This window comes from Bacillus sp. AL-1R (assembly GCF_052180195.1).
In the GTDB taxonomy this organism is placed as follows: Bacteria; Bacillota; Bacilli; order Bacillales; family Bacillaceae_G; genus Gottfriedia.
The window spans coordinates 1153426-1268768 of the sequence record NZ_CP197469.1; the positions used below are offsets into that span (position 1 = coordinate 1153426).

Below are 115343 nucleotides of genomic sequence, written 5' to 3' on the forward strand. Positions count from 1 at the left end.
TAAGCTCTACCGAGTTTGGTCTTTTAAGCAGCAGCTTTTTTTGGTTATTTTCAATATTTGGTATAGTAGGTGGCTCTTTATCGGATCGAATTGGTACTGGGAAATTACTTGCTATTATGGCAATTGTTTGGACAATCGCACAATCTTTGGCTTTGTTTGCATCAAGTCTACCAATTCTAATTATTAGTAGAATACTATTAGGTGCAGGAGAAGGAGCATTTCAGGCAGCTGCAATTAGTCATATAAGTAAATGGTTTAAGCCGGAATCACGTGGGTTCGCCATCTCCATCTTTAATTTTGGAAATGTTGTTGGGATCTCTGTTACAGCTCCTATTATCGTTTCTTTAATTGTAAATTACGGTTGGCGACAGGCATTTTTTATTTCTGGTATTTTAAGCTTTTTTTGGTTCATTTGTTGGCTTTGGTTAGGAAGAATGAAACCAACTGTTACGTTTGAAGAAGAAGTTAGTACGATGGAAAACATAAACGCTAATAATAGAAAAGATGCTTGGAAAGCTTTACGATCTCCTATTTTTATCTTTACAACTTTAATCGCATTTATTGCTTATTCATTCATTGTCTTTGGACTTACGTTTAATCCTGTATATTTAATGAAAGTAAAAGGGTTATCTGAACAACAGTCAGCATCAGTTATTGCTATTTCTGGATTAATCGGGGCAATTTTAGCAATGTTCCTATCTATCATTTCAGATCGATTATACAAAAAAACAAAAAGTTTATGGAAATCGCGTATATTTTTTTCTGCAATTATTATTTTGCTAGCAGGAATTTTGTACTTATTGTATCCACTTATGAATGGATCTGCTTCAATTATCATCGTATTTTCTTTCGTAAATACACTTGTGATTACGATAAACACACTTAGTCCAGCTATTGTAGTTAGTATACTCCCACAGCGAAGAGGAGTTATGACAGGAACGTATTTTGGATTAATGACCTCATCGGGAATTATTACTCCGATTATTTTTGGGAAACTTATTCAAAATTATGGTGCAAATGCAACAGGTGGATATAACATCGCAATTTATGGAATGTCAATTGCAATGGTAATTGCAGCGCTATTAATATTCCTTTTCGGAAACAGAGATCAACAAATTTCAACAAGAAAGGATAATAAGCTAGTAAACCTATAAGAAGGGTTGATTCAAAAGAGATATAGAAACAGAGGTATGAATATGAATAATGCGTTAGAAAAGCAGAAAGAAACAATTGATTCTAAATATATACAACAGCATTTAGCAAATGAAAGAACTTATCTTGCTTGGGTTAGAACAAGTATAACCATAATGGGAATTGGCTTTTTAATCACTAATCTTCATTTTTCAACTCTGGCTTCTAGTGCAAAAATAGGAGGCGTATTATCAAAGATTATTGGATTATCATCGATTATAGTTGGAATTTTTGCTTTAATCATTTCAACACTCAGTTATTTTATCAAGGGAAATGATATTAATAATCAGACGTTTAAGTTTTCAAGGATATTGGTTGTTTATTTATCAGTAGCTTCAATTCTTATTTTTCTTATTTTCGGTGCCTATTATTTAGATGTATGGGGATTGTTTTAAATTTTAAAAGTATTATTATCATGAACTAGCAAAAAATGATCTTCGAGAAGAGGATCATTTTTTTATTTAAGGGTATCTCAGGTAAAATGCCTTACAAAATATTTTAAGCTAATAATTGTAACGTCTAGTTTTTACTAAAAGCTTGAATAATTTAGCACCAATCATACCCGCGTTACTTCGGGATATACTCTCCAGTTCTATTGCCTTGAAAAATAAAAAGCCACCTTGATTAAGGTGACTTGACTTTGATTTTTATTATTTAAATAAAAACATTCTCTACAAAATCAGATAGAGCGATTTTGTTTATTTCGTTCATAACATTCACTTGATATGATTTTTCTAAGTGCCACGGATTTACACCATAAGGATGCTGGCCATCCCCAATATAATCAACATTAAGGTTGTTAATTATTCTTAAATCATAATTTTCTTCAAGGAATTTCTCTATAACTTCGAAATTGTTGTTCTCCTTGTCTAGATAGGGATACTTATTAAGGTCAAATTCGTATAACTTATTCCCTTTGGCATAATCTTTTGTAAATCTAAATTTATTTAAAACTATTTTAGTATTTGGTAAGTTTTCATTTTTCCATGTAATAAATTCTGCAAACTTTTCTTTAAATATTGGAAAGAACTCATTGAATTTATTGTTTGAATGAATGTGATAATCGTGTTTTTTTTCTTTATAGAATGTTGTTTTGCGTAATGTTGAAGGATTATTTGTAATAAATGTATCTCCTGTTTTTACTATACCATAACGCACGTCAGCATAAAGATCCAAAATTAAATAATCTGGTTGATATTGAACTATTTCGTTTCTAATGTTTTTGTATATATCGCTAGTTAAAACACCTTTTTTATATTCAGATAGTTCTTTAGGAAATTCAATTATTCCTTTTTCTACCTGCTTGCTAATAAAACTTATAATAGATGTCTGAAACGAAACAGGGCCTATTTCATACATTTTTTTGTAATCAGGATTATTATTGGTAGTAAATGCTTCTCTAGAAACACAAGAGCCAATAATTGATACTTTGATTTTGCCCATTTTTATTTTTATCCCCCTTTTATATATGCATGGATATTTTTGACATTATTTATAGTGATAAATTAATTGAGCTCTCCTAACAAATCTTAAATCTTATTTGTGGTTGTACCAATGTAAATTGGTTCCTGTTTTATGGAAGCAGATTTAGCTAGTTGAAAAAAACAGTATAACATGAACCAGCTGACTTTTCCAATGGACATTGAGGTTTTATTCCTACTAATCATCTTGCGTGTTTATTGACACTGCATTCGATCAAATGGATCCTACTATCTTTTCAAACTTTTCATCCGGGTGGTGCTTGTCCGCCATATCATTCAAAAATGATATTAAAAGTTATCCTTACGCTTATTCAAATCGTAGGTATTCTTCTAGTCAAATTGCGGAACAACTGAGAGAGAATATTGTTTTCATATGGATTTCGGGTGAACAACAACCCGAATTCCGTAGTAAAGTATAGAAGAAATAAATTATGAAACATTCTTTTCAATTGTTGATCTTCTTCGAACAGAAGGTCTTGTAAAACTTGAAGACTATTCTCTTGATGGTACCAAAATTGAGGCAAATGCCCAAAAAAATATTTTCGTTCGGCATTTTCGTTCCAAAAAACTGAAAAAATAACAGAATAATAGTTGGATATTCCTCTCCTAAAACCTCCAAGTTTATAAAAACTCCTTAAAAATTGAAAAAATGAAAAAACTACCTCAAAAGGTCGTTATTCAACGACCTTTTGAGACAGCCTCACTTTTATTTTTTTGAAATCATTTAAATTACTAACTACAATTGTAAGAATTGTCTTGGTTGGATCTTAAGCTGTGACATTCACAAAGATTTATTTATCTAGTGGGAAAGGTAAGAAGTTATTGATTAGTAGTGATAAAGAATAAGGTGTAACAGTTAGTGATTTATTTTTTATGGATTATAAAATTATGTTACAATCATAACTGTTATATTAGAAAAGAATGTTGCTTAAGTAAGTTTTCAATCTTGAAAAACTATGGGCAAAAGAAGACTATATGTAGCTCAAAGACATTTACATAAAGCTTTTATGGTCAAGGAATAGTATTACTAAAAAGAATGATATTAAGAAATTGTAACATTTAAAGGAGAAAGAAATGAAAAAGTATGTAAAACTTGACTACTTTTTTCAATCACTTAATTATAGACTATGAATCGTTTGCTATATAATGTGGAAGTTGTCTTCCATATGTACATTTGGTGATGACTCAAATAATCTTTTAAATTATAACAATGTTCTCAGTAGTTATTACTTATTTATAGAGTTCTCATAGAGATTACTCATTATTATTCGTCTAATTTTATATGAAAAGGAAAGTGAAAATGAAAAAAATTGACTTAGATGCATTTTTTATTAAGGAAGATTCTATAAGAATAAAACTAGTTGAAAGTAATTTTGATGAGTTTCATTTCTTTGTTTTGAGAAATAGGAAAAATAAACAAGAGTATAGAATTCCTATTAAATTTGAAAGTAAAGGTAGTGAATTGGTTTTACCATATAATAAAATTGAATTAATAGAGACTGGACTGAACAGATATGATTTATTTATTTCAAATCAAGAGGGTAGGTTGTTTCGTCCAAATTTTAAAGATAGTAAAGTTGATTTTAAAAGTGTAAAAGCAACGCCTTTTTATTTTACTCACAGTAGTAATGGATTTAAATTCTATATAACAAAGGATAATGATATATCTTTAATAAAAGGCGATTACATAACGATAGTAAAGGAATTTTATAAGAAGAACAATATACGATTGCCAATAAAGGATATCTTACTGACGAAAAATAAACTTCAATTCACTCTACCAAAAGAACATGTAAATACAGAATTATTTTTTTCATTGAAAAATAAGGATGCTCGTATCCCTGTTGAGGAATTAGAAATCCTAGATGAACATAATTCATATAAGATTTCCTTTGATGTGGATCTAATGGATTTGGGAAGTTGTGTATTAGAAGTTTCCTTCTTAAAAGATGAAATATTATATGAAGCAAAATTAGTTACTAATGAAGAAATATTGAGTAGTTTAGCTGATAATACAAACATCTTTTGTTATACTAACGCAAAACAAGAAGTATCTCTTACATCAAATCCATTGTTATACATAAAGCAATTAGGAGAAGTAGGAGATAAGGAAATACTGTTTATTGAACAATATAATCTAAATAATGATGAGATTATGTTGAAGCTTCAAACACCCCTTAAAAATAAAAGAGTATACCTATTCTTAGAAGATATTACCAATGGATATTTTACAAGAATAGATGACGTTAAATTGTTTGAAGACCAAATAATTGTACCAAATATTATTATAAATAAAGATATAGATACAATTGTTGGAAATCGCTATAGATTTATCATGGTCTTACAAGAGAACACTGCCATGGAAGATGAATTAGGGGAAATTATTAATCCATATTCTTATATAGGTTTTTATACGAAGAACTATATTTCTTTAAAAAGTGACAAATATAAAGAACCATTAAGTTTAGCGGGAGACAACGTATTGATTCCCTATTGGTCAGTTCATAATGAATTGATATTTCAAGTGTCAAGTTTAGAACAATATTACAAGACTCGTTATGACTTTGTTAATATTAATTATTCTTGTAATAAACTTAGTGTAATCGGAAGTAAAATGAACTTTAACCTCGAAAACTTTAGTAATTCAGATGAATGCAAAATAAAATTTTATTTAAAAGAACGAAGAACTAAAGAGAGAGTTGATTTAGATTTTGACATACAAGAAGAAAATAAAGTGGAAATAGAATTTAATAAATTTATCGATAGTTTAGAAAGTAAATCTTCTAGATGGGATTTATTTATTGAACTGTATAAAAGTGAAGTAATTATTTATGGGAAAGTTGGCTGCTTCTCTAGTAGTGTAAAGAATAAGTATTCTCGATATTTCTCATCTTTAAATAAGGTAACAGAAGAAAAAAGTTTTGAAGCAGTACCATATTTAACATTAAAAAATGAAATATCACTTATTTGGAATGAAGAAAATAAAATCCGTAATGAGCAGTTGGATTGTAATGTTAAAGTTATTGGAAGTCAAGTCAAAGATAATTTAATTGATATAAAGGTTAAATTAACAGATGTTGGCGTGGAGAATTACACTGTAGAATCTGGAACAATAATGCTTAGAAATAAGGCTATTGATATGAAATATGAGATTCCAGTGGAAACTATAGAAAAACAGGAAAATAATTGTCAGTTACTACTATTAATTGATCCTTCTAAGTATTATTTGATTCCTTTCTATTGGGATATATTTATAAACATTAAAGTAGCCGATAAAATATATCCAATTAGAGTGAAAAATCCAATTAAATCTGTAAAAAATCATATAGATAATAATATAAATGAGAACGAAATTGACTTGGCCGATAATTTTATGGTTTATCCTTACATTACTGCCGATAACTCTTATGCGCTTTGTTTTAGAGAAAGAGAAGTATATGAAAATAAAATAAATCGCTTCAAAGAAAAATTGGCATACCATGTTTACAAGACATTTAAGGGTTATTTTGATAAAAAAGATATTTGGTTAGGTTTTGAAAAAAATGCGTCAACTGCCCAAGATAATGGATATCAGTTTTTTAATTACTGTTATAAAAACAAAAAGAAAGAAAACTTTTATTATATTATCAAAAAAGATGCGATAGATTATAAAGATATTAAACATCAGAGAAAAAATATCCTAAATTTTATGAGCTTTAAATATATGCTTTATATGTACGCAGCTAAATTATTGATTTCATCAGAATCAAAAGGTCATGGTTATGATATTCGTATTCAAAAAGGTAAATTAAAGGATAATTTAGATAAAAAGAAACTTATATTTTTACAACACGGAGTTATCGCTTTAAAGAAGGTAGATTATGTCTTTAAAAAGAAAAAGAACAATCCTATTATGCTTTTTGAAGTAGTTTCTGACTATGAAAAAAATATAATAAAAGAACATTTTGATTACAAAGATTCAGAAATAATGGTTACAGGTTTAGCTAGATGGGATGTATTGAAAGATAAATCTACAAAAGAGAATAGAAAAATATTTATGATGCCAACTTGGAGATCTTGGATGGATGGAGTAATTGAGGCAGAATTTTTAAATAGTACTTATTATAAGAAATATAAGGAAGTATTAGAATCTAAGGAATTGAATAACTTGCTAGAAAAAAATAATATTACTCTTCATTTTATGCTTCATCCTAAATTTCTTGAATATAGCAATAAATTTCATTTTGGTGGCAAGAATATTGTAACTCATCAATTTGGAGAAGTTAAAATTAATGAAATGATGATGGAAAGTTCTTTGTTAATAACAGATTACTCAAGTGTTTCTTGGGATTTCTACTATATGAAAAAACCAACTATCTTTTATCAATTTGACAGAGATGAGTATTCTAAATATCAAGGAAGCTATCTAGATTTAGAGACTGAATTGTTTGGTGACGCTCCTCAAGATATTAATGAATTATTATCAAATATTAATTATTATATTAATAATGATTTTAAAGAGAAAGATGAATACGCAAAGATGAGGAAGAAATATTTCAAATACGTGGATAGAAAGAATTCAGAAAGAACATTTAAAGAAATAATGAAAATTAAAAATAAAATTTAAAATAGTTAACCAATTTATTGATAAATAAGAAAGAAAAATAGACATATTCTTTTACAAGTATTGTAAATAGAATAATGTCTATTTTTCTTCAACATCAAATAAATATAAATTTATAAAGGAGATTCACATTATTTGGCTATAATATGCTACTAGCGAAAAGACCTTGTACGTTCAACCTTCTCTTTTGATTCTCAATCGAAAGAGAAGGTTGGATGTTATTTTTTTGAAATTTTTTATTTATCTTGTTATCGTAGAATTCCTTGTGAGAATTCCTTTTTTTTGTGTATTAATAATTATGTTATCAGTAATCATACTATTTTTTACACGGAAAGCATATATACCATATCCACCTGCATATTCAATTCTGTTGTTTTTCATCACTAGATTATCAAATGCAGTAAAATTTAACATGTTGTCAATAGAGTATATAAACTTGGAATTTTGTATTCTAACATTTTTTGAATAGATAACTGCTCCTGTTCCATATGTCCCATCACTATGGGTACCGATAGCACGAATAACATTTTCAAATATACAATTATCAATAACTATGTTTCTTGATATAGTCCTGTCATAGCCCCCAAATGTTGGAAAGCTTTTTTTAGTCGCAACTTCAATTTGTATCACTTCATAATTCATATCATTAGTTGAAGAATTATGGTAAACATCTTTGAATGTACAGTTTTTAAAACGAACATTAGCACTAGATGAGATTTGGAAGTAATGACCATTTTGACCGTTTTTAACTGTTAAATTTGTGAAAGAGATATTCTTTCCGTGCCCTAAATCAAATGCACTAATATTTTTATCTACCCCTACTGGAGCATCTTGAGAATTTAGATCGATTGTTCCTCCAGAAAAATGAATATTTCCCTCGCCGTTATAACCATTTGCGTATGATTTGTTTCCCAACTGTCCATTGATAAATACTTTATAACCTGTTCCAAGACGCTTAATGACAGCTTCTGGGTGCATCCTAATGGTCGTGTTTTTGTATAAACGTAAATAACCACTCATAGAATATACACCTTTTGGGAAATACAAGTGAACCGAACCTCTAGTTTTGGCAAGATTTAATAATGCTTGTATGGATTTAGTCTCGTCTGTTCCGTCTCCTTTTAGATTATACGGTGGTAGACTTACGTTAATTTCACGATTTTTTAAATTGGATTTATTAGCAACGTATAGGTCATTGCCATCAAATCTAACAGAATGTATTTGTTTTTGATTATTCAAGTATAAGATAACATTGTTCAACTTTGAAGTTCCTACTCTATACCCTTTTCTATCAGAGTGATCTAATAAGTCATCGTGCTCAACACTTTTAATATCTTCTAAACCTACTTTATTAAGAATACTTAATATAGCTGCAGCTTGTTCTTTTGAAGTTTTTGTTGCAGACATTATTAATGTTACTTCATTTGAATTATTAAATTCAAAGCTGTTTTCATTTTTAGCTGAAGTGTCAACAGAAGAAACGTTACTTCCATTTTTACTTGTGATAAAAGTAATTGATACAACTACACAAACAAAGAAAACTCCCATTCCTACTATCAGCTTTTTTGAGCGTGTTTTCAACCATAGAAGTATTAAAAATGCTGGTGGAATCATAAAAAACATTAGTATAAGAAACCATGTTTTTAGATAAAATGGTTGTTCTTCTTTATACAACTTAAAAAACATCTCCTTATTCAGTATTCGTTAATATTTGTCATGTCTATTTATTGTGGTAACTAAATTAACAATATTTATGTCAATAAAAAAAAGTGAAAAAGTTCCTTTTTGAACATGAAAAAACTCCTTATAAATAGGTTGGGTAGTTCGGTCAAAATGCCTATTTATAAAAGAGTGTGTATAGATAAGAATATCACATATTTTTTATTAAATGAACGGTTATTAATCAATTTGATAATTCGTGTAATTGTTTTTAAAATGTTAATGACTTAGCAAAAGTTTAACTGACAAAGAAATAGTTTATACTTATGTTTTAATAATAATATTTTAATCAATACTTATGTGGTTAAAGTATTCGTCCACTAAATACTAAAGCACTGTCAAAAACTAGATATAAGGGGTAAATGGATGAAAACAATCAAGAAAGTATCAACAATGCTGCCACGATTTTTCATGAAGATGAAGATTTATTAATATGGGGACCTACGAATAAAAAAAGAGAAACCTTAAGTTTCTCTTTAATGCAAATGATATTTAGTAATAAAAAATACTTGTTATATTTGATTAAAATCGAAGAAAAAAAATATATAGAAAAATCGACTATATGAGGCTATTCTTTAATTTTTTCTTCTTTAATATCAGGAGTCAATTCTTCTGATGCCTCTGTTTGATAACGTAAATTCCCAGTTGATACATTCTCTCGATGCTCTGTATTTTTAATAACATGATTATAAACATATTTATGAAAAAAGATTTCAAACAAACCTATTCCAATTGCAGAAATTAAAGCTGGTGTAAACATGCTACCACCATATGTTTTAGATCCCATATACCAAATGATTAAGAATGCTATTCCTACATCGGCTATTGTTGCTACTGTATTATTTGTTTTAGATAAGATCAACATATCACCAACGATATATGCGATTACCCCTAAAACTAACGTTATTAGAAATACATTTCTAAATGCCATATCGTATCCGATACCTAAAATTATATATAGTAATGCAAGACAGGCAATAAATTTAATGACAAATGCTTTTATATGTTTCATAGAAATCCCTCCTGAACTTATTATGAGAAATTTGTTTCACATATATTCTGTTCATATATAAAAAATCCACCTATTTAATAGGTGGACAAATTTCTTAATGTTGTTGTTGTTTTGTTTCAAAATGAAGAGGTGGTGGAACTAACCAACCTTTAGTTTTCATGATTTGTAGTAGTGCCGCTCCATCTTTTGCTTTTTTTGCCCCAAAACTAGCAAACATAGTGCCAATATCTTCACGAATTGATTGGCTCATTAATGCAGCATCGGCCGATACTCCAGCTGCTATTCCAGCAGCAACCATGTAAGCGATTTGAGCATCTTGAAACCTAGCTCCTGCTGGAATTTGTTCTAAATCGGCTTCTGGTCGTTCTGATGGAGTAGGAGGAACTGCAATATCATTATGTAAAAGAACTTCCTCAATTTCTTTTATTGCAGGTTTCATTGAATTTTCAATTACTTGTTTTAAAAATGCTCTTAACTCTTCATCACCAGTATGGTTAATATAAACTTGGTACGTATCTACACCAGCTTTAGTAGCTGATAGATGACTCCATAGACCGTATACTTCTCCGTAATGTAAAGGCTCATTTTGTGGATTGCCACTTAATACTCCCATTATAAATTTACTTCCCTTCTCAAATAAATTCATACTAATCTCCTTATAAAGAGGTAGGTACGAAAATTATTATGGAACCTTTGGATTGTTTTATACTATTTATTTATATGAGCAATGTCTCATATTAAAAAGGATTGCATTACCTTTTATATTTTAACTAGCTAAATGCACAGAACTTAGATTAGCTTTTTTTTAGATATAGATAACATGAATTATAAATCAATTGAAATCGACTAGTGTTTAAAAGATTATCTATTTTTTGATTGAATTTAAAACGAGATATTGGGAAAAGTATGGTTTGTTTGGTGAGAAATTAGTTACTGATTTTCCTATTAAGAGTTCATATTTTCCAAATCATGATTATGGGGAAGAAATTTATCCAATTAAAAAGAATTAGAACGATGTATTAAATATTCAGTAATCAAAAAATTTTAAAATTTTATTTTTTCTAATAAATCCAACAATGAAAGCGTTATCTTAATAAAAACGTTTGAATTCGCATATTGACAATCTGTTTACTAGGATTTATGATTCTTTTAAAGAAATTACATAACTCAAACTTATCGAGAGTGACTGAGGGATCAGGCCCTATGACGTCCGGCAACCTCCTTTTTAAGGAACGGTGCCACTTCCTGCAGAATGAATTCATTCTGAAAGATAAGTCGAAAACAATTGTTTCCGATGCCTCTTTCTGAATGAAAGAGGCTTTTTTTTACCTAAAACTAATAGGAGGTTATTCATGATTCGTGTAGATCATCTAGTAAAAGAGTATAAAACGAAAAAAAATACAATTATAGGCGTACATGATGTCTCTCTTACGATTGAAAAAGGCGAAATATTCGGTATAGTCGGATATAGCGGAGCAGGGAAAAGTTCACTTCTAAGATGTTTAAATTTTTTAGAAAAGCCTACTTCGGGAAATGTATATATTGACGGTGTGAATTTAATTCACTTTCAACTAAAGAGTTAAGGAAAGAGCGTCAGAAAATTGGCATGATTTTTCAACACTTTTATTTAGTTTCTTCTAAAACTGTGTTTGAGAATATAGCATTTGCTTTAAAAGCTGCTAACAAATCCAAGGTGGAAATTGAAAAAAGGGTACTGGAATTACTTGAATTAGTTGGCCTTTCTGATAAAAGGGATGTTTATCCTTCCCAGCTTAGTGGTGGTCAAAAGCAGCGTGTCGGGATTGCTCGAGCACTAGCAAATGAACCGCATGTACTTCTTTGTGATGAAGCAACATCAGCGCTTGACCCAAGCACAACAAAATCGATCCTACAATTACTTAGAAAAATAAACAAAGAACTAGGATTAACGATTGTTCTTATTACACATGAAATGGATGTTGTAAAAGATGTCTGTGACCGAATTGCTGTAATGCAAGATGGCAGAATAATTGAAATTGGCCCAGTATACGATATATTCGCAAAACCAAAAGAGGCTTTAACAAAGGACTTTATTAACACGATTTTACAATTTGAACTACCTGAACATTTGCTAAAAAACAGCAAGGGAACAGTAATCAAAATAACGTTCAAAGGAAATGTAGCGGAAGAATCCGTTGTGTCTGATATGCTTCAACAATTTAAGGTAAAAGGGAATATTCTTCATGGGAAAATTGAGTATATTCAAGAAACTCCACTCGGAATTTTTATAATGGAGATTTCAGGAGAACAAGCAGAAGTATTAAAAGCAATTGCGTATATTCAAGATCGAACAAACAACTTGGAGGTGATTTTAGGTGATCGAATCGCTATTAACGTTACTGCCTGATTTAGATAAAGCATTTTTTGAAACGATATATATGGTGCTGATTGCTCTTGCAGTTGCCATCATTATTGGACTCCCACTTGGCATTCTTTTATTTGTTACAGATAAAGATTTATTTTTAGAAAATAGAGGACTTAAATCTATTTTAGGATTTATTGTGAATATGGTTCGTTCCATCCCATTTATTATTTTGCTAGTCGCACTTTTACCAATTACGAATTTTCTAACAGGAAGTACAATTGGTCCAACGGCTGCTAGTGTATCTTTATCTGTTGCTGGGATTCCGTTTTTTGCTAGAATCGTAGAAACATCTCTAAGAGAAACAAATAAAGGGATCATCGAAGCCGCAGTAGCGGTAGGAGCAACACCTTGGATGATTATAAAAGATGTATTACTATCTGAAGCTCGTCCAAGTATTATTCAAGGGATTACACTTACGACGATTAGTTTAATTGGATATTCTGCTATGGCTGGTATTATCGGCGGTGGGGGGATAGGAGACCTTGCCATTCGCTTTGGTTACTATCGATACGATAATACTGTCATGTTAACAACAATTGTTGTGTTAATTTGTTTAGTTCAGCTAATTCAACTTGCAGGTGATCTAATTGCCCGAAAAGTAGATAAGCGTTAAGTACATACTATTTCTGATTTGGAGGATCATTCAAATGAAAAAATTACTACTTGCTTTAGTCTTTCTATTGTCTATAAACCTTTTTGCAGCATGTGGCAAGACAGATAAAACTTCATCAAAAAATAATACGGATAAGAAGAACATCACAATTGGTGCGACTTCTGGACCATATAGTGACATGGTTTCAAATGCAATTAAGCCTATTCTTGAAAAGAAAGGTTATAAAGTAAAGGTTGTTGAGTTTAGTGATTATATTCAACCAAATATCGCATTAGGAAATGGTAATTTAGATGCTAACCTATTCCAACATAAAATTTATATGGAGAATTTTGCAAAAGAGCATAATTTGAAGTTGTCTGAGTTGATCGTAGTACCAACAGCACCGATGGGTGTTTTTTCGAATAAGTTTAAGTCTGTTGATAAAATTGCTGATGGCGCAACAATAGCAATCCCTAATGATCCTGTAAACCTTGCAAGAGCATTAGGTGTTTTAGAGGATTCGAAATTAATTAAAATTGATCCAAAAGTTGATCCTTTAACAGCATCTGAAAAGGACATAAAGGATAATCCGAAAAAACTTCAATTCAAACCAATTGAAGCAGCACAACTACCAAGAGCAGTACAAAGTGTAGATGTATCACTTGTACCAGGTAACTTTGCACTTGCAGCAAAAATGAAATTATCTGATGCATTGGCACTTGAAAATATGCCAGATCTTTATCGAAATAGAGTTGTTGTTAACACAAAAGACGCGGACTCAACTTTTGCAAAAGACATTAAAGCAGCTGTAGAATCTAGCGATTTTGAAAAAACAATTGATGAGCAATTTAATGGATTCGGAAAACCTAAGTGGATGCTTGAACGAAAATAATTAATAGTCTTTAGTTTAGAGAAAGAGTTTTTAATTATAAATCCAACTTAATCTATTGGAAAACTGTAGTATAATAGAGGAGAGATTAATAGTGAAATATGGATTTTGGTTACCGATTTTTGGGGGCTGGTTACGTAATGTAGAAGATGAAAATATGCCACCTACTTTTGATTATGCAAAGGAAGTCATTCAGTCGGCTGAAAAATGGGGTTTCTCAACTACTTTAATTGCTGAGTTATATTTAAACGATATTAAAGGACCAGAGAGCGATTCCCTTGAAGCGTGGTCAACAGCAGCGGCATTAGCTGCTGTGACGGAAAAAATCGAAATTATGACTGCAATTCGTCCAGGTTTCCATAATCCAGCAGTAGCAGCAAAAATGGCTGCAAACATTGATCATATCAGTAACGGTCGTTTTACACTTAATGTTGTATCAGCCTGGTGGGCAGAGGAAGCTCGACAATATGGCGGTATTTTTACAGAACATGATGAGCGTTATGCTCGTACAGATGAGTTTATTGACGTACTTAAAGGGCTATGGACAGAAGAAACATTCAATTATTCTGGTAAATATTACGATTTAAAAGACACGAAGCTTGCTCCAAAACCTGTTCAAAGACCAAACCCGATTCTGTATGCAGGTGGGGAAAGTGAAAAAGGGAAGCAAACAATTGTTGAAAAATGTGACGCATATGTTATGCACGGGGGAACAGTTGAAGAAATTAAACAGAAAATAGCAGATATGAAGGTACGTCGTGAACAAACTGGCAATGCACCATTAAGTTCTTTCGGTATGGCCGCGTATGTTATTTGTAGAGATACAGGAGAAGAAGCTTTGGCTGAACTAGAGAAAATTACGACTGTGAAAGATTCAAGTGGTTATGCTGGATTTAAAGACTTCACGACAAAATCACAATTAGAACAACAAATCCAATTGCAAGATTACTCTGTTTCTAATCGTGGTCTTAGACCAAATCTAGTAGGAACACCTGAGCAAATTGCAGATCGAATTTTACAATATGAAGAAGCTGGCTTAGACTTATTATTATTACAATTTTCACCTCAACTAGAAGAGATGGAACGCTTTTCTAAGCAGGTTATGCCATTAGTAGAACAAAAACGTAGTTTAATAAAAAGCTAGAAGGGGATATAAAATGAGTAAGGTTTACGTAATACATGAAAACAGTGAGTGGACAATTCATTTAACAAAAAGATTAGAGGAGCTTGGCGTTCCTTATGAGGAATGGCATTTAGACGAAGGTACGGTAGATTTATCAACAGAACCACCAGAAGGGATCTTTTATAGCCGAATGAGTGCTTCCTCACATACACGTGATCATCGTTTTGCAGCTGAATTTACTAATCAAGTATTAGCTTGGCTTGAAGCACATGGTCGTACGGTGTTAAATGGAACGAATGCGCTAAAGTTAGAAGTTAGTAAAGTACTACAATACTTAGAGCTAAATAAGTATGGTGTTAAAACTCCAAAAACGATTGCAGCTGTTGGGAAAGAAAACATTCTTAAAGCAGCTAATAGCTTTGTGGGACAATCGTTTATCACAAAGCATAATCGTGCTGGTAAAGGCTTGGGTGTCCAATTATTCCATAGTGTTGAAGCTTTAAAAGCTTATGTCGAAGGACCGACTTTTGAAGAACCAGTCGATGGTATTACACTTATTCAAGAATACATCAAATCACCTGAAAGCTACATCACTCGTTGCGAGTTTGTTGGTGGAAACTTTGTTTATGCTGTTAAAGTAGATACTTCAGAAGGTTTTGAACTATGTCCAGCGGATGCATGCCAAATTGGTGATTTATTCTGTCCGGTAGGAGAAGAAGTAGAAGAGAAGCCTAAATTCCAAATTGTTGAAGGTTTCGACGACAAAATTATAGAGAAATATAAAGAAGTTTTAGAAAAAAATAGGATACAAGTTGCCGGAATTGAATTTATACGAGATGCTGAAGGTGAAATTTATACTTACGATATCAATACAAACACAAACTATAATTCTGATGCCGAAGCAAAAGCTGGAAAATTTGGCATGCTAGAATTAGCTTTATTCCTAAAGAAGACTCTGGAAGAAAAATACAGTACCACAACAGCGTCTTAGTTTGCAATTGCATTACAAATAGAAGGCTCAAACTTAAGTGAAAACAGGGTTTGGGCCTTTTTATGTTTAGATTTTTTAGTAACTTTTACCGTTTCCAACTTTTTTCTTGGAAATGCTTTTGTAATAGCGATATTCTTAAAGCTATTAAAATAGGAAATCCTTACTAGTTTTTAGTATAATAGCGATATATGTTGCAATATGCCTAAAAATACTTCATATTTGTTAAAAAGGAGGTTCGATATGCGAAGTGATATACAACCGAATGAACGAGCTTTTTCGTCCAAGGAAGTAGCAGAAGAACTGGGGATTGCAACACCTACTGTTCGAAAGTATGGACAAATTTTAGAACGAAATGGATATGAGTTTTTGAAAGATGGGGATCGGCGTATATTTGTTCAATCTGATATAAGAGTGCTTATAGCGTTACGCGATTCAGATAAGCCACTGGAAGAGACTGCAAAAGACCTCGTATTTCAACAAAAAGAAAGATTAGAGGGTTTGGATGAAACACAAATTGCGATATCCGATACCGATACATATGAAAATTTACCACATGACCCAAATCAACTAAAAGAGTTTTTTAAGTTTTTAGTTAGTGAACTCGCAGCTGCACGTGAAATGAATCTTCAATTGAAAAATGATATGACTGAACTTAAAACGGCCGTTTCCAGGCTTCAACAAGATCATCATGATATAAGTGCAAATATTGGTAATTCATCTCAAAAAACTTATATCAAAATTGAAAAATTAGCCGAACAACAAAAAATCCAATACGAGACATTACTCGAACAAGAAAAACAAAAAATTGATTTTTTACAAGAAGAAATACAAAATATGCGAGAAGAACAGAGAAAAGAATGGCGTTCACAAGATGATTTTAATAGACGTTTAGAAGTTGTGATTCAAAAGCCGAAAGAAAAATGGGCATGGCTATTCTCTTTATTTAAAAAATAAAGGATCTATTAAACTCTTTTTATGCAAAGCTTGTAAAAATTACTATAAAGTCGATACTTGCATAAGGCTGTATCGGCTTTTTGTTTTATATCGTTTGCTGATACGAATTGATATTAGTTCAACAGTGGTTTTAATAGTAAAAATTCGTAAACTTAACAAAATAAAGTTCCAAAACGATACAGCAGAAATTCCTTGGAAAGTGACATATAACTGGATAATGGACGGGTAATAGTTCTCTAATAGTCATAACGTATATAGCATCAAAACCAGAATATATATTTAAGAAATTTGTAGATATTTCCCGGGAATTTGTAAAAATTTGATATAAAATAAAATCTAAAAACCTGAGTGTTCGTGCTTTTTCAATATTGATTACAATCTTTTGCATTACAAAAAAGCCCCCAATTAGCATAGGGGGCTTTTGTAAATATAAGAAAGATAGATTATTGTACGCCTAAAGCAATTTTAATGCTTTCTAAAGTAGCAGTTTTATATTGTTTTTGAGGTTCAGGTGCATTTTCTACATATTGATTTTGTTTCAGATAATTCTTTTCTACAAAACTCAGATCAGTAGCATCAACTTTTCCATCAAAGTTAATATCTGCCTCTCGTTTACTAGTGCCCCAATATGTTTGGATGTATAATGCATCTAAAACATCAATTACATTATCTTGATTCACATCACCAGCAACTGCTTGTTTAATAAAGTAGTTACTGATGAGTATCTTTTGTTGACCATAGAGAGTGCCTTTATATTCCAAACCGGACATCACCGGGATTTTGACCATAAAGTGACCAGGTAAAGTGAATTCCCATGTCCATGAATCGCCAGTTAGAGGTAATTTTGAAATTTTAAATCGATTAATATCCTTTACTAAATTCTTCGTAATATCAAATACATTTCCATTTGATTGTGTCAGTTTAATGGATGCACCTGAGTTTGGCCAATCCACATTTTTATATATATTTGTTGTACCTGGATTTAAAAATCCTTCAACATTTATCGGACCTTCTAGTTCAGAGAAGGAAGATAATAATCCCCATGTATAGCCTGCTTTAATTAAATTTGTACTGCCTTCTGATGTGTTAATCGTAACTGTTGGGTCTAGTTTAATAGATGTACTAAAAGTAGTATCCTTCACTTTTAAAGTAAGATCGACAGCAGCCACTTTATCGTCTATTTGAGTCGCTGATGGTAGATCCAATTTTACAGTTGGACTACTTGAATTCGTAAGAGTCACTTTTGCATCTCCGTATTGACTTAACTCCGCATTTGGTTTAGCATCGACAATCTCAAAGTTTTTATCTAGATTAGCGAAAGTCCAACTTGCCGATGATAGTGAAGAAATATTATCTAATTTTAAAGTTGCTTTTACCGTATCCCCCATCGTTACTTCATTGAGTGGGCTGGTGATATAAGCGTTTGGTGTACCTTCTTTGATAAAATAAAATTGTTTTTTTACAGGACTGTTTCCAGCCACATCTTTACCTTTTACTGTAAAACTTTGAACTGGGTATTCTGGATGCATAACAATATCTTCAGTAAACTTTCCATCTTTATCCATGGATATAGGATTGGATTCAGCTGAGCTAATAAATGAATATTGGAAGGCAATATCGGTTAAATCTACATCCATACCCGCATCTTGCATTTCCTTCACCTGTGGATCGGTTACTTGCATTGAAAATGGATAACTTGCTTGGCCAGGTTTGTATTCGTGAAATGGTGATTCTTGATCTAAAGAAGTAGTAACTTCTGGTTGTTCAATATCTACATAATGATCAAGATAGCTTGTAAAAGTTTTACCCGTCAATGAAGTTGAAATCAACTTTATCTTGTAGTAACCTGGTTTTGCGTTTTGAGCAATACTAGAAATCGGATGATCAGGATCACCAGTAAATGGATAATAACTACCAAGTATACTAAGCATTGAAATAATCCATGTATCTGGATTAAGTTTAGAAAGATCAATTGATGTTGCATAACCTAGATCTTGACCTGTTTTTCCATCTTGCCACACGATATCCATTTTTTTCATAGGTGTTTTCATTATAAAAGATAGTGTAGGTGAAACATTACCAGAAGCCATTCCCATCGGTTCTGTTTGCGAAATTCTATACTCTAGAGTAGTAGAGGCTTTATTTAACGCATATCCATAAAAGCCTTCTTCTATTGCTCGTATACTAAATGGGACACGATATTGCTCGTTTTTATCTTTTTGGTTTGTTAGGATAATATAACCAGTATAGATGCCTTCTTTTGCTGTTTTCGGAAAAGTAAGCGATACGTTAACTTTTTTCGTTTCATTTTTCTTTACTTGAATCACTGGATTAATCGCTAATTTTACGCCATTTGTTGTTGGATCAGAGCCACCTTTAATTAATTGGAAATGAACATTTGCACTAAAGGTTTTATTCTCATTCTTAAAGTTTTGCAAAGTGATTGGTTTCTTAATTGAATGATCAGTACCTGTATAAAGCTCACCAAAGCTTAGGCCACCTGTTTGTTCTTCTATACTGATCATTTCTTCCCCATAAGGAATAAGCGTTTCATCTTGAACTTGAACTTTCATACTAGGATGAATTGCTTCGTAAGGGTCAACTCTTCCTGCCCCTTGCTCAAAAGTAAGATAGTCTCCATTTAGTGGTTCAGCTGTATTCATTAATAGAGTTTTGATATCACTTGGTTGTAGGTTTGGATTTGCTTGCAACATTAATGCCGATATACCCGCTACATGTGGTGTTGCCATTGATGTTCCATTCATTCGAGCATAAGCACCTGAGTAATCAGTTGATGTACTTGAGTTAGTAATATAAGCAGGTACAGTGGACAGAATACTCACACCAGGTGCAACTATTTCTGGCTTTACATCAAACGTTTTTAATGCCGGACCACGTGAGCTAAAATCAGCTAGCTTATCTCCCTCAGTTTTAGAAACTGTTACATCCGTAAAGGTAAACTTGTTATTACCTGCAGCTACTTTCGTCTTTAAGACCTGCCCATCTTGTTGCGTTACAGAGAAAGTAGGAATAAAACCACTTGCCTCGCCAAGATATGCTCCAACATGACCTTCTACATTGTTATAAAGTAAAACTGCTTTTGCCCCATATTTTTTTGCAAATTTAATTTTATCAACTAGTGCATAGGAACCGCGTTCAACTAATGCGATTTTGCCTGTTACATCTTTATTTGCGTAGTCAGCATCTCCACCTAATCCAACATCAACCATTTCAAGACTTTTCCCTTTGAATGTTGTTAGATCATCGGAAAAACTTCTTGCCATCGTTTGTAGTTCAATTGAAGATTCAGTTCCGATATTGCCCTTTAAAGTTGTAATTGGCATGGAAACATCACTAGCACCAACAGTAAGTGCTAAAGCCGCTGAACCTGGAGATCCTATTGAATAGAACCCAGGTCCAGAGTTTCCAGCTGCGACCACTGCTGTTACACCACTTAAAACAGCATAGTTAATCGCTGTACTAGTTGGAAAATATGGATCATTAAGAGCAGCACCTAATGAAAGATTCATAACATCCATATCTGCTATTACTGCTTGATCGATTGCAGCAATAATATTTGAGGAAATGCCAGAACCGTATGGACCTAATACACGGTATACATAAAGGTCCGCGTCTGGAGCTATACCTTTTACGGAAATATCACTATTATTTTTTGCCTGTGAAGCGATTGTACCAGATACATGTGTACCATGTTCCGTGTAATAGGCAGAACCGTTTGCATCAAATTCAGCTGATCCTGATTTTTTCCAATCTTCATAGGTTGTTTCCATCGGATCATTGTCATTATTTACGAAGTCATATCCGCCTTTGTAGGCATCTTTTAGGTCAGGATGATTGTAGTCAATACCTGTATCAATAACAGCTACTTTTACTCCATCACCAGTTATGCCTTCTTTATGTAACTTATCCACACCTAAAAATGAAACAGGATCACCAGTCACAGTAGACTCCGTTTTTTCCGGTTTACCGGATTTCCCTTTAGACTTCAAAATAGAAGGGGGCTCGATCGTAAATGTTGTATCCTTGTAAATTGCTTGTACAACATCTGACTGCATGAGTGATTCAACCTGATTTGCCGGTACTGTCATGGAAACTCCATTATAGGAATTTTTGAATGAATGCTTGATTTGATAAGGCGTATCTACTATATTTAAACCTTTTCCAGTAGATGGAGCTGATCGTTGCATACTTTTATTTGCAGGGAGTATTTGTTTGAGATCATTTATAAATGTTGTGTGTTCTTCATCTACTTTGCTTTGTGCTACCTCTCTTGTTAATGATTTTCCCTCCAAAGCAGCATTCAGAACAGCTATTTGTTCTGGTTTTGATTTAAACTGAACGATAACAGAAATCGCTTTGTCTTCTTTCAGCTCTTTTTCATCAAATCCTTGGAGTCCATATTGTTCCTTTGCTTCAGATTTGTGTAAGGCCGCTCGTTGTTCATCCGTTAAGGATGCTAGAATTTTTTCGGCATTGCTTTGTGTAATACTTTTAGTTTTTGCTGATGCATGAATTAAACCAGTGTGCGTCGATGGGAGAATTAGTCCTAATGTTAATACTACAGGGGTTGATTTTTGGATTGTTTGACTAAGCCATCGATGTTTTTCCTTTTTCATAGTTTTCCTCTTTTCATTGTGTAATTAAAAACTTCCAAAAAGTTTGTTTTAAATTTTCGGAAAATTTCTACACTATTTACTTTAATAATCAGATTAATAGTTTGCAAAGGGGGTTATTGTAAGGACTATTAACCTAGTATTCTCCTGTAAAATGCTTTAAAGTTAAGTTTAAATGCTTTGCAGTATTTAAAAAGGTTAGAAAAGTAACAATCTGTTTTGGGGTTTTTGTCTTTATCTCTAGCTATTTTTTATGTTAGAAGGCAAAATGAAACTTGATAAGAATGAAGATATTATTGAAAAAGACAAAATTAGTGATTTAATATAAAAGACAACGATTTAGTATAGGATAAATTAAAGAAAGAAGTTCTTTATCACGTTAAACAATGGGAGGACAGCATGATCCAAGGGAAAATTATAAAATTTTACCGTGAACTTCAAGGTTTAAGACAAGCTGACTTGGGGAATCAAATTTGTTCAAGTACGCACATAAGTAAGATTGAACGTGGTATTACAGAGGTATCTGATGAAACAATTGATTTATTAGCAAATCGACTTCAAATAAATATGCAAGTAGAAATTGAAACCTATTTAAGTTTGAATTCATTATTAAATGAATGGCATGATTCAATTATCTTAAAACTAAATTCTAAAGCAACAAGTATAAAGACAAAGTTAGAAGGAATCTTGCTTTTGAAAATCCAAGATTTTTATCGCTTATTCACTTTAGTTTTAACTAGATATTACTTATTAATTGGGGAACAAACTCTTGCTAAAGCTTTGATAGATGAGATGGATTGTTGGCGTGAACTTTCGCCTTATGATCAGAATATGCTTTACCACATAAAGGGGAAATTTTATCTCGATTATCAAGGTGAATATAAACTTGCGATTTCTTATTTAAAGAAAATAAATGTAACTTACTATAATAATCCTGAATATTATTATGATTTAGCTGTTGCCTACATGTGTATGAATTCCCAAGTACTTGCTTACCATTACGCTAGTAAAGCATTACAATTTTTTAGAAAGGAGAACTGCTTTAATCGAATACTTGAAACTGAAATGTTAATGTTGATTCAAGTTGAACAAGAAGAAACATTTGACATAAAAGATTCTGGTTATCCAAGACTAATTGAAATGGCTGATAACTTAGGTTTAAATGATCAAAAGGCGAAATTACTTCATAATTATGCTTATCTACAATTTCGGAATGGAAACTATGAAAAGGCATTTGATTATTACAGTCAGTCCTTAGATTTACGTGATCGTTCACATCCACATTATCTAGTAACATTAGAAGGTTATTTAAATGCAGCTACGAAGCTAGGCATAAAATCTGAACAAAGCTTAATAAAATTAGCAAAGAAAGGCCAAGCATTAGCGAAAAAAACAAATGATACTATGTATTTTCACTATTTCCAACTACATCTATTTAAGATTCAACATTTAATAGACGAATACTATCATTATCTAGAGACAGTAGCATATCCGTTCTTTAAGGAAATGGGCTATGGTCTTGCAACGGAAAATTATGAAATTAAATTGTTTGATTATTATATAGAAAGAGGAGAGGTTGAACTTGCTAATCGCTTAACACTCTCAATTGTTGAGCGATATCGAAAAAATAGCAAGCTCGTTTAAGTCAAATTGATTCTTTAGGGCCTTGTATGTAATATAGGGCTTTTTATTTTAAGTAAGAAAATTAATTTTAAGAACTGTTTGAACTAAAAAAGGCTGTCTAATTAGACAACCATTAGGAAGACTTATTGAACAAACGCATGATGAACAAAAAGTAATTTATGACTATTTGAATATATTTTCTAACCATGAAAATAATTGTCTTATAAATTTGCGAAACACTGTAAATCTTTATTTTTCCCAATCACTAAAATAGCGGTCTCTTAATCAGTAGGATATGGTTTCGATCTCATTCCGACATTATTAATTTGAACGTCGACAGTCACTGTAACTTTTGCTTTTTTAAATGTTTCATTCCAATTACGTTCATATTTTTTATAAACTTTTGGATTAACCATGTATAATTTTTCACCAAATCCAAATGCATCTCCACCGAGTTTTTTAACTTCAGATATTCCTTTTTCGATTGATTGTTTTATAACATTTTCAGCAGACTTTTCGTATTTATGAAGAGTGATTGCTTTATCAAAATTGTCATTACAAAGTACCTCGTCAATATGACCAATTGATTTAACTTTTATATTTATGATTGGAATATCGTTCTTCATTTTTATTTTGGTTTTTGATTTTACCCGAGAAAGCTCCATCGAATCATAATCTTTTTTATTACATGGTATTTGTATATTCATTTCGTTGATCAGATTATCAATAATTTGGATTGATTTTGCTGGTGGTCCATCTAACCAACCGGCTAATTTTCCGTCTTTAAATATCCCTATGCCATTTATAAGATCGTAACTTGACTTGATTCGTTCCATATTTTCAAGTGTCTGTGATGTTTTCGTTTCATTTTTAAAAATTACACCATTTATGACGGGTTCTCTTCCACTACTAGAAATTGCAGAAATAGCCTCATGCATTAATGTTTCATGGTTCTCACCTAAAAGTGCTGATGTATTTTTAATTTTACCTACAATTGATTTAGCAGATATTTTATCAAGTGGTGCAATATTATTCATTATTTTATCTACGCTGTCATTTCTTGCAATAATGACAGGAATATTTACACGAATTTTAGAATCCCTTTCAAACACATCGAAAATATTTTTCAGTGATTTTTCTTTTGCTAATGTTTCACCTATAATAACAAGGGCAACATGTGAATAAATATTTGATCGAGATCCTTTCTTTGAGATATTTCGTGCAGCTTCCGAAATTGTTCTACCTTTCTCCATTAATGCAATGACTGGAATACCTTGAGAACCTTGCTGTGTTGCAAGTGCACTAGGATTAATAATTTGAATGATTGTTTGATATTTTTTTTCTTTTGGTAAGTAATCAATCCCCATTGCATTCACAATCGAAATTTGGTTTAATTCTTTATAGTTAGAGCAACCACATAAAAGTATACTTACAATAAGAAATGAAATAAAAAATTTCTTTTTCACATTTTATTCTCCAATATCTTGGCTTTTTTGTATTCCTCAAAAGGTTCATGCTTATAATTTTTCCATTTTTTATAATAAAATGTATCATGTTTTAAAGTCCGGAGTAGAAACAAATTCATATATAACATACAAATGAGTGATTCAAAGAGTGAACAAGGATCAAAACCCTCTCTGTAAAACCCCACTTTACTGTCAAAATTTCACTTTGAAATATCCTCTTTTAATCTAAAGTTGCAAGTTTCTAGCATTAATAACCCCCCATTGAAGAGTAATTTCCTAGAGATTCTGATTAGTTCAGAAAGATTTTTCAGAATATTAAGAAAGGGAAGTCTCTCTATATATTTAAGTCTTCTAGGAGGAAAAAGATGGGGAAAAATAGACAAAAACATAAAACTGTAAAAAGTTTAGCAGTTTTCGCTTTAACATCTTTTGTCAATTTAAATAGAAAGACTTTTTAATAATTGGTGCAGCAAAAGACTCATGGAATAATTCATGAGTTTTTTTTATTAATCATAGCAAATAAAGGGTTAATGACTTAATTTACAAAACTCATAAACAAAATCAAGGTTAAAATATCCTAATAAACTCTTGGGAGGTATGACATAGTTTTTGTAGAATTTTATCTATTTATGGCATTGTATAAAAATGGAGACCAAAAGGTAGAGAACTACTATTTTAGAATCAATATTAAGTAAAAGACAGAAATAGATCATTGAGGAAAACCATTACTTGAAAAAAATAATTAGTCTAAAATAAATAAATTGAGTAGATTTTAAAATAAAGTAAGTAGGTAATAGATGAATGGCACGGTTTTTTAATTGATTTTATCATGTTTTTTTGTTGGCATGATTTTTGCTTAATGATTAGTAGGGAGAGATAAGGTTATACTCTCATTTGTTCCTGTAAGAGATGAATCAGAAGAAGGAGGTGTTTTAGAAGAAAAAAATTCATAGGTTCTTACTCACTCGTTTTAAAGGCAACTAGAAATTTGTTTAATAACGTAATTAAGTAGAAGAGAAATATCAAAAAATGGGACAACCCTCTATTCTTCTTTTTATGCGAAATCTATAGCCTTTTTAACTCGGCTTTTCTTTGTTTAGTTTCTGTAGTGTTTTTAGAGTGTATTAGAAAATGTAAAGGCTTACAAAAGTTTGTGCTATTTTAGTAATATGTTTTCTATTATTTCGTTTTATTTTTTCTGAATATTCTAAAATAAAGGTGGGTCAATATGGAATCTAATAATGGAAAAGAGCAGTTACAACGTTCCATGAAAAGTAGGCATTTGTTTATGATTTCACTCGGAGGAGTAATCGGTACGGGTTTATTTTTAGGTTCAGGTCTTACGATCAATCAGGCTGGTCCAGGGGGAGCGATTGCTGCGTATTTATTTGGTGGATTGGTCATGTATCTTGTAATGGTTTGTTTAGGGGAGCTGTCAATTACAATGCCAGTGACGGGTTCATTTAAGACTTATGCTACTAAATATATTGGTCCCGGTACAGGGTTCACAATTGGCTGGATGTATTGGCTTAGTTGGGCAACAACGGTTGGATTAGAATTTACTGCGGCTGGTATATTGATGCAAAGATGGTTTCCTCATGTACCTGTTTGGATCTGGTGTCTTGTGTTTATCGTTCTTTTGTTGGGTTTAAATATTCTTAGTGTAAAAGGTTACGCAGAGGCAGAGTTTTGGTTTGCGGGAATAAAAGTATTTGCAGTAATAGCTTTTATACTGATTGGAGCAGCTACTATTTTTGGGTTTGGTCATAAAGGGAGTTCGGCACCTTTGTTTACTAACTTTACTAAAGATGGTGGACTTTTCCCACATGGGTTTTCAGCTATATTTTCAACTATGATGGCAGTAGTATTTGCATTTCAAGGGGCAGAAGTTGTTGGAATTGCAGCTGGTGAAAGTCAATCGCCAGAAAAGACTCTTCCTAAAGCGATTCGTAGCATTATTTTTCGAGTCCTGATTTTTTACGTGTTAGCAATTTTCGTTTTAGCTGCTTTAATTCCATGGAGGCAAGCAGGAGTAGTAGAAAGTCCATTTGTTGCGGTATTTGATCATGTAGGTATTCCATATGCAGCTGATATTATGAATTTCGTTATTTTAACGGCGTTACTATCTGTAGGTAATTCTGGATTATATGTATGTTCTCGCATGCTATGGTCCCTGTCAAAAAGTGGGATGGCACCTAAAGCTTTAGGTAAAGTAAATTCTCGAGGAGTTCCGTTTAATGCAGTATTGTTTAGTCTTCTTTTTGCACTAGTTTCATTACTTACAAGTGTAATATCTGCACAAACGGTGTTTGTCGTTTTGCTTTCTGTAACTGGACTAGCAGGTACATTTAGTTGGATGGCAATTGCCTTGTCACAATATAACTTTAGAAGACAATTTATTAAAAATGGAGGAAATGTTAAGGAGTTAAAGTACAAAGTTCCACTATTTCCATTAATACCGATTTTATGTTTAGTTTTATGTGGAATTTCCATCATATTTATGGCTTTTGATCCTACACAACGATCTTCTTTAATAGGTGGTTTAAGCTTTATGGGTGTAAGTTATCTTTATTACTTTCTACGGCATGGAAAAAATAAAGGTAAGATTGCAATGAAGAATGAACACGGAGAAGTACCGCCACAGCCAAGTATTTGAACCGTAAATATATTACCTTAGATTCTGACATAAGCAAACTATTACAAATGATAATCTTTAAGGAGGCTAAATAATATGAAAAAACCTTACCTAGTTGTTGAGTGGAATGATAGTGTAACAGATGCAAAGGGATGGTTAGTAGTACATAACTTTGTCAAAGGGTATGCAGGTGGAGGAACACGAATGCACTCTACCGTTACAAGAGAAGAAGTAGAACGATTGGCAGAAGCAATGGCCTACAAGTATATGGCTTCAGAAAGTGTCACAACAGGTGGGTGTAAAGCCGGTATTGCATATGATTATAAAGCTCCGGATGCGTACGAAGTATTAAGAAGATTTTTGATTGCAATGATGCCATATGTAGAAGCGGGAGTATCTTTAGGGAGTGATTTAGGTACGAAGTATGAGGATGTACTAAGAGTATTTGATGAATTTAGTGTAGGAATACCATTAACGAAATCGATGAAAGAAAATGTAAGTGTTCAAAATGGAATAAAAGATTTTAATAATTTACTAGCTACTAAAATAGATTGTTTCCTTTTAAATGATGCAGTAACAGGCTACGGTGTAGCATATTGCGCAGATGAAGCGTGGAAGTTTAAAAATAAAAATAAAGAAGCGAGAGTGGTTATTCAAGGATTTGGTTGTGTAGGAGCAAGTTGTGCGTTGAAATTATCACAGTTAGGCTATAAAATTGTCGGCATTTCGGATGCAAACCTACTGGTTACTTGTGAAGAGGGATTAGATGTTCAAAAATTAATTGATCACAAAAATTTACATGGAGAAATGGACCAGGAGTTTTTTGAACCTAATTATGTGGTAAGAAGTAACTCAAAATGGCTAGATGTAGATTGTGACATCTTGGTTCCTGCGGCTTTGGAGGATGTAATTAATATATCGAATGCTAATAAAGTAAAGGCGAGTTTAATCGTAGAAGCTGCAAACATTCCAATTTCTGCTGAAGGTGACAAAATCATCAAACAAAGAGGGATTGATGTGGTAAATGATTTTGTGGCTAATTTAGGAGCAATTAGATTTTATGATGCCGTTATTTTTGGATTAGTGAAGCCTGATCCTCAGGCAGTAATAGATGATATTGAAAAATTATGTAGAAAGAATACCTTTAGCTTATTTACAGAAGCTAAAAAGCAAAATCGATATCAAAGAGATATTGCTTGTGAATTGTTTGAGCCAACGGTAAGAGATTTGATAGAGTGCTAAAGTATTACTTTGTAAACTAAATGGCTACAAATTAAAAGGGGATCCCATTAAGTTAAATTTTTAACTTTGGGATCATTTTTTTTTGAGTGTTGAAATAGTACAGTTCAGTTTTTATATGTATATGAGTTAAATTTGACCGTTTTGAGTGGATTTTAATTTTATTTTTCTCTATTTAGGACTGTAAATACTATCTATATAGTGTTTTGAAGTTGGCATGGTTTTTGCTTTATGAAAGGTATATAGAAAATGAAGGACAAACTATCCCATAAATTTTCTAGAAACCAAAATACAAAAGTCCCTATTTTAGTTTAGTGGAAACTAGAAATTTAGCGGAGGACAAGCAGATAAAGAGGTGATCAAATTGTCGGGGGCATTACATGGTGTCAAAATAATTGATTTAACTAGAGTACTAGCTGGTCCCTTTTGTACGATGATCCTTGGTGATCTCGGGGCTGAGGTAATCAAAGTTGAAAGTATTAACAGTGGGGATGAAACAAGAGGTTGGGGACCGCCTTTTGTTGAAGGTGAAAGTGCATATTATTTATGTGCGAATCGAAATAAGCAAGGTATAACTTTAAACTTGAAGGATGATAAGGGGAAAGAAGTTTTAAAAAAGCTTATTTCAGGAGCAGATGTTGTTGTCCAAAACTTTAAACCAGGAACATTAGCGAAACTAGGTTTTTCTTATGAAGAAATGAAGGAGATTAAAAAAGACATTATTCTTGCATCAATTAGTGGATTTGGTAGCAAAGGACCTAATTCTTCACTTCCTGGATACGATTATATCATTCAGGCGATGTCCGGTTTAATGAGTATTACTGGAGAGAAGGATGAAAAGCCAACAAAAGTGGGAGTTGCGATTTCCGATGTATTAACGGGGTTATTTACATGTATTGGCATTCTTGCCTCATTACAGCACCGAAATCGTACAGGTGAAGGACAAGAAATTGATATATCACTATTTGACTCTCAATTAGCTGCTTTAGTTAATGTGGCTAGCAATTATTTATGTAGTGGAGTTATTCCTGAACGATTGGGAAATTATCATCCTAATATTGTTCCTTATCAAGTTTTTTCAGCTAGCGATGGCGAGATGGTGATCGCAGTTGGAAATGACAATCAGTTTAATCGATTTGCTTTACTTATTGAAGAACCGACTTTATTAGATGAATCATATAGGACCAATGCTAGTCGATTGCAGTATAGAAATCAAATTGAAGAATTGGTTTCAAATAAATTAAAAACAAAAAGTAAAGATGAATGGAAAGTCCTTTTAGATAAAAATGGCATTCCAAACGGGCCCATTTATAACGTAAGTGAGGCTCTGCAGTCTGAACAAGCTAGATCAAGGGATATGGTGGTCAAAGTAAATCACCCTACTGTAAAAGATCTTAAGTTAGTTGGTTCACCTCTAAAATTATCAAAAACACCAGTTGAAGTTTTAAGACATCCTCCGTTGCATGGTGAGCACACTAATGAAGTTTTGAGTAAACTTGGTTATTCTCAATTAGAAATTGAGGAAATGAAACGAAATAAAACAATTTGAGGAGGAAGTAACATGAATTTTTCATTAACAGAAGAACAAAAAAGTGTCAGAAAGGTAGTTAGATCATTTGTAGACCGAGAAATTATACCGTTCATTAAGGAATGGGACGAAAAAGGTCATTTTGAAGCAAATATTTTAAAAAGACTTGCTGATTTAGAACTAATGGGCGTATGTATTCCTGAGCAATATGGTGGAGTTGGAATGGACTATAATACTTTAGCAATCATTTGCGAGGAATTAGAGCGAGGAGATACAGCTTTCCGTACTGCTGTTTCCGTACATACCGGATTAAATAGCATGACATTATTACAATGGGGAACAGAAGAACAAAAGAAAAAGTATCTAGTTCCTCAAGCACAAGGGAAGAAAATTGGTGCATTTGGATTAACTGAACCTAATGCAGGATCTGATGTAGTGGCGATGGCAACAACTGCTGTAAAAGATGGAGATAGCTATATTTTAAATGGATCAAAAACATGGATTTCTTTATGTGATGTAGCTGACCACTTCTTAATTTTTGCGAAGACAAATCATGATCTAAAACATCATGGTATTTCCTGCTTTATTGTAGAACGCTCATTTGAAGGCGTTTCTACTAAGGCGATCAAAGGAAAAATGGGAATTAGAGCAGGGAATACTGGTGAAGTATTTTTAGATGATGTAAGAGTCCCAGCTGAAAACTTACTAGGTTTCGAAGGCGAAGGATTTAAAATTGCAATGTCTGCGCTTGATAACGGACGATTTACAGTTGCGGCTGGTGCTTGTGGATTAATCCAAGCATCACTTGAAGCAAGCGTAAAATATTGTCATGAACGAAAAACATTTGGTAAAGAAATCGGTAAACATCAACTAGTACAACAAATGATCGCTAAAATGTCATCAAACCTAGAAATCTCACGTCTATTAGTCTATAAAGCTGGCTGGTTAAAAAATAATGGAAAACGTAACACTAGAGAAACGTCACTGGCAAAATGGATTTCTTGTAATGCAGCAAATGAAGCAGCAAATGATGCTGTACAAATTCATGGTGCATATGGATTTTCAAATGAGTTCCCGGTAGAACGTTATTTAAGAAACTCAAAAGCACCAGTAATCTATGAAGGAACAAGAGAGGTTCATACAATTATGCAAGCAGAATATGAACTTGGTTATAGAGAAGATAAGGTTTTAAGAAAAATGCTACCAGCTTGGCCATTTGAAGAAGTTAATGTAGAGACTATTAAATCATAATGGAATAATTCTAGTCAGCTAATGGATAGCTAGTTAGATAGGATGATCGTTCAATTTAATTGCATAGTAGAAGGGAGTGCTTAGCAATGAAAATTAGTGGAGGAAAAGCAGTCGTCAAAGTTTTAGCAAAGGAAAGGGTAAAAAATGTTTTTTGTGTACCCGGTGAGAGTTATCTAGGAGTAATGGATGCGTTATATGAGCATCCAGAAATTAAGTTGATTTCAGCTAGGCACGAAGGTGGAGCTTCGTTTATGGCGGAAGGCTATGCGAAAGCATCTGGTGAAGTAGGCGTCTGTATGGCAACTCGTGGAGTAGGAGCTTCGAACCTGGCGATTGGCATTCATACTGCTAGTCAGGATTCTACGCCGCTAGTTGCGCTAATTGGACAAGTGGAGCGCCCATTTAAAGAAAAAGAAGCATTTCAAGAAGTCAATTTAGTAGGGATGTTTAGCCATTTATGCAAATGGACAGTAGAGATTGATCGAGTAGAACGAATACCAGAACTTTTACATCGTGCATTTCATATTGCTCGTTCAGGTCGCCCAGGTCCTGTGTTAGTTGCATTACCTCATGACATGCTTGAAGACACTGCCGAAATGGTGGAGAGCACGGTGTATCAGTCTCAGCCAACTCGCCCAAATAAAGAGAGCGTTCTTCATGTAGTAGAAATGATTCAAAACGCAAATCGTCCGATTCTTATAGCAGGCGGAGGGGTAATTCGCTCGCAAGCTGTTCCATTACTAGTTAAATTTGCTGAAACTCTTCAAATACCAGTCGTTACTGCATTCCGTAGATTTGATGCATTTCCAAACTCTCATTCTTGTTATGCGGGCTGGCTTGGCTTTGGGACTCCGAAGTATTTACTTGAAGCGATTGACAATGCAGACTTGGTTATCGCACTAGGTACAAGATTTTCACAAGTAGGAACGCAGGATTATTCATTGCTTTCAGGAAAAGGAAAACTGATTCACATTGATATTTCAGAGGATGTAATAGGAAAAGTTTACGCTCCTTCTTTAGCAGTAACAGCTGATGCGAAAGTTTTTTTAGAGGAAGCAGTAACAGCTTCCTTATCAACACCATTATCTTCAGATGAAATGCATGTAGAAAAGCTGCATAGCGAATACATGAACTTTTCAAAGGCGAAGGAAGATTACACAGACGAATATGTAGACATGGATGGATTTATGTATGATATCGTATCGCATCTTCCAAAAGATACGATTATTACGAATGATGCAGGGAATTTCTTTGGATGGCTTTCTCGATATTATCGCTTTGAGCATGAAAATACATATGTCGGACCAACATCTGGAGCGATGGGATATGGGTTACCTGCTGCGATTGGTGCAAAACTAGCACAGCCACATAAAACAGTTGTTTCCTTCTCAGGAGATGGGGGATTCATGATGACACTGCAGGAAATCGAAACAGCAGTGCGCTACAACATTCCAGTCATTTCAATTGTAGTGAACAACAATTTGTATGGAACGATTCGTACGCATCAAGAAAAACATTTTCCAGATCGAGTAATTGGAACAGAGCTATCTAACCCGAATTTTGCTGAACTTGCAAAATTGTTTGGTGCATTCGGACAAAAGGTCGAAAAAAATTCTGATTTTGCACCAGCGCTACAAAGGGCACTTGCATCAGGTCGTCCAGCTGTGATCGAAGTTGTAACAAATCCAAAAATTTTATCTGTTGGTCAAGACAAGTCTAAATTGAATTTACTTTATAGCAAATAAAATAGATTGCTAAAAATGGGCTCTATTAGTATAAAAATAATCTAATTGGGGGAAAAGACATGCGTTTTGCAAACTATATTAATGGACAATGGAAACAACCCACTTTAGGGGAATATCGGGAAAATAATAGCCCACATAATGGAGAGTCATTAGGCGAATTTCCTTCAAGTTCTGTTGAAGATGCACGTGAAGGTATTCTTGCTGCCAAAACGGCCTTTCAGTCGTGGAAGAAACTTTCATATCAACAACGAGCTTCATATCTTCAAAAAGCAGCTGATATATTAAAAGAAAGAGTCCATGAAGTAGGACGTGATCTAGCGCTAGAAGAAGGAAAAACACTTGCAGAAGGTATTGGTGAAACGCAACGAGCGATCAGCATTCTTGAATATTTTGCAGGAGAAGCTAGACAGCCGGTTGGAGAAGTGATTCCTTCGGGTAATCCAAATACATTCTTATATACAACTCGTACACCAATAGGACCAATTGGATTAATTACTCCTTGGAATTTTCCTATTGCAATACCTGTATGGAAAATGGCGCCAGCACTTGTTTACGGAAATACGGTAGTTATTAAACCAGCGGATTTGACACCAAAATCAGTATATCATGTAATAAAAGCCCTTGATGAGGCTGGTATTCCAGCAGGGGTTGTAAATTGTGTATTTGGTCGAGGATCGGTTGTTGGAACTGAATTAGTTGAACATCCATATATTAAAGCGATTTCTTTTACAGGTTCAAATCAAGTAGGAAATCAGATTCAGCAGAAGGCGTCAGCAAAAGGAAAGAAAGTTCAGATGGAATTAGGTGGGAAAAATCCACTGATTGTTCTTGCCGATGCAGATATCAAAAAAGCAGTTGAAATAGCTGTAAGCGGTGCTTTCAGATCTACCGGTCAAAAATGTACAGCAACGAGTAGGGTCATTGTCGAAGAGTCAATTTATGAAGCATTTCGTGACAGACTTGTAGAACGTACGAAGACATTAAAAGTCGGTAACCCACTCGATGAAGATACATATGTTGGTCCTGCGGTATCTCAAACACAACTAGACAGCGTGCTCGCTATGATTGAAGCAGGAAAAGATGAAGCCACTTTATTATATGGTGGTGAAGTTCCAGCGGAAGATGAACTGAAAAATGGGTTCTATGTACAGCCTACTATCTTTGAAAATGTCTCACCTGATGCTCGTATTGCTCGAGGAGAAATTTTCGGACCAGTTATAGCGCTCTTTAAGGTGAAAAACTATGAAGAAGCGGTAGACATGGCGAATGATACTGAATATGGCTTAAGCGCAGCAATTTGTACAAATAATTTTACAATCGCACAGCGTTTTGTAGAAGATATTGAGGTTGGACTAGTACACATAAACAATGAGACAGCAGGATCGGAGCCACAAGTGCCTTTTGGCGGCTGCAAAAGTTCAAGTACTGGTTCACGTGAACAAGGAAAGACAGCAATAGACTTTTATACACAGGTGAAAACAGTTTATATGGATCAAATGTAATAGGTTCGGTTTTCATAAAATAACAAGAGGGGGTGTCTCATTTGTCGCATGGGACGCTCTCTTTTTTTTGTAAAAATACTAAAGAGAGGGATCACGGAGGCGGTTTTCATTTAATTTTATAGCTTTTTTTAAAATTAATTCCAGCGTAGATTGAACTTGACACGATACTGCTTACCTATGCGAATATTTCTAAATAAAAGATGGTGCCCTTGTACATTTAGACACCATCTTTTATTTGTAACTCTCTATTTATAGAAGTCTAATTCACTACAATACTTACGAACTAATCTTGCTGCTTTTGACTGACTAATCTCTAAGTCTTCTGCTACTTTTCTTGTATTTCTATATTTTGTATAGGAATTAATCACAATGTTTTTCTCAACTTCCTCTAGTGAAGCGATAAGCGAACAATCGCTAATTTCTTCTTTGGTTGAACTTTCCTTTTTATTTTCAATTAACAGGTCAGTCAAATCCTCAATTTTTATAATGCCATCACTAGTCACGACGAGGCTTTCAAGCATATTTTCTAATTGTCGTATATTTCCCGGCCATGAATAGTTGTAAAATGTATTCAAAGCTTCTTCAGAAATGATCGTATTTAAGTGGTGTTTGCGATTAAACTCTGATAGGAAATGATAGGTTAGTGGAATGATATCTTCTTTTCTTTCTCGTAATGGTGGAATCTTTATATTAACGACATGAAGGCGATAATATAAGTCTTCTCTGAATTCCTTATTTTGCACCATTTCATATAAGTTTCGATTTGTTGCAGAAAGGATACGGATATTGACTTTTTTAGATTGTTTGCCTCCAACAGGCATAAATTCAAATTCTTGAATAACTTTTAGAAGTTTTGCTTGAACTTTTGGTGATATATCTCCAATTTCATCTAAAAATACGGTTCCACCGTCTGCAAGTTCTAAAAGTCCCTGTTTGCCCCCCTTTGTTGCCCCAGTAAATGCCCCATCTCTATATCCGAAAAGTTCTGATTCTAGTAGTTCTTCAGGAATAGTTGCACAGTTTAAAGATAAAAAAGGAGCTTTACTTCGATTGCTCTTCTGATGGATATATTTTGCGATTACGCCTTTTCCTGTACCAGATTCACCTTGAATTAATACGGTTGCATCTACTTTAGCAACTTTTTCACAAATTTTAACGATATTACTCATTTCCTTGTTATTTGTAATGATATTGTTTTTATAAATCGCAGCTTGATCAGCTTCGTTACATTCCTGTTCATCAGGTATGTATAAGTCCTTATAGCTTGCATCTTGTGAAGTTGTGATAATTAGCTCAATTTCTTGCTGATCATTTAGTAACGGAATTGCAGTTGTGATGATTTCTTTTCCTACATAACTTATTTGTTTCATTATGACTGTTTTCTTTTCTTTCAGTAAGCGTGGGAGAATAAGTGGTTTCCAATATTCTTTTGAAATTAATTCATCGTTTGATTTTCCTACTACGTCCTTCAGTTTGATTCCATAATGTCTTTCACAAGCTTTATTCATGTACACAATACGGGCATCTTTATCAAGTACATAAAATTCATTAGGAGAATTGTCCAAAATCTTATGTAGGATCTCATTACTAATCTCAATTTTTTTCTTGTCATTTGTAGTATTCGTCAAAACGTATACCTCCTCTGAATCATTGTTAATCTAAAAATTAGTAAGTTGAGTTAAAATTGACTGAATTGAGTAAATTATAAGACAATTAGATTGATTTGGAAATAGATAAATAGTGTTATCTCCTTTCGTAAAAGGTAATGCAAAATTGGCACAAATCTTGCTTAATTAAATTAATAAAGGATGGATTCAGTTTCAAATGAAATCCAAATAATGATAAAGCTAAAAGGAGGAATCATTATTATGTCTACAAGGGAAACACATACTTTAGAAACTTCATTGCCGTATAAAAATTATGTGAGCCAAGAGGTGTTCGATACGGAGAGAAAAAAGATTTTCAGTAAAAATTGGATCTTCGTAGGTCACACTAGTCAGGTTAAAAACGTTGGTGACTTTTTCACGTTTGAAGTTGCTGGTGAATCGATTTTGGTTACACATGCTAATGATGGTAAAATACGCGCTTTTTATAATATTTGCCCGCATCGTGGTACAAAAGTGGAGCAAAGTGATTCAGGAAATAAAAAAGTCCTACAATGTATTTATCATGGATGGACCTTTAAATTAGATGGTCAAGTCAATCGAGCACCAAACTTTAAAAATATTGATCTAGGAGAATATAACTGTTTGAAATCGATTCAATTAGAAGTACATCGCTCGATGATATTTGTTAACTTAAATAGGAAAGCTCTAGCATTTTCTGTTGAATATGGAGAGTTAGTAAACGAACTAAGTCGTTATCCTTTTATGGATTCATTAAAATTAGTAAAAGAAAACCGTCGTCTGATTAAGGCAAATTGGAAAGCTGTAGTTGATAATTTCTTAGAGTGCGATCATTGTCCAGTTGCACATCCATCATTTTCAAAAACATTTGATTTATCCAATTACAGCATTGTGCCTTGTGATAAATTCTCATACCAGTGTTCAAATGTTAAAGACCAAGATGATAGCTTAACACGGTTCTACTGGATTTGGCCAAATATGATGTTGAGTGTATTTCCTGGAAGTGGAAATATGACAACAACACAACTGATTCCAATAGATGCCAACCAAACGCTTGCAGTATATCGCTATTTCTTTATGAATGAAGAAATTACAAAAGAAGAAGAGGAAATGATTAAATTTGTGGATCAAGTGCGAGAAGAGGATTTTGATTTAGTAGAGTTATTACAAACTGGTTTACATTCTCAAGCATTTGAAAATGGTATTTTTTCTCCTACAGAGAATGCGATGCAACATTTCCATGAGATGATTAAAGAAGCGATCGGTTAAGTTTTAGTTTAATATTTTGAAAACGTTTTATTTCTAGCTATTATCTTAATCTATCAACTGTATTTTTCATATTTATCTAGTCCCAGGAAATAGAAGGAGAGGGTATCAAATGAAAAAATTACTGTATATATTAAGTGCAGTACCAGCAATTGGATCGCTCACAGTTATTAATAAAGTTGAGCCATATGTTCTAGGAATGCCATTTGTTCTCTTTTGGACGATTCTATGGGTTTTTCTTACATCTATCTTTTTATTAGTCGTAAATAAACTGGATCCTGCTAATAAGGGAGGGGATGAATAGTGAATGCGGCATTAATCGTAATTCTTGGCTTTTTAGCTTTATCGATTTGGTTAGGTTTACAAGCACGTAAAGGTAAAGAGATGACTTTTGAGCAGTGGTCAATTGGTGGACGAGGCTTTGGATCACTATTCGTTTTTCTTTTACTGGCTGGAGAAATGTTTACGACATTTACTTTTATGGGGGCATCGGGAAGTGCCTATTCGTTTGGAATGCCAGCAGTATATGCTTTTAATGCCTTTTATTTTGTTGTAGCTTATTGGCTATTACCTCCTGTTTGGAAGTATGCAAAGGAAAATAATGTTGTGTCACAATCTGATTTTTATACAAAAAAGTATAATAGTTCAGCGCTTGGAGTTCTCGTTTCAGTCATAAGTATCATTTCTATTATTCCATATTTGACAATGCAGCTAAAAGGGTTAGGTATTATTGTTTCAGAGGCTTCTTACGGAAAAATCTCGCAGAGTATGGCTATAACAATTGCTGTAGTTGCAATAACAATTTATGTAACAGTTTCGGGAATTCATGGTTCAGCTTGGACTGCTGTTATTAAAGATACGCTGATTTTATTTGTTGTCATCTTTGTAGGAATTTATTTTCCTGTACATTATTATGGTGGTTTTCAGTCAATGTTTGAGGCGATTCAAACTGCAAAACCTGATTTGATGATATTTCCCAAAAAAGGTCTAAGTGTCTCTTGGTTTATTACAACTAGTATCATGTTAGCTCTTTCGTTCTATATGTTTCCTCATATGCTCATGGGGATTTTCTCTTCAAAGAGTGCAAAAGCACTTCGCTGGAATGCTGCATTTATGCCAATCTATCAAATCATAATTGTCTTTTCTTTATTTGTTGGATTCGCTGCTATTCTTCAAGTTCCATCATTAAAAGGTGGAGATGTAGATTTAGCATTATTTAAACTCGCGAAGATATCATTTGATCCTTGGTTTGTGGGTGTCATTGGCGCTGCAGGAGCTTTAGCTGCACTTATTCCAAGTTCATTAGTATTAACATCCGCTGCCACGATCCTCTCTAAAAATGTTTACAAAGCATTGAAACCAAATACAACAGACGATCAGCTTGTTAAATTAACTAGGGTTTTAGTCCCTATACTTGCGCTAGTAACACTCTACTTTACGTTAAACGGTGGAAATACAATTATGACTCTGTATATTATGGCATATAGCTTTATGGCGCAGTTATTCCCAGCATTGTATTTTAGTCTTTGGAAAAAAAATCCGGTAACAGTTCAAGGAGTGGCCACAGGCATCATAGTTGGAGTTGCTGCAGTTACTTATTCCACCACAACTGGCACAACGCTAGCAACTTTGTTTCCAGCGTTTCCTCATGTCATACAAGATATCGATGTTGGTTTAGTTGTAATGGTTATTAATTTTGCTGTCACGCTAATAGTCAGTAAAGTGACTAGAAGACCTAAGTTTGTAGTAGAAAAGAATGACCGCATCCTTACTAATTTCCGAGAAAATGTATAAAGGTGTATTTTAGGAGAAAGGAAGTGGTCAATTATGACTCAATTTAAACACCTATTCTCAAAAGTGACTATTGGACATACTGAACTTAAAAATAGAATTTTATCAACCGCACATCAAACTAATTATGTAGAAAATGGCATTCCTACGCAAGAAATGACTGCCTATCATGTTGCTCGTGCGAAGGGTGGGGCGGGACTGATTATTCTTGAAGCAGCTGCAGTTCACCCATCGGGCATGCTTACTTCACATACGATAGCAGGATTTGATGAAAAAGTGGTACAAGCATATAGTGAAATCGCAAAACAACTTCATCAATATGGCACGAAAGTTTTTAGTCAACTATTTCATGGAGGTAGAGAAGTAGTATCAAGTGATTACCGTAATGCTGCTTGGGCACCTTCTTCGGAGCCAAGTTTTCGATTTGGAATCATGCCTAGACCTATGAACATTGATGAAATTAAAGATGTTATAAAGGGGTATGCTTATTCAGCCTTATTAGCTAAAAAAGCTGGTCTGGACGGTGTAGAAGTTTGTTGTTCCCATGGTTATTTACCAGCTCAATTTTGGTCAAGCCATACTAACTATCGAACTGATGAATACGGTGGAACCTTTGAAAATAGAATGCGTTTTATAGTAGAAATAGTACAAAGTATTTGGGAACAGGTTGGTGAAGATTTTACTGTAGGGATTCGAATGAGTGCAGATGAAATGACAATGGACGGCACAAATGTATCAGACGCTGTGAAAATCGTTGAGCATTTAGTTGAAAATGTTCGAGTAGATTTTATAAATGTAACATCTGGTGACTCAAGTACATACGCAGGATCAACTCATATTGTTCCACCCTCTCCAATCAAACATGCTTATAATTCGTCACATTCATTTAAAATTCGGATGGCAGGAGCAGTTCCAGTGTTTGTCGGCTCCCGAATTATAGACCCGTCGGAAGCTGATAAAATAGTTGGTTCAGGAAAAGCGGATGTTGTTGGCATGACACGAGCTTTAATCGTTGATCCTGAATTACCGAATAAAGCAATGAAAGGTGACTTACATTCAATTGATGCATGTTTAGGCTGTATTCAAGCTTGTATTGGTCACTACTCTAAAGGACTGCCAATCGGATGCGTGCAAAATCCGATGGCAGGTAAAGAAAAAGAATTATTGCCACTTGTTCAAAGTGTTAAGGTAAAACAAAAAGTACTTGTCATTGGTGCAGGTCCTGCTGGATTACATGCTGCCTTAACTGCCGATGGTGAAGGTCATGATGTAATATTAGTTGAACAAAGTGATGAAATTGGTGGACTTCTAAGAAAAATGAGAAAAGCTCCGATGCGCCATGAAGTAGCTGAAACGATGTTAGACAATTATATAAGAAAGCTATCAAATAGCAAGATTACCGTCCAACTAGGAACAAAAATTACGCTTGAGAAAATATCAGAAATAAAACCTGATGTAATCATTTGCGCGGTAGGCTCTAGACCATATTTTCCACATGTAGAAGGCATTGGTGATCCAAGAATCATAACAGTCGATGACCTTTTCAGCGGAAACGCTATACAAATCGGAAGACGTGTGCTAGTTTTTGATTTAATTGGCGATTGGCCAGGTATAGAAGCTGCTATCCATTTAAAAGAGAAAAATCACGACGTTTCCTTGTTTTCCGCTAAAGTACACATTGGCAAAGAATTACATTCATATCTAGTTAATGAATACCTAAAAAGACTCTATCAATTAAAAGTGGACGTTCGCCCGCATTTTGATTTTGGTGGTATTCATAATAATCAAGTCAAAGTGAGGAATCTTTTTACTCATGAGACGGAATTAATAGACGAGTGGGATACGATTGTACTTGCGATGGGACGTGTTCCTAATAATGAGCTATATGAACAAGTGAAACATATGGCTCCAGTCGTTAGACAAATAGGAGACTGTCTTGCTCCTCGCACAATTGAAGAAGCAACGTACGAAGGATTGACATCGGCACTTGAAATAGGAGTTGTTTCTTCTGAGGTACATGTATAAGTGAAACAGATTAAAAGGAACCTAATTAAAAAAAGATTAGGTTCTTTTTAGATTGTTGAAATGAGTACGATATTTTAAATTTTTTGCTTAATATTTTTATAATGTATCATTCTATTTGGATCGTATATTCTACTCTTTTACCAGTAATTAAAGTCATTAATTCATCACTTAATCTTCTAGCATAATCAGCTTTTTTTATTAAATTCACTTCTTAATTCATCAATATACTTTTTATCATCAGATGAAAGAGGAGGATACTGATTTCGAACACATCCAACATAAAAAGGACGATGAAAAGGATTAATCAATTCGATGGCAATGACTTCCCCAGATTGTATGAGTGCTTCATTTTGTACAACAAAGTCTGTGCCAATGGTGATCGCAACATTTTCTTTGACAGCACTTCTAATGCTATCGAGATTATTTGACGTGAATAATATGTCAGTCTTATTTTTTAAAAACTCTTCATAATACCATTTCAAATAATGCTCATCATGAACAACTAAAGTTTCGTTTGTTAAATCGTCTATTGTTAATTGTTTACAATCAGCAAATGGGTGATTTTTACTCACACAAACATTAATTTTAACTTCTTGAAAGATATCGAAGACCATTTCTTTATTCTTTTTTATTAATTCATCGTATATCCAAATTAAACCAAAACGTAAATTTTTTTCTTTTACATCATTTAAAATATCTAATGAATTTTTTCCATGAACTTTAATTTTTGACTTTGGATTTACATCTTTAATCAGTTTGATTAAATTTACTATATAGTGCATTAGTCCAGGAACAGAAGCGATTGTAATCTCATTTTGTATTTCATTACTGTTTATTGCTAACTGTTTTAAATTTTCTGCATGTGCTAGCACATTAAGGGATTTTTCTATTAATTTCTCTCCCTCTGGTGTTGGAAACGTTCCTTGTCGTAAACGAGTAAAAATTTTAAAACCAAATTCTTCTTCTAAATTATTTATAGCTTGAGAGATTGCCGAAACAGAAATATGTTGGTTTTTTGCTGACATAGATAGTGATTTAGTTTTCGAAACATCAACAATATAGGCTAAATGGTCTAAATTCATTTTTTCTCCTTAAGAAATCGTTAACATCGTTTAAGTATAATTAAATATATTTTAACCTATTTTAATTTTATAATAATTTTCGGGAATGATTTTTAACGAAATCCTAATAAACACATAAGGGGAATAATAATGAGGAGAAAGAATCGCACAAATACGAAAGCGTTATCATTTTCGTTAGCTTTATCTTTATTAAGTTTGTCAGTTATGAGTACGCCGGCGTATGCTACACCAAAAAAGGCTGAGCCTGTAAATGTACTTGCATCCAAGAAAAAAGGTGAGAAGGATTTAGTAAATTTCCGAATTATGGAAACGACAGATATCCATACAAATTTATTAAACTATGATTACTACAAGGATGCAGAATATGAAAAAGTTGGCTTAGCTAAAACTGCTACTTTAGTAAAGCAAGCTCGAAAAGAAGTTCAAAATAATGTATTAGTTGATAATGGGGACTTAATACAAGGTACTCCACTCGGAACTTATGAAGCTAAAATTGACCCATTAAAAAAAGGAGAAGTTCATCCTGTATTTAAAGCAATGAACATAATGGGTTATGATATTGCGACTTTAGGTAATCATGAATTTAATTATGGGTTAGACTTTTTAAAGGAAGCATATAATGATGCGGATTTTCCGTACATAAATGCAAACGTTTACGCAGATGATCACGATAACAATCCTAATAATGATCAAAATAAATTTAATCCATATAAAATTATTAAGAAAAAAGTAATTGATGAACAAGGGAAGAAGCAAGTTATTAAAATCGGCTTTATTGGGTTTGTACCACCGCAAATTAATGAGTGGGACAAGGCAAATCTTGATGGAAAAGTTATTACTAAAAATATAGTAGAAACAGCTAAAAAATTCATTCCTAAAATGAGAAAAGACGGTGCAGACGTAATTGTCGCAATGACTCACTCAGGATTTAATGTGAATAAAGAAAATACAGAAGACGTTATTTATTCATTAAGTGAAGTACCTGGTATTGATGCGATTACATTTTCTCATACACATAAAGTCTTTCCAGCAAAAACAGAGGCTACACTTGATGCATTATTTTTAGGTCCAGATAAAAAACCTTTAGCGGGTGTTGATAATGCAAAAGGTACAATCAATGGTGTACCAGCAGTTCAAGCAGGATATGGCGGTGGTTCATTAGGGTTAATTGACTTAACGCTAAAAAAAGAAAAAGGAAAATGGTTAGTAGTAAACTCTCAGTCTTCTACTAGAGAAATTTGGGCTGATGTAAAAGATCCTATTACTGGTAAAACAAAAACCGAGAGTACAGTAGATCCAGATCAAGAAATCGTAAATGCTATTAAACCAAATCATGATGCAACAGTTAAGTATGTAAATACACCAATTGGAACAACTACAGATGATATTCATAGTTACTTTTCATTAATCCAAGATGATCCATCGATTCAAGTTGTTACAAATGCACAAAAATGGTATGTTGAAAAATATATTGCTGAAAAGAAACCAGAATATAAAGAATTACCAATTTTATCAGTAGGAGCACCATTCAAAGCTGGCCGCAATGGTGTAGCAGAATATACTGAGATTAAAAAAGGCGATCTTACAATAAGAAGTGCAGGCGATCTTTATCTTTATGATAATACGTTAAAAGCAATTAAAGTAAAGGGTTCTGTTGTTAAAGAATGGATTGAAATGACGGCAGGTAAATACAATCAAATTGATCCTAATAAAACAGAAGAACAAGCATTATTAAATCCAGCTTTCCCTGTTTATAACTTTGATGTAATTGATGGTGTTAACTATCAAATTGATGTAACAAAACCAGCAAAGTATGATATAAACGGAAATCTAGTTAATAGTAATTCAAGCCGCGTACTAAATTTAACTTATAATGGACAACCCATTGATCTAAATCAGGAATTCATCGTTGTAACAAATAACTATCGTGCAGGTGGCGGTGGTAATTTCCCAGGTGTTAAAGGTAGCGAGCTTGTAGTAGATTCTGCTGATGAAAACCGTCAAATCTTAATGGATTACATTTCCGAATCGAAAACAATTACTCCAACAGCAGATAATAACTGGTCAATCGCACCAATTAGTGGAAATGTAAATGTAACATTTACAACTTCACCAAGAGCGGAAGAATTCATAAAGCCTAATAGTAATATTGCATTTACAAATAAAACTGATAGTGCAGGCTTTGGAATTTTTAAATTAGATTTAAATAGTGCAAAAAAAGAGAATATCAAGGTTCAATTATTAGGCTTAAATGATCTTCATGGTCAGCTTGATACAGATACAAAAATTACGCTTAATGGACAAGAAGTATTAGCTGGCAGCATGGAATACACAGCAGCAGCAATGAAACAACGCGAAGCAGAAAATCCAAATACATTACTTGTCCATGCAGGGGATATGATTGGTGGTAGTCCGTTAATTTCAGCATTATTCCAAGACGAACCAACTGTAGAAGTAATGGAAGCGATGGGATTTGATGTTGGTACAGTAGGAAATCACGAATTTGATGAAGGCATTTCTGAATTAAAGCGAATGATTAACGGCGGCGAGCATCCAAAGGGGACAAAAGGATATGATGGAATGAATTTTCCAATTATCGCTGCGAATGCATATGATACTGCGACAGGGCAATTAATCACAGAACCTTATGCAATCAAAGAAGTTGGTGGTAAAAAGATTGGGTTTATCGGGGTGGTAACACAAGAAACACCAAATATGATTGTACGAAAAGGAAATGAAACACTTGAAATCCGAGATGAGGTAGAAGCAATTAACCATTATACGGATATTCTTAAAAAACAAGGAATTGGAGCAATCGTCGTATTAGCTCATAATCCAACCCTTCAAACAGGTAAAGCCGATTTATATGATGCAACTGATATTGCAGAAAAAGTTGATGATGAAGTCGATGTTATTTTTGCTGCTCATAATCATGTATTTAATGATAAAGAAGTTGATAATAAATTAATCGTACAAGCTTATTCTTATGGCTCTGCATTTTCAAATGTAGATTTAGAATTAGATGCTGTAACAGGCGATATTGTTAAGAAGGAAGCTGAAGTAGTAACAGTTTATCAAAAAGACTATACACCTGACCCAACGATTTCTACGATTATGAAGAAATATGAAGATTTAATCGCACCAATTAAAGCTGAAATTGTTGGTGACTCTATGCAAACTTTACCAAAGGGCTATCCATCTTCTGACACTTATGGCGATTTTGCACTAGGCAACTTAATTGCAGATGGGATGAAAGCTGCGATGAATGCTGACTTCGCAATGATGAACGGTGGAGGAGTTAGAGCACAACTTAACGCTGGTCAAGTTACATTTGGTGATTTATTCGCAATTCAGCCATTTGGAAATGTATTAAATAAAGTAATGCTTAGCGGACAAGACATTGAAGCAGTATTAAATAATCAAATTACAGATAAGGGTTTAGATTTCCATATCGCAGGATTTAAATATACTTGGGATTCAACAACTAGAAAGGTAGTAGACATCTTTTTAAAGGATGGTAGTAAAATTGATCCTACTAAAGAATATTCAGTTGTAGTAAACAACTATATGTACGGTAATATAAAATACGGTATTGGCGAACGTTCAACTAATTTAGAAGTTGGACCAGAAGATCTACAAGCAACAGTAGATTATGTTAAATCACTTCCAAGACCTTTCGTTTATGAGGTAGAAGGAAGAATTAAAAAAGTAAATTAACAATAAAAAGAGCTGTCCAAATCGGTAGAACTGATTTGTGACAGCTTTTTTTAGTTCTGTGTGAAATAATTATTAGGAGCAAAAATATAATTCATTCATTAATCTGGACCATAAATTATTCCTTTTTTGTAACATGTCACGCAAGCTTTCGTTTTAGTAGTTGTTATAATTTAAGTATGTGGAATTCTAGGGGCAAATTTGCTGTTTTGAGAGCAATATAAATATAAAATGGGGTGGATTAATACTTATAGATTTTTAAAGTTTTAAAGGATTTATAGATGATTCTTTGGTAAATTCTACCTTGATTTTCTATCTTATTATGAAAGAAATGACGTGGGCATAATTACACGTCATTTTCTAATTTAAATAAAAGAAAGTGGAATCCAATATAATTTCATTATTTTTCTATTTTGATTAATGTTCTTGATATTCACCCAACTTTTACTCTCCGAAAAAACGAAATTTCGACATTTTTAATAAGGTTTTACTAAAAAATAATACAAAATTCTTTGTTGTTAGATTATTAAATACATATCTTTACATCAGTTTTCTTTAATGAAAATTGATTAAATCGTATAAAATCCCCCAATTTACTCTTTATAAAGGAGCATATACATTTAAATTGTACTTAGTTATCTATAAGGAGGGAAGGAAGTAAAGATAAGATTCTGAATATTAAAAATCTTTAATTGGATAGGATTTTTTTAAAAATAATTTCTTAATTGGGGAGAGTAAAAAAGAATGAATAAGAAGTTCATTTATAAAGCTTCAGCCCTTACGTTAGGGGTAGGTTTAGTTTCAAGTAGTCTATTAAATACATATACTAGTTTCTCGTCTAAAGTACATGCTGCTGAAAAAATTACAAAAGCAGAACAAATCTTAGCCTCATTATCAAAAGAAGAACGCGATGCATTGACTAAACTTCAAGTATCTGAAAGTGATGGATTGCATGGTTTTGATGAAAAAGAACTACATGAAGATAAAGATATTCCTGTTATCGTCGAGTTCAAGTCTATGCCTGAAAAAGTTGCAATGCTCGACGCAGCTGTTAAAGGTAAGGAACTAACAGGATCCAAAGCAAAAGATAACGTTAATAAAGAACATTCAACTTTTGAAGCCGATTTAGAAAGAATTTTGCCACAGGCGAAAGAAAAAGGTGGTAAAAAATCTTATAAAATAACTCGTTCATTTAAAACAGCCTACAATGGAGTTTCAATGAATCTACCTGCGAAGGAAGTTAAGACGCTTCTTCAGTCGGACGCCGTAAAAGCGGTTTATAAAAGTGCTACAGTTTCGATTGAACTACCAACGACATCAAAATCTAGTGCGGAAGAAGAGTCTACTAAGAGAATAGAAAGCATTCCATTTTTAGGGGTGGACAAGTTACATAATGAAGGAATTACGGGTAAAGGCGTAAAAGTTGGAGTTATTGATACTGGTATTGATTATCACCATCCGGATCTACAAGATGCTTATAAAGGTGGATATGATTTTGTAGATAATGATAATGATCCGATGGAAACTACATACGATGATTGGATAAAGGCTGGAAGTCCGGCGCCTCCGGAAGGTGCTGTAACATACTATACCGATCATGGTACGCATGTTTCAGGTACGATTGCTGGGCGAGCAAAAAACTCGAGCGGTATAGCTGCAAAAGGAATTGCTCCAGACTCAGAGTTATATGGCTATCGTGTTCTTGGGCCATATGGGACAGGAGGGCTTGATGCTATCTTAGCTGGGATTGATCGAGCGGTTTCGGACGGGATGGATGTTATTAATCTATCATTGGGTATTGATATTAATGATCCTCAATATCCAACGAGTACAGCAATCAACAATGCGGTTCTTAATGGTGTCACAGCTGTTGTATCGGCAGGAAATAGTGGACCTAGTAGTTATACACTTGGTTCTCCAGGAGCAGCTGCATTGGCGTTGACTGTTGGAGCAAGCAGTACACCAATAACTGTAGCAAAATATACGGGAGTTTTAGAAGGCGTATCAAACAAATCCTATAATTTAAGCAATCTCTATTCAGACTTTATCTCTGATCTCAAATCATTTAATCAACAATCGATGGACATTGTTGATTTAGGAGTTGGACTGGATTCAGACTACAAAAATAAAGATGTAAATGGAAAATGGGTCTTAGTCAATACAGGAACGCTTGGTACGCAAACTAAAGTTACTTATGCAAAAGCACATGGAGCACTAGGAGTAATAGCGTATAATAATATACCAAATGCAGGCCCTACGAACTTTGTCAGAGAGGATCAAAATTTCATTCCTACATTTAGTATGAGCTACGAACAAGGATTGGATTTTAAAGCACAAATTGCTGCAGGCCATAACAAATTGACATTTAAAGATTATACTGAAGGATTTACAGATGGAGACAAGTTAGCTTATTTCAGTTCTCGAGGACCTTCACGTCAAAATTATGATATGAAACCGGAAATCACAGCACCAGGAGTAAGTGTTTTATCAACTGTACCTGCTTATGACATTTATAAAAACGATCCATCTAATTATCAGTTTGCCTATAATCGAATGTCTGGTACATCTATGGCTGCTCCGCATGTAACGGGAATTTCTGCTTTATTACTACAAGCAAATCCTAAGCTTCAACCAGGTGATATTAAGACGATTTTGATGAATACAGCTAAACCATTAGCAGATAAATATAGTGTGTTTGAAGTAGGAGCAGGACGTGTAGATCCTTATCAAGCCGTTCACACAGGAATGGAAATAAGCGTAGAAGATAAAACGCCTATTACAATGAATGGAAAAACTGTCAACACAAAAGAGGTAACCGGAGGACTAAGCTACGGTAGCATTTATGCTGGAGAAGATGCATCAATTAAGAAAATGGTAAACTTCCGTAATTTTGAAGATAAAGCAAAGAAATTTGATATAGCAGTCAATTATCAAAAGGATGCTGCTGGATCTCTAGATGCTAATTCAAATGAAGTAAAATTAGTTATTCCTACTACTATTTCAGTAGAGGCATTTGAATCAACAAAAATACCTGTTTCAATAAAAGTCCCAGCGACAGCTAAACCTGGTGTTTATGAAGGGTATCTGATCATAACGAACCAGAGCGATAAAAACGAACAATACAGGGTACCTTTTAGTGTACGAACTACTGAAGAAGGAATTGACTCTACAGGTCTTTCAACGAATGTAATATCACCATACCAATTACAAGAGACTGTAAACAGTTCTGCAACTTGGCACGTTCGATTAAATTTCAAATTAAAATCTCAGATGAAATGGCTAGATTTAGTAGTAGTAGATGGAAAGACTGGCCAGGATATAGGATATTTAGAATCTATTCCTGTAAACACACTATATGATGGTACGAATTATTTTGTAGAAAGAATATTTGAAGGCAAATACTATGCATTTACAGGAGATCCAGATCATCCAATTTCTTCTAAAGTAAGCTATGCAAAACCTGGGTATTACAAAATTAAAATGATTGGAACAAGCGAACGAGACAATATTTTTACCTCTTCAAATGATATTTATGTAGACCCATTTAGTCCTACAATTACAACATCTTTAGATGGAAATGAATCACCTGTTGTAAATGAATATCAACCAGGAGTAAAAACAGTTCCAGTTCAAGTTAAAGTTTTCGATAATGAAGTGGATAAGATGGTTGCTTCTGGAATGGATGTTAATCAATCGATTAATACGTTTAATTATTCGATTAATGGTAACCGAAATCCTGTACTTCCCGTAGGAAATGATGGCATAGCAAACTTTAATTTGCCAATCAGTGAAACAGCTTCATTTACGAAATTTACAGTAAATGGATTAGATGGGGCAAAAAATTCTAGTCCTAAGAAAAATTACTACTTTGTTAAAGCAGGCACACCATATGCGTCAATTATGTCTGACAAAACAAATGTAAAAATGGGGGAGACAGTATCTACAACCCTTCATTTAAATAACGTACAAAAAATTAAAACAGCAGAGTGGACTTTAAGTAACATTGGGACAAGCTTTGAGATTGTAGAAGCTAAAGGTAATGAAGGACTTGCAAGTTACGGTGACTACGAGGTGACAGTTTCAACCACAGGTAACACGTCAAAAGTAAAACTAGTAATGAATGGAACGAGCACAATTAGCGGGAATTTAACTGCTATTAATCTGAAATTAAAAGCCAAGGATACATCATTTACATTAAGTACATCAATCAATCCGACACTATCTTGTACAGATGAACTAGGCAAAACGACTTCTGTTTCATCTACAGGCATGGATTTCAAAATACAACCAACGTTCTCAGAAATATTTGGGACATTAAGAGGGTATGGAGTAGCATTAACCCCTGATTGGACAAAACTTGGTGCATCAATCCGAATAATCGATGCAGATGGTAATGTGTATGATGGTACTTCTAGCATTGGTAAAGGTGGAGATTATCGAATTTCAAAACTTCCAATAACTGATAAACCATTCACATGGGAAATGAAACTGCCTGGACATTTCACGATGAAGCGCCAAATTCAAATAGGTTTCGATAAGAATGGCAGTATCTCAGGTCAGTTACTATTATATTACAATGGTATGGCCGGGTCATTCTACGATTATGGGGTTGCTGGTGATGTGAATCAAGATAATGTGGTCGATATACTAGATGCATTATACATCCAAACATATTGGGGTAGTGACAAACGAGAAGCAGATATAAATTTTGATGGAAAAGTTAGTGCTAAGGATCTTGAATATGTAGAATTGAATTATTTAAAACAAAATATGGATGTAGACAATGCACCAAAACCGTTGAAGAAGTTCAAGTCGGCAACATTAGAAAGTATTAAAAGAGAATTAGGTATTCAATAATTTTGGATAGTCTTCAAAAAAATGAAAAGCCACAAGTAGATTATTTTCTTTGTGGCTTTTCGTTATAAAAGAAACGATCCTAAACTTTTTCTAGTAAAAAAGTAAGCGCCCAAATCTAGTACACATTTCCTGTTCTTAAAACAGAATATTCAAAAAACATTGTCAAAAATAGTTTCGTATATTAATATTAACTGTAAGCGAATACATATGCCGTTGCCAATTCTTTCCTTATGGTTAGGATTTTGTGCGGAATACCTGTTTTGCGGGAGGAAATAAATTGTACAGTAAAGATACGATCTATTTAATTGGAGATGCAAAGACTTCATCGAATAATCCGATTATGCAGAAGTATAATGCATTTTTTATTGGACTGGTAGTCGATCGGACAAGCCATTTAATTGTTGATGCTGATTGCTCAGCTACAATTTCTTTAACTTCATCTTTTGTACAGCATCTATTCGTTGGACAATCAATGCTAGATTTGGATGGGGTAATAGAAGAAATTAATACACGCTATTTCGGGTCTTCCCAAAAAGCTTTGGCAGTAGCCTTTAAAAATGCACATATAAAATACACACAAATAATTGAATCTTAAAACGCTGCTTTATCTATTTTCGTAGATGAAATCCAGCTATTAGTAGGGACGTCCCTTTCTAATAGCTGGATTTTTTATTTAATAGAAGGTTTTTTAAACAATCAGAGGTATTGGAACAAACTTAAATCTAATAGGAAAGGACAAAAACGATGATTATTCAATCGATCCAAGTGCAAACGGAAGTTTTTCCATTAAAAAAGCCATTTAAAACAGCTCTTAGGACAGCTACAGAAATAGAGAATGTTTTTGTATATGTCCAGCTAGAGGATGGAATTGTCGGAGTAGGGGCTGCAGCGCCAACATTGGCGATTACAGGTGAATCAAAAGAAAGTATTGAAGCGATTTTAAAGACGGTCCTAACGCCGCTACTATTAGGAAGAGATATTCGAAATATGAATGAGCTCTCACTACTAATTGAACGCTCTTGCGTGGCAAATACAAGTGCGAAAGCAGCTATGGAAATTGCGCTGTATGATGCGTTATGTCAACACCTTAATCTTCCACTCTATCAATATCTTGGAGGTCGAACAAACCAATTAAAAAATGATATGACCGTTAGTGTAGGAACTGTAGATGAAATGTGCGAGGAAGCTAGACAAATTATCAAGGATGGATTTTCTACTTTGAAAATTAAAGTCGGAAAAGATTGGGAAAAGGATGTTCAACGAATAATGGCGATTCGAGAAATAGTCGGTGATGATGTTGCCATTCGTGTAGATGCCAACCAAGGATGGACTCCACGACAAGCCGTTACCATTATTCAAGAATTGGAACAGCTGAATGCCAATTTAGAACTAATTGAGCAGCCGGTCCAAGCAGGAAATATCCAAGGACTGAAATTTGTTAAGCAGAATGTCAAAACACCAATTATGGCAGATGAAAGTCTTTTTTCTCCAGAAGATGCAGTTCGTCTAATTAAAGAAGATGCAGTTGATCTTCTAAATATTAAGTTGATGAAAACTGGGGGCATTAGAAGAGCACTGCAAATTGCAGATATTGCTGAAAGAGCAAATATTCCTTGCATGATTGGAAGTATGATGGAAACTTCTGTGTCAGTGCTAGCTGCAGCTCATATTGCTTGCGCACATCCAAATATTCAAAAAATCGATTTAGATGCTCCACTTTGGTTAAAGAGCCAAGATTTTGATGGAATTGAATTTATCGGGGATGAAGTCCATTTATCATCTCTACCTGGTTTAGGGCTTAACCGAAGATTATCAAAAAGTCTTCGTTAAAATATGGAGAGGGGTTTTATGATGAAAAAGACAAAAAATTTAATTTTAAGTTTATGTGTTGCAGGTTCATTACTTCCTACAATGACAAGCCAATCTTTCGCAAATTCGCAAGATGAACTTACTCCGGGTGAGACAGCCTATGTTGATGTGTCCGTTTCGACTCAGTGGACTACTAATGGTAGATTCCAAGTTAGAGATATTGATGTACCATCTTTAAGCAATCCAGTAGATCCGCGTCAATGGTCAGCGAATATGGAAGATACTGAAGTTCGTCGTTGGTTAACAAGCTATCTTGAAACACAAGCAGTTTATGGCACAAAAGTAACCATTTTAGAGGAGTCAGGTGACTGGGTTAAGGTTGCTGTTGAAGGACAACCTACTCCACGTAACACACTTGGCTATCCTGGTTGGATGCCAAAAAGACAATTAACAACGGATGATCGATTAGAGAATTATAAAGATACGCCATTTGTTATGGTATCTAGTCAAACAGCATGGTTGTATGATGGAAAAGCCCTAAATCATAAGTTTATGGAGATTAGCTTTAATACCCGCTTACCAGTAGTTAAAGACTTTGGAGATGTTGTAATGGTTGCAACACCAGATGATGGAAATAAATTTATTAAAAAAGAAGATGTGGCAGTCTATCAAAACGAAAATCAGTTTCCAAAGGCAACGCCTGAAAATTTAATTAATACGGCGAAGAAGTTCCTTGGTTTACGTTATTTATGGGCTGGTGTATCAGGATTTGGTTTTGATTGCTCAGGATTTACATATAGCTTATTTAAGTCATATGGTATAACAATTCCACGAGATTCAGGCCCTCAATCTAAGAGTGGTATAGAAGTTAAAAAAGACGAGATTCAACCTGGAGACCTACTATTCTTTGCAAGTAACAATGGAACAGGATCAGTTCATCATGTTGCAATGTATATCGGTGATGGTTTAATGATTCAGGCTCCAAATGCTGCTAGAAGTGTTGAAATTATTCCATTAGATACTCCTGGCTATATTGAAGAATTTTCTGGTGCTCGTCGTTATTGGGTAGAATAATTAAGTAGATAGATTGATATAGAAACGTTGAAAAACCATGAACAATTGAACTTGTTCATGGTTTTTTTCTATAATACTAGATTTATTTTTCTCTGCAAATTAGTCAAAAAAACGAGGTATATATCAATTGGAAAAAATTGGAGTGTGGTTAAATTGATTCATTTTGAATAAAGTCTATCACTCTTAACTTGCTTGTCCCATAGGATAGAGGGAAAGAGATAGGATCTCTACGTGAGAAAATGCTATTTTTCATTTTCTATCATTTCTTTCTTATTTTTATTAAGAAAGGAGGGATACATGTTGGCGTCTATTCAAAAAAGTGTAGATTCTTCCAGCCTTGCTGAAGTAATCGACCGTATTCTAGACAAAGGGGTTGTTATTGATGCATTTGTAAGGGTATCACTTGTCGGCATTGAGCTTTTAGCAATTGAAGCTCGTGTTGTCATTGCAAGTGTTGATACTTGGTTACGATATGCAGAAGCAGTAGGATTGCTGAAAGAAGAAGAAGAAGAGGAAGTTGCTTAAGCAAGTAGGGCCAAGGCTTTATGCTTTGGTCTCTCTTTTTAGATAAGGGGGCTACTATGGAAATTATTAAAATACTAGAAGTAGTAAAAACTTTTTTTGGGCTGTATATTCGACCAGTTCATAAAATTACTCACATCCATAAAACAGATAAAGGTTGGGAATTAACCGTTGAAGTAATTGAAGAAAAAGAATATATGAAAGCTCACGCTAAAGATGAGTTAGTAGGAGTTTATTCTGTTTTAATGAATGCTGAATTAGAAATTATATCATTTCAAAGAAAATCATTGCGTGCAAGAGGCGCAATTCTACATGAGTAAGGAGGGAGAACTATGGATAAAATTTTTATATCGACTCCTTATTTGAATAGCCTAACAGATCGGGTCCAGTCTTATTTGCAATCTGGGTTTTCAGTCCATCTTACAGGTCCAGCTGGTGTTGGAAAAACATCACTTGCACTTCATATTGCAAAACAAATCGGTCGACCATCATTGTTAATTCATGGGAATCATGAAATGTCTAATAAGGATCTGCTTGGGAGTTTTAATGGCTTTACTAAGAAAAAAATAGTCGATAACTATATTCATTCCGTTTATAAAAAAGAAGAAAGCATTAAAGACACATGGGTTAACGGTCCTTTAATAGAAGCTGCGACAAAAGGCTATACATTAATATATGATGAATTCACTCGCTCTCATCCTGAAACAAACAACTTATTTTTATCAATTTTGGAAGAAAGGGTGATTCCACTATATGGGATGAAAAAGAAAGAATTTTTTTTGCCAGTCCATCCAAACTTTTCTGTTATTTTTATTAGTAATCCAGAAGAGTATGTTGGTATATTCGAAGCACAAGATGCTCTACTTGATCGTATGATTACGATTCCGATCGAAAAAATGGATTTTGAAACGGAGTGTACCATCTTATCACAAATAACTGGTTTATCGGAAAAAGAAAGTCTTTATATTGTTAAATTAGTACAAATCATACGTCATCACTGTAGAGAAATTGAACCTCAAAGTCTTCGTACTACTATCAAACTAGCCTCGATAGCAAAGCAAAATAATATCCCAATTACAATTTATGATCAACAGTTTCAGACTTTATGCACAGATATTTTTTGGTTTCATCTCAAACAAGCCCAAAAAGTTCGAACATACTCACAAGCAAAACAATTCATCGTAAAATCGATCAGTTCAAAAATGGAGGGAAGTTGAAATGAGAAAATGGGTTTATCCATTTTGTATCATCCAAACGAATATCGATCCCGATTTTGGTTTCACAAAGTGGGAAGGAAATGATATTAAATTATATGCTATCAGATATAAAGAAATTGTGATGATTGCTGCAAATGTTCCTAACCAGGACTACCTTCCAACTCGTGCCAATTTATTTGCCCATCAAAGCGTGATTTCTTTTGTTATGCAACAGTTTACCGTCATTCCAATAAGTTTTAATAATGTATTCTCCTCTTCAGAAGAAATTCATTTATTACTAGAAAAACTGTATGACGAACTGCAATCAATCTTTCAGAAAATAAACAATAAAATTGAGGTTGGTTTAAAAGTCATTGCACGTAAGGAATGGTTAGACGAAGAAATACAGAGAAATGGAGACATACAAAAACTTAAAGAGAAGGTAAATCAACAGAAAGAAGCAGCTTTTTACGAAAAGATTAAACTTGGAGAAAAAACAAAAGATTTTTTCTATGCTTTGCACCACAATCTATATGAAGCGATTTTTTCACCTCTTTCTTCACTTTCAAGTGCCTCTAAATCAAACCCTCCAATATACGAAACAATGCTTCTTAATGCTGCTTTTTTAATTGATCGCGATCAAGAAGAAGTCTTTGATGAAAAAGTTAATGAACTCTATGAATTATGGAAGGATAAAGTAGAATTCAAATACTCTGGGCCATGGCCTGCTTATAACTTTATACAGTTAACAATAACGGCGGGAGATCGATCATGATTTTTAAAGCTTTAGCCTTTCCACTAAAATCAATCATTCTATTAGGTGAAAAAATAAAGGAGGAAGCTGACCGCGTTTTATTTGACTCGAAATCAATTGAGCAACAATTGATCCGTCTACAAATGATGTACGAATTAGGTGAAATCTCGCAGGACATTTATGAACAACAAGAAGAGGAATTACTTTTACGGTATAAGATCGCAAAAATGAAAGAACGGGAGGCAGGCAATTGAGCATTTATTTATATGGTTTGTTACCGACAAATGAACTAGAATATTCACCCTTTTATGCAGTAAAGGGGATTGATCGTAACAAAACTTGTTATGAAAATGTAGAAAAAGTAACCGCCGTTTTTTGTTATTTAAGAGAAGAAGAATTTGACGAATCTGTTCTAAAAGAGAAGATGGACAATCCAAAATGGGTACACAAGCATGCAGTTCATCATCATGAAATAATCGTGACTTATTCAAAAAACTACTTATTTCTTCCTTCTAAGTTTTGTACGATCTATTCAAGTATAGAAAAATTAAGAGAGGATTTGTTGAATGAACAGGACAACATCGTTTCCCTTTTTGAACAATTAAAGGAAAAAGAGGAATGGAATGTCAAGATGTACTATGATAAATCGAAATTTTTCAAAGTATTGGAGCGGCAAAGTAAAGCAATTCAAAATATGAGAGATGAATTGAAAGTACTATCCCCTGGAAAGCAATTCTTTATGAAGAAAAAGCAAGAACAACTACTCGAAAATGAGGCGCAAGCTGAACTACGTTTAATATCGCAAGTTCTGGAAAACACTTTAAAAAATTCAACAGTTGACAATTTACCTAGAAAAAATTGGAGCAAAAATGCAACTGGAAGAAATGTTGATATGATCTACAACAGTACGTCCCTAATTCCAAACGACAGCAGGAAGAAATTTGAACTGATAATAAAAGAATTTAGACAAAAGTATGAGGAGAAAGGAATTATTGTTGAGATTTCTGGACCATGGCCATTCTATCATTTTGCTAGTTTGGATTGTAGAAAGACATGAACAGTAGCAATGATAATATCACATTATTAGATATTTTAGATGGCGTTTTAGATAAAGGAGTAGTTATTTCTGGTGATCTTATCCTTTCTATTGCAGATATCGATCTTGTATATGTGAATATTCGCTTATTAGTAACTGCAGTTGAAAATATTCAAAAAAAAGGGGAATCGAAATGACAGCGAATCATGGAATAGCCGAGCGAATTAATATGAATCCAGAAGATGTTGAACACGGACTAGCTCAATTAGTGCTTACAATTTTGGAATTACTAAGGCAACTTGTAGAGCGGCAAGCTATTAAACGGGTAGAGGGTGGTACACTTACGGATGAACAAATTGAAAAACTTGGTACAGCTCTTTTGAACTTAGAAGAAAAAATGGAAGAATTCAAAATTATCTTTGGGCTTGAAGGGAAAGACTTAAATATCGATTTAGGACCTTTAGGCAACTTAATGTAAGGAAGGAGAAAATATGCAACATTCAGCACAATCTACTAATATTTTAGATATTTTAGAGAAGATTTTAGATAAAGGAATTGTCATCGCGGGAGATATTAAAATCGCCTTGGCAGATGTTGAATTACTAACAATTAAGATTCGACTTGTTGTTGCCTCAATTGATAAAGCAATGGAGATTGGGTTAAATTGGTGGCAAGATGATCCGTATTTCAATTCAAGTGTAAAAGGTAAGCTTTTGCATGATCGAATTAATCGGATAGAAGACAAGTTAGGGATAAAAGAAGAGTAGCATATGGTCAAAAATCTTCATCTTTTTGTTAAAAGATTTACTTCCTATAACGCAGTAACCCTATTAGGTTGCTGCAGTACATAAAAGAAAAATAGAGTTTACCATCAACACATAATACTACATGTTTACTCCCATATTTTCTCATTAAATTCTTCTTCTCAAAAAGAATACACCTATTATATTACTATGCGTAATAGGTGTATTTCTATTTGACCCATATATGATTAGTTTATGTTAGAAATTCATTACTATTTATTTATAATCTCAATATCAAATTTCGGTTCAATCTGCATTCGTGGATAATCTTTTCTCCAATTTAAAGACTTCCAAACTTTTGGATGGTAAGCCTTTAGTTCTTGCCCAATGCTAAGAACGTCGGAGTTTGCAGATTGCATAACATTAATAGCTGCTAATGCGTTTTCTTCAAAATACTTTCTGATTTCTTTTTCGATTCGGCCATAATCGGGCTTTAACTTATGACCTTCATTGCCAAGTTCGAATGTACTAACTTGCAATTTTACATTAATATTGATATTCGGTAATTTATTTGATCCTTTGGAGACAGATAGTTTTGAAGTATTTCTTTTGACCGTAAAACCGAAATTATTGTTATTCGCAGTATCAGAATTAGATTTTTCATCATTTTTTTTATTTAGATTTCCAGTAAACCTTCCCCAGTGTCCAGTAAATCTATTTCTACCTCTGCTTTCCCCTTTCATTAACATCAACAGTTTGATTTGGTCTTTATCAAGTTTTTTTCCTGTAGATGTACCATTACGGTATAACAATGCGCCGCTTAATTCTAAGGTTGAATTTTTTGTTTTTAATATAGGTAATGCTAGGTCAGTTAATGGTTCATCCCTTGATTGAATAAAATTCATCATTGAAACAGTTGGTATCGTTCTATTCTTCTCCATAGAGAGTATAAATTCATTCAATTCTTTTGTTTGATCATTTTTTGAATTCATAGCGGTTTCAAATACTTTAGAAAGATCCCCTTCAAGAACAACTAAAGGGGCGTTAATAGATGAATAAGGAGCATTAAGTAAAAAATCAAGCTCTGAAATTGGATCTTTTGTTGCAAATCTTTCGCTTATTAAATATACTCTTGTACTAATTCCAATAAAAGGAGATTGTTCTGAAAATTCCCATTGTCCAATTGCTTCGGCTAAAGATGCTCCTTTAAGTTCCTTCATCTCTGAAGTTACTTCTCCATTTCCTTGACCCGTTGCTTTTAGCTTTGTTATAAGAAAAAACGCATCGATTTCACCATTTTTTTCGTCGATGTCAAACCCGTTTACATCAACTAAATGTAGTTTTTTTAAGTCCAAACGATCCCAGCATCCAGTCAAAAGTGGCAATAATAGGAGTAATAAGAAGGCTTTTTTCATTCAGCTGCCACCTTTCTTTTTGCAAAGGAAATTAGTAGAAGCAATGAAGGCAATCCTATAATGACAATTGCTGTTACAATATTATGGTATTTGGAAAAAACCGGAAGTAAATGGCGGTCTGAGAAAAAAATCCCGGCCACAAAACAAACAATTGTTACAATCCATACTAGAAGAGAGTGTTTTTGAAATTCTTTATTACCAAGAAAAGCTAAATACCTAGCAGACAAAAATAAGTAAATATAAGCTGTCACTAAAGTTACTGATAGCCAAAGCGTAATGAATAGAATATCTAGACTTTGAACGACTGGCCATCTAAATTTTCGAAGAATAAATACTAATGGCTCTGGAATGTGTTTTAATTGGTTTTCACTAAAGTTGTACGTAACAATAAGGGAGATAAAAAAGTATATTAAAGTTGTTATTCCATTGGCAACTGATGTAGCAATTAAGATATGCTTCTTTTTTTTACATTTCACAAATGGAAACACGTACAGAATAAGCTCGTATCCAGCAAACGTCCAAAAGGCAGGGATCGCACCTTTTAAAATAGGAGCAATTCCGTGAGTACCGATCGGAAAAAAGTGACGTAAGTCCCCGTGACCAATTCCACTAATAAAAATAATGACAAGGCATATAAAAAACATGGCCATTATCGACTGAGTAATGGTAGCGATAGACCGAAGTGTTGATGAAGCGATATATCCGGCAACTAGTAACGATAAACTAATTAGGATAACCCAAGGTGTTTGAAATAATAGCCAACGATTAATGACATCAGAATAAGAAATGACAAGCATTAAACATGATTCAGCACAGAATGCTGCAAATAGTAAATTGATTATGATTCCAAACGGTTTTCCAACTATTGTGGAAATATATTGTTGAAACGGGCGATCGGGATACGTTTTTCCTAGATAGTAGACAATGAGTATCGCAATTTGAGCGATTAGTCCGCCAATAATCATAGACATCCATGAGTCATAACCTGATACTAAAGCTTCTTTATAAGGCATGGATAAAATACTGACGCCTACTTGATTAAGAATAACAAGGCAAATAAGTTGATTAATAGAAATCTTCTTTAATTGAATCACTCATTTTCCTCCCTTGGATTACTTATTCTTATTTCATCTTTTGCTAAGCTTTCCACTGGTCGTTTTTTCATACTTCTAATCGGTGCTCTAAAAATAGTATCTTTAATCGTATCGCCATTAAACCAATTGTAAAAGTAAGGAATGCCAAATGTATTCATTCGGGCTAAATGGGTTAAAACCAACAAGTATGAAATTTCCAATCCAATTAATCCAAAAAAAGATGCCATGATGATAAAAGGATAAGCTAATAAACGTGCAGTGTTACTCATTTCATATGAAGGGATAATAAATGAAGCAACACCAGTAAGTGCAATAATGACTACCATCATATTTGAAATTAAATTCGACTGAACAACCACAGTTCCAATTACAATACCACCAACAACACCAATCGTTTGACCAACCGGATTTGGTAAACGAACAGTCGACTCTTTTAAGACTTCAAGGATGGCTAACATTGTAATCGCCTCTAAAACTGGTGGCATAGAAACGTATTGCATAGAGCCTTGAAGAGTTAGTGCAATTTCTAATGGGAGAACTCTAGGATCGAAAGTAACTAATGCAACATAAAGACCAGGTAAGCTAATTGCAATAATAAAACAACAAATTCTTAAAAATCTTAAAAGACTACCAAATAGCCAACCAACTTGATAATCATCTGGACTTTGAAAAAAAGCCCAAAATGAAACAGGAACAATCGCACAATCTGGTGCACCATCGGTTAAAAATGCGATTTTACCATCCATCAGATAAGATTTTACACGGTCAGGTCTTTCAGAAGTTAGCATCTTTGGGAATAGCGAAAATTTTTTATCTTGAACTAATTCTTCTAAAAAACCGGGTGCATCAATGTAATCAATATCAATATTTGTAATTCTTCGCTCAAATTCTTTTAAAACTACTTCGTTTGCAAGCGATTGTAAATAAAGGATCGCTACTTTCGTATGCGATCTACGACCAACTTGATATTGTTTTACTACAAGATCGGGAGTTGCAACTAGATTACGAATTAAATTAAGATTCGTATTCAAGTTTTCATTTAATGCTTTATGTGAACCACGTAACACACGCTCGTTCATAGGAATGTTGATAGAACGTTCTTTAACTAATTCGGTTCTAAGTAAATAAAACTTTGTTTCTCCCTCGATTTGGACAACCGTTTTTCCTTCAATCATCGAATTCACAGCTACAGTAAGAAGTTCGGTTTCGCTATAATCTAAAATCGAAACGGCTTCACGTACACTGACGTTAATATTGTTAAGCAAAGGGCTAATAATATGTTCTTGCACTACAGTATCCTCGATCATCGTATCCAAATAAAATAACCGATATCTTCTATCATTACTTCCGAAATTACTTGTTTTAAAGTCAGAACTATTAAATAGCAATTCCCGAAGCGATTTTTCATTTTTATCCAATTCTCGGTCAGCTATCATTGGGTACTCCTCATTTCTATTGGTGGTAATTTTAGCCTATTTTTCCCACAAATTATGTTACTATTCCTTACTTTAAGTTGAAGAAACTATCTTTTATTTCATCCTTTTTTTTAAACAACGTAACGTTTTACTGTACGTTTTTATCGGGATACAATATAATACAAATAGAAGGAGTGTGAATACGTTGGGATTGTCTATAAAATTGGAGAATTAGCAAAAGAAGTAGGAGTGTCTAAGCGAACAATTGATTATTATACAAACCTAGGATTACTTGAACCACAGCGCTCAGAATCTGGACATCGTTTTTATGATGAAGCTTCTATGGAAACTTTAAAATTTATTGAACAATGTAAATCAATGCACTTACCACTCCAAGAAATAAAAGCGATAGTAGATAAGAAAAAAACGTTGGTAGAGGACCAAGGGATCGTGCCACTAACTGAAGAGGTAACGATTCATATGAGTCAACTGAAGACTGAATTATCACAATTAAAATATTTACTAGAAAATTTAACTGAAGAACAAAAGCTAAAAATTATCCGTCAATTAACGTCACAAACATCTGAGTTAATTCAGGCGTTATTGTCATTTATTCATTAAAAGGAGAGAATGTAAATGTTTTTTCACCCTATGGATTTCCTTATTTTTATTGCCTTCGGATTATCGATTTGGGCTCAATTTAAAGTGAAATCTAGTTTTAATCACTGGGCTGAAGTGCCAGCATCAGGAGGTTTAACCGGAGCTGAAGTTGCAAGACATATATTAAACAATAATAATTTACCTAATGTACCGGTGGAAGTAGTGCCTGGGCGATTATCTGATCACTATGATCCGATGACAAGAACAGTTCGCTTATCTGAGGAAGTATACTATGGTAGATCAATTGCATCTGTATCAGTTGCAGCACATGAAGTAGGTCATGCGATACAACATGATACTTCATATGGTTTCTTAACACTTCGTCACCGAATATTTCCAATCGTTAACATTGCATCAGGTGCGGCGCCGTTATTACTACTAGCAGGATTTTTACTTCAAGCATTTTCTCTAATTGGAGTAGGGATTTTACTATTTTCTATAGCTGTAGCATTCCAACTAATCACTTTACCTGTTGAGTATAATGCTAGTTCGCGAGCAAAGAAATTAATGTTAGCAAGTGGTATCATCCATGATACTGACAGAAAAGGTGTAAATAAAGTATTAGGAGCTGCTGCACTTACGTATTTAGCGGCAACCTTAATCTCTGTTTTAGAATTAGTAAAATATTTATTCATCTTCTTCCAAGGCCAAACTGAAGAAGAATAAAAAATAATCAAAAAGATGATTTCGATAAGCATTCGAAGTCATTTTTTTTTGTTTGAAAAATTAAATTTTAATTGGTTAGTATGTTTAAAATTTCAATGTCTAAAATAGTAAATAGATTTTAATTTATGGAAGATTTATGTATTTGGTAACCTTAGCTTTTTTATCATACTAAATGTTGTACAATTAAGTGGTTAAAAAAATGGGGGAAAATTATGACACTTTCGGCAATTGAACATTTTTTAAATACATACAAAGACTATGCTGCACTGCTCAGTATCCTAATAAATGTTCTAATTAGTATTGTTGGTATTATACCAGCCTGGTTTTTGACAGCAATCAATATTAAATTATTCGGTTTTGCTGGTGGCTTTTTTGTCTCTTTCATAGGTGAATTAATTGGTACATTCGTATCTTTCATGTTATATAGAAAGGGTTTACAAAAAAGATTTATTAGTCAATCAACTAAATTTAAAGCTTTAAATAGACTATTAAGTTTAGAAGGAAAAGAAGCATTTTATGGTGTGTTACTTCTACGTTTTATTCCTTTTATTCCATCTAGCTTAATTACTTTGTTTGCTGCTTTTGGTAAAATCACATGGTCAAGCTTTATGTTAGCTAGTTTGATTGGTAAGCTACCGGTCATTTTATTTGAATCGTATTCCGTTAATCAAGTGTTAGAGTTCACCTTATTTGGAAAAGTTATTTTAGGACTGTTAATTATCGGCTTGTTAATTTACTTTTATAGAAAACGACTTAATGTTTTAGTGAAGAATAAAATTTAAAAATAATGTAAAAAAGCTCAAACCTATTTAGAAGGGTTTGAGCTTTTTCATACTGTTGAAATAAAACATTGTCAATATAGAACAACAAAAGTCTAAGTATATATTATTAAAGCAAAGATTTTAAAGGTTCATACTCATAACAGGTTCATGAGGAAGTAAAATAGTGAAAAATAGAAAGATTCCTCCTCATAACAGGTTCAAGAGGAAGTAAACCAGCGAAAATTAGAAAGGTACTTCCTCATAACAGGTTCATGGGGAAGGAAACCGCCGAAAATTTGAAAGATACTTCCTTATGACAGGTTCATGGGGAAGGAAACCTCCCAAAATTTGAAAGATTCTTCCTCATAACAGGTTCATGAGGAAGTAAAATAGTGAAAAATAGAAAGATTCTTCCTCATAACAGGTTCATGAGGAAGTAAACCAGCGAAAATTAGAAAGGTACTTCCTCATAACAGGTTCAAGAGGAAGTAAAATAGTGAAAAATAGAAAGATTCTTCCTCATAACAGGTTCATGAGAAAGTAAACCAATGAAAAATAGAAAGATTCTTCCTCATAACAGGTTCAAGAGGAAGTAAACAAGCGAAAAATAGAAAGATTCCTCCTCATAACAGGTTCAAGAGGAAGTAAACCAGCGAAAATTAGAAAGATTCTTCCTCATAACAGGTTCATGAGGAAGTAAAATAGTGAAAAATAGAAAGATTCTTCCTCATAACAGGTTCAAGAGGAAGTAAACCAGCGAAAAATAGAAAGATTCTTCCTCATGACAGGGTATAGTAGAAATCAACCAAAAATTAGCGTAGTTAGTTGACAAGCTCATTTTTCAACACTCTGAAAAGCTCAAACCTATTTAGAAGGGTTTGAGCTTTTTTTACCTTCTAAATCCAAAGGTTCACTTTTCATGAATGAAACACTGACACCCCTTACATAAACATGTCTAAATTTATCTATTTAATCATATATTGAAATACCTCAATTTTAGAAAAAGTTTTACCTTTTTAAGAAAGATTGTACTTGATTGTTCTTACTTGAATACATCTTTATGCTTGTTAATTTACTGCACTATTAATGTAAAAGAAAATGACTTTCTTAAAAAGTATCTATGTAGCCAAAGTAGGAGGGTGTTGTTAGTGAATAGAGTTTCGTTAGAGAATTTATCGAAGAACTTTGAAGAAGTACATCCTGGGTTATCGGAACGGGAAGCATTTGAAGAAGCACATCGATGTCTTTATTGCTATGATGCCCCATGTATTAAAGCATGTCCAACTGGGATCGATATACCTTCATTTATAAAGAAAATAGCTTCTGGCAATTTAAAGGGATCAGCTAAAACAATTATGTCATCTAATCCTGTTGGAGCAAGCTGTGCCAGGGTTTGTCCTACAGAAGAATTGTGCGAAGGTGCATGCGTACTTAATCATTCTACAAAACCAATTATGATTGGTAATTTACAACGTTATGCAACTGATTGGGCGATAAAAAATAATCAAGTATTATTTAAGGCTGGAAAAAAGAACGGGAAAACAGTTGCAATCATTGGTAGTGGTCCTTCTGGTTTAGCAGCTGCTCGTGAACTTGCTTTATTAGGCTATGAAGTAACGATTTTTGAAGCCCAAAATCATGCTGGAGGATTAAATCGTTATGGAATCGTTTCTTTTAGGTTACCAAAGAGTATATCGAACTGGGAAGTTCAACAAATTGAAAAGTTGGATGTCAAGATCCAAACGAATACTAGAGTCGGTTCAGATATTTCTTCAGATGAAGTATTAGCAAACTATGACATGGTCGTACTAGCTATAGGTATGGGGAAAGTTCCGATGCTAGATATTGAAGGGGAGGATTTGGACGGAGTATACGATGCGATTGATTTTGTAAAAGAGACGAAATCAGGGGAATTATCCAATCGGTTCATAGGTAAAAACATTGCTGTAATCGGAGCGGGCAATACAGCAATTGATGCTGCGACATGCTCAGTTCGTTTAGGAGCAGGCAATGTCAAAATTTTATATCGTAGGACGCAATCGGAAATGAGCGCTTATCAATTTGAATATGATTTCGCTAAGCAAGATGGAGTAGAATTCCGATGGCTAACATTACCAATACGAATAATAGGTGAAAACGGAAAAGTAATTGCACTTGAGTGTGTGCGATTGGAATTAGGTGAAGTAGGAAAAGACGGCCGCCGCAGGCCTGTACTTATTCCAGATTCCAATTTTACAATTCCGGTAGATGGAGTCATTAAAGCGATCGGGCAAACTCGCTATATAGAGTTAATCGAGCAATTTGGTTTAGAACACAAAGATGGTGTTGTGAAAGTTAACCAAGAATCATTTCAAACGTCTAATCCTAAAGTTTTTGCCTGTGGTGATGTTATTTTTGGAAAAGGGCTAGGTGAAGCAATGGTAGTCACTGCGGCACAACAAGGAAAAGAAGTAGCTTATGCGATCCATAAACAATTAAACACTTAAAAGGAGGTTTTCTTTTATGGCAGATCTAAGTATCAATCTTGCAGGTATACAATCACCTAACCCATTTTGGCTTGCTTCTGCTCCTCCTACAAATTCGGGTTATCAAGTCCAACGTGCGTTTGAAGCTGGTTGGGGTGGGGCAGTTTGGAAAACGTTAGGGGAACCAATTATTAATACTTCCTCACGATTTGCTGCGATTAATTTTAACGGGCAAAGAGTTGCAGGGTTTAATAATATCGAACTAATATCTGATCGACCTCTTGAAGTAAATTTAAAAGAAATTTATGAAACGAAAAAAAGATTCCCTGATCGAGCTATTATCGCCTCACTTATGGTTGAACCACAACAATATAAGTGGCATGAAATCGTGAAAAGAGTAGAGGATGTTGGTGTTGATGGATTAGAACTGAACTTTGGCTGTCCACATGGCATGGCAGAAAGAGGAATGGGATCTGCATCTGGTCAAGTTCCTGAATTAGTAGAGCAACAAACTTTTTGGGTAAAAGAAGTTGCGAAAACACCTGTCATTGTCAAACTAACGCCAAACATTACTGATATTACTGTTACGGCTGAAGCGGCAGTTCGAGGTGGAGCGAACGCAGTCAGTATGATTAACACAATCAACAGTTTAATGGGAGTTGATTTAGATTCTTGGAATACGGTTCCTCATGTTGCTGGGAAGGGAGCACATGGTGGATATTGTGGACCTGCAGTAAAGCCAATTGCTTTAAATATGGTGGCAGAATGTGCACGTAATCCGCGTATATCAGTTCCAATTTCCGGGATTGGTGGCATTTCGAATTGGCAAAATGCAGTAGAGTTTTTATTAATGGGAGCGACTGGCGTTCAAATATGTACGGCAGCAATGCACCATGGATTCCGCATAGTGGAAGATATGATTGACGGATTGAATAATTATTTAGATGAAAAAGGACTTTCCTCAGTAACGGAGCTGGTAGGTAAATCCGTTCATAAATATTCAGATTGGGGAAATTTAGATTTAAATTACCAAGTAGTTGCTAGGATTGATCCAAAGGAATGCATTAACTGCAATAAATGCCATATTGCTTGTGAAGATACATCTCACCAATGTATTGATATGTTAGTAGATGAAAGCGGAAATCCTTATTTAAAAGTTCGGGAGGAAGATTGTGTAGGATGTAATTTATGCAAAATAGTCTGTCCAGTTGAAGATGCCATTAACATGGTAGAGATTCCAAATAAACAGCCTTCGATGACTTGGAATGATCGCCAACAAGCCTTAAATAGATTAGCACGTTCTAATCAATATTCAATTTTAAAGGGGGGAAGAAAAAGAAAATGAAGAAAATTATTCGAAATGGCACAATCGTTACTGCAACGGATATTTACAAGGCTGATATTTTAATAGAAGATGATAAAATTTGTGCAATTGGACTAAATTTAGATTGTACGGACGCTGAAATGATTGATGCAACAAATCATTATATTTTTCCAGGTGGAATAGACCCGCATACACATTTAGATATGCCATTTGGCGGAACCGTCACAAAAGATGATTTTGAATCAGGAACGATTGCCGCTGCCTTTGGTGGGACAACAACCATTATTGATTTTTGTTTAACAAATAAAGGAGAACCACTCCAAAAAGCAATCGAAACATGGCATGAAAAATCAAAACATAAAGCAGTGATTGATTATAGTTTTCATCTTATGATTGGCGAAATAAATGATGAGGTACTTCAAGAGTTACCTAGAGTAATCGAAAATGAGGGAATTACTTCATTTAAAGTATTTATGGCTTATAAAAATGTATTTCAAGCTGATGATGCGACCTTGTACCGTACTCTTTTAGCAGCAAAAGAATATGGGGCATTAGTAATGGTGCACGCGGAGAATGGAGATGTTGTCGATTATTTAATTAATCAAGCATTAGCTGAAGGAAAAGTAGAACCTATTTATCATGCATTAACACGTCCTCCTGAAGTAGAGGGGGAAGCGACGGGAAGAGCAGCTACATTAACTGGACTTGCAAATTCACAATTATATGTTGTTCATGTTACTTGTGCAGAGGCTGTTGAAAAAATAACGGAAGCCCGAAATAATGGGATCGATATATGGGGAGAAACATGCCCACAATACTTAGTACTTGATCAATCCATGCTAGAAAAACCTGATTTTGAAGGTGCAAAATACGTTTGGTCTCCACCACTTCGCGAAAAATGGAACCAAGATGTGTTATGGAATGCATTAAGAAATGGAAATCTTCAAACTTTAGGTTCCGATCAATGTTCTTTTGACTTCAAAGGTCAAAAGGATCTAGGCCGTGAAGACTTTTCAAAAATTCCAAACGGGGGACCAATGATTGAAGATCGAGTAAGTATCTTGTTCTCTGAGGGCGTTAAAAAAGGCAGAATAACATTAAACCAGTTTGTTGACATTGTCTCTACAAGAAGTGCAAAGCTATTTGGATTGTACCCCGAGAAAGGAACAATTGCAGTTGGTTCAGATGCGGATTTAGTAATTTTTGATCCGAATAGTAAACGAACAATCTCCTCAAAAACGCACCATATGGCAGTCGACTATAACGCATTCGAAGGGATGGAAGTAAAAGGAGAGCCAGTGAGTGTACTAGTTCGTGGAGAGTTTGTCATAAAAGAGAAGCAATTTGTAGGTAATGCAGGTAGTGGACAATATTTAAAGAGAAAAAAATATGGTGAAACTAGTATAATAGAAGATTAGTAAAAAAGGGGATGAGTAGCTATTGTCATCATATAAGGAGTTTTTAAGCGAGAGAAATCAAATAGATTCCCTTATAAAAAAAGGCTACGAGATAAAAAATGTTAGAGAAACGCTAGACGGTGCCTATGTTGACTTTGAAAATCAAGATGAAGAGGAGAGGTTTATAACGCTTCACATAATGAATGCAGATACCCGGAAGTATTTTGGAACGTTGATTATTAAGCAGTTAGGGATTAATTTGTGAATTTGATAGAACCGAAGAATCGCAAAAAAATTAAAAAGGATTATCCTAATAGAGTAAATCATTAAAATAAATGGAAAATCGCATCTAATCCGTCATTACTAACGGTTTATGCGATTTTTTTCTATTTAAAAGGCTTTCCCATTAGTCAGTTTCCTAAACTAATAGAAAAGCCCAATTGTATTTAATCAAATCTACTCGTAATCATTTTTTTCCTTGTATAGAACTCGACCCCATCTGCACCATTTGCATGTAGGTCACCATAGAAAGAGTTTTTCCAGCCAGAAAATGGGAAGAAAGCCATTGGTGCAGGTACGCCGATATTTACGCCAAGCATTCCTACTTCAATATTCTCCCTGAAATATCGTATACTTGCTGCACTGTCTGTGAAGATGCAGGCTCCGTTTCCGAAGTCCGATTTGTTGGTTAGCTCAATTGCTTCTTCTAAAGAATCTACTCTAACAATCGAAAGCACTGGTGCAAAAATTTCTTCCTTCCAAATTTTCATTGATGGAGTGACGTGATCAAAAATTGTAGGCCCAATAAAATAGCCTTTTTCTTTTCGAATTAAATCATTTCGACCATCACGTAATAAAGTTGCGCCTTCTTGAATTCCACATTCAATATATAGTTCTGTTCGTTCGCGATGTTCTTTTCGAATGACCGGGCCTAGGAATATATCTTCATCTAATCCATTTCCAATTGTAAGGTTATTAGCTTCCTTTTTTAGTTTCTCTATTAATGGATTGACAATTTCACCTACTGCTACAACAACTGAGCATGCCATACATCTTTCGCCTGCCGAACCATATGCAGCTGTGATAATTTGTTTTACTGTTTCATCTAAATTTGCATCTGGTAAAACGATACTATGATTTTTAGCACCAGCTAAAGCTTGAACGCGCTTACCATTTGCAGATGAAGTTTTATATACATATTCTGCTACTGGTTGAGAGCCTACGAATGAAATGGCCGGAACATCTTTGTTTTGAAGTAACTCGTTTACAATTTCATGTGCACCATGAACAATATTGAATACACCTTTTGGAAGACCTGCTTCGGTAAAGAGCTCTGCTAAACGATTTGCAAGTAGTGGCGTACGTTCGGAAGGCTTTAGAATAAACGTGTTTCCACAGGCAATTGCTAATGGAAACATCCAGCAAGGTACCATCATTGGGAAATTAAAAGGTGTTATTCCCCCAACAACTCCAACAGGATATCGATACATAGCTGATTCAATATTTGTCGCAATATCAGGTAATTGTTTCCCCATCATTAATGACGGCGCACCGGCAGCAAATTCTACACATTCAATTCCACGTTGAACTTCTCCGTATGCCTCATTATAGCTTTTACCATTCTCAATCGTGATTAAATTAGCAAGTTCATCCCAATGTTTAATTAGTAATTGTTGATATGAAAATAGTATTCTTGCTCTTTTAGGAACAGGGGTTTTACTCCATGTAGTAAAAGCTTTTTTTGCTGCTTTTACTGCGGTTTCTAAATCTGATTTAGTTGAGAGAGGTACAAATGCTAATAGTTCTTCAGTAGCAGGATTTGGAACTGGGATTGTTTTGGCATTAGGTGAAGCTTCAATCCATTCACCATTTATAAAATTTTTTAAAATCTTTATATTAGTTTGTGTAGACAAGAATATCACCCCGAAAGTTTATAGTTTTGAGAATGCTTTGTTTAATGTAGTTACGATAAAATCAAGCTCTTCATCAGATGTTGTAAATGGAGGAGAAAGAGTAAGGATATTATTATAGCCTGGTACCGTATCTCCATTTCGACCAATTATTAGTCCCGCTGCCTTACATTCAGTGATTATTTTTAACACCAAGTCTGGACTAGCAGGTTTTTTACTTTTTTTATCTTCAACCATCTCAATTCCTGCAATAAAACCAAAACTGCGGATGTCCCCAACATTTTTATAAGTTAGTAAACTATCTAATTTTTTACGGAGCTCTTCACCTAAATAAGCTGCACGCTCAATTAAATTTTCTCTTTCAATGATTTCTAAATTTTTCAATGCAACTGCGCATGAGGCTGGATTTCCTCCGAATGTGTTAACATGACGAAAATGTTGATCTGTCCCTTGTTGTTTAAATACTTCATATAGATTACTACTGACTGCAGTTGCTGAAAGAGGTGAATAGGCACTTGTCATTCCTTTAGCCATTGTGACGATATCTGGTTTTATACCGAAGTTTTGATGTCCAAACTGTTTTCCAGATCGGCCAAAGCCACATATTACTTCATCAACGATTAACAAAATGCCATATTTATCACAAATTTCACGAACTTTTGTTAAGTATTCGGCAGGAGGTACAATCACTCCTCCACCAGTTATAACCGGTTCCATTATCATTCCAGCAATCGTTTCAGCGCCTTCAAAATTAATGACGTCTTCAATTGCATTTGCACATTGGATGCCACAATCTCCATATGTTTTACCAAAAGGACATCGATAACAATAAGGTGGTGCCACGTGCTGGAAACCTGAAGAAAGAGGTTCGTATTTCACTTTTCGATTAGCTTGACCAGTGGCACTTAAAGCTCCCATCGAATTGCCATGATATGCTCGATATCTAGATATAAACTTATAACGTAAAGGCTCACCATTTTGATGATGGAATTGTCTAGCAATCTTAAAAGCTACTTCATTAGCATCCGATCCGGAATTTGAATAAAAAATACGATAGTCTCCACCTAACCATTCATTTAACTTTTCAGCTAATAAGATGGAAGGAACATTACCTTGTGACATTGGAACATAAGGAATTGCTTGCATTTGGTCAGCTGCTGCCTTAGCAATTTCTTCACGACCGTAACCTACATTCACACACCATAATCCCGACATACCGTCTAAATAATTTTTCCCATCAAGATCAGTGACTGTACTATCTTTACCAGAAACAAGAACCAATGGATTTGGATTGTGAGGCGACATATGATGCCATACATACTTTTGGTCTAATTCAAGAAGCTCTTCTTTAGAAAGAGAAGTAGAATGATTTACTTTTACGGTTTTATCATTCATTAAATTGTCACCAACTTTCAATATTCTAGTATTATGGAATCTCATTTTTGTAACTATACTTATTAATATTACTGAAGGGACTATATTATCCTAATACGATTAGACAAATTGTTAGATACATAAACGATCCTTTTTATCTAACTAAAAGGAGCACTATTCATTTAAAGAAATGAACTGTGCTCCTTAATAAGTAAAAATAAAAGTTTATAAAAAACGATTCCAAAGTTAAAAAAGCTTAGGTTTTTTTAATATTTTTATACTAGATAAACTTTAATTATTCATGCGATAATGAAATTTGAAATTTAAAGTTAAATTAGAAGGGCTGTATTGTTAATTGGTTTCAATCATTCTTGCATCATTAATTTTTATCATTACTCTTATTTTAGTCATTTGGCAACCGAAAAACGTTTCAATTGGTTGGATCGCATTCGGAGGAGCGGCCTTATCTTTCATATTAAGGCTTGTAGATCTCCATGATGTCGTCGTAGTAACAAGTATTGTTTGGAATGCGACATTTGCATTAATAGCTGTCATTATCATTTCATTGATATTAGATGAAATTGGTTTTTTTGAGTGGGCTGCTTTGCATATGGTAAGTGCAGCAAATGGAAACGGGATCAAGATGTTCGTTTATATAAATGTTCTCGGAGCTATTGTTACCGCTTTTTTTACAAATGATGGAGGAGCGCTAATTCTTACCCCAATCATTTTAGCAATGGTTCGTAGCTTGAGATTGGATGAACGAATGGTCTTTCCTTTTATTATCGCTTGTGGTTTTATATCAGATACAACATCAATTCCATTTATTGTAAGTAACTTAGTGAATATTATCACTGCTGATTATTTTAAAATTGGCTTTTTAGAATATACGAGTGAAATGATCATTCCAAATGTCTTCTCACTAGTTTCTAGTATTTTGGTATTGTATTTTTATTTTCGAAAAGAAATACCGAAAAATTATGATCTTGGAAATTTAAAGGTTCCAAAGGATGTCATTAAAGATAAAAAGATGTTTTACATTTCTTGGTTAGTACTATTGTTATTATTAGCGGGATACTTTATTGGAGAATTACTTGAAATTCCGGTTTCGATTATTGCTGGAAGTGCTGCTATTATCTTTTTATTCATGGGGAGAAGAAGTAAGGTTGTAAATACAAAAAAGGTATTAAAAGAAGCACCGTGGACGATTGTTGTGTTTTCCATAGGAATGTATATAGTTGTCTATTCATTAAAAAATGTTGGTTTAACAAATGCATTAGCTCATTTAATTGATTCTGTTGCGCATCAAGGCTTACTAGTTGCAACGATAGGGATGGGGTTTATTTCAGCCATTCTTTCTGCAATTATGAATAATCTTCCTACTGTTATGATTGCATCACTTGCTATTGAAAATATACATACATCAGATCTTATTAAAGAAGGACTGGTTTATGCAAATGTAATTGGTTCGGATCTAGGACCAAAAATGACGCCAATTGGATCATTAGCTACCTTATTATGGCTACACGTATTATCCCAAAAAGGGATCAAAATTTCATATCGCACTTATTTAAAAATCGGAATCATATTAACGATTCCTGTCCTATTATTTACTTTATTAGGTTTATATATTAGCTTGAAAATACATTAATAAAACTGCTTGAGACAACTATTTTTTAGTTGTCATTTCTTTATGAAAAGTTGATAAAATATGTAAACGATTTCCAAAAAAACACCTTTAAAAATCATTCATTTCAAGTAATCGTTTACATTAGTAATTCCAAAAATCACCATTTGACGAGTGGTTTTTATCATGATAGAGTTGTTCTTACGTTTAAAAACGAACGTCAAACCACGGCCATTGGTCATGGTTTTTTTATATTTATAAAACATGAAAGGAGAAAACAAAATGAAGAAAGTAATCTTATCTTTAGTAGTTGGATGTGGATTTTCTATTTTACTGACAGGGTACGAAACGAATAAGTCAGAAGTTAATAAAGAGATTTCTATGTTTAATCAAACTGAGGTACAAAACGTGTTAACAAACATTGTAGCAGTTGATCAATCAAAAGAGATCATTTGGAATCATGGACGCTAATTAGTCGTGTGAATTTCCTTTGACTGGTCTTACGTTTAAAAACAAACGTCAAACCACGGCCATTTGGTCATGGTTTTTTTATTTGAAAAAAATCGAGAGGAGAAAACAAAATGAAAAAAGTAATTTTATCATTAGTAGTAGGATGTGGATTTTCTATTTTGCTGACAGGGTACGAAACGAATAGGTCAGATGCTAATAAAGAATATTCTACGTTTAATCAAACAGAAGTGCAAAAGGTATTAACGAACACTTTATCTAAGGATCAGACTCAACGAATCATTTGGAATCAAGTACGCTAAAAATAATTTAAAATTCGATTGTAAATTTTAAAAAAAGTCCCTTTACAAATTTATCCTAAAGTTATATATTTACATTTAAATTCTATATTTCTCTATTTCAAAACCATAGTTGCTTAATCTTAAAAAGAGCGGGGGAACCATTTCTTTATTGGGGTGAATCCTTTTTTGTAAAGGTAGGGGTATTCTTTAATCCCGAATCCGACAGCTAACCTCGTAAGCATTTAAAGAAGGGGGTTTATTTAGTATTGTTTTTAAACACTAAGTAAAGCTTAGTGTTTTTTGTATGCAAAAAAGTAAAAATTGGTAATTAATTGCCAATAAATCATTTGTTTTTATAAGAAAAGGGGAAAAATTTATGTATCATCCGTCCGTATATATAGAAATTGGACTTTTTATTTTAGCGATTTTTGGGATTTATTATTCAATCTCAAATTTTAATAGCGTAAAACGCGTATTTATTGGTAGACCTATGAGGACAGCTGAAATACATGCACAACATAATAAATTGATTTGGTTCATCGCCCTGCCAATTCTTGCAGCTGATTTGTATTCATCCGTATCTTATGGACCAGAGGCTGGAATGACCGAGTTGATAGTTCTAGGTGCAAAAGCACACTGGTATATTATACCGATTACAATCGCATCTGTTATTTTATTAGGAATTCTTATTCTTTCCTACATTATGGGGATTTTAGCTTATCCTAATGGTGGTGGGGCTTATGCAATTGCTAAGGACAATTTTAAACCTCGTTGGGTTTCATTAATCGCTTCAAGCTCATTATTAGTTGATTATATCTTGACTGTAGCGGTTTCAGTATCAGCTGCACTTGAAGCAGTGGCATCAGCTTACCCAGCAGTTGTGCCTTATGAAACGGTTTTAGCGATATTTTGTGTTTTTTTATTATTAGTTGTCAATCTACGTGGGGTTGCCGAATCAGCTAAAATATTTGCGTGGCCAACATTTGGCTTTATGATTTGTATGTTTCTTTTGATTTTTACAGGATTTTTTGACGAATTCCAAAATGGTTTTATACAACACCATACACCGACGTTTGGTACAGTACCACAAGGTTTAAGTATTTTAATTGTACTGAAAGCATTTAGTTCAGCATGTTCTGCTTTAACAGGTATTGAAACAATCTCAAATGCAGTACCAGTTTTTAGAGAACCTCGTCAAAAAAATGCGATTAAAACATATATAGCACTAGGAGTCATTACTTCAATTACACTTTTAGGCTTTGCTTATCATTTATATGTAAACGGAATTTCACCGAACCCAAATGATACGATGTTATCACAATTAATAAAGGTGTATTTTGGTGATGGGATAATATATCAAGGCATCATTTGGTTCACTTTTATTATTTTAATTTTAGCAGCGAACTCGTCATTTACTGGGTTTTCTCAGTTAGCTGCATTAGTAGCAACGGATGGGTTTTTACCTAGAGGGTTTACAAACCGAGGTGATCGTTTAGGATATTCTAATGGCATTATTGCGCTTGCTGCTGCTGCGAGTATTTTAATCATCGCATTCCAAGCTCATACTAATGCACTTATACCACTGTATGCAATCGGTGTATTTTTATCATTTACAATTGCACAATTAGGATTAATAAGAAGATGGAAGCGAGTGAAAGGTTCTAAATGGCAAGTTAAATTAGCGATCAATATAATAGGTTTTATGGTTACGTCTGTTGTTACGGTCATCTTTGCAGTAACAAAATTTGTAGATGGTGCTTGGGTTGTTTTAGTCGTAATTCCGACAATTATATTCTTATCTTTAGCAATCTATAAACATTATCAAAATGTAGCAAGCGAATTACGGATCGATTTAAGTTCGTTTAAACCAGAAGCAAATAAAGTTATAACAGTTGTATTAGTTTCTGGTACACATCGTGTCGTTCACAATACATTATCATTTGCAAAGGGGATTTCAACAGAACCAATCGCTGTTTATGTTGGATTTGATGATGAATCAATTGAAAGAATGGAAGAAAAATGGGAAGAGTGGGGTAATCCATGTCGCTTAGTCGTTCTAAAAAGCCCGTACCGTTCAGTACTTGCACCTCTTTCAAGATTCATTAAGTTAATTGAAGCAAATGATCAAGATAGCCACATCCAAATTGTCATTCCACAATTTATTCCTAAGAGATGGTGGCATAATCTTCTTCATAACCAAACAGCACTTTTAATTCGACTTTGGTTGATTAGTCAGAAAGATGTAGTCGTTACGACGGTTCCGTATCATTTGAGAAAATAAACAATTAAGGAAAAGAGTCTTTACTTTTAAGAAGAGATTAAAAACTTACTAAATTAATTAGAAAGCTATCATTCTTTTATTGTTAAAAGTTTGATAGCTTTTTTTGCCAAAAATAGGAATATTCAAATTATTTGATTTTTTTAATAAAAAACCTCAAATTCCCCCAAATTTTAAATTTACAAAAATTTCATAGTTTATTAGGTTTTTTAGGATAAATATCTACAGTTTACGTCAAGAAACTACATTTATTCAATTTTAATACATAAAAAAATGAAGTATAATTCGCTAAATTTCCCCAATACAAGACAAGTGAAACATAGAGTAAAATTTAGATAAATTTAAGTTTTAAGAAAATTACAATTCTTAAATTTTCAATTCAGGCAAATAATTGAATCTTTCATTATTTGTTTATACTTGGGGGGGAAAACATGAAAGAGAAAAAATCGTCTCATAAGAGTAAGAGGCCAACAAAAAAAATACTTTCGATCTTTGCTTTAAGTTCGATGTTTTTAAATGTTGTGATTCCTCAAAGTTTCGCAAGTGTTAATAATGCTGAAGCGAAACTAAACGAACAAGGTTTATCTAGTAATACATTTAGTGCAAAAGAAGTTAACCGTATTCTTGACGGGCTTACTGCTGAACAAAAAGCAAATATTAATAAGCTTACTGGAGCAGATCATGCCCAAAAAATCCGTTTAGACAAAAAGGATTTAATCGGTTCAAAAAAGATTAATGTTATTGTTCAATTTAAACAAGATCCAGCTAAAATACAAATCATTAAGCAATCTTTAGCTAAAGGTGGAGCAACTGCAAATAGTAAGGCTTTTGATAGCGAATATTCAGATGCTAAAAATAAAGTTAAAGATTCACATGCAAACTTTAAAAGCTTTTTAAATAAACAACCTAAAACTACAGTTGTTGGTGGGAAAACTGTTAAATCGGAAATCAGTATAACACGAGAATTTACAGATGCATTTAATGGCGTTTCATTATCACTACCTGCAAATTTAGTTCAAAAGCTTGCAGAAAGTCCAGATGTAGCGTCTGTCTGGTCTCAAGTAGAATATTCCTTACCTGATGAAGGAATTTCAACTTCTCAAAAATCAATGACAGCTAAATCTGCTGGTAAGCCTACAACAGGGTTATCATTTTTAGGGATAGACAAGCTACAAGCTGAAGGGAATACAGGTATCATTAAAAAAGGTCCACGTGCTGGTGAGAAGGTTAAAGTGGGTGTATTGGATACAGGTATTGATTACAACCATCCTGATCTTTATAAGGTAACGCATGATGAAAATGGAAAATTATATGGTGGACATGACCTTGTAAATAATGAAGGATTTGATACAGAAGGAAATATAAAATACGTTGATGACCATGATCCTATGGAAACGACTTATGATGATTGGGTAGCTGATAAGGAGAATCCAGGTTCAGTTTGGGGAACACCACCTTCAACTTATAAACCATATATCACTTCGCATGGAACTCACGTTGCTGGAACGATTGCAGCAAATACGACAGATAATAACGATGTTTATTCGGCAAATGGTGTAGCACCCGATGTAGAGCTTCATGGTTATCGTGTACTAGGGCCAGGAGGGCATGGAACAACAGAATCAGTACTAGGTGGGATCGATCAAGCTGTAAAAGATCACATGGATGTTATTAACCTATCACTTGGTGCATCAATTAATGACCCACTATACCCAACAAGTATTGCAATCAATAATGCGACTTTAGCTGGCGTTGTGTGTGATGTTGCTGCAGGTAATAGTGGACCTGGACAAGCTACAGTTGGTTCACCAGGAACTTCGCCACTAGCAATTACTGTAGGTGCAAGTACAATCCCTGAAGAAATTGCAACAATGACCGTTAAGAATGGTTCAGTTTCTTATAAAGCACGTTTATTCGGGAAAAACTTTTCACAATCAGACGATGCTTATAAAGGTCAAACACTTCCAATCGTTGATGTTGGTTTAGGAAGTGAAGCAGATTATTATGGTATTAACGTGAAAGATAAGCTTGTTCTAGTAAAGCGTGGCGGGGATTACTTACAGACAAAAATGGCAAATGCTAAAAATGCTGGTGCAGCGGGTATGGTGATCTGGGATAATACCGATGATTCGGATACGCAAGGCTATATTCCTAATTTCTTAGGTGTCAGCATGGATAATGTTTATTCCATCTCTTTAACACAAGTACAGGGACAAGCTCTTTCTGATGCAATTAAACAAGATCCTAAAACGGCTAGCATTACGTTCCCTTCGTCTCTGGATGCACCTATTAGTAAAAGTGGAGATGAATTAGCGAGCTTTAGCTCAACAGGTCCAGTTAAAGATTGGACGATTAAGCCAGATGTAGTAGCTCCTGGTGTTGATATTGCTTCAACAGCTCCATACGATATTTGGGAGCCAAATCAAGAACATGATTATAAACTTGGTTATCAGATTATGTCTGGTACATCAATGGCAACACCACATGTTGCTGGTATTTCAGCATTAATTTTAGCTGCACATCCAGACTATACGCCTGCAGATGTTAAAGCAGCATTAATGAATACAGCTAAAAGTATTGACACAGATTCAAAGAAATATAGTGTTTACCAGGTTGGTGCTGGACGTGTGGATCCTGCTCGTGCTATTGGAACAAATGTAAAAATCCAAGTTTTAGATAAAGCATACGCAACTGATTCAGATAATACTCTGAAAGAGGTTGAAAATCTTACAGGAAGTATGTTCTTTGGTTTTAAAGGAAGAGGAGAAGGTGCAACCAACGGCTCAGATGATGTGGTTTCATCAAAGGACTTTAATGTTTCTAACCAAGGAAATAGCAGTAAAACATTTAAAGTAAGTACTGAGTTTATATCAACAAAATTTGCTGGATCAAATAAAGTAGGTCCAGGCACTGGAAATGATGTAAAAGTTGATTTTACTGTCGATGGACAAAACGTGACAAACATTAATGTTGGTGGTGGAAGTACTGTTAAAGCAACAGCTAAAATTACAGTTCCATCGAATTCATTAGAGGGCACTTACGAAGGATATATTAATCTTGTAAACACAGCAGATTCATCAGAGTCTTATCGCGTTCCGTTTACGATTACAGTTGCGGAAAAAGGAATTAATAAATTCCAATTAGCGATAAAAGCGGCTGCAGAAGGTAATATTTCAGCTTATTATTTATCAGTAAATAACGAAATGGAAAACTTCTATATTACCATTAAAGACAAGGATGGTAAATATATAGGTATTGCTAACACGTTATCAAACGGTAGTAATTTGATACCAGGTGTTCAATACGGCCCACTCATAACACTTTTTAATGGATGGTATCTTCCGTTTACAAAGGATTACGATGGAACGTATGACAGCTCTGGCATCTCAAACAAAGTGGAAGTGCTAAAAGAAGGTGCTTACTCATTGGAGTTGATCGCAAATGGTAAAGATGGAAAACGTTATACTGCAGAAGATACGCTATATGTTGACGGTACACCACCAACTATGACGATGGATTCAGACTCTAAGGGCGGGATTTATGAAATTGATCCGACAGGGTATCTACCTGGACAAGAAATTAAAGGTTTCCGTGGTAAAGTTTATGACTCAAACATAGATGTAATGAAATCTAGCGGGGAAACGTCAGTGCCAAGCCCTCAAGATGGTATCACACCAGTTCCTGTTGATCAAGGCTTAAATAGTGTCGTAGGATATCAAGACAGTATGTTCCCTACAGTCTACTTCAAAACAGATCCGAATGGTCGTTTCCATTTTGGTGTGACGGCTGAGGACGTTGCAAATAAATTGGGCAGTCAATTTGATATTGATCCTGTTGATTATTCAGGTGAAAGTGACTTCAGTTTAAACGGAGAGACTTATTATTTTATTAAAAAAGGAAATCCGTATGTCACGTTAACTTCATCTAATGGAGTAGATGCAGGACCAGGTACCGAAGATAAGGTAGTTGTTGATAATAATAAACCTTTCAAGATGACATTGACAACAAAGTATGGAGTAGGAATGACAGGCGGTAAATTTATGCTGAATGATAATAGTGTTTATGAATTCAGTAATATCCGCTTAACAGAGGATTATAAAAAATACCTTATTAATAAGGGAATAGATCCAACTAAAGTTCTTACTGTAGGTGAACCATATGTTCATCCAATCTATCAAAAGGGTAAAACAACAGATGTGACGCTTTCAAATATTGCATCAGAGGGTGCTCTTGACCATGATATGCCAATAATAGAAGCAGATGTGACTTATAACAACCCTGATCCAATAACAGGTCAATTCCCGTATCAATTACTACAAGCGAATTTAACTTTGTCAGGTGAAAATACAAAAGTCGCTTGGTTTCCAACTAATGTACCTTATGTAAGACAGAACATCTCTGTACTTAGAGGACAAGTGGCAGCGGAATCTTTCTCTAGAAATAACGTAAACAACCAATATCCACAATTTACGGTTGATTCTGGTGCGAAGGTAACTGCTACGGATGATAAAGGGAATAAATATACAACGGACCAACCGACATCATTTAATAATACAATGGCTTATACGTTTATCAACCCATATTATGCGTTGACGATGGGTGTTAGTGACAAGCCATATTCTGTTGAAGCAAGTGTACCAGGCCATTTTAAAGGATATGAAAAAACACCTGTAATTGGTGAAAATAAATATGGTTATCAATCAGGTACTATAAAGGATATTCGAGGTCTATTCCCGATCCTTTTAGGTGGAGATGTTAACGGTGATAACGTTATCGACATGAAGGATTTACTGAAAGAAATCGATGTGTATTATCAATATAAAAACTTAAATAATGTGAATAATCCAGATAATAAACTAGCAAACAAAACGGCATTCTTAAACACGAACCGTGATGCAGATATATACTGGATTAAGCCAAGTGGATTTGGTTATGGAATTGATTATAATGACTTCTATTTCATCTTTAAAAACTTTGGTAAACAAAATCAAAGTGCTATTGATGCAGGGCTAGATGTTCCAGCAGCACAAACAAAAGTAGAACAAGATACAACTATAACTACTCAATATGCGGGTTCAATCACGTTAAATAAAGATGACACAGTAGAGCAAGTCATGCAAAAGCTTAATTTTGCAGCTCCAGCACAAGAAAACATCATAGCACCAAAGTTACAAGACTTGCAAAATGGAGCAACAATCTCAATGTCACCTTCAAGCACGGTGTTCGTTGATGATGTAGTATGGAGAAAATCAATTACAAAAATTATGTTAGGCTCAACGGATGTAACGGATTTAGTTAAAATCAACCCAGGGTACACTTATTATGACGCGAATGGTGTACAGCAAACTATGCCATCAAAAATTACGTTCCCAGGTTCATTATTCCCGACGGCAACGAATTACACAGTTACAGTAAAAGCGACAGGCTATCAAGATGTAACAAAATCTCTAACAGTATCATCGGTACCGATTCCAACGCCTGCAATCCCAATTATTACGGATCCAGCAGTAGCGCATATTGGGAAGGACTTAACATTAACTTTCCCAGAAGATGCGAAGTGGAGAAACGGAATCAATAAGGTAATTGTAACAACGAATAGTGGTAAGAGTATGGATATTAGTAATTTAATTAATCCAGATACAAATGAAAAATATTACGATATTAGTCAACCAGGAAAAATTACGTTTAATGCGAAAACATTTATGACGAATTCAACACTAGATCCGAAAAATGGTGCTACCTATAATGCTGCAACTGTAAATCCTGGTGGAACAAGTTATTTACCACAACTTTACAAATTTACAATTGGCTCACAAGGTGAAGATGGCACTGTTTACCCGGATGTAATTGCTGGTTCTGATCCAGTCTACACAGGTCAACAACCAGTTGGATATAGTGTTACGTTTAACAGCCAAGGAGGGACAGCCATTAAACCAATGGCGATAGGATTCAAGGCAGGATCCAGTAGAACGGATGGTCCGAATAGTGAATTAATCTCATTCATGAAACCTGCACCAACTAAACCTGGATATAAATTCCTAGGTTGGTATAATGAAGCAGAAGGTATAACACAGTGGGATCCACAATCGTTCCCTGCAACAGGAGACGCAACCGTTTATGCAAAATGGCAAATGAACACAACTCAAAGTTATTCACCAGTTGATAAAAACAATCCTAATGGATTAAAATTCGATGGAAGTAACGGGGCATTTTCTGGAATAGGATGGGTACTAGGAGAAGGCGATTTAAAAATCAATATCCCAGATTATTTAACGAATGTTTCTTGGTTAACAGGTAAAGATAAAATTGCAAAAATTGAAGCGAAATTCTATGCGATGAAGAGCGATGGCTCAACAGATACGACACCAACAACTTATACGTTAGACCCAAGTACTTATGACTTGTCATCTAACGGAAGTAATGGGATTCTTTCTTTCACAACAGCTACACATGATCAAGCTGTTAAAGCAGGTCAAACGAATTTAGGTGAAAAGTTTGCTTTCAGTGAAATGCCATCACTTGGAAATATTGGTGGGGTAAAAGGATATGATTTAACTGTAACATCGACAACAGGTGAAAATGTTACAATTCCAGGTATTCAACTTGGATATAGACGTCATATTGATTTAAACGGCGGTTCGTTAAAGAATGCAAATGACACATTCTTTGCCGATATTTTAGTCAATGGAAAAACAACTGCACCAACTATGAGTATGGGTTCAGTACATGTGAAAAATGGTGATTTAACGATTAGTAATGACCTATATTTGGATGCAGCAAATTCAAGTGATAAGAAGTCAGATATTACGACAAATCCTAAAGTGCTAACAGATAATTCAACTTTCTATCTATGTTGGATTAAAGTTCCACCTACAGTAAATAAAGATGTTGCTGGAAACATTGTTGGTAGCGATATTACATTACCGTTTACAGATGATGGGACATGGAAAGATAACATCAAAGATGTGAAAATTGGTGCGAAAACATTAGAACTGAATAAAGACTACACAATCACTAATAATAGCATCATCCTTAAAGCAGCATTATTCACAGTTGGACAAAAAGTCAATGTGACGATTGTTTCAGAAGGATATAAAGATGTTGTAGTTGTTGACCAAGTAATTGGTTATACAGTTACATTTAATTCGAATGGTGGAGATCCAGTTTCAGCTCAAATTGTTGACAGAAATGCAACAAAACCAATTGATCCGACAAAAGTGGGATACAAATTCTATGGTTGGTACACGGATGAAAATTTAACAATGCCATATGATTTTGATACGATTGTGACAAAACCAATTACACTTTATGCGAAATATGCTTTAGCTGGCTCTGTTGTGACAGCTGATTCAACGGATAATGCAGTAGGTAATGATATCGTATTAGAGTTCAGTGACAAAGACTGGGCAAATGCGATTACTGGCATTAACGTCAACGGTCTCCCAATAGACGCATCGAAATACACTGTAGATAAAGAAAATCGTCTGATTACTCTAAATCAAGGTTTATTCACAAAAGCTAAAGATTATACGATTACAATTAAAGCTAAAGAGTATGCTGATGTGACTGTTGTACAAAAAGTAGTAAATGGATATAATGTTCATTTTGTACTACCAAATAGTGCTCCAGCTGAAGTAAAAGATGCAACAAAAGATCGAATTGTCGTGCGAAGAATCACTGCACCGATTGCTTATGGATATGATTTAAGTTGGTTTGCAGATGAAGCATGTACAATTCCTTGGGACTTTACAAACTCGATCTATTCTGCAAAAACACTTTATGGAAAATGGTCAGTTCATAAGTTCACAGTAGAATTTAACAAGCAAGATGGAAGCTTAGTAGAAACTAAGAAAGTTGATTATAATACGACAATGACAGCACCGACAGCGCCAACAAGAACTGGATACACTTTTGTTGGATGGTATAAAGATGCGGAAGGAAAAACACCATGGAATTTTGCAACAGATAAAGTAACTGCAGATACAGAGTTATTTGCTAAGTGGAGCATTAACTCGTATACAGTTAAATTTGATAGCCAAGGTGGAAGTGCTGTAAATGCGATCAAAACAGACTATAACACGATGATTTCTCAGCCAACTGTGCCAACAAAAACAGGCTATACTTTTGCCGGATGGTTCAAGGATGCAACAGGACAAACAATATGGAATTTTGCAACAGATAAAGTAACGAGTGATACAACAATTTACGCAAAATGGACACTAAATAAACCGAATGTTAACGAAATCGATGAAAATGATCCAAAGATTTCAGGAACAACATTAGCGAATGCAACGATTACTGTAAAAATCAATGGTGTTGCCATTGCAACTGGAAAAGCTGATTCGAAAGGGAATTTTAGGATCCAAATTAAACAACAAAAAGTTGGTACAGAAATATCAGTCTATGCAAAAGATTCAACTGGAAATGAAAGTTCTGCAACAGTTGTCAAAGTTGTAAAGAAATAAAATAACAAGCAGTACAATTTACTCTTTAATTCCAACATCAAAAAGGGTGTTTATGATATTGAGAAGATGGATCAAACACCCTTTTTGAAAGTAAAATGATTAGATTGACTTTTTTCAAATTAAAAACTTTCCCTTAAAAATAATGAAAGGCAAGAATACAATTTAAAAAGTATTCTTGTCTTATTTTTTTAGATTATTCGCCAGTAGGTCAGTAACGCATGTAGACATTAAATATGTTAATAATAAGAAATAATTGCTTTTTTTTTAATCGTTAAGATAAAATTGAAATCAGTAAAAAAGTAATCGATTTAGTTTTCTTAAGGAGAAATTGTAAAAATGAATTTTGAACAAATGGAACATATTGTCTATGCAGCAAAGGAAATGTCAATCACAAAAGCTGCTGAAAAATTATTTATCTCTCCTTCTGGGATGAGTCAATCAATTACTCAATTAGAAAATGAGCTTGGCATAAAAATTTTTAACCGTTCGAAGCAAGGGGTTACACCAACTTTTGAAGGGAAAATAGTCATAGCAAAGGCAATCACTTTATTAAGCACCATTAAGGATCTCAATAAGGAAATATATGATATTAAAAACAGAAGTGAAACTCATTTAAAAATCTTAACTGCACCTACATTTACGTATCTACTTCAAGAAACAATCGTAAATGTTAAAGAGAAACAAGATGAAGTTACATTTGAAGTAGTGGAAGAAAATCCGGCTAATATGATTCAAAATTTTATAAAGCAAGATTATGATTTTGCACTTATTCCAGCAACGCTTGAAGAATTAAAAAAAGAAAAGTTCATTGAATTTGAACATTTACATAATGGACATTTTTGTATTGCAGTAGGGAAAAAATCACCTTTTTATTCTTACGACTCTGTATCTCCAAGTGACTTAATAAATGCAAAAATTGTAATGTACAAAAACTCGGATTATAAAAAGTTACTAAAATTTACGAAAATGAATCCTAAAAATGTTGTGCTAAAAACAAATCGTAGTAGTTTACTTTTTGAATTAGTAAAAGAAAGTCAAGCCATCCTCTATTTACATGAATTTTCGATTCGAAATCGACCAATGGTCATAAACGGAGATATAAAAATAATACCGATGAAGGATGAAGAAATTTTTGATCTGGATTTTTGGTTAATTTATTTACAGACAAAACCATTATCACCTTTGGCAAAAGAATTTATTGAAGAATTAAAAAAACAATTTCATTTAAGTAATTAAAAAGATAGTGAAGCCAGGTTCTAAACTGACTACACTATCTTTTTCTTTTCTTATTCCTCAAGTTGAGACTCTTTTCCAATTGCACCTGTGCTTAAAATGGTTACTTTTATTTTAGGATGGATTTTAATTTTAGGGAACTCTTTATCCCAATTAAGTTTTCGCCATTTTTCAGGATGATGCTCTTTTAAATATCGACCAATTCCAAGGACATCACTATTAGCAAGTTGAATATCTTTTATAACTTCTTTTGCTCGCTTATTTAAATCTTTTTGAATAGTAGACTGAAGTTCTTCTTCCTTTAACATTTTAATTGTTGTCATTTCGTTTATTCTTACATTTACATTCATTTTTATCTTAACATCAATTTTATTCTTGGAAGTAGAAACTGATAATTTCCTTCTAGGTCTTATGATTTCATAGGAAACGGTATTAAATGGTTCTTTATATCTTTCGGGAAGTTTTGTATTAAAATTACTAGTATTCCCGTATTGTCCCACCATCATTAAAAGAAGAGGGGATTGTTCGGCATCAATAAAATGACCAGTATATTGATCGTTATGTATTAAGCCAGCACCAATAACTTCTACATGATTAGTCGGTGTAACATCAACTACAGGTAAGGTAAAGTCTATACCTGTTTCGGAAGCAATTGTGAAAATATTAAATAGTTGCATTTTTTGAGTCAGTGAGGTTGCTTCAGCATTTTTAATTGTATCTTTTAAAGTAAACGATAAAGGCTTAGTTCCGAGCGTTTTTATTGCTAATACATTTTTTGCAGGCTGTTTATTTGTTATTGCGACTGATACGTTTAGATTTGAGAATGTTCTACGCCTAAATGTACTTAAAATATCGATAAATTTTGTTTTGGAAAATTCTTCACCTAATAATAAAACTCTAGTTTTTGAGGTAGTTATATCACCAGGTAAAAATGATTGGATTCCCATTCCAGCATGGGAAACCGAATCCCTTACCGAGTTAACCGACTCAGTTTTGAATTCAAAAACGCCAGCTCCTTTACCGATAATGTCTAGTATTAATGCGTTAACTTCAATTTTTTTATCTTGATTTAAATCAAAACTAATCCCATTTACTAACGTTTTATCAGTAATTGTTCTTGAATCCCAGCAACCACTAACTAATAAAAGTGATAGAAGTAAATAAATAACTTTAAATGCCTTACGCTTCAATTTATTAGCCCCCTAACTTTATTAATTAGGAACAAAAGAAATGGAATAATGATAATGAAAATTGGGTCCAAATAACTTCCAAAATTAACGATTGTTTCTCTTTTTATAACATTTAGAGAGATTAAAGGGTAAAAGGCAAAAATTAATAAAATAATAAAAAACAAAATACTTTTTCTATTTTTAACAATTAAAGATAAACGATTATGAACATCCTTACTAACGATATAAATATAACTAACTACTGTAGCACAAATGACAATAGTCCATAAACTTAAAAAGATTGTATCTAAACTTTCAATCATTTTTGAGTTATATGTTTTAAAAATATAAAGAATTGGATCTATGATAAAACCATTTTCTTTATTGCTTAATCTGATATAGGACGTGAAAATGATAAAGGTATAAAAGATTGTCGTAAAAATATTGGCGAATGTTAAAGTAAATAATTTCTTTTTTGTATCTTGAAAGCTTGGTGCCAAAAATAGAAAGATTTCAAAACCTAACATTTCCAGAAATGATGAATATCCACCTGAGCCAATCTTTTTAATAGGAGAGTGACCTATAGGCAATATTCTTCCAACATGTACATTATCATAGGCAGATAATAGGAATAAAATAAAGATGAGAAAAATAAAAGTACAAAGTACATAAGTTCTAGCAATTGTTAGAATGTCATTTTTCGCAACAATATAAGCTGTAAATAAAAATAAAATGAGTATAAGCCAAGAGGGGCTTTTTGGAAAAATCCAAATGGTAATAATATCGGAAAATCTCATAGAAACTACGAGCACAACATACAAAAAATAGATGAAATAACAAATATTTATACATGTTCCTATAAATGGATTCGTAATTAGTTTTGTATAGTCGGTAAAGCTTTTGGTAGGAAATTTTTTATATAAACTATAATAAATTAAGATTATGATTTGAACAATTACGCCACCTATAATAGTAGAAATCCAACCATCATGGCCTGAAATTTTATACATAGTATATGGATAGCTTGTAATGGCGACGCCGAATTGGGTGAAAATAATTAAATAGAATAATTGTTTATTATTAATCATGATGATTTCTCCTTCTTATTTTTTATAAGAACAAATTCAGAGAAACCTGGATTTTCCACATATCGATAACTAAATGCTCTAATTTTCGATAGGTGAGCAAAAATCATAAAGAGGCCTAAGCTAATACCAATAAAACCAAAAATGGAAGCAAGAACTAAAAGCGGTATGCCCATAATTCGTGCCGCAACTGACATTTCCTTTGATGGAAGTGAGAACGATGCAACGGCAGTGACAGCAATCACAACGACCATAGAATTTGAAATTAAATTCGTTTGTACAATAGCAGTCCCAATTACAATCGCTCCGACAGTACCGATTGTTGCCCCAATCGGATTTGGAAGTCTTAAAGCCGCTTCCTTTAATAACTCTAATATGATAATCATCGAAAAGGCTTCAATTAATGGTGGTAGTGGTACATTTTCAATAGATAGTTTTAAAGTATAAAAAATAGAAACTGGTAAAATATTTGAATGATAAGTTGTAACTGCAATATAAATTGAAGGTAATAAGACTGCTATCCAAAATGCGAAAATTCTTAAACAATAAAAAAATACCCCAAAAAGCCAACGGAAATTATAATCATCTACAGCTCGAAAATAACCATAAATATCATAAGGAAATAATAATGCACTAGGGTCATTATCTAGCATAATGGCAGGTTTTCCAGATAATAAATGACGAACTGTACGATCAGGTCTTTCAGTATACATTACTTGTGGAAATGGTGAAGAGGGATATTCTTCTATAATGTTTTGAATATGCACAGACTCAATCATTCTTTGAGGTTCAACTTTTCCACTTGACTCAAGCGTTTTGATTTTCTGTTCAATTGTTTCAATCATTGAATGAGGAGTAATATCGTTTAAATAAATAATGCAAAGCGTCACAGGGTATTTTTTACCTACTGTCATATTTTTAATGATTAATTCTTTCGTACGTAATCTTTTACGAATTAACGTTAAATTGATATTAAGACTCTCAACAAAACTGTCATGAGGACCTAATGTTATCGTTTCAGAAACGGTTTCTGATATTGAACGATCGCTATTATTACTAGGTGCAGAATAGGACTTTGCTTGATTCTTATTATGATCATTAAAAATAATAACATTTCCAGAAAGAATAGCTTGTATACATTCATCAAGTGAACGTACATCATTAGAATCTAATATCGTTGTGATGATTCGAGATGAATGATCTTTTGAAACTATCCGTTCTAATATATGTGTTTGAATTATCTCTGAATCGATCATAGTATCTAGATAACATAAATGAAGAGTTACTTCTCCAATTGAATATTTTTTATATTTAAAATCTGAACTTGTATGAAATGCGTTTTGTACTTCTTCAAGTATGGAGGTTTTTTCATTTACTTCCAATTAAACCAACTCCTTAAAAACTCCGCAAAGAATATAAGTATTATTCCCTGAATTAAATTGGATATGTATGGAAATTAAACCTGAAATTAACAAAGGTTCCCTTAAATCTAATTTATAAAGTAGCCTTGATTCACTAATCCGTGCATTTTTTTTGTTTTCGAAACATAAATTTCTAAAGTATCTCATATAAACGAAATTTAAACGTTTCTTCCATTGTCATTCATACAAATGTTTTATTGAAAAGGGGTTGAGAAAACATCATGCATATCATAGGAAAAGGAATACCCCGCAAAGAGTCCTTCGAAAAAGTGACAGGTTATGCTAAATATACAGATGACTTTGAAACAAGTGATATGCTTCATGCCCATCTAGTCACAAGTCCATATGCGCATGCGATTATTAAAAGTATAGATGCTACTGAAGCTCAAGGCGTTCAAGGAGTACAGAAAATAGTATTTGGTGAAAATCTACCTTTAACAGGGGAAGGAGTTCTTGATCGTTACCCAATTGCTTTTGATCGGGTTCGTTTTTTTGGTGAAGTAGTTGCAGTCGTAGTTGCTGACACTCCTCATGCTGCACAGCAAGCGGGTAATCTAGTAAAAGTAGAGTATGAGCTACTACCAGTCGTTAACTCACCTTCTGAAGCACTTAAACAAAATGCTCCTCTTTTACACCCTAAACTAGGAGAGTATGAAAAAACGGAAGGGGTTTATCCAGAGCCAGGTACAAATATTGCTACAAGAATTAAAATTCGAAAAGGCGATTTTAACAAAGGCTGGAGAGAAAGTGAAGTAATGGTTGATGAGAGTTTTGCATTTCGACCATCTGACCATGCTGCGATGGAGACAAGATGCTCATTTGCACAAATTCATCACGATGGCACGATTGAGATTACTACGTCTTCACAATGCCCATTTATGGTTAAAGGCTTAATTGGAGAGTATTTTGACATTAAACCTGGAAAAGTTATTGTTAATACCCCTTTTGTAGGTGGGGGCTACGGTGGAAAAGGGGCAGTCCAGTTAGAGCTTTTAGCCTTTATTGCTTCACGAGCTGTAAATGGTAGACTAGTAAAAATATATAACACTCGTGAAAATGATATGCTTTCATCTCCAGGACATATCGGACTTGAGGCAAATGTAAAACTAGGATGTACAAAAGAGGGAATGCTCAAGGTTGCAGAGATTCAATATTTATGGGATGGGGGAGCATATGCAGACAAATCAATTGATTTAGCAAGAGCTGGTGCAGTTGATTGTACTGGACCTTACAACATCGAAAATATTTGGTGTGATTCTTTTTGTATGTATACAAATCATCCATACCCAGCACCTTTTAGAGGGTTTAGTCATTCAGAAGTACATTTTGCATTTGAGCGAGCAATGGATATGCTTGCTAGAAAATTAAATATGGATCCAATTGAATTAAGAGAAAAGAACGCAATTAAACCGGGGGATCAAACTCCTACACAAGTTACATTAAATTCTAGTACAGTTGGAAATCTACCAGAATGTATCGAAAAAATGAAAGAATTAATCAATTGGCAGGAAGGTCAAGTTATTGACTTAGGAAATCATAAAGTAAGAGCAAAAGGAATAAGTTGTTCATGGAAAACTTCTACAATTACACCAAATGCAAGCTCAGGCGTAATATTGATCTATAACGCGGATGGTAGTATCAATTTAATTTCTGGAGTTGTAGAGATTGGTCAAGGTACAAAAACAATTCTTGCTCAAATGTTAGCAGAAATTCTGAAAATGGACATAGAAGATATACATGTTCAAATGAAGATTAACACATTATATACACCTGAGCATTGGAAAACTGTAGCTAGTAGAGGGACATTCATGGCCGGAAGAGCTTTGCTAGCAGCTGCTGAAGATTTAATGATACAATTAAAAGATTTAGCTTCTTTTATATTACGTGCACCCGTTGAAGATTTAGAAGTAGGTTATGGAAAAGTGTTTTTAAGGAGTGAACCTACTAAAAATATACCGATAAAAGATATTGCTTATGGATATACATTTCCAAATGGAAATTCAATTGGTGGACAAATAATCGGTAGGGGACACTATATTTTAACGGGTTTAACAAAAATTAATCGAGAAACAGGTGCTGGAAAACCAGGACCAGAGTGGTCGGTTTGTGCACACGGAGTAGAAGTAGAATTAGATACAAAAACATATGAATATAGGATTCTAAAAGCTGTTACAGCTGTTGATATCGGCAAAGTACTTAACATTAAAACTGCAACTGGCCAAGTGAAAGGCGCAATGAGCATGGGATTATCTTTTGCAGGAAGAGAAACCTTTTATTTTGATGCGCAAGGGAAGGTGCTTAATCCGCAATTACGAACTTATCGGCCAATTCGGTTTGGAGAGAACCCTAAATATGAAGTAGCGTTTGTTGAAACACCACAAGTAGATGCCGTTTTTGGTGCACGAGGAGTAGGTGAACATGGATTATTAGGAATGCCAGCCGCTCTTGGAAATTGCCTTTCTACCGCATTATCTGTAAATGTCAATCATTTACCAATTATCCCTGAACTACTATGGAAAGTAAAAGAAGGTGGGATATAGATTGTTATCTTCTAATATAGAATACTTTAAACCAGCGACTATTAAAGAAGCATTGGAGCTATTTTATTTTTTAAAAGCTAATAATAAACGGCCAATTTATTATAGTGGTGGTACGGAAATCTTAACATTAGGTCGTTTAAACTTGGTCGAAACAGATTCACTAATCGATATTAAAGATCTAAAAGAGTGCCAATTGTTAGAAGTTAATCAGGACTACTTAATAACTGGTGCCTCTATTACACTTACTGAAATAGAAGAGAAAAACCTATTTCCATTACTCTCTAAAACGTCTATGGAAATTGCTGATCGAACTGCTAGAAATAAAATTACCTTAGGTGGAAACTTATGTGGTCAAATTTTTTACCGGGAAGCAATTTTACCATTCCTTCTTTGTGATAGCCAAGTGATTGTTGCCGGATACAATGGTTTAGAGGCTTTTCCAATCGAACAAATCTTCAATCAAACTCTACAACTCCAAGACGGACAACTTCTAATCCAACTTGTAACAGAAAAGAAATATATGAATCTCCCAAATATGAGCATTAAAATACGTCAGCAATGGGATACGGGTTATCCATTACTGACGATCGCTTCGATTAAATTGGATAATCAATTACGTTTTGCTTTTAGTGGACTATGTCCTTTTCCATTTCGTTCAAAGCAAATGGAAACTGAACTAAATAATACGAACTCAAGTGTAGAAGAAAGAATCCAAAAAGCCATTCAATTTATTCCAGGTGAAATACTTGATGATGTTGAAGGTTCAAAAGAGTATAGATTATTTGTACTAAAAAACACATTAGAAAAGATCATGATTGAAATGGAGGGAAGGTAATGGACCAGACTCCAAGCAAAAAATTAAGTGTTTCTTTCAGTATTAATGATGAAATTCGACAAGTGGAGATCCATCCAGCGGATACACTCCTTTTCGTGCTACGAAAAAAGCTCGGTCTCACGGGTGCAAAGCCAGGTTGCCTAAATGGAGATTGTGGGGCTTGTTCAGTTGTAGTAAATGATACAGTATATAAATCGTGTATAATGCTTGCCATCGAAGCAGTTGGTCAAAAAATAACAACAATTGAAGGGTTAAAAGATTCACCTATCCAAAAAGCATTTGTTGAAAATTTTGCGTTTCAATGTGGGTATTGTACTCCAGGATTCATCATGAATTGTCATTCCCTTTTAATGAATCACCCAAATCCAACATATGAAACGATGAAAAAATGGTTATCTTCTAATATTTGTAGATGCACATGCTATGAAGAAATTGAAGAAGCTGTTTTATCTGTTATCGAGAATAGGGAAAAACCAGTAACTTATGAAACAAAAAAAGGATGAATAGATATTTACTTAATTACTGAGTTGAGTCATTAGATTTTCGTTGTGTAAAGAAGAAAATAAACGAAATGACAGAAATTGCCATAAGAAAAACTTGGGTATCTGTAGGTTTTACTGTAGGGAGATCTGTTAAAGACATAATCACCATTCCTTTATTTACTAAAGATTCGTGGATCAATATCAAAATGTTTCGAAATAATTTTTTTACAAAAGTAATACGTTTTTTTTAGAAAAGGAAGTGTTGGTTCGCTAACTGGCGCACCAAAAATAGGACCACTTACATTGAGTGTGAATCTACCGGGTCCTATAACAGAGCTTACAACACGAATTTCATCAATTATTAGTAAAATAGCAAGCATTATATCGATTACATCAATGAGAGTATTTGTAAATTGGTCTCCATATTTACTTTCTATACGTTCTCTACCTAATAAGGGTCCACTTAGAGAAAGACTAAATTCACCTGACGTTACAAAAGCGCCTATTAGCGTAATTTGACCAGTTAATAATAATGCTGCAGTGGCGACATTTAAATCTCTTTGAAGTGTAGCGATAATACGGAGGTCATCTTTAATCTTAAAGTTATTCATAGCATCACACCCTTATGGCTATAGTATTCACCAAGTGCCCAAGTGTGATTGAAATGGGAAGAGGAACAAATATTGACAAAAAGTTCAATTAAAAGGTGCAGCTTGACATAATTGTTTAGCTGCATCTTTATTTTTCGTAGTAGAATTGGTAAAATATAAAGTGGCGCTTTTAAACATCAAGAATTTGTTAAATGAAAATTCATAATTGAAGATTTATTAAATAAAAATGAGAAGAGAAGCAATATTTTTGAACCACTTCCTTTGGGATGTGGTTTTTTATCAAAAAAATTAAGATTTCCATACTACTCGAGCAAAATAACTAAGTGAGGAGGTTGTGGAATGGAGGTCAAAAAATTTTTTCAAAGTAGCACATTTAGACGCCTAGCGATGATGCTTTGTATCATTCTTGTCTTAATTTTAATTCGAAAAATAATAAATTTAGTCTTACTTATTTTCATTTTTACTTATTTAATGGATCGGATACATAAATTTATTATTAATAGACTAAATAAGATATTACCAGTTAATCGGCTAGTAGTTGTCTATTCTTTGTATATAGTCATAGTGGCAGCTTTAGTCATTGGGATTTATAATTATTTACCTGTTATTACCACTCAAGTTGTCCAACTAATCGTACAAATTAAAACGTTTTATATGAATCCACCAGATGAGAAATTCATCAATTATATTGTAACAGCAATTAAAAAGGTCGAGATTTCAGGTTATACTGAGCAAGGATTAGATTTTTTATATAAGTATGCCTCTAATATTAGCCAGTGGGGGATCGAAGTATTAATTGCTTTAGTTCTGAGTTTCTTTTTTCTACTTGAAAAACCTAGGATTATTGCATTTACGAGAAAATTTAAAAATAGTAAAATAGCAGTTCTTTATAATGAATTGGCCTATTTTGGTGAAAGGTTTTCGCGTTCTTTTGGAAAAGTGATTGAAGCGCAGTTTATCATTGCATTTGTGAATTGTATTCTATCGGTAATAGCTTTAAGATTTATGGGATTTCCTCAGTTAATCGGTTTGGGCTTTTTGATTTTTTTACTTGGATTAATCCCTGTAGCAGGAATGTTTATTTCATTAATCCCCCTTTGTACGATTGCCTATACAATAGGTGGAATGGCTCATATTATGTATGTGATCATCATGATTTTGATCTTACATGCGCTAGAAAGTTATTTTTTAAATCCAAAGCTTATTTCGGCTAAGACGAATTTACCGGTTTTTTATACATTTTTAATTCTAGTTTTTTCTGAACGGTTTTTTGGCGTTTGGGGTCTGATTATCGGGATTCCAGTTTTTATCTTTTTATTAGATGTATTGGAAGTTACAGATCATCCGAAAGAAGTAGAATCGACTGAATAAATGAAAAGATGATATCGTATTGACGATATCATCTTTTTTTATGCTATTTGAATGTAGATACACAAATTATTCTTGTAATTTTGAATTACCAATACTGCACTTACTATGACATAGTCTGGAATTCATCGGGCAAACTAAGCAAAAATATGCTTAAGGAGTTTATAAGTGAATAACACAGAACATTCTACTTTAGTAGTAAGTTTAGAAAAGAATATTCAATACTTAAAAGAAAAATATAATCACTCTACTGATTTGAAAATTAGACTAATAACAGTTAATGATGAAGTCATCAGAGACGGTGCCGTTTTGTATTTAGATGGAATAACAAATACACAAACAATTCAGGATAATATTCTTACCCCATTACTAAGAGTTATCAAATTCGAAACGATTGATGCACTTATGACACGTCATCTTTTGGTAGCAGATGTTGCTAAGGTGACAACAAATGAAGACGTATTGGATGGATTATCAAAAGGAAAGTCATTAATATTAATCGATGGTTATAAAGAAGGAATATTAGCAGATACTGCCGATTGGCAAATGCGATCGGTAACTGAACCTGATACACAAAGATCTATGAAGGGTTCTTTAATTGGATTTAATGAACAACTAAAGGTAAATGTTAATATTATGCGTAATAGTATTCAGTCTCATAAATTATCGATTGAAAATTTACAAGTCGGAAATGAAACGAAAACGGATGTATCAATACTATATATGGATGGTTTTGTAGATCAACAAATTTTAGAGGAAACAAGAAAAAGGATTACTAATCTAGATGTTACTTACCTGCTAGAAGCAAGAGTTATTGAAGATGCTTTAGAAGGTAAAAAAACGTTTTTTCCAACTGTATTTACAAGCGAACGGCCAGATGTAACCGTTTCAGCGTTATATGAAGGACGTGTTGCAATCTTAGTAAATGGCATTCCATATAGCCTAATTGTTCCAACACTGTTTCTTCACTATTTTCATCAACCAGATGAGTATAATACTAAGTCGGGGCGTTACGGAAACAGGATTATGCGTTTATTTAGTTGGTTATTTTCAATCATTTTATTAGGAGCATATGTTACAGTTGTCCGTTTTCATCAAGATTGGGTACCGAAACACTTTGCTAAAATATTTTTTAAGGAATCAGATACACTTCTTCCAGTTATTGTAGAGATTTTATTCGTCATGTTACTTTTTCAATTACTAACAGAAGCTTCACTACGAATTCCAAAATCGACGGTTATTATTGTTTCACTAATCGGAGCGATTGTAGTTGGACAAACTGCAGTAACTGCAAAACTGATTCATTCAATTACCTTAATCATAGTAGGCTTAAATTTTCTATCGAATATATCAATTGCAGCAGGTGGATTATACGGTTCAGTATTAACATTACGATTTGTATTTTTATTTTTGGGCTACTTTTTCGGTTTGAAAGGTCTGCTAATTGGATTTATTTTAATGATCGCTTATATGGCATCTATTAGATCATTGGGTGTTCCATATTTAGCACCGTTTATACCATTTCATCCGAAAGAAATGAAAGATGCTCTATTTAGAGGAGATTTAAGGAAGCTTATTAATAGTAAACATACATATCCTCATAAAAAATAATTTTAACAAAGAGTAACGGTTTAATAACTTATGTTGTATTTTGGCACCTTAATGAGAATACATGGTTTAATAACTCCCAATTCAGAAGTATCATTGTTTGTAGATAAATGGAAAAAGCATTCTTCGAGAGTTATGGAGAGTGTTTTTCTTGTGGATTTTACGTTTTTAAAATTCAGAAAATTTTCAAACAAGTTTTATTCACTTTTTTGAATAAAGGCGTTGACAGTTTGATAAAAAATCATGATATTTTTACTAAAAAAAGAGTGATGATTTTCCTATATACAGCTTCTTTAATTTGCAATTTCTATCTAGTAGAGAGCCTATTAGACAAAGGAAGTCAATATTACACCCTATCAAAGCGCTTTCATCATATAATATTTTCCAATCTGTAAAATTATAGTTGAAGTATGATGAACTAAGATTTAATATATATTTATTGTTTCAAATAAATATACGGTTTTTGAAAATTTAACTATTCTTAAATAACTCTAAATTATCTAAACAATGAAAAAACTTCTTCTATTTTTCGCCATATTATGATAATTTATATTAAGTACAATTCGATGATGAAAGCAAAAAAAATGAAAACGCTATCAACCTTGAATGTGTCAGATTTGTTCCTTTGTTAAAATCAGAAGGGAAGATTTTCATCTTTACATCGCTCAGTTTCCAGGCTTAGTATTAATATAGGTATTTAGTTGACCGAATGAATACATGCCATTGGAAAAATTGGAATGTGAGCTGCTAAAAAAGATTTAATCAGCCTTTTTCGTATTTGGGGGGAATTTCAATTTTAAAAAAAAGAGGTGTATTCATGCAAAGTACAAACCGTAAAAGTGATTTCACTATTCAGAGTAACGCGCCTAAAAAAGAACAATTAGAGAGAAAATTAAAAACGAGACATTTAACAATGATCGCTATGGGTGGTACGATTGGTACTGGTTTATTCTTAGCGAGTGGAGCAACAATACATGATGCAGGACCAGGTGGAGCTCTTGCTGCTTATTTAATTGCTGGTATCATGGTTTATTTCTTAATGACTAGTTTAGCTGAAATGGCGACTTTAATTCCAGTTTCAGGCTCTTTTAGCACATATACTTCGAGATTTGTCGATCCAGCACTTGGTTTTGCTGTTGGATGGAATTATTGGTATAACAATGCAATCATCCTTGCTTTAGAATTATCAGCTTCAGCTTTAATTATGAAATATTGGTTCCCACATACTCCAGGTATCGTATGGAGTTCGATATTTCTAGTATTAATTTTTGGATTAAATGTATTATCTGTAAAAGGATATGGAGAATCTGAATTTTGGTTTTCAATTATTAAAGTAGCTACAATTATAATTTTTATTGTAATTGGATTATTAATGATTTTCGGAATTATGAGTGGTCATACAGGTGGATTTGAAAATTTCACAAAAGGAGAAGCACCATTTAAAGGTGGTTTCTTATCAATCTTTAGTGTATTCATGATTGTAGGTTTTGCTTTCCAGGGAACTGAAATGGTCGGAGTAACTGCAGGGGAAAGTGAAAATCCTGAAAAGAATATTCCAAAAGCAATCAAACAAATCTTTTGGCGTATTTTATTATTCTACGTTTTAGCGATTTTCGTTATCGGGTGTTTAATTAGCTACACAGATCCAAACTTATTAGGTGGAGACGTTGATAATATTGCGATTAGTCCATTTACTTTAGTATTTAAACATGCTGGACTTGCTTTTGCAGCTGCTGCAATGAATACAGTAATATTAACTTCAGTTTTATCAGCGGGTAATTCAAGCTTATACGTAGGTTCTCGTGTTCTATGGGTACTAGCTGAAGAAGGAAAAGCACCAAAGTTCTTAAGAAAAGTAAATAAAGGTGGAGTTCCAGTTAGTGCATTAATTGCGACGACTCTAATTGGTGCACTTTGCTTTTTAACTTCATTATTTGGTGATGGTACAGTATACTCTTGGTTATTAAATGCAGCAGGCTTAGCTGGTTATATTTCTTGGTTAGGTATTTCTATTACGCATTACCGTTTCCGAAAAGCGTATATTGCCCAAGGAAGAAATTTAAAGGATCTACCTTATTTAGCGAAATGGTTCCCACTTGGTCCAATTTTAGCAACAGTTTTATGTTTAGTTGCAATGCTTGGAACGAATTATCAAGCATTTTTCGGACCAAAAGTTGACTGGTATGGTATTGCAGTTTCTTATATTGGACTACCATTATTCATTCTTGGATACCTTGGCTATAAAGTAGTAATGAAAACGAAGATGGTAAAATTAGAAGAAGCTGACTTCAGCCGTGAGATCTAATTAAATCTAAAGCTCAATCTATCAAGTATAGATTGAGCTTTTTTACGTATTTTTTTACACGATTTTGGAAAATTAATAATGTCAATGTGTGGACTGTCGATTAGATAAGGACACAAAGCGCAGGCAGACGAAAATGTGAAATATGTATTTTTTTATGAAAGGAGAAATTATGAAATGAACAATTCAATAACAGAACTAGAATTAGAAAATCTTCGTCATATTATAGGAGGGCATGGTACAATCGCCAATAAATTAGAGGCTTATGCTCAGAATTGCACCGATCCTGAATTGAAAGCTTTATTAGAAAGAGATGCCCAATCAGCAAAGCAATCTAGAGAACAACTCTTAAATTTTTTAGGATAAGGAGATTAGAATATGTTTCAAGATAAAGACATGGTTAATGATTATTTAGAAGGATTAAACGCTAGCTTAAAAGGTTATGCAGGGTATATTAGTGAGTCAAACAATCCTGAACTCAGACAAACATTAATTCAATTACGCAATCAAGATGAAGCACGTCAACGTACATTGTACAATTATGCACTTCAAAAAGGTTATTACAAACCAGCAGCACCAGCAGCGCCAGAGATTGTACAGCAATTCAGATCTGAATTAACTTCAAATCAGTAAAAACAAAAAAGGCATTCGAGTAATCGAACGCCTTTTTTGTTTATTCACTTTTAAAACCGTACCAAAAATTTCTCCATATATTTGAAATCCTTGGCTTCATCTTTTCAGCCCCATAATAAGACAGTTCAATAAAGATGCCGTCAATTAAGCAATAATAAGACATCACAAAATCTTCAATATTCCCTGCTCGAATTTCACCATTTTTAATCCCTTTATCAATCACTGATCTTAAAATAGTCGACATTGCTTCCTCAGATTCCATGAACTGTGTATGTAATTGCTCCTTTAATGGTTCTGGCGAAAAAAATACAGCGCGATTCACGAAAGTAGATTGCTCCTCGTACTCAATATAATATTCAAATGTTAAATTTAGAATTTGGTAAAGTTGTTCCTTCGCAGATAGACCTCTTATTTCTCCCATCAGTTCATCAACTTTTTTAACATGAAGCCATAAAATGTTCTCATAAATTGTAAGAAAGATTTCTTCTTTACTTTTAAAATGATTATATATAGATGGTTTTTGAATGCCAACTGCTTTAGCAATTTCAGTTAAACTTGTACCTTCATAGCCATTTTTTGAAAACAGGGCAAGTGCTGCTGCAATAATTTTATCCTTTGTCATCTTCATCCTCCGAAACTAACTCTTGTTAGCTAGATTATAAACTGGAATCTTTGTGAAGTCTAAATATTGTTTAGATTTCTTGTAAAAAAGCTTTGTTTAGAGGAGAAAGACCATTGTTTCTTTTGTTTGAGAACTATGGTGGAGTATTTCTAAGGATGCCATGAGGAAAGAGAAAGCGAAAAACTGGTTGACACTTCCTCATATAGGTTCATAAGGAAGGAAAAAGGTGAAAATCTGCTTAATCCTTCCTCATAAAGGGTTCATGAAAAAAATAAATCTACAAATAGTTTTCATATTCATAATCCCATGACAATGTGATAGTTCAATACTTCGAAAAAAGCTCTGTCTAAAAGAAACAGAGCTTTTTAAATTACTTTTTATTTTTCTTTCTTAATTTGTAATGTAGCTAAACTAGCAAATTCATGGACTAGTGTTGCAGCTAATAGTGATGTGATTTGAGTTGGATCATAGGATGGTAGTACTTCAACGATATCAAATCCAATAAAATTGAAATCAGTTAGTGAGCGGATCATTTTTAATGTTTCCATACTATTGTATCCGCCAACTTCAAGAGTACCAGTTCCTGGTGCACAAGAAGGATCGACGAAATCAATATCAAAAGTTAGGAAACATGGAGTATCTCCAATAACTTCTTTCATTTCTTTTAATATACCTTCAAAACCACGTTCATACATTTCCGGTGTAGTAATAACATTGTAACCAAGTTCATGGCTTGCATCTATGTCTCCTGGATGATTCAAGGTGCCTCGAATTCCTAATTGGAATACTTTATTTGGAATTAGAAGTCCTTCTTCGTGTGCTCGGATAAAAGGTGAACCATGCCAATATTTTTCATCGTAATAAGTATCCCATGTGTCAGTATGCGAATCAAAGTGAATCATCGCAACTGGGCCATATTTTTTAGCTGCAGCTCGTAGGTTTGCTAAAGTAATCGAGTGGTCACCACCTAAACCAATTGGGATAATATGACCATCCATTAATTCAAACATAGCATCTTCCATTAGTTTATAGCTTCGATGGATATTATGAGGAATAACGGATACATCTCCAATATCGATGGCATTGCTGTCGTCAAATGGATATACCTTATGAATCGGATGATATGGGAATAAAGTCATAGAAGCTTGTCGGATTGCTTGAGGAGCAAATCGCGCACCAACACGAAATGAGGCTGCAGTATCAAAAGGCATGCCAACGATTGCTATTTTCGCATTTTCTCTTGCAGAAGGTAGTCTCATAAATGTTCCAGTTGTACAAAACTCAGGTTTTACATCAGGGGAAAGTGGATATTTCATCAAAATCATCTCCTAATTTTTAATTCCGGTTATTAACTATCGGTAGTTAGTTTAACTTGATTATAGTTTGTTAAATCTGAATAGTCAAACTATTATTTATAAAAGATTCTTATTTTTTGCTCGAAAAAAGGATTAGCTATTGCTACCTTTTTAATTTGAAATTAGTCAATTTTGTCGGATATGCGAAGTGTTTTAGTAAATAATATGATTGTTTAACAATAATATTAGGAGGGATTTTATGCCGCAAAATCAGCAAAGTAAAGGGAATATGGGAAGTAATATGAAATCAAGAACTAATCCACAAAAAGTAAAACAGCAAATTCAAAATGATGTAAGCCATGGCCAAGGAGCAATGACTTCTCGTGAGGCAGGAGCAATGCGTGATTAAAAATCACTTTTAGTGTTTTTTAAAGCAAGGTATCTCTTGTGATGTAACTTGTAAAAAATGAACCGACCATTTCTGACCGGTTCATTTTTGCGTTTTATTGTATATATTTATTAATCGCAATTCACTTCGAACTCATCGTTTTTTTTGAGGTTCGATAACGATAATATCGTTTGGATAAGTGTTTGTATGATACATAGTTTAACTCCCTGAATGCACGAAATTTACAATTACTAATTTTAAATAAGCTAAGAAATATTTAACACAATATATTTATTGTAAGATTTTAATAAATATTCAAAAAGTGTAAATTTGTCCAATACTACTTGCAAAATTTCGTCTAATATAATTTTCCACAACTTAGTCGTGAATTTATTTAAGTTAGTAAAAAAGGAGAGATCCCAATTAATCTAGAATAATTACAAAGAGACAGTATAGAGATGGAGGGAGGAATCATATTGAATCGTAGGTTTACTATATGTTAAATAAATTGAAAATTCTGGATTTTACTCGTCTTTTACCAGGTCCCTATGCAACGATGATGCTAGCGGATTTAGGTGCAGAAGTATTACGAATCGAATCTCCATATCATCCCGACTTATTACAAACTTCACCTCCATTTGATGGGGAGCAATCTGCAGCACATCACACAATTAATCGTTCTAAAAAATCTATTACCCTTGATTTAAAAAGCGAAGAAGGCACTGAAATAATTTATAAGCTAGTAAAGGAGTTCGATATTGTTATTGAGCAATTTCGACCAGGAGTTATGGAAAAGCTTGGATTAAGCTATGAACAATTAAAGAAAATAAATTCGAAACTAATTTATTGTTCAATTACTGGCTATGGTCAAACAGGTCCGTATCGAAACCGAGCAGGACATGATAATAACTATCTTTCAGTAACTGGTGTTTTGAGTTATTCAACAAGAAAGAATGAGCGTCCAGTTCCGATGGGAATCCAAGTTGCAGACCAAGTAGGTGGATCGCTACATGCGATTATTGGTATTTTATCGGCTGTCATTCATCGCCAGCAAACCGGAGATGGGCAGTGGATTGATATTAGCATGACAGATTGTACTTTTTCATTGCAATCTTTAATGGGTTCTGGCTGGTTAACGCAAAAAATTAATCCAAAGCCAGAGGAACATCTTTTAAATGGAGGCGTGTTTTATGATTATTACGAAACAGCAGATGGGCGATTTTTTTCTGTTGGTAGTCTTGAACCTTCATTTCGAAAACAGCTATGTGAGGCATTAGAAATCATGCCGTTTCTTCCTTATTCTTTTAGTGAAGAGAAGGATGAAATCGATTTATTTAAAAATAAAGTAAAGCTTGCATTTAGTAGGAAAACATTTAATGAGTTAAAAGAAATTTTTAGTAAATTTGATGCATGTGTTGAGCCTGTTTTAACTTTTGAAGAAGCATGTGAACATGCCCAAATTAAAGAAAGGGGGCTTTTAGTAAACGTTCAAAGGAGTGATGGTACAAATCAATTGCAAATTGGTTCACCTTTTAAATCTTCAGTGTTTAAACCGATCTATCAACACGTTGGTGTAAAACCAGGAACAAATACAAAAGAGGTTTTATTAAATTTAGGATATGATGATCAAACAATTAATCAATTCGTTGAAAAAGGAGTTATTAGGTCAACTGATTAAATCTAAAATTAGTTAATGTGGGGGTAAGCAAATGAGTTTTGGAAATGTATTATCGTTAAACGCACAAAGGCACCCAGATAAATTAGCATTAGTCTATCAAGACCGTACATACACATACATGGAATTCAATAAAGTGGTTAATCGTTTTGCTTGGGGATTACAGAAACTAGGTTTAAAAAAAGGTGAAAAACTAGCTCTAATGATGGCAAATTCTGACTTGTTTGTAATTAGTTATTGCGCTGCGGTTAAAGTAGGTGCTGTTGTCGTTCCGATTAACTTCCGCCTTGTTTCTCGAGAAGTTGAATATATTTTAGAACAGTCGGATAGTGTGATTGTTGTATGTGATTCAGAACTAGAAAAAGTCGTTTTAGATGCTTCAAAATCTTCATCGAACGTAAAAAAGATTATTACTGCTCCTTTAGCTTCATCGCCGAATTGTTTAAGCTTCTTTGATGTGATGTCACAGATTGAAGAAGATCCCCGAGTAAAGATTTCAGAAGACGATGATTTTCATTTACTATATACTTCAGGTACGACTGGACAACCAAAGGGTGCGCTTTTTGACTATAAACGAATTGAAAAGCTCATAAATGGATTGAGCGCTGTAATGGGGCAAAGCTGTCAGGATCGGCTTTTACATGTTGCTCCTTTATTCCATTGTGCTCAACTCGTCATTTTTTTATTACCAGGTTTATATTTAGGTATGACAAATATTATTCATCGAGAATTTAACCCGGTAAATGTTTTAAAGGATATCGAAAAATATAAAATTACTTTATTTTTTGGTGTTCCTACAATGTATAACTATTTACAGCAAGTACCAAATGCTGACCAATATGATCTATCCTCAATCAAAAGATGTGCATACGGTGCAGCTCCTATGCCTCCTGAAATCTTAATGAAAAGTATGAAATTATTTAATACAAATCAATTTTTCAGCTTATGTGGATTAACAGAAGGGGGGCCTACAGGGTTTTATCTTTCACCAGAGGATCATGAACAACATTTAGGAAAATCAGGAAAAACACCTTTACTCTATACAATTATTAAAGTAGTTAATAAGCAAGATGAAGAAGTTTTACCTGGTGAAGTTGGTGAATTGATCTTAAAAGGTGAAACAATTATGAAGGAATATTATAAAAAGCCGAAAGAAACAGCAGACACGATTAAAGATGGTTGGTTATATACGGGAGATCTAGCTGTAGTAGATGAAAAAGGATATATTACGTTAGTGGACCGTAGTAAGGATATGTTGATTTCTGGTGGAGAAAATATATATTCAGTTGAAATTGAAAATGCCTTATATGAGCATCAATCTATTTTGGAAGCTGCAGTGATCGGTACGCCTAATGCTAAATGGGGAGAGGTTGTAACAGCGATTGTCGTATTAAAAACAGGAAAACAACTATCACTAGAGGAGATTCAATCTTTTTGCCGAGAAAGAATGGCAGGTTATAAGATTCCTAGAGTAGTAGAATTTATTGATCAGCTTCCTCGAAATGCTTCTGGGAAAGTCCAAAAGTTTAAATTAAGAGAAATGTATTGTCGTGCTAATTCAAAATAGAATGCAAAAAGAGCTCAAACTTTAGAAGTGAAAGTTTGAGCTTTTTTATTAGGTTTTTAATAAAGGCCAGTTGTATAAAGAGATGTGATTGTTTTTGCAATTTCTTCGATCGTATATTGTTGTTCATTTCGAACGATTTCCCATAAGTACATCTCATTTGTAAAGAACCAGGCACGCGCGACTATTTCATGATTTAACTCTTTTCTTGCTATTCCAGTTTCTTGAGCATAAGAAATATCGAGTGAAATGCGGTCAATAAACTTTTCACGAATTGTTTTCCATTTGTTTGAGATGATTTCAGATACTCCGATGGCCTGTTCAAAAATTTGCATCATATTTCGCTCATCTTCTGCCATTTTTAGAAAAGAAGTAGCTTGTTTATAAATAATCGATTCAGCGGATTCTTTCGTTTCTGGAAAAAAGTGAGTTTCTGCAATTTCATAGAACCTTTCCATTACATTTTCCATTAACACAATTAAAAGCTCTTCTTTGCCTTTAAAGTGTACATATGCTGTTCCATAACCGATATCTGCTTTTTTGATCATTTGTGTGATAGTAGCTTTTTGAAATCCTTCTTCAAGAAAGACTTCTCTAGCAGCTTCTAGTAGTTTTTGTCTAGTCATTAATGAACGTAATTGACGCTTAGATTCTACTTTGTCATTACTCATACTACAATCCTCCAAAATATATTACTTCTAGCATATAGCTAAATGAATGAAAATGGAAGAATGCCAGAAAAACTATATTTTATATTATCAGAAAATTAGACATCATGTCATTGACATCGTGTCAGTTATTTTGATATGATTTTTTCACAATCAATTTAATTAGTAGATTAATAGAGGAGGAACAGTATGAATACGAAAGTTACGGAAACAACACTAGAGTACGCTAAAAAAATGGATCGTCTTGATTCACTTAGAGAGTTTAGAGATGAGTTTTACTTGAATCCTGATTCAATCTATATGGATGGTAATTCATTAGGTCTACTTTCTAAAAGGGCTGAACGTACTTTACTAGAATCATTGGAAGATTGGAAGAACTATGGAATAGATGGTTGGACAAATGGACATCATCCATGGTTTTTCATGGCTGAAAAATTAGGAGAAAAATTAGCTCCGTTAGTCGGTGCTTCATCAGAGGAGGTAATTGTAACCGGTTCCACTACGGTTAATTTACACCAGTTAGTAGCTACTTTTTTCCAACCAAAGGGGAATAGAAAAAAGATATTAGCTGATGAACTTACATTCCCATCAGATATATATGCCCTTCAAAGTCAACTCCGTATTCACGGATTAGATCCTGAGGTAGATCTTATTTGCGTAAAAAGTAAAGATGGACGTTATTTAGATGAGGATGATATTATTAATGCAATGACGGAAGAAATTGCTCTGATAATTTTACCAACGGTTTTATACCGCAGTGGTCAAATTTTAGACATGAAGCGATTAACCGAAGAAGCTCATAAACGAGGAATATTAATCGGTTTTGATGGTTGCCATTCAGTTGGATCAATCCCACATTCTTTTAGTGAGTGGGATGTGGATTTTGCCTACTGGTGTAATTATAAACATTTAAATGGAGGACCAGGTGGTGTAGGTGGATTATTTGTTAATCGCAAACATTTTGGTGCATTGCCTGGGCTTGCAGGGTGGTTTGGTTCTAGAAAAGATAAGCAATTTGATATGGAACACACTCTAACTCCTGCAGAAACTGCTGGAGCTTATCAAATCGGTACACCTCATGTATTAAGCTGTGCACCATTAATCGGATCTTTGGAGATTTTTACAGAAGCTGGAATTGATGCGATTCGAGAAAAATCACTTCGATTAAATCAATTTTTAATGGATTGTATTGAACAAGAATTACCAGATATGGGGTTTTACATTGGATCTCCTAGAGAAGATGCGAGACGAGGCGGACATGTTAGTTTAGAGCATGAAGAAGCAGCACGTATTTGTAAGTCTTTGAAAGAAAACAATATTATTCCAGATTTCAGAGCTCCAAATATTATTCGTCTTGCACCAGTTGCACTTTATACTTCTTACGAGGAAGTATGGAAAGTAGTACAAACACTTAAGAAAATCATGACTGAAAAGCAATATGAAAAATTTATAAATGAGCGTGAAGTTGTGGCGTAAGTTTAGTTCGCTATCTAAAAGGACAAGGGGATGAGTTATGAAGAAATCCACCGCAAATAAAAAAATTGAAAACGAGAGAGAAAAAGGCTTAAAAAGAGAATTGAAAACAAGTCAACTAACGATGATTGCAATGGGTTGTGCGATTGGAACGGGGTTATTCCTAGGAAGTGGATTAGCAATTAAAACAGCTGGTCCAAGTGTATTACTCAGTTATGCAGTCGGAGCATTCATCGTTTTACTGCTTATGGGGTGCTTAGCTGAAATGACTGTTGCACATCCTACTAGCGGTTCGTTTGGAACAATTGCCGAAAAATATATTCATCCTATGGCGGGCTATCTTGTTCGTTATTCATATTGGGTGGCACAAGTACTTGCTGTTGGAGTAGAAGTAAGTGCAATTGCAGTTTATATGAAATATTGGTTTCCAACTGTACCTGGAATCGTTTGGATTGCCTTTTTTGCAGCAGTCTTAATCTATATAAATGCTACTAGTGTTAATACATTTGCTACATTTGAGTATTGGTTTTCAATGATTAAAGTAAGTGCAATTGTTGGATTTATCCTACTTGGGACGTATGTCTTGTTTGGAGAATCTAGTCATTCAAATATTGGTGTAGAGAACTTAACAAATGATGGTGGATTTATGCCATTTGGATGGTGGGGCATGTGGGTAGCTGTCTTTATTTCGTTATTTAGTTTTCTAGGAACTGAAATAATCGCTGTTACAGCGGGTGAAGCAAAGGAGCCTGATATTGCTGTTCCAAAAGCTCTTAAAGCAACAGTTTTTCGTTTATCAATTTTTTATGTATTAACGATCGGGATCATGCTGATTATCGTTCCTTGGAAATCGGCCGGGGTAGATGAAAGTCCATTCGTAAAGGTCATGGAAATATTAAACATACCTTTTGCATCTGGCCTTATGAACTTTATTATTTTAACGGCAGCTTTATCAGCGATGAATAGCCAATTATATGCATCAACTCGCATGGTTTATTCACTATCAAAAACTAATCATGCACCAAACATTTTAGGAAAAGTAAGTAAAAAAGGTGTTCCAGTAAATGCTCTTGCAGTTTCAACCATTGGTATAGTAGTTGCTGGAATCGTAAATGCAGTATTACCAGATTCTTCATATGCGTTTATGATGGGGATTTCAATGTTTGGTGCGATCTTTACTTGGATGTCAATTTTTATTTCACATTTATTTTTTAGAAGGAAATGGGAAAAATCAGGTGGGCGAAAATTACCAGTAAAAATGATTGGTTTTCCTTACTTCACAATTTTAGGAGCGATTTTATTGTTGGGACTTACCATTACTTCATGGTTTACTGGCTTTAAAATTATGCTTCAATTCGGAATACCGTGGTTAATTGTTTTATCTGTGGCTTACTTATTTATAAAGAAAAATAATGACCAAAAAAATTGATGTTGTAAAAAAAAGAAAGTAGATAAATAGTAATAACGTAAATAGGGGTGTCTCTCATTTTAGGGACACTCCTATTCTATTTTAAGATTAATAAAAGGAAAGAAAGGAAAAATAATAAGGTGTAGAGTTTTGTTCATAAGATTCTTTTATGTTAGTTTATATAATAAAAGTATGTTGTATTTAGTAAATGAAAAATAGTCTCATATTAATATTCCCGAATGGAGTTGAATGATCATTAATAGTAAAGTCGAACTTGAAAATTTAACAATTGCTTATAAGGACCAAGGAAAAGGAAAGCCAATCGTTTTAATTCATGGTTTTATGGGAAGTCATGCATATTGGGAAAAAGTAGTTCCAAAGCTATCTGAAGATTATCGTGTGATCGCTATTGATTTACCTGGGCATGGAGATTCTACAGCTATTAGTAAAGAGCATACAATAGAAGATTATGCAGATGTGATAAAAGATTTCTTAGATCAATTAAACATTCAGCAAGTAACAATGTTTGGCCACTCGTTAGGAGGCTATATTACACTTGCATTTGCACAAAGATATTCTAATTATTTAGATGGATTTTCATTAATCCACTCGACTGCTTATCCGGATAGTGAAGAAGCAAAAAAAGCTAGAGTAGCTACTAGTGAAAAAGTGAAAAATGAAGGAGTGAAAAACGTTGTAGATGGATTAATTCCTAAACTTTTCTCTCCAAAGAATATACAAACGAATAGTAAAGAAATAGATTTAGCAAAGCAAATAGGATATAAAACTACTGTAGATGGCACGGTTAATGCCTTAATAAGCATGAAAAATAGACCCGATCGCAACCATATACTGAACGATACAAATTTACCTGTACTTTTACTGGCAGGTAAAGACGATCAGATCATTCCACCTGAAAAGACTTTTTCAGTCAAAAAAGAAAATATTAAAACGGTTACTTTAAACAGTGCTGGACATATGAGCATGTATGAGGCTCCCAAAGAGTTAATTAATGAAATGAAGAATTTTTTAAGTTCGTTTTAATGTTTAGGAAATAAAAAGACTTTTCATCAAGAAACGCCTTGATGAAAAGTTTTTTTATTTAACTGTATGTAAATAACATGGTCATTTCGAGTGAAATACTGTTAAGATGATAATAAGCATATAAAGTACTAGATAAAATTAAAAATCATAGTCCATATAAATTTTAGAGTAATTGGTAGGTGTAATAATGTATCGTATTGGACTGATCGGCCCAGAGTGGTCTTTAGAACGAATTTTAAGTTTTTCTAAAGAATATGAAAAGGAATTAGAATTTTTCCCATTTGCATATGATGAGCCTGCGGAAACGAAAGAGATTATAAAGAAACATGATCGAGATGTTGACGTCTGGCTTTTTTCAGGACAATTACCATATAATATTGCAAAAAAAACGCTATATTCCTATGAAAAATTATTGTATGTTCCTCATACAGAGTCTTCTGTTTATAAAAGTCTGTTAAATATTATGTATCTTAATGGTCGATTAATTAGACAATTAAGCGTAGATATGCCAACATATTCTAATTTATTAGACGATGCATTAGAGCAGTTGAATAAACCATTTGATCAGCTTTTTATAAAAAAGTTTGATGAAGAAGAAATTAATTTGGAGGAAATATTACAATTTCACCTTCAATTATGGAACGCAAATAAAACTGAAGGTGTTTTAACCAACTTTCCATCTATATTTCAGGAACTAAAAAAACGTGAAATTCCAGTCGAATGGATTTCAACTAGTAAAGTGGATATTCTACATACATTAAAGCTAATAATCGAGAAAGTAAAAGGGCTTTATTTTAAAGAATCTCAAATTGGAGTAGAGTTGGTTGAAATAGAGAATTTTGAGAGTATAATAAGGAAATCAAAATCGCCTTATCATTTACAGCATATCGAACTTCGTATCAAGAATGTACTTCTAACACTTTGCGAACAATTAAATGGTTCTTTGATTGAAAAAGGATATGGGAAATATTTAATTTATAGTTCTAGAGGTGCAATTGAAAGAGAGATTAATATGTTAGAAAATACAATTGAGCAGTTATCATTAGAAACTGATTCGATCGTTTCTGTTGGGATTGGATTTGGTGAGACTGTTTTTTCTGCAGAGAAAAATGCGATTGAATCAATACAACAATCAAAAGAATTGAATGATCGTAAAATATTAATTGTGCAAGAAAACGGTGAAATCATTGAGTCACTTGGTAGTGTAGAAGAGATTACATATGCTTATCGAACAGATGACCAAGAGTTGCTGCAAAAGCTTAAACTAGGAAATATTAGTGTAAAGACATTTCATAAAGTTGAAAACCTTATTAAGAGAATGGGGTGGAATGATTTTACAACAAAAAGTTTAGCTGAGCAGCTTAATATGACTGAACGAAATGCTAGACGTATTGTGGCAGATTTATGTGAAGTGGAATTACTAGAATGTATAGGAGAGGAATCCCTGTCTTACCGAGGGAGACCTAGTAAAATATATCGCTTAAAATAAACATTTCAAATTTGGAGTGTTTATTTTTTTGTGTATAATTTCATAAATATTTTGAATTTTTAACAAAAATATATTGTGGAAACTGTTTTCAAGTTATAAAATCATATATAAGGAAAAAGACCGTAAATATTCCTTAAAATAAAATTAAAATTCTCATGGAGGTACAGTGATGAAGTATAATATTTTTTCTGAATTAATATTAGATGATGTAGTAAGTTCGATTAATGATGAAGTAATTGGATGGAGAAGGTATTTACATGAAAACCCTGAATTATCTTTCCAAGAAGAAAATACTGCTCAATTTGTGTATGACAAACTAAAATCATTTGGAGATTTAGAAATTTCTAGACCAACGAAGACTAGCATAGTTGCTAGACTAAAAGGAAATGCTCCAGGAAAGGTGCTTGCAATCAGAGCAGATATGGATGCACTTCCAATACAAGAAGAAAATGAGATTGAATTTCGTTCTAAGAAGGATGGCATAATGCATGCATGTGGTCATGATGGACACACGGCGATGCTATTAGGAGCTGCGAAACTCCTTTGTAGTTTTAAAGAAAAGATAAAAGGTGAGATACGATTTATTTTTCAACACGCAGAAGAAGTACCACCTGGTGGTGCAATTGAGATGGTAAATGCAGGAGTGCTTGATGGAGTTGATCTGATTATTGGAGCACATCTAGTAAGCAATTTGGAAACCGGAAAAATTGGATTAAATTATGGTCCAATTATGGCAGGTGCGGACATGTTTAAAATCACAATTATTGGCGAAGGTGGCCATGCTTCTTTGCCAAATGAAACAATTGATCCAATTCTGATTGGTTCTCAAGTTGTAACAAACATACAGCATATTATCTCAAGGAAGATTGATCCAATTGATACAGCTGTCATTTCAGTTACACAATTTAATGGTGGTACAGCGGTTAATATTATACCAAGTATTGTTAAGATTGGTGGTTCTGTTCGGAGCTTTAATCACGAAGTTCGCAAGAATATACCGAAGTTGATCGAGCAAATAGTAGAAGGTATTACCGATGCTCATGGAGCTAAATACGAGATCGAATACCATTTCGGGTACTCACCGGTCATTAATGATAATGAAGTAACTAGTTTAATAGACAAAACGGTTTGTGAAATAGTTGGAGAAGAAAATCGTGAATTAATGAAACCAATAATGGGAAGTGAAGATTTTTCAGCATTCCTTCATGAAGTTCCAGGGACTTATTTTTTTGTAGGTGCAAGAAATGAGGCAGAGGGGATCGTATTTCCACACCATCATCCTAAATTTAATATTGATGAGAGAGCTTTAAAAGATGGAATAAAGATATTTGTCCAAGGCGCAATGAACATTTTAAATCATTAAAAAAGAAGGAGAGTAGAGTATGAAAAAAATCTATTTACTTGGTTTTATTCCGGTTATGGGTTTTGTAATAGGTGCGTTGTTTTCAAATAAAGTTACTCCCTACATACTTGGTATGCCATTTTTCCATTTCTCAATTGTACTATGGTCACTTCTTACTACTGTATTTTTAGGTTTAATCTATTTATTTGATCCTGCGAATAAAGAGGAGGAAATAGAATGAATACAGGAACATTATTTATATTCTTATTTTTCGCTGTTTCCATCATTATTGGAATATGGTCAAAAAAAGGTAAAGAAATGAACTTAGAACAATGGTCCGTTGGTGGACGGGGAATGGGAACGCTTTTCATCTTTTTATTATCAGCTGGCGAAATGTATACAACCTTTACCTTTTTAGGTGCAAGTGGCTCAGCATACGGTGAAGGTGGTTCCATATTTAGTATCGTATCCTACGGCTGTATTGCATCAATTATATCTTATTGGGCTTTTCCTGAGATTTGGAAATACTCTAAAAAACATAAACTCATTTCTCAGTCAGATTTTATGGCGAAGAAATATGGTAGTCCGATACTTGGAGTACTTGTTGCTATAGTTGGAATCGTAGCTTTATTTTGCTATTTAGTATTACAATTTAAAGGCTTAGGCTATATCGTTGAGATTACATCGTATGGGGTTATTTCTTCAAAAATGGCTATTTTATTTGGCGCATGCGGAGTTACTTTATTCGTCATGTTATCAGGAATTCATGGTTCAGCATGGACTTCTGTTTTAAAGGATATTTTAATTCTTGCTATCATTTTATTTTTAGGTATTTATTTTCCGATTCATTTTTATGGCGGTATTAAGCCGATGTATCAGGCTATTGAACAAGCAAAGCCAAACTTTACAATTCTACCAGAACATGGGATGAATTTAACTTGGTATATTTCTACTATTATATTAAGTGGGATTGGGATGTATATGTGGCCTCACTCATTTCCTCCTATTTTTGCAGCGAAAAATGCAAAGGTTTTAAGAAAAAACGCAATTATAATGCCTTTATATCAGTTAATTTTATTATTTGCTTTTTTCGTGGGCTTTGCAGCAATCTTACAAATTAAAGGGGTACAAGGAAGTGATAGTGACAAAATTTTATTACTTCTTTCGAAAAAGACTTTTGATCCATGGTTCGTCGGTTTAATAGGTGGAACAGGGGTATTAGCTGCATTAGTACCTGCTTCTTTGATTCTAATGGTAATATCCACATTATTCGTTAAAAATATATACCAAGTAATAGCCCCTGCTAAATCAGAAGAACATATTACAAAACTAATCAAATTAATTGTTCCTTTTATTACTTTAATTGGTTTATATTTTACTTTTAAAGGTGGTAGCTCATTATTTAGTATTGC

86 protein-coding genes, 1 pseudogene and 2 riboswitches (2 of these 89 only partly in view) are annotated in these 115343 nt (G+C 33.7%); of the genes and pseudogenes, 67 read left to right on the forward strand and 20 right to left on the reverse strand.

All coding sequences use genetic code 11. The features are described from left to right. Window positions 1–1154, forward strand: the 3' portion of a protein-coding gene (locus tag ACSBO6_RS05405; protein WP_498844297.1) for an MFS transporter. The gene continues 118 nt to the left of window position 1, outside the view; only the last 1154 of its 1272 coding nucleotides appear in the window; its start codon lies beyond the left edge, outside the window; its stop codon occupies window positions 1152–1154. A gap of 42 nt (window positions 1155–1196) precedes the next feature. Beyond that, a complete protein-coding gene (locus tag ACSBO6_RS05410; RefSeq protein WP_098844128.1) occupies window positions 1197–1586 on the forward strand; it encodes a YidH family protein in 390 nt (129 codons plus the stop codon). A 259-nt stretch (window positions 1587–1845) separates the two neighbouring features. Here the strand turns inward: ACSBO6_RS05410 and ACSBO6_RS05415 are convergent, their stop codons facing one another. Continuing rightward, window positions 1846–2634, reverse strand: coding sequence for a DUF6270 domain-containing protein (locus ACSBO6_RS05415; RefSeq protein WP_098844126.1), 789 nt, complete (start codon window positions 2632–2634; stop codon window positions 1846–1848). A gap of 256 nt (window positions 2635–2890) precedes the next feature. On the opposite strand from ACSBO6_RS05415, the gene ACSBO6_RS05420 reads away from it, so the two are divergent. Both ACSBO6_RS05420 and ACSBO6_RS05425 read left to right on the forward strand, forming a co-directional pair. Then, complete coding sequence (locus ACSBO6_RS05420; protein ID WP_483295156.1) at window positions 2891–3091, forward strand: hypothetical protein; 201 nt, start codon at window positions 2891–2893, stop codon at window positions 3089–3091. A gap of 881 nt (window positions 3092–3972) precedes the next feature. Further along, on the forward strand, window positions 3973–7278 hold the full coding sequence (locus ACSBO6_RS05425; RefSeq protein ID WP_498844298.1) for a CDP-glycerol glycerophosphotransferase family protein: 3306 nt from the start codon (window positions 3973–3975) through the stop codon (window positions 7276–7278). A gap of 237 nt (window positions 7279–7515) precedes the next feature. On the opposite strand, the gene ACSBO6_RS05430 is transcribed toward ACSBO6_RS05425, so the two are convergent. Then, the gene (locus ACSBO6_RS05430; RefSeq protein WP_498844299.1) at window positions 7516–8949 is read right to left on the reverse strand and encodes a right-handed parallel beta-helix repeat-containing protein; all 1434 of its coding nucleotides are present in this window, start codon (window positions 8947–8949) and stop codon (window positions 7516–7518) included. A 407-nt stretch (window positions 8950–9356) separates the two neighbouring features. Here ACSBO6_RS05430 and ACSBO6_RS05435 point away from each other — a divergent pair, with 407 nt between their 5' ends. Beyond that, the gene (locus ACSBO6_RS05435; protein ID WP_498844300.1) at window positions 9357–9560 is read left to right on the forward strand and encodes a hypothetical protein; all 204 of its coding nucleotides are present in this window, start codon (window positions 9357–9359) and stop codon (window positions 9558–9560) included. A gap of 2 nt (window positions 9561–9562) precedes the next feature. On the opposite strand, the gene ACSBO6_RS05440 is transcribed toward ACSBO6_RS05435, so the two are convergent. Both ACSBO6_RS05440 and ACSBO6_RS05445 read right to left on the reverse strand, forming a co-directional pair. Beyond that, window positions 9563–10006: a YndM family protein gene (locus ACSBO6_RS05440; RefSeq protein ID WP_498844301.1), complete on the reverse strand. Its 444-nt coding sequence runs from the start codon at window positions 10004–10006 to the stop codon at window positions 9563–9565. 94 nt (window positions 10007–10100) lie between these two features. Then, window positions 10101–10652 (reverse strand): DUF3231 family protein, encoded by a 552-nt coding sequence (locus ACSBO6_RS05445; RefSeq protein WP_498844302.1) that lies wholly within the window; start codon window positions 10650–10652, stop codon window positions 10101–10103. Window positions 10653–11176: 524 nt separating this feature from the next. Beyond that, a riboswitch (SAM riboswitch) is annotated at window positions 11177–11283 on the forward strand. Between the two features lie 75 nt (window positions 11284–11358). Between ACSBO6_RS05445 and ACSBO6_RS05450 the strand changes: the two are divergent. The 6 genes and pseudogenes from ACSBO6_RS05450 (at window position 11359) to ACSBO6_RS05475 (ending at window position 16959) form a co-directional block, all read left to right on the forward strand. After that, window positions 11359–12392, forward strand: a pseudogene (locus tag ACSBO6_RS05450) (methionine ABC transporter ATP-binding protein). A 31-nt stretch (window positions 12393–12423) separates the two neighbouring features. Next, a complete protein-coding gene (locus ACSBO6_RS05455) occupies window positions 12424–13023 on the forward strand; it encodes a methionine ABC transporter permease (protein WP_098844376.1) in 600 nt (199 codons plus the stop codon). A gap of 34 nt (window positions 13024–13057) precedes the next feature. After that, complete coding sequence (locus ACSBO6_RS05460; RefSeq protein ID WP_098844112.1) at window positions 13058–13894, forward strand: MetQ/NlpA family ABC transporter substrate-binding protein; 837 nt, start codon at window positions 13058–13060, stop codon at window positions 13892–13894. Between the two features lie 91 nt (window positions 13895–13985). Next, window positions 13986–15035 carry an LLM class flavin-dependent oxidoreductase gene (locus tag ACSBO6_RS05465; protein ID WP_498844303.1) on the forward strand — a complete coding sequence of 350 codons (1050 nt, stop codon included), beginning with the start codon at window positions 13986–13988 and terminating at the stop codon, window positions 15033–15035. 13 nt (window positions 15036–15048) lie between these two features. Beyond that, the gene (locus ACSBO6_RS05470) at window positions 15049–16005 is read left to right on the forward strand and encodes an ATP-grasp domain-containing protein (RefSeq protein ID WP_498844304.1); all 957 of its coding nucleotides are present in this window, start codon (window positions 15049–15051) and stop codon (window positions 16003–16005) included. A gap of 240 nt (window positions 16006–16245) precedes the next feature. After that, window positions 16246–16959, forward strand: coding sequence for a hypothetical protein (locus ACSBO6_RS05475; protein WP_098844104.1), 714 nt, complete (start codon window positions 16246–16248; stop codon window positions 16957–16959). 443 nt (window positions 16960–17402) lie between these two features. Here the strand turns inward: ACSBO6_RS05475 and ACSBO6_RS05480 are convergent, their stop codons facing one another. Next, window positions 17403–21596, reverse strand: coding sequence for a S8 family serine peptidase (locus ACSBO6_RS05480; RefSeq protein ID WP_098844102.1), 4194 nt, complete (start codon window positions 21594–21596; stop codon window positions 17403–17405). Window positions 21597–21992: 396 nt separating this feature from the next. Here ACSBO6_RS05480 and ACSBO6_RS05485 point away from each other — a divergent pair, with 396 nt between their 5' ends. Next, window positions 21993–23237 carry a helix-turn-helix domain-containing protein gene (locus ACSBO6_RS05485; RefSeq protein ID WP_498844305.1) on the forward strand — a complete coding sequence of 415 codons (1245 nt, stop codon included), beginning with the start codon at window positions 21993–21995 and terminating at the stop codon, window positions 23235–23237. 260 nt (window positions 23238–23497) lie between these two features. Here ACSBO6_RS05485 and ACSBO6_RS05490 read toward each other — a convergent pair whose 3' ends face one another. After that, entirely contained in the window at window positions 23498–24682 is a 1185-nt protein-coding gene (locus ACSBO6_RS05490) for a Ger(x)C family spore germination protein (RefSeq protein WP_098844098.1), read from the reverse strand. Window positions 24683–25910: 1228 nt separating this feature from the next. Between ACSBO6_RS05490 and ACSBO6_RS05495 the strand changes: the two genes are divergently transcribed. The 6 genes from ACSBO6_RS05495 (at window position 25911) to ACSBO6_RS05520 (ending at window position 34582) form a co-directional block, all read left to right on the forward strand. Next, a complete protein-coding gene (locus ACSBO6_RS05495) occupies window positions 25911–27338 on the forward strand; it encodes an amino acid permease (protein ID WP_498844306.1) in 1428 nt (475 codons plus the stop codon). Window positions 27339–27413: 75 nt separating this feature from the next. Then, window positions 27414–28559, forward strand: coding sequence for a Glu/Leu/Phe/Val family dehydrogenase (locus ACSBO6_RS05500; RefSeq protein WP_098844092.1), 1146 nt, complete (start codon window positions 27414–27416; stop codon window positions 28557–28559). A gap of 361 nt (window positions 28560–28920) precedes the next feature. After that, window positions 28921–30105: a CaiB/BaiF CoA transferase family protein gene (locus ACSBO6_RS05505; protein ID WP_098844090.1), complete on the forward strand. Its 1185-nt coding sequence runs from the start codon at window positions 28921–28923 to the stop codon at window positions 30103–30105. A gap of 12 nt (window positions 30106–30117) precedes the next feature. Beyond that, entirely contained in the window at window positions 30118–31335 is a 1218-nt protein-coding gene (locus ACSBO6_RS05510; RefSeq protein WP_498844307.1) for an acyl-CoA dehydrogenase family protein, read from the forward strand. Between the two features lie 86 nt (window positions 31336–31421). Further along, complete coding sequence (locus tag ACSBO6_RS05515; RefSeq protein WP_498844308.1) at window positions 31422–33080, forward strand: thiamine pyrophosphate-dependent enzyme; 1659 nt, start codon at window positions 31422–31424, stop codon at window positions 33078–33080. Window positions 33081–33139: 59 nt separating this feature from the next. Continuing rightward, window positions 33140–34582, forward strand: a complete 1443-nt coding sequence (locus ACSBO6_RS05520) for an aldehyde dehydrogenase family protein (RefSeq protein WP_498844309.1) — start codon at window positions 33140–33142, stop codon at window positions 34580–34582. A 245-nt stretch (window positions 34583–34827) separates the two neighbouring features. Here the strand turns inward: ACSBO6_RS05520 and ACSBO6_RS05525 are convergent, their stop codons facing one another. Further along, window positions 34828–36210, reverse strand: coding sequence for a sigma-54 interaction domain-containing protein (locus tag ACSBO6_RS05525; protein ID WP_498844310.1), 1383 nt, complete (start codon window positions 36208–36210; stop codon window positions 34828–34830). Window positions 36211–36450: 240 nt separating this feature from the next. Between ACSBO6_RS05525 and ACSBO6_RS05530 the strand changes: the two genes are divergently transcribed. From ACSBO6_RS05530 to ACSBO6_RS05545, 4 genes are all read left to right on the forward strand, one after another. Continuing rightward, the gene (locus tag ACSBO6_RS05530) at window positions 36451–37476 is read left to right on the forward strand and encodes an aromatic ring-hydroxylating oxygenase subunit alpha (protein WP_498844311.1); all 1026 of its coding nucleotides are present in this window, start codon (window positions 36451–36453) and stop codon (window positions 37474–37476) included. 109 nt (window positions 37477–37585) lie between these two features. Further along, entirely contained in the window at window positions 37586–37777 is a 192-nt protein-coding gene (locus ACSBO6_RS05535; protein WP_498844312.1) for a DUF3311 domain-containing protein, read from the forward strand. Further along, window positions 37777–39267, forward strand: coding sequence for a sodium:solute symporter family protein (locus ACSBO6_RS05540; RefSeq protein ID WP_498844313.1), 1491 nt, complete (start codon window positions 37777–37779; stop codon window positions 39265–39267). The genes ACSBO6_RS05535 and ACSBO6_RS05540 overlap by 1 nt, the downstream gene beginning before the upstream one ends. A 33-nt stretch (window positions 39268–39300) precedes the next feature. After that, the gene (locus ACSBO6_RS05545; protein ID WP_498844314.1) at window positions 39301–41289 is read left to right on the forward strand and encodes an oxidoreductase; all 1989 of its coding nucleotides are present in this window, start codon (window positions 39301–39303) and stop codon (window positions 41287–41289) included. Between the two features lie 185 nt (window positions 41290–41474). On the opposite strand, the gene ACSBO6_RS05550 is transcribed toward ACSBO6_RS05545, so the two are convergent. Beyond that, window positions 41475–42371 carry a LysR family transcriptional regulator gene (locus ACSBO6_RS05550; protein ID WP_498844315.1) on the reverse strand — a complete coding sequence of 299 codons (897 nt, stop codon included), beginning with the start codon at window positions 42369–42371 and terminating at the stop codon, window positions 41475–41477. Window positions 42372–42500: 129 nt separating this feature from the next. Here ACSBO6_RS05550 and ACSBO6_RS05555 point away from each other — a divergent pair, with 129 nt between their 5' ends. The 14 genes from ACSBO6_RS05555 to ACSBO6_RS05620 all read left to right on the forward strand — a co-directional run bounded on the left by ACSBO6_RS05555 (window position 42501) and on the right by ACSBO6_RS05620 (window position 58100). Then, a complete protein-coding gene (locus tag ACSBO6_RS05555) occupies window positions 42501–46088 on the forward strand; it encodes a bifunctional 2',3'-cyclic-nucleotide 2'-phosphodiesterase/3'-nucleotidase (RefSeq protein ID WP_498844316.1) in 3588 nt (1195 codons plus the stop codon). A gap of 741 nt (window positions 46089–46829) precedes the next feature. Continuing rightward, complete coding sequence (locus ACSBO6_RS05560) at window positions 46830–50942, forward strand: S8 family serine peptidase (protein WP_498844317.1); 4113 nt, start codon at window positions 46830–46832, stop codon at window positions 50940–50942. A 277-nt stretch (window positions 50943–51219) separates the two neighbouring features. Next, the gene (locus ACSBO6_RS05565; RefSeq protein WP_098848629.1) at window positions 51220–51537 is read left to right on the forward strand and encodes a DUF3870 domain-containing protein; all 318 of its coding nucleotides are present in this window, start codon (window positions 51220–51222) and stop codon (window positions 51535–51537) included. Window positions 51538–51686: 149 nt separating this feature from the next. Further along, window positions 51687–52772 carry a dipeptide epimerase gene (locus tag ACSBO6_RS05570; protein ID WP_098848628.1) on the forward strand — a complete coding sequence of 362 codons (1086 nt, stop codon included), beginning with the start codon at window positions 51687–51689 and terminating at the stop codon, window positions 52770–52772. 21 nt (window positions 52773–52793) lie between these two features. Further along, entirely contained in the window at window positions 52794–53825 is a 1032-nt protein-coding gene (locus ACSBO6_RS05575) for a C40 family peptidase (protein WP_498844318.1), read from the forward strand. Window positions 53826–54122: 297 nt separating this feature from the next. Continuing rightward, window positions 54123–54350, forward strand: a complete 228-nt coding sequence (gvpJ, locus tag ACSBO6_RS05580) for a gas vesicle protein GvpJ (RefSeq protein ID WP_098848627.1) — start codon at window positions 54123–54125, stop codon at window positions 54348–54350. A 56-nt stretch (window positions 54351–54406) separates the two neighbouring features. Continuing rightward, on the forward strand, window positions 54407–54667 hold the full coding sequence (gene gvpO / locus ACSBO6_RS05585; protein WP_098848626.1) for a gas vesicle protein GvpO: 261 nt from the start codon (window positions 54407–54409) through the stop codon (window positions 54665–54667). Window positions 54668–54679: 12 nt separating this feature from the next. Continuing rightward, window positions 54680–55564, forward strand: coding sequence for a gas vesicle protein GvpN (gene gvpN, locus ACSBO6_RS05590; RefSeq protein ID WP_098848625.1), 885 nt, complete (start codon window positions 54680–54682; stop codon window positions 55562–55564). A gap of 1 nt (window position 55565) precedes the next feature. Further along, complete coding sequence (locus ACSBO6_RS05595; RefSeq protein WP_498844319.1) at window positions 55566–56318, forward strand: GvpL/GvpF family gas vesicle protein; 753 nt, start codon at window positions 55566–55568, stop codon at window positions 56316–56318. Further along, the gene (locus ACSBO6_RS05600) at window positions 56315–56551 is read left to right on the forward strand and encodes a gas vesicle protein GvpG (protein WP_098848623.1); all 237 of its coding nucleotides are present in this window, start codon (window positions 56315–56317) and stop codon (window positions 56549–56551) included. The genes ACSBO6_RS05595 and ACSBO6_RS05600 overlap by 4 nt, the downstream gene beginning before the upstream one ends. Further along, entirely contained in the window at window positions 56548–57354 is an 807-nt protein-coding gene (locus ACSBO6_RS05605) for a GvpL/GvpF family gas vesicle protein (protein WP_098848622.1), read from the forward strand. Before ACSBO6_RS05600 ends, ACSBO6_RS05605 begins: the two co-directional genes overlap by 4 nt. Beyond that, window positions 57351–57530, forward strand: coding sequence for a gas vesicle protein (locus ACSBO6_RS05610; protein ID WP_098848621.1), 180 nt, complete (start codon window positions 57351–57353; stop codon window positions 57528–57530). The genes ACSBO6_RS05605 and ACSBO6_RS05610 overlap by 4 nt, the downstream gene beginning before the upstream one ends. Beyond that, window positions 57527–57811 carry a gas vesicle protein K gene (locus tag ACSBO6_RS05615; protein ID WP_098848620.1) on the forward strand — a complete coding sequence of 95 codons (285 nt, stop codon included), beginning with the start codon at window positions 57527–57529 and terminating at the stop codon, window positions 57809–57811. The genes ACSBO6_RS05610 and ACSBO6_RS05615 overlap by 4 nt, the downstream gene beginning before the upstream one ends. A 13-nt stretch (window positions 57812–57824) precedes the next feature. Next, window positions 57825–58100 carry a gas vesicle protein gene (locus tag ACSBO6_RS05620; RefSeq protein WP_098848619.1) on the forward strand — a complete coding sequence of 92 codons (276 nt, stop codon included), beginning with the start codon at window positions 57825–57827 and terminating at the stop codon, window positions 58098–58100. Window positions 58101–58348: 248 nt separating this feature from the next. On the opposite strand, the gene ACSBO6_RS05625 is transcribed toward ACSBO6_RS05620, so the two are convergent. The 3 genes from ACSBO6_RS05625 to ACSBO6_RS05635 are packed head-to-tail and all read right to left on the reverse strand — an operon-like array spanning window position 58349 to window position 62021. Beyond that, on the reverse strand, window positions 58349–59491 hold the full coding sequence (locus ACSBO6_RS05625) for a Ger(x)C family spore germination protein (RefSeq protein WP_098848618.1): 1143 nt from the start codon (window positions 59489–59491) through the stop codon (window positions 58349–58351). Next, window positions 59488–60585, reverse strand: a complete 1098-nt coding sequence (locus ACSBO6_RS05630) for a GerAB/ArcD/ProY family transporter (protein ID WP_098848617.1) — start codon at window positions 60583–60585, stop codon at window positions 59488–59490. The genes ACSBO6_RS05625 and ACSBO6_RS05630 overlap by 4 nt, the downstream gene beginning before the upstream one ends. Then, window positions 60582–62021 (reverse strand): spore germination protein, encoded by a 1440-nt coding sequence (locus ACSBO6_RS05635; protein WP_498844320.1) that lies wholly within the window; start codon window positions 62019–62021, stop codon window positions 60582–60584. Before ACSBO6_RS05635 ends, ACSBO6_RS05630 begins: the two co-directional genes overlap by 4 nt. A gap of 189 nt (window positions 62022–62210) precedes the next feature. Here ACSBO6_RS05635 and ACSBO6_RS05640 point away from each other — a divergent pair, with 189 nt between their 5' ends. The 7 genes from ACSBO6_RS05640 (at window position 62211) to ACSBO6_RS05670 (ending at window position 69538) form a co-directional block, all read left to right on the forward strand. Next, window positions 62211–62621 (forward strand): MerR family transcriptional regulator, encoded by a 411-nt coding sequence (locus ACSBO6_RS05640; protein WP_098848615.1) that lies wholly within the window; start codon window positions 62211–62213, stop codon window positions 62619–62621. Between the two features lie 15 nt (window positions 62622–62636). Further along, entirely contained in the window at window positions 62637–63326 is a 690-nt protein-coding gene (locus ACSBO6_RS05645; RefSeq protein WP_098848614.1) for a zinc metallopeptidase, read from the forward strand. Window positions 63327–63538: 212 nt separating this feature from the next. Continuing rightward, a complete protein-coding gene (locus ACSBO6_RS05650; protein WP_098848613.1) occupies window positions 63539–64108 on the forward strand; it encodes a TVP38/TMEM64 family protein in 570 nt (189 codons plus the stop codon). Window positions 64109–65235: 1127 nt separating this feature from the next. After that, window positions 65236–66573, forward strand: coding sequence for an NAD(P)-dependent oxidoreductase (locus ACSBO6_RS05655; RefSeq protein ID WP_498844321.1), 1338 nt, complete (start codon window positions 65236–65238; stop codon window positions 66571–66573). A 16-nt stretch (window positions 66574–66589) separates the two neighbouring features. After that, the gene (gene preA, locus ACSBO6_RS05660; RefSeq protein WP_098846895.1) at window positions 66590–67897 is read left to right on the forward strand and encodes an NAD-dependent dihydropyrimidine dehydrogenase subunit PreA; all 1308 of its coding nucleotides are present in this window, start codon (window positions 66590–66592) and stop codon (window positions 67895–67897) included. Next, the gene (gene hydA / locus ACSBO6_RS05665) at window positions 67894–69294 is read left to right on the forward strand and encodes a dihydropyrimidinase (protein ID WP_498844322.1); all 1401 of its coding nucleotides are present in this window, start codon (window positions 67894–67896) and stop codon (window positions 69292–69294) included. Before preA ends, hydA begins: the two co-directional genes overlap by 4 nt. Before the next feature lie 22 nt (window positions 69295–69316). Beyond that, window positions 69317–69538 carry a hypothetical protein gene (locus tag ACSBO6_RS05670; protein ID WP_498844323.1) on the forward strand — a complete coding sequence of 74 codons (222 nt, stop codon included), beginning with the start codon at window positions 69317–69319 and terminating at the stop codon, window positions 69536–69538. 181 nt (window positions 69539–69719) lie between these two features. Here ACSBO6_RS05670 and ACSBO6_RS05675 read toward each other — a convergent pair whose 3' ends face one another. Both ACSBO6_RS05675 and ACSBO6_RS05680 read right to left on the reverse strand, forming a co-directional pair. Next, window positions 69720–71186, reverse strand: a complete 1467-nt coding sequence (locus tag ACSBO6_RS05675) for a CoA-acylating methylmalonate-semialdehyde dehydrogenase (RefSeq protein ID WP_498844324.1) — start codon at window positions 71184–71186, stop codon at window positions 69720–69722. A gap of 18 nt (window positions 71187–71204) precedes the next feature. Next, window positions 71205–72578 carry an aspartate aminotransferase family protein gene (locus ACSBO6_RS05680; protein WP_498844325.1) on the reverse strand — a complete coding sequence of 458 codons (1374 nt, stop codon included), beginning with the start codon at window positions 72576–72578 and terminating at the stop codon, window positions 71205–71207. 334 nt (window positions 72579–72912) lie between these two features. Here ACSBO6_RS05680 and ACSBO6_RS05685 point away from each other — a divergent pair, with 334 nt between their 5' ends. The 6 genes from ACSBO6_RS05685 to ACSBO6_RS05710 all read left to right on the forward strand — a co-directional run bounded on the left by ACSBO6_RS05685 (window position 72913) and on the right by ACSBO6_RS05710 (window position 86912). Beyond that, window positions 72913–74208: an arsenic transporter gene (locus tag ACSBO6_RS05685; protein ID WP_498844326.1), complete on the forward strand. Its 1296-nt coding sequence runs from the start codon at window positions 72913–72915 to the stop codon at window positions 74206–74208. 258 nt (window positions 74209–74466) lie between these two features. After that, entirely contained in the window at window positions 74467–74655 is a 189-nt protein-coding gene (locus tag ACSBO6_RS05690) for a hypothetical protein (RefSeq protein WP_098846889.1), read from the forward strand. Between the two features lie 110 nt (window positions 74656–74765). Further along, window positions 74766–74954, forward strand: a complete 189-nt coding sequence (locus ACSBO6_RS05695; protein WP_098846888.1) for a hypothetical protein — start codon at window positions 74766–74768, stop codon at window positions 74952–74954. A 100-nt stretch (window positions 74955–75054) separates the two neighbouring features. Next, a riboswitch (cyclic di-AMP (ydaO/yuaA leader) is annotated at window positions 75055–75189 on the forward strand. Between the two features lie 120 nt (window positions 75190–75309). Beyond that, window positions 75310–77214, forward strand: a complete 1905-nt coding sequence (locus ACSBO6_RS05700; RefSeq protein ID WP_498844327.1) for an APC family permease — start codon at window positions 75310–75312, stop codon at window positions 77212–77214. Window positions 77215–77642: 428 nt separating this feature from the next. Next, window positions 77643–85676 (forward strand): InlB B-repeat-containing protein, encoded by an 8034-nt coding sequence (locus ACSBO6_RS05705; protein WP_498844328.1) that lies wholly within the window; start codon window positions 77643–77645, stop codon window positions 85674–85676. Between the two features lie 336 nt (window positions 85677–86012). After that, entirely contained in the window at window positions 86013–86912 is a 900-nt protein-coding gene (locus ACSBO6_RS05710) for a LysR family transcriptional regulator (RefSeq protein ID WP_098846885.1), read from the forward strand. A 50-nt stretch (window positions 86913–86962) separates the two neighbouring features. On the opposite strand, the gene ACSBO6_RS05715 is transcribed toward ACSBO6_RS05710, so the two are convergent. From ACSBO6_RS05715 to ACSBO6_RS05725, 3 genes are read right to left on the reverse strand one after another with little or no spacing between them, the layout of a single operon-like run. Continuing rightward, on the reverse strand, window positions 86963–88099 hold the full coding sequence (locus ACSBO6_RS05715) for a Ger(x)C family spore germination protein (protein ID WP_498844329.1): 1137 nt from the start codon (window positions 88097–88099) through the stop codon (window positions 86963–86965). Then, window positions 88096–89166 (reverse strand): GerAB/ArcD/ProY family transporter, encoded by a 1071-nt coding sequence (locus tag ACSBO6_RS05720; RefSeq protein WP_498844330.1) that lies wholly within the window; start codon window positions 89164–89166, stop codon window positions 88096–88098. Before ACSBO6_RS05720 ends, ACSBO6_RS05715 begins: the two co-directional genes overlap by 4 nt. Further along, on the reverse strand, window positions 89163–90545 hold the full coding sequence (locus tag ACSBO6_RS05725; protein WP_498844331.1) for a spore germination protein: 1383 nt from the start codon (window positions 90543–90545) through the stop codon (window positions 89163–89165). Before ACSBO6_RS05725 ends, ACSBO6_RS05720 begins: the two co-directional genes overlap by 4 nt. Before the next feature lie 260 nt (window positions 90546–90805). Here ACSBO6_RS05725 and ACSBO6_RS05730 point away from each other — a divergent pair, with 260 nt between their 5' ends. From ACSBO6_RS05730 to ACSBO6_RS05740, 3 genes are read left to right on the forward strand one after another with little or no spacing between them, the layout of a single operon-like run. Next, window positions 90806–93124, forward strand: a complete 2319-nt coding sequence (locus ACSBO6_RS05730; protein ID WP_498844332.1) for a xanthine dehydrogenase family protein molybdopterin-binding subunit — start codon at window positions 90806–90808, stop codon at window positions 93122–93124. Window position 93125: 1 nt separating this feature from the next. Further along, window positions 93126–93959, forward strand: a complete 834-nt coding sequence (locus tag ACSBO6_RS05735) for an FAD binding domain-containing protein (protein WP_098846880.1) — start codon at window positions 93126–93128, stop codon at window positions 93957–93959. Further along, window positions 93959–94462, forward strand: a complete 504-nt coding sequence (locus ACSBO6_RS05740; protein ID WP_498844333.1) for a (2Fe-2S)-binding protein — start codon at window positions 93959–93961, stop codon at window positions 94460–94462. The genes ACSBO6_RS05735 and ACSBO6_RS05740 overlap by 1 nt, the downstream gene beginning before the upstream one ends. A 152-nt stretch (window positions 94463–94614) precedes the next feature. Here the strand turns inward: ACSBO6_RS05740 and ACSBO6_RS05745 are convergent, their stop codons facing one another. Then, window positions 94615–95052 (reverse strand): hypothetical protein, encoded by a 438-nt coding sequence (locus tag ACSBO6_RS05745; protein WP_098846878.1) that lies wholly within the window; start codon window positions 95050–95052, stop codon window positions 94615–94617. 339 nt (window positions 95053–95391) lie between these two features. Here ACSBO6_RS05745 and ACSBO6_RS05750 point away from each other — a divergent pair, with 339 nt between their 5' ends. From ACSBO6_RS05750 to ACSBO6_RS05770, 5 genes are all read left to right on the forward strand, one after another. Continuing rightward, a complete protein-coding gene (locus ACSBO6_RS05750; protein ID WP_098846877.1) occupies window positions 95392–96423 on the forward strand; it encodes an AI-2E family transporter in 1032 nt (343 codons plus the stop codon). A 165-nt stretch (window positions 96424–96588) separates the two neighbouring features. Continuing rightward, entirely contained in the window at window positions 96589–98031 is a 1443-nt protein-coding gene (locus ACSBO6_RS05755) for a spore germination protein (RefSeq protein ID WP_098846876.1), read from the forward strand. Between the two features lie 814 nt (window positions 98032–98845). Beyond that, window positions 98846–100333, forward strand: a complete 1488-nt coding sequence (locus tag ACSBO6_RS05760) for an amino acid permease (RefSeq protein ID WP_098846875.1) — start codon at window positions 98846–98848, stop codon at window positions 100331–100333. 174 nt (window positions 100334–100507) lie between these two features. Continuing rightward, window positions 100508–100696, forward strand: coding sequence for a hypothetical protein (locus tag ACSBO6_RS05765; protein ID WP_098846874.1), 189 nt, complete (start codon window positions 100508–100510; stop codon window positions 100694–100696). A gap of 12 nt (window positions 100697–100708) precedes the next feature. Further along, complete coding sequence (locus ACSBO6_RS05770; protein WP_098846873.1) at window positions 100709–100963, forward strand: spore coat protein; 255 nt, start codon at window positions 100709–100711, stop codon at window positions 100961–100963. A 40-nt stretch (window positions 100964–101003) separates the two neighbouring features. Here ACSBO6_RS05770 and ACSBO6_RS05775 read toward each other — a convergent pair whose 3' ends face one another. Then, a complete protein-coding gene (locus tag ACSBO6_RS05775; RefSeq protein WP_498844334.1) occupies window positions 101004–101585 on the reverse strand; it encodes a TetR/AcrR family transcriptional regulator in 582 nt (193 codons plus the stop codon). Window positions 101586–101962: 377 nt separating this feature from the next. Then, window positions 101963–102901 carry an agmatinase gene (speB, locus tag ACSBO6_RS05780; RefSeq protein WP_498844335.1) on the reverse strand — a complete coding sequence of 313 codons (939 nt, stop codon included), beginning with the start codon at window positions 102899–102901 and terminating at the stop codon, window positions 101963–101965. Between the two features lie 238 nt (window positions 102902–103139). Here speB and ACSBO6_RS05785 point away from each other — a divergent pair, with 238 nt between their 5' ends. The 3 genes from ACSBO6_RS05785 (at window position 103140) to ACSBO6_RS05795 (ending at window position 106510) form a co-directional block, all read left to right on the forward strand. Continuing rightward, on the forward strand, window positions 103140–103289 hold the full coding sequence (locus tag ACSBO6_RS05785) for a hypothetical protein (protein WP_498844336.1): 150 nt from the start codon (window positions 103140–103142) through the stop codon (window positions 103287–103289). A gap of 475 nt (window positions 103290–103764) precedes the next feature. Continuing rightward, on the forward strand, window positions 103765–104946 hold the full coding sequence (locus tag ACSBO6_RS05790; RefSeq protein ID WP_498844337.1) for a CaiB/BaiF CoA transferase family protein: 1182 nt from the start codon (window positions 103765–103767) through the stop codon (window positions 104944–104946). Between the two features lie 31 nt (window positions 104947–104977). Further along, window positions 104978–106510, forward strand: a complete 1533-nt coding sequence (locus ACSBO6_RS05795; protein WP_498844338.1) for a long-chain-fatty-acid--CoA ligase — start codon at window positions 104978–104980, stop codon at window positions 106508–106510. 56 nt (window positions 106511–106566) lie between these two features. Here the strand turns inward: ACSBO6_RS05795 and ACSBO6_RS05800 are convergent, their stop codons facing one another. Next, window positions 106567–107178: a TetR/AcrR family transcriptional regulator gene (locus ACSBO6_RS05800; RefSeq protein ID WP_098846868.1), complete on the reverse strand. Its 612-nt coding sequence runs from the start codon at window positions 107176–107178 to the stop codon at window positions 106567–106569. A gap of 186 nt (window positions 107179–107364) precedes the next feature. Here ACSBO6_RS05800 and kynU point away from each other — a divergent pair, with 186 nt between their 5' ends. The 7 genes from kynU to ACSBO6_RS05835 form a co-directional block, all read left to right on the forward strand. After that, window positions 107365–108651 (forward strand): kynureninase, encoded by a 1287-nt coding sequence (kynU, locus tag ACSBO6_RS05805; RefSeq protein WP_498844339.1) that lies wholly within the window; start codon window positions 107365–107367, stop codon window positions 108649–108651. Window positions 108652–108688: 37 nt separating this feature from the next. After that, entirely contained in the window at window positions 108689–110077 is a 1389-nt protein-coding gene (locus ACSBO6_RS05810) for an amino acid permease (RefSeq protein WP_498844340.1), read from the forward strand. Window positions 110078–110305: 228 nt separating this feature from the next. Continuing rightward, the gene (locus tag ACSBO6_RS05815; RefSeq protein ID WP_498844341.1) at window positions 110306–111100 is read left to right on the forward strand and encodes an alpha/beta fold hydrolase; all 795 of its coding nucleotides are present in this window, start codon (window positions 110306–110308) and stop codon (window positions 111098–111100) included. A gap of 187 nt (window positions 111101–111287) precedes the next feature. Then, entirely contained in the window at window positions 111288–112589 is a 1302-nt protein-coding gene (locus ACSBO6_RS05820) for a hypothetical protein (protein ID WP_498844342.1), read from the forward strand. A gap of 169 nt (window positions 112590–112758) precedes the next feature. Beyond that, window positions 112759–113952 (forward strand): M20 family metallopeptidase, encoded by a 1194-nt coding sequence (locus tag ACSBO6_RS05825; protein ID WP_498844343.1) that lies wholly within the window; start codon window positions 112759–112761, stop codon window positions 113950–113952. Between the two features lie 19 nt (window positions 113953–113971). Next, window positions 113972–114172, forward strand: coding sequence for a DUF3311 domain-containing protein (locus tag ACSBO6_RS05830; protein ID WP_498844344.1), 201 nt, complete (start codon window positions 113972–113974; stop codon window positions 114170–114172). Further along, window positions 114169–115343, forward strand: the 5' portion of a protein-coding gene (locus tag ACSBO6_RS05835; protein ID WP_498844345.1) for a sodium:solute symporter family protein. Its footprint extends 307 nt past the window's final position; only the first 1175 of its 1482 coding nucleotides appear in the window; its start codon is at window positions 114169–114171; its stop codon lies off the right edge, out of view. Before ACSBO6_RS05830 ends, ACSBO6_RS05835 begins: the two co-directional genes overlap by 4 nt.

What these genes read in the sequence shown, in the direction of transcription:
- ACSBO6_RS05410 (WP_098844128.1), top strand. Translation starts at nt 1,197, where the DNA reads ATGAATAATGCGTTAGAAAAGCAGAAAGAAACAATTGATTCTAAATAT.
- ACSBO6_RS05415 (WP_098844126.1), bottom strand. Translation starts at nt 2,634, where the DNA reads ATGGGCAAAATCAAAGTATCAATTATTGGCTCTTGTGTTTCTAGAGAA.
- ACSBO6_RS05420 (WP_483295156.1), top strand. Translation starts at nt 2,891, where the DNA reads ATGGATCCTACTATCTTTTCAAACTTTTCATCCGGGTGGTGCTTGTCC.
- ACSBO6_RS05425 (WP_498844298.1), top strand. Translation starts at nt 3,973, where the DNA reads ATGAAAAAAATTGACTTAGATGCATTTTTTATTAAGGAAGATTCTATA.
- ACSBO6_RS05435 (WP_498844300.1), top strand. Translation starts at nt 9,357, where the DNA reads ATGGATGAAAACAATCAAGAAAGTATCAACAATGCTGCCACGATTTTT.
- ACSBO6_RS05440 (WP_498844301.1), bottom strand. Translation starts at nt 10,006, where the DNA reads ATGAAACATATAAAAGCATTTGTCATTAAATTTATTGCCTGTCTTGCA.
- ACSBO6_RS05445 (WP_498844302.1), bottom strand. Translation starts at nt 10,652, where the DNA reads ATGAATTTATTTGAGAAGGGAAGTAAATTTATAATGGGAGTATTAAGT.
- ACSBO6_RS05455 (WP_098844376.1), top strand. Translation starts at nt 12,424, where the DNA reads ATGGTGCTGATTGCTCTTGCAGTTGCCATCATTATTGGACTCCCACTT.
- ACSBO6_RS05460 (WP_098844112.1), top strand. Translation starts at nt 13,058, where the DNA reads ATGAAAAAATTACTACTTGCTTTAGTCTTTCTATTGTCTATAAACCTT.
- ACSBO6_RS05470 (WP_498844304.1), top strand. Translation starts at nt 15,049, where the DNA reads ATGAGTAAGGTTTACGTAATACATGAAAACAGTGAGTGGACAATTCAT.
- ACSBO6_RS05475 (WP_098844104.1), top strand. Translation starts at nt 16,246, where the DNA reads ATGCGAAGTGATATACAACCGAATGAACGAGCTTTTTCGTCCAAGGAA.
- ACSBO6_RS05480 (WP_098844102.1), bottom strand. Translation starts at nt 21,596, where the DNA reads ATGAAAAAGGAAAAACATCGATGGCTTAGTCAAACAATCCAAAAATCA.
- ACSBO6_RS05485 (WP_498844305.1), top strand. Translation starts at nt 21,993, where the DNA reads ATGATCCAAGGGAAAATTATAAAATTTTACCGTGAACTTCAAGGTTTA.
- ACSBO6_RS05495 (WP_498844306.1), top strand. Translation starts at nt 25,911, where the DNA reads ATGGAATCTAATAATGGAAAAGAGCAGTTACAACGTTCCATGAAAAGT.
- ACSBO6_RS05500 (WP_098844092.1), top strand. Translation starts at nt 27,414, where the DNA reads ATGAAAAAACCTTACCTAGTTGTTGAGTGGAATGATAGTGTAACAGAT.
- ACSBO6_RS05510 (WP_498844307.1), top strand. Translation starts at nt 30,118, where the DNA reads ATGAATTTTTCATTAACAGAAGAACAAAAAAGTGTCAGAAAGGTAGTT.
- ACSBO6_RS05515 (WP_498844308.1), top strand. Translation starts at nt 31,422, where the DNA reads ATGAAAATTAGTGGAGGAAAAGCAGTCGTCAAAGTTTTAGCAAAGGAA.
- ACSBO6_RS05520 (WP_498844309.1), top strand. Translation starts at nt 33,140, where the DNA reads ATGCGTTTTGCAAACTATATTAATGGACAATGGAAACAACCCACTTTA.
- ACSBO6_RS05530 (WP_498844311.1), top strand. Translation starts at nt 36,451, where the DNA reads ATGTCTACAAGGGAAACACATACTTTAGAAACTTCATTGCCGTATAAA.
- ACSBO6_RS05535 (WP_498844312.1), top strand. Translation starts at nt 37,586, where the DNA reads ATGAAAAAATTACTGTATATATTAAGTGCAGTACCAGCAATTGGATCG.
- ACSBO6_RS05545 (WP_498844314.1), top strand. Translation starts at nt 39,301, where the DNA reads ATGACTCAATTTAAACACCTATTCTCAAAAGTGACTATTGGACATACT.
- ACSBO6_RS05550 (WP_498844315.1), bottom strand. Translation starts at nt 42,371, where the DNA reads ATGAATTTAGACCATTTAGCCTATATTGTTGATGTTTCGAAAACTAAA.
- ACSBO6_RS05555 (WP_498844316.1), top strand. Translation starts at nt 42,501, where the DNA reads ATGAGGAGAAAGAATCGCACAAATACGAAAGCGTTATCATTTTCGTTA.
- ACSBO6_RS05560 (WP_498844317.1), top strand. Translation starts at nt 46,830, where the DNA reads ATGAATAAGAAGTTCATTTATAAAGCTTCAGCCCTTACGTTAGGGGTA.
- ACSBO6_RS05570 (WP_098848628.1), top strand. Translation starts at nt 51,687, where the DNA reads ATGATTATTCAATCGATCCAAGTGCAAACGGAAGTTTTTCCATTAAAA.
- ACSBO6_RS05575 (WP_498844318.1), top strand. Translation starts at nt 52,794, where the DNA reads ATGAAAAAGACAAAAAATTTAATTTTAAGTTTATGTGTTGCAGGTTCA.
- gvpJ (WP_098848627.1), top strand. Translation starts at nt 54,123, where the DNA reads ATGTTGGCGTCTATTCAAAAAAGTGTAGATTCTTCCAGCCTTGCTGAA.
- gvpO (WP_098848626.1), top strand. Translation starts at nt 54,407, where the DNA reads ATGGAAATTATTAAAATACTAGAAGTAGTAAAAACTTTTTTTGGGCTG.
- gvpN (WP_098848625.1), top strand. Translation starts at nt 54,680, where the DNA reads ATGGATAAAATTTTTATATCGACTCCTTATTTGAATAGCCTAACAGAT.
- ACSBO6_RS05595 (WP_498844319.1), top strand. Translation starts at nt 55,566, where the DNA reads ATGAGAAAATGGGTTTATCCATTTTGTATCATCCAAACGAATATCGAT.
- ACSBO6_RS05600 (WP_098848623.1), top strand. Translation starts at nt 56,315, where the DNA reads ATGATTTTTAAAGCTTTAGCCTTTCCACTAAAATCAATCATTCTATTA.
- ACSBO6_RS05610 (WP_098848621.1), top strand. Translation starts at nt 57,351, where the DNA reads ATGAACAGTAGCAATGATAATATCACATTATTAGATATTTTAGATGGC.
- ACSBO6_RS05615 (WP_098848620.1), top strand. Translation starts at nt 57,527, where the DNA reads ATGACAGCGAATCATGGAATAGCCGAGCGAATTAATATGAATCCAGAA.
- ACSBO6_RS05620 (WP_098848619.1), top strand. Translation starts at nt 57,825, where the DNA reads ATGCAACATTCAGCACAATCTACTAATATTTTAGATATTTTAGAGAAG.
- ACSBO6_RS05625 (WP_098848618.1), bottom strand. Translation starts at nt 59,491, where the DNA reads ATGAAAAAAGCCTTCTTATTACTCCTATTATTGCCACTTTTGACTGGA.
- ACSBO6_RS05635 (WP_498844320.1), bottom strand. Translation starts at nt 62,021, where the DNA reads ATGATAGCTGACCGAGAATTGGATAAAAATGAAAAATCGCTTCGGGAA.
- ACSBO6_RS05645 (WP_098848614.1), top strand. Translation starts at nt 62,637, where the DNA reads ATGTTTTTTCACCCTATGGATTTCCTTATTTTTATTGCCTTCGGATTA.
- ACSBO6_RS05650 (WP_098848613.1), top strand. Translation starts at nt 63,539, where the DNA reads ATGACACTTTCGGCAATTGAACATTTTTTAAATACATACAAAGACTAT.
- preA (WP_098846895.1), top strand. Translation starts at nt 66,590, where the DNA reads ATGGCAGATCTAAGTATCAATCTTGCAGGTATACAATCACCTAACCCA.
- hydA (WP_498844322.1), top strand. Translation starts at nt 67,894, where the DNA reads ATGAAGAAAATTATTCGAAATGGCACAATCGTTACTGCAACGGATATT.
- ACSBO6_RS05680 (WP_498844325.1), bottom strand. Translation starts at nt 72,578, where the DNA reads ATGAATGATAAAACCGTAAAAGTAAATCATTCTACTTCTCTTTCTAAA.
- ACSBO6_RS05690 (WP_098846889.1), top strand. Translation starts at nt 74,467, where the DNA reads ATGAAGAAAGTAATCTTATCTTTAGTAGTTGGATGTGGATTTTCTATT.
- ACSBO6_RS05695 (WP_098846888.1), top strand. Translation starts at nt 74,766, where the DNA reads ATGAAAAAAGTAATTTTATCATTAGTAGTAGGATGTGGATTTTCTATT.
- ACSBO6_RS05700 (WP_498844327.1), top strand. Translation starts at nt 75,310, where the DNA reads ATGTATCATCCGTCCGTATATATAGAAATTGGACTTTTTATTTTAGCG.
- ACSBO6_RS05705 (WP_498844328.1), top strand. Translation starts at nt 77,643, where the DNA reads ATGAAAGAGAAAAAATCGTCTCATAAGAGTAAGAGGCCAACAAAAAAA.
- ACSBO6_RS05710 (WP_098846885.1), top strand. Translation starts at nt 86,013, where the DNA reads ATGAATTTTGAACAAATGGAACATATTGTCTATGCAGCAAAGGAAATG.
- ACSBO6_RS05720 (WP_498844330.1), bottom strand. Translation starts at nt 89,166, where the DNA reads ATGATTAATAATAAACAATTATTCTATTTAATTATTTTCACCCAATTC.
- ACSBO6_RS05730 (WP_498844332.1), top strand. Translation starts at nt 90,806, where the DNA reads ATGCATATCATAGGAAAAGGAATACCCCGCAAAGAGTCCTTCGAAAAA.
- ACSBO6_RS05740 (WP_498844333.1), top strand. Translation starts at nt 93,959, where the DNA reads ATGGACCAGACTCCAAGCAAAAAATTAAGTGTTTCTTTCAGTATTAAT.
- ACSBO6_RS05745 (WP_098846878.1), bottom strand. Translation starts at nt 95,052, where the DNA reads ATGAATAACTTTAAGATTAAAGATGACCTCCGTATTATCGCTACACTT.
- ACSBO6_RS05750 (WP_098846877.1), top strand. Translation starts at nt 95,392, where the DNA reads ATGGAGGTCAAAAAATTTTTTCAAAGTAGCACATTTAGACGCCTAGCG.
- ACSBO6_RS05760 (WP_098846875.1), top strand. Translation starts at nt 98,846, where the DNA reads ATGCAAAGTACAAACCGTAAAAGTGATTTCACTATTCAGAGTAACGCG.
- ACSBO6_RS05765 (WP_098846874.1), top strand. Translation starts at nt 100,508, where the DNA reads ATGAACAATTCAATAACAGAACTAGAATTAGAAAATCTTCGTCATATT.
- ACSBO6_RS05770 (WP_098846873.1), top strand. Translation starts at nt 100,709, where the DNA reads ATGTTTCAAGATAAAGACATGGTTAATGATTATTTAGAAGGATTAAAC.
- ACSBO6_RS05775 (WP_498844334.1), bottom strand. Translation starts at nt 101,585, where the DNA reads ATGACAAAGGATAAAATTATTGCAGCAGCACTTGCCCTGTTTTCAAAA.
- speB (WP_498844335.1), bottom strand. Translation starts at nt 102,901, where the DNA reads ATGAAATATCCACTTTCCCCTGATGTAAAACCTGAGTTTTGTACAACT.
- ACSBO6_RS05785 (WP_498844336.1), top strand. Translation starts at nt 103,140, where the DNA reads ATGCCGCAAAATCAGCAAAGTAAAGGGAATATGGGAAGTAATATGAAA.
- ACSBO6_RS05790 (WP_498844337.1), top strand. Translation starts at nt 103,765, where the DNA reads ATGTTAAATAAATTGAAAATTCTGGATTTTACTCGTCTTTTACCAGGT.
- ACSBO6_RS05795 (WP_498844338.1), top strand. Translation starts at nt 104,978, where the DNA reads ATGAGTTTTGGAAATGTATTATCGTTAAACGCACAAAGGCACCCAGAT.
- ACSBO6_RS05800 (WP_098846868.1), bottom strand. Translation starts at nt 107,178, where the DNA reads ATGAGTAATGACAAAGTAGAATCTAAGCGTCAATTACGTTCATTAATG.
- kynU (WP_498844339.1), top strand. Translation starts at nt 107,365, where the DNA reads ATGAATACGAAAGTTACGGAAACAACACTAGAGTACGCTAAAAAAATG.
- ACSBO6_RS05810 (WP_498844340.1), top strand. Translation starts at nt 108,689, where the DNA reads ATGAAGAAATCCACCGCAAATAAAAAAATTGAAAACGAGAGAGAAAAA.
- ACSBO6_RS05815 (WP_498844341.1), top strand. Translation starts at nt 110,306, where the DNA reads ATGATCATTAATAGTAAAGTCGAACTTGAAAATTTAACAATTGCTTAT.
- ACSBO6_RS05820 (WP_498844342.1), top strand. Translation starts at nt 111,288, where the DNA reads ATGTATCGTATTGGACTGATCGGCCCAGAGTGGTCTTTAGAACGAATT.
- ACSBO6_RS05825 (WP_498844343.1), top strand. Translation starts at nt 112,759, where the DNA reads ATGAAGTATAATATTTTTTCTGAATTAATATTAGATGATGTAGTAAGT.
- ACSBO6_RS05830 (WP_498844344.1), top strand. Translation starts at nt 113,972, where the DNA reads ATGAAAAAAATCTATTTACTTGGTTTTATTCCGGTTATGGGTTTTGTA.